The organism is Aquipseudomonas guryensis, from assembly GCF_014164785.1.
Taxonomy (GTDB): Bacteria; Pseudomonadota; Gammaproteobacteria; order Pseudomonadales; family Pseudomonadaceae; genus Aquipseudomonas; species Aquipseudomonas guryensis.
The window spans coordinates 225,060-340,402 of record NZ_JACJFN010000004.1 but is presented as its reverse complement, the minus strand read 5'-3'; the positions used below and the strand labels follow the sequence as shown (position 1 = coordinate 340,402).

General features: G+C 60.9%; 91 protein-coding genes, 3 tRNA genes and 1 pseudogene (2 of these 95 cut by a window edge). 34 read left to right on the top strand and 61 right to left on the bottom strand.

What is annotated here, in order from left to right; genetic code table 11:
* The 6 genes from clpX to H3H45_RS16695 form a co-directional block, all read right to left on the bottom strand.
* On the bottom strand, window positions 1-1,258 hold the 5' portion of the coding sequence (clpX, locus tag H3H45_RS16720) for an ATP-dependent Clp protease ATP-binding subunit ClpX (protein ID WP_182834827.1). It extends 23 nt beyond the left edge of the window; 1,258 of the gene's 1,281 nt are visible here — the first part of the coding sequence; its start codon is at window positions 1,256-1,258; its stop codon lies off the left edge, out of view.
* 113 nt (window positions 1,259-1,371) lie between these two features.
* Window positions 1,372-2,007, bottom strand: a complete 636-nt coding sequence (clpP, locus tag H3H45_RS16715) for an ATP-dependent Clp endopeptidase proteolytic subunit ClpP (RefSeq protein WP_182834826.1) — start codon at window positions 2,005-2,007, stop codon at window positions 1,372-1,374.
* A 91-nt stretch (window positions 2,008-2,098) separates the two neighbouring features.
* The gene (gene tig, locus H3H45_RS16710) at window positions 2,099-3,409 is read right to left on the bottom strand and encodes a trigger factor (RefSeq protein WP_173205546.1); all 1,311 of its coding nucleotides are present in this window, start codon (window positions 3,407-3,409) and stop codon (window positions 2,099-2,101) included.
* 135 nt (window positions 3,410-3,544) lie between these two features.
* A tRNA-Leu gene (locus H3H45_RS16705) sits at window positions 3,545-3,629 on the bottom strand.
* Window positions 3,630-3,686: 57 nt separating this feature from the next.
* Window positions 3,687-3,762, bottom strand: a tRNA-His gene (locus H3H45_RS16700).
* 31 nt (window positions 3,763-3,793) lie between these two features.
* Window positions 3,794-3,870 (bottom strand) — tRNA-Arg (locus H3H45_RS16695).
* Window positions 3,871-4,138: 268 nt separating this feature from the next.
* Here H3H45_RS16695 and folD point away from each other — a divergent pair.
* Entirely contained in the window at window positions 4,139-4,993 is an 855-nt protein-coding gene (gene folD / locus H3H45_RS16690) for a bifunctional methylenetetrahydrofolate dehydrogenase/methenyltetrahydrofolate cyclohydrolase FolD (RefSeq protein ID WP_182834825.1), read from the top strand.
* Window positions 4,994-5,077: 84 nt separating this feature from the next.
* On the opposite strand, the gene H3H45_RS16685 is transcribed toward folD, so the two are convergent.
* Window positions 5,078-6,982, bottom strand: a complete 1,905-nt coding sequence (locus H3H45_RS16685; protein WP_182834824.1) for a putative bifunctional diguanylate cyclase/phosphodiesterase — start codon at window positions 6,980-6,982, stop codon at window positions 5,078-5,080.
* Here H3H45_RS16685 and H3H45_RS16680 point away from each other — a divergent pair.
* Window positions 6,968-7,255 carry a hypothetical protein gene (locus H3H45_RS16680; RefSeq protein ID WP_182834823.1) on the top strand — a complete coding sequence of 96 codons (288 nt, stop codon included), beginning with the start codon at window positions 6,968-6,970 and terminating at the stop codon, window positions 7,253-7,255. The genes H3H45_RS16685 and H3H45_RS16680 overlap by 15 nt on opposite strands.
* On the opposite strand, the gene H3H45_RS16675 is transcribed toward H3H45_RS16680, so the two are convergent.
* Window positions 7,240-8,133, bottom strand: coding sequence for a DMT family transporter (locus H3H45_RS16675; RefSeq protein WP_182834822.1), 894 nt, complete (start codon window positions 8,131-8,133; stop codon window positions 7,240-7,242). The genes H3H45_RS16680 and H3H45_RS16675 overlap by 16 nt on opposite strands.
* Before the next feature lie 134 nt (window positions 8,134-8,267).
* On the opposite strand from H3H45_RS16675, the gene H3H45_RS16670 reads away from it, so the two are divergent.
* The 3 genes from H3H45_RS16670 (at window position 8,268) to H3H45_RS16660 (ending at window position 11,794) form a co-directional block, all read left to right on the top strand.
* A complete protein-coding gene (locus H3H45_RS16670; RefSeq protein ID WP_182834821.1) occupies window positions 8,268-8,705 on the top strand; it encodes an Lrp/AsnC family transcriptional regulator in 438 nt (145 codons plus the stop codon).
* Between the two features lie 10 nt (window positions 8,706-8,715).
* Window positions 8,716-9,846, top strand: a complete 1,131-nt coding sequence (ampC, locus tag H3H45_RS16665) for a class C beta-lactamase (RefSeq protein WP_182834820.1) — start codon at window positions 8,716-8,718, stop codon at window positions 9,844-9,846.
* Between the two features lie 79 nt (window positions 9,847-9,925).
* Window positions 9,926-11,794, top strand: coding sequence for a DEAD/DEAH box helicase (locus tag H3H45_RS16660; RefSeq protein ID WP_182834819.1), 1,869 nt, complete (start codon window positions 9,926-9,928; stop codon window positions 11,792-11,794).
* 57 nt (window positions 11,795-11,851) lie between these two features.
* Here the strand turns inward: H3H45_RS16660 and cysS are convergent, their stop codons facing one another.
* Window positions 11,852-13,237, bottom strand: coding sequence for a cysteine--tRNA ligase (gene cysS / locus H3H45_RS16655; protein ID WP_182834818.1), 1,386 nt, complete (start codon window positions 13,235-13,237; stop codon window positions 11,852-11,854).
* 3 nt (window positions 13,238-13,240) lie between these two features.
* Window positions 13,241-14,908 carry a glutamine--tRNA ligase/YqeY domain fusion protein gene (locus H3H45_RS16650; RefSeq protein ID WP_182834817.1) on the bottom strand — a complete coding sequence of 556 codons (1,668 nt, stop codon included), beginning with the start codon at window positions 14,906-14,908 and terminating at the stop codon, window positions 13,241-13,243.
* 224 nt (window positions 14,909-15,132) lie between these two features.
* Here H3H45_RS16650 and H3H45_RS16645 point away from each other — a divergent pair, with 224 nt between their 5' ends.
* The 3 genes from H3H45_RS16645 to H3H45_RS16635 all read left to right on the top strand — a co-directional run bounded on the left by H3H45_RS16645 (window position 15,133) and on the right by H3H45_RS16635 (window position 17,809).
* Window positions 15,133-15,627, top strand: coding sequence for a peptidylprolyl isomerase (locus H3H45_RS16645; protein WP_182834816.1), 495 nt, complete (start codon window positions 15,133-15,135; stop codon window positions 15,625-15,627).
* Window positions 15,628-15,631: 4 nt separating this feature from the next.
* On the top strand, window positions 15,632-16,354 hold the full coding sequence (gene lpxH, locus H3H45_RS16640; RefSeq protein ID WP_182834815.1) for a UDP-2,3-diacylglucosamine diphosphatase: 723 nt from the start codon (window positions 15,632-15,634) through the stop codon (window positions 16,352-16,354).
* Between the two features lie 102 nt (window positions 16,355-16,456).
* The gene (locus H3H45_RS16635; protein ID WP_182834814.1) at window positions 16,457-17,809 is read left to right on the top strand and encodes an SPFH domain-containing protein; all 1,353 of its coding nucleotides are present in this window, start codon (window positions 16,457-16,459) and stop codon (window positions 17,807-17,809) included.
* A 62-nt stretch (window positions 17,810-17,871) separates the two neighbouring features.
* Here the strand turns inward: H3H45_RS16635 and H3H45_RS16630 are convergent, their stop codons facing one another.
* Complete coding sequence (locus H3H45_RS16630) at window positions 17,872-18,609, bottom strand: type 1 glutamine amidotransferase (protein ID WP_182834813.1); 738 nt, start codon at window positions 18,607-18,609, stop codon at window positions 17,872-17,874.
* Between the two features lie 139 nt (window positions 18,610-18,748).
* Window positions 18,749-23,611 (bottom strand): NAD-glutamate dehydrogenase, encoded by a 4,863-nt coding sequence (locus tag H3H45_RS16625; protein WP_182834812.1) that lies wholly within the window; start codon window positions 23,609-23,611, stop codon window positions 18,749-18,751.
* Between the two features lie 340 nt (window positions 23,612-23,951).
* Here H3H45_RS16625 and H3H45_RS16620 point away from each other — a divergent pair, with 340 nt between their 5' ends.
* From H3H45_RS16620 to H3H45_RS16575, 10 genes are all read left to right on the top strand, one after another.
* Complete coding sequence (locus H3H45_RS16620; protein WP_182834811.1) at window positions 23,952-24,809, top strand: hypothetical protein; 858 nt, start codon at window positions 23,952-23,954, stop codon at window positions 24,807-24,809.
* A gap of 142 nt (window positions 24,810-24,951) precedes the next feature.
* Window positions 24,952-25,911: an AAA family ATPase gene (locus H3H45_RS16615; protein WP_173205513.1), complete on the top strand. Its 960-nt coding sequence runs from the start codon at window positions 24,952-24,954 to the stop codon at window positions 25,909-25,911.
* A 132-nt stretch (window positions 25,912-26,043) separates the two neighbouring features.
* A complete protein-coding gene (locus tag H3H45_RS16610; RefSeq protein WP_407926701.1) occupies window positions 26,044-27,012 on the top strand; it encodes a DUF58 domain-containing protein in 969 nt (322 codons plus the stop codon).
* A complete protein-coding gene (locus tag H3H45_RS16605) occupies window positions 27,009-27,503 on the top strand; it encodes a DUF4381 domain-containing protein (protein WP_182834810.1) in 495 nt (164 codons plus the stop codon). Before H3H45_RS16610 ends, H3H45_RS16605 begins: the two co-directional genes overlap by 4 nt.
* Window positions 27,496-28,515, top strand: coding sequence for a vWA domain-containing protein (locus H3H45_RS16600; RefSeq protein ID WP_182834809.1), 1,020 nt, complete (start codon window positions 27,496-27,498; stop codon window positions 28,513-28,515). The genes H3H45_RS16605 and H3H45_RS16600 overlap by 8 nt, the downstream gene beginning before the upstream one ends.
* Window positions 28,515-30,299 (top strand): VWA domain-containing protein, encoded by a 1,785-nt coding sequence (locus H3H45_RS16595; protein WP_182834808.1) that lies wholly within the window; start codon window positions 28,515-28,517, stop codon window positions 30,297-30,299. The genes H3H45_RS16600 and H3H45_RS16595 overlap by 1 nt, the downstream gene beginning before the upstream one ends.
* On the top strand, window positions 30,296-31,933 hold the full coding sequence (locus H3H45_RS16590; protein WP_182834807.1) for a BatD family protein: 1,638 nt from the start codon (window positions 30,296-30,298) through the stop codon (window positions 31,931-31,933). The genes H3H45_RS16595 and H3H45_RS16590 overlap by 4 nt, the downstream gene beginning before the upstream one ends.
* A gap of 96 nt (window positions 31,934-32,029) precedes the next feature.
* A complete protein-coding gene (locus tag H3H45_RS16585; protein WP_182834806.1) occupies window positions 32,030-32,647 on the top strand; it encodes a hypothetical protein in 618 nt (205 codons plus the stop codon).
* Between the two features lie 18 nt (window positions 32,648-32,665).
* Complete coding sequence (locus tag H3H45_RS16580) at window positions 32,666-33,031, top strand: VOC family protein (RefSeq protein WP_182834805.1); 366 nt, start codon at window positions 32,666-32,668, stop codon at window positions 33,029-33,031.
* Window positions 33,032-33,464: 433 nt separating this feature from the next.
* Window positions 33,465-34,205, top strand: coding sequence for a substrate-binding periplasmic protein (locus tag H3H45_RS16575; protein WP_182834804.1), 741 nt, complete (start codon window positions 33,465-33,467; stop codon window positions 34,203-34,205).
* A gap of 262 nt (window positions 34,206-34,467) precedes the next feature.
* On the opposite strand, the gene lspA is transcribed toward H3H45_RS16575, so the two are convergent.
* From lspA to rloA3, 5 genes are all read right to left on the bottom strand, one after another.
* Window positions 34,468-34,914: a signal peptidase II gene (gene lspA / locus H3H45_RS16570; protein ID WP_235983770.1), complete on the bottom strand. Its 447-nt coding sequence runs from the start codon at window positions 34,912-34,914 to the stop codon at window positions 34,468-34,470.
* A gap of 286 nt (window positions 34,915-35,200) precedes the next feature.
* Window positions 35,201-35,821, bottom strand: a complete 621-nt coding sequence (locus tag H3H45_RS16565; RefSeq protein ID WP_182834802.1) for a tyrosine-type recombinase/integrase — start codon at window positions 35,819-35,821, stop codon at window positions 35,201-35,203.
* Window positions 35,822-35,987: 166 nt separating this feature from the next.
* A complete protein-coding gene (locus H3H45_RS16560) occupies window positions 35,988-38,147 on the bottom strand; it encodes a two-component system response regulator (RefSeq protein WP_182834801.1) in 2,160 nt (719 codons plus the stop codon).
* Window positions 38,144-40,849, bottom strand: coding sequence for an ATP-binding protein (locus H3H45_RS16555; RefSeq protein ID WP_182834800.1), 2,706 nt, complete (start codon window positions 40,847-40,849; stop codon window positions 38,144-38,146). The genes H3H45_RS16560 and H3H45_RS16555 overlap by 4 nt, the downstream gene beginning before the upstream one ends.
* Before the next feature lie 301 nt (window positions 40,850-41,150).
* The gene (rloA3, locus tag H3H45_RS16550) at window positions 41,151-41,669 is read right to left on the bottom strand and encodes a retropepsin-like aspartic peptidase RloA3 (RefSeq protein WP_407926700.1); all 519 of its coding nucleotides are present in this window, start codon (window positions 41,667-41,669) and stop codon (window positions 41,151-41,153) included.
* Window positions 41,670-41,764: 95 nt separating this feature from the next.
* Between rloA3 and H3H45_RS16545 the strand changes: the two genes are divergently transcribed.
* Window positions 41,765-42,148 carry a YkvA family protein gene (locus H3H45_RS16545; RefSeq protein WP_220494325.1) on the top strand — a complete coding sequence of 128 codons (384 nt, stop codon included), beginning with the start codon at window positions 41,765-41,767 and terminating at the stop codon, window positions 42,146-42,148.
* Window positions 42,149-42,488: 340 nt separating this feature from the next.
* The gene (locus tag H3H45_RS16540; RefSeq protein ID WP_182834799.1) at window positions 42,489-43,430 is read left to right on the top strand and encodes an L-threonylcarbamoyladenylate synthase; all 942 of its coding nucleotides are present in this window, start codon (window positions 42,489-42,491) and stop codon (window positions 43,428-43,430) included.
* A gap of 4 nt (window positions 43,431-43,434) precedes the next feature.
* Here the strand turns inward: H3H45_RS16540 and H3H45_RS16535 are convergent, their stop codons facing one another.
* Window positions 43,435-44,358: a LysR family transcriptional regulator gene (locus H3H45_RS16535; RefSeq protein ID WP_182834798.1), complete on the bottom strand. Its 924-nt coding sequence runs from the start codon at window positions 44,356-44,358 to the stop codon at window positions 43,435-43,437.
* Between the two features lie 96 nt (window positions 44,359-44,454).
* Between H3H45_RS16535 and H3H45_RS16530 the strand changes: the two genes are divergently transcribed.
* Window positions 44,455-45,312 carry a DUF6671 family protein gene (locus H3H45_RS16530; protein WP_235983768.1) on the top strand — a complete coding sequence of 286 codons (858 nt, stop codon included), beginning with the start codon at window positions 44,455-44,457 and terminating at the stop codon, window positions 45,310-45,312.
* Window positions 45,309-46,244: a sulfate adenylyltransferase subunit CysD gene (cysD, locus tag H3H45_RS16525; protein WP_182834797.1), complete on the top strand. Its 936-nt coding sequence runs from the start codon at window positions 45,309-45,311 to the stop codon at window positions 46,242-46,244. Before H3H45_RS16530 ends, cysD begins: the two co-directional genes overlap by 4 nt.
* A 136-nt stretch (window positions 46,245-46,380) precedes the next feature.
* On the opposite strand, the gene H3H45_RS16520 is transcribed toward cysD, so the two are convergent.
* Window positions 46,381-48,822, bottom strand: coding sequence for a YbcC family protein (locus tag H3H45_RS16520; protein ID WP_182834796.1), 2,442 nt, complete (start codon window positions 48,820-48,822; stop codon window positions 46,381-46,383).
* A complete protein-coding gene (locus tag H3H45_RS16515) occupies window positions 48,819-50,345 on the bottom strand; it encodes an NADH-quinone oxidoreductase subunit L (protein WP_182834795.1) in 1,527 nt (508 codons plus the stop codon). The genes H3H45_RS16520 and H3H45_RS16515 overlap by 4 nt, the downstream gene beginning before the upstream one ends.
* Before the next feature lie 103 nt (window positions 50,346-50,448).
* On the opposite strand from H3H45_RS16515, the gene H3H45_RS16510 reads away from it, so the two are divergent.
* The 4 genes and pseudogenes from H3H45_RS16510 (at window position 50,449) to H3H45_RS16495 (ending at window position 54,450) form a co-directional block, all read left to right on the top strand.
* Window positions 50,449-51,321 carry a LysR family transcriptional regulator gene (locus H3H45_RS16510; RefSeq protein ID WP_182834794.1) on the top strand — a complete coding sequence of 291 codons (873 nt, stop codon included), beginning with the start codon at window positions 50,449-50,451 and terminating at the stop codon, window positions 51,319-51,321.
* 143 nt (window positions 51,322-51,464) lie between these two features.
* Window positions 51,465-51,659, top strand: a pseudogene (locus tag H3H45_RS16505) (integrase); the annotation flags it as partial.
* A gap of 122 nt (window positions 51,660-51,781) precedes the next feature.
* Window positions 51,782-53,734, top strand: coding sequence for an LTA synthase family protein (locus H3H45_RS16500; protein WP_182834793.1), 1,953 nt, complete (start codon window positions 51,782-51,784; stop codon window positions 53,732-53,734).
* On the top strand, window positions 53,731-54,450 hold the full coding sequence (locus tag H3H45_RS16495) for a phosphatase PAP2 family protein (protein WP_182834792.1): 720 nt from the start codon (window positions 53,731-53,733) through the stop codon (window positions 54,448-54,450). The genes H3H45_RS16500 and H3H45_RS16495 overlap by 4 nt, the downstream gene beginning before the upstream one ends.
* Window positions 54,451-54,633: 183 nt before the next feature.
* On the opposite strand, the gene H3H45_RS16490 is transcribed toward H3H45_RS16495, so the two are convergent.
* The 9 genes from H3H45_RS16490 to H3H45_RS16450 form a co-directional block, all read right to left on the bottom strand.
* Window positions 54,634-55,833: a hypothetical protein gene (locus tag H3H45_RS16490; protein ID WP_182834791.1), complete on the bottom strand. Its 1,200-nt coding sequence runs from the start codon at window positions 55,831-55,833 to the stop codon at window positions 54,634-54,636.
* Entirely contained in the window at window positions 55,833-56,975 is a 1,143-nt protein-coding gene (locus H3H45_RS16485; RefSeq protein ID WP_182834790.1) for a nucleoid-associated protein, read from the bottom strand. The genes H3H45_RS16490 and H3H45_RS16485 overlap by 1 nt, the downstream gene beginning before the upstream one ends.
* 996 nt (window positions 56,976-57,971) lie before the next feature.
* The gene (locus H3H45_RS20355) at window positions 57,972-66,800 is read right to left on the bottom strand and encodes a calcium-binding protein (RefSeq protein WP_182834789.1); all 8,829 of its coding nucleotides are present in this window, start codon (window positions 66,798-66,800) and stop codon (window positions 57,972-57,974) included.
* A 29-nt stretch (window positions 66,801-66,829) separates the two neighbouring features.
* A complete protein-coding gene (locus H3H45_RS16475) occupies window positions 66,830-67,762 on the bottom strand; it encodes a hypothetical protein (protein ID WP_182834788.1) in 933 nt (310 codons plus the stop codon).
* Window positions 67,763-67,774: 12 nt separating this feature from the next.
* Complete coding sequence (locus tag H3H45_RS16470) at window positions 67,775-69,007, bottom strand: glycosyltransferase family 4 protein (protein WP_182834787.1); 1,233 nt, start codon at window positions 69,005-69,007, stop codon at window positions 67,775-67,777.
* Between the two features lie 29 nt (window positions 69,008-69,036).
* Window positions 69,037-70,452, bottom strand: coding sequence for an HlyD family type I secretion periplasmic adaptor subunit (locus H3H45_RS16465; protein ID WP_182834786.1), 1,416 nt, complete (start codon window positions 70,450-70,452; stop codon window positions 69,037-69,039).
* Window positions 70,449-72,599, bottom strand: a complete 2,151-nt coding sequence (locus tag H3H45_RS16460) for a type I secretion system permease/ATPase (protein ID WP_182834785.1) — start codon at window positions 72,597-72,599, stop codon at window positions 70,449-70,451. The genes H3H45_RS16465 and H3H45_RS16460 overlap by 4 nt, the downstream gene beginning before the upstream one ends.
* 381 nt (window positions 72,600-72,980) lie before the next feature.
* On the bottom strand, window positions 72,981-73,304 hold the full coding sequence (locus tag H3H45_RS16455) for a hypothetical protein (protein WP_182834784.1): 324 nt from the start codon (window positions 73,302-73,304) through the stop codon (window positions 72,981-72,983).
* A gap of 118 nt (window positions 73,305-73,422) precedes the next feature.
* A complete protein-coding gene (locus tag H3H45_RS16450) occupies window positions 73,423-73,665 on the bottom strand; it encodes a hypothetical protein (protein ID WP_182834783.1) in 243 nt (80 codons plus the stop codon).
* A 182-nt stretch (window positions 73,666-73,847) separates the two neighbouring features.
* Between H3H45_RS16450 and gspM the strand changes: the two genes are divergently transcribed.
* Entirely contained in the window at window positions 73,848-74,219 is a 372-nt protein-coding gene (gene gspM, locus H3H45_RS16445) for a type II secretion system protein GspM (protein ID WP_328822397.1), read from the top strand.
* A gap of 179 nt (window positions 74,220-74,398) precedes the next feature.
* Here the strand turns inward: gspM and H3H45_RS16440 are convergent, their stop codons facing one another.
* The 3 genes from H3H45_RS16440 to H3H45_RS16430 all read right to left on the bottom strand — a co-directional run bounded on the left by H3H45_RS16440 (window position 74,399) and on the right by H3H45_RS16430 (window position 81,400).
* On the bottom strand, window positions 74,399-75,019 hold the full coding sequence (locus tag H3H45_RS16440) for a tyrosine-type recombinase/integrase (protein ID WP_182834781.1): 621 nt from the start codon (window positions 75,017-75,019) through the stop codon (window positions 74,399-74,401).
* A gap of 140 nt (window positions 75,020-75,159) precedes the next feature.
* A complete protein-coding gene (locus H3H45_RS16435; protein ID WP_220494324.1) occupies window positions 75,160-80,250 on the bottom strand; it encodes an ATP-binding protein in 5,091 nt (1,696 codons plus the stop codon).
* 247 nt (window positions 80,251-80,497) lie between these two features.
* Window positions 80,498-81,400, bottom strand: coding sequence for a LysR family transcriptional regulator (locus tag H3H45_RS16430; protein WP_182834780.1), 903 nt, complete (start codon window positions 81,398-81,400; stop codon window positions 80,498-80,500).
* Window positions 81,401-81,539: 139 nt separating this feature from the next.
* On the opposite strand from H3H45_RS16430, the gene H3H45_RS16425 reads away from it, so the two are divergent.
* Both H3H45_RS16425 and H3H45_RS16420 read left to right on the top strand, forming a co-directional pair.
* Window positions 81,540-81,950, top strand: coding sequence for a RidA family protein (locus tag H3H45_RS16425; RefSeq protein WP_182834779.1), 411 nt, complete (start codon window positions 81,540-81,542; stop codon window positions 81,948-81,950).
* 202 nt (window positions 81,951-82,152) lie between these two features.
* Window positions 82,153-83,178 carry a hypothetical protein gene (locus H3H45_RS16420; RefSeq protein ID WP_182834778.1) on the top strand — a complete coding sequence of 342 codons (1,026 nt, stop codon included), beginning with the start codon at window positions 82,153-82,155 and terminating at the stop codon, window positions 83,176-83,178.
* 63 nt (window positions 83,179-83,241) lie between these two features.
* Here H3H45_RS16420 and H3H45_RS16415 read toward each other — a convergent pair whose 3' ends face one another.
* From H3H45_RS16415 to H3H45_RS16395, 5 genes are all read right to left on the bottom strand, one after another.
* Window positions 83,242-83,808 carry a DUF1285 domain-containing protein gene (locus H3H45_RS16415; protein WP_182834777.1) on the bottom strand — a complete coding sequence of 189 codons (567 nt, stop codon included), beginning with the start codon at window positions 83,806-83,808 and terminating at the stop codon, window positions 83,242-83,244.
* Window positions 83,809-83,846: 38 nt separating this feature from the next.
* Window positions 83,847-84,452, bottom strand: coding sequence for a DUF4823 domain-containing protein (locus H3H45_RS16410; RefSeq protein ID WP_182834776.1), 606 nt, complete (start codon window positions 84,450-84,452; stop codon window positions 83,847-83,849).
* A gap of 82 nt (window positions 84,453-84,534) precedes the next feature.
* Window positions 84,535-85,428, bottom strand: a complete 894-nt coding sequence (locus H3H45_RS16405; RefSeq protein ID WP_182834775.1) for a radical SAM protein — start codon at window positions 85,426-85,428, stop codon at window positions 84,535-84,537.
* Window positions 85,429-85,568: 140 nt separating this feature from the next.
* Window positions 85,569-86,537: a GTP 3',8-cyclase MoaA gene (locus H3H45_RS16400; protein ID WP_173205463.1), complete on the bottom strand. Its 969-nt coding sequence runs from the start codon at window positions 86,535-86,537 to the stop codon at window positions 85,569-85,571.
* A gap of 81 nt (window positions 86,538-86,618) precedes the next feature.
* On the bottom strand, window positions 86,619-87,257 hold the full coding sequence (locus tag H3H45_RS16395) for a TetR/AcrR family transcriptional regulator (RefSeq protein ID WP_182834774.1): 639 nt from the start codon (window positions 87,255-87,257) through the stop codon (window positions 86,619-86,621).
* 74 nt (window positions 87,258-87,331) lie between these two features.
* Here H3H45_RS16395 and H3H45_RS16390 point away from each other — a divergent pair, with 74 nt between their 5' ends.
* Complete coding sequence (locus H3H45_RS16390) at window positions 87,332-88,465, top strand: aminotransferase class V-fold PLP-dependent enzyme (protein WP_182834773.1); 1,134 nt, start codon at window positions 87,332-87,334, stop codon at window positions 88,463-88,465.
* Window positions 88,466-88,878: 413 nt separating this feature from the next.
* Here H3H45_RS16390 and H3H45_RS16385 read toward each other — a convergent pair whose 3' ends face one another.
* The 13 genes from H3H45_RS16385 to H3H45_RS16325 form a co-directional block, all read right to left on the bottom strand.
* The gene (locus tag H3H45_RS16385) at window positions 88,879-89,661 is read right to left on the bottom strand and encodes a TatD family hydrolase (RefSeq protein ID WP_182834772.1); all 783 of its coding nucleotides are present in this window, start codon (window positions 89,659-89,661) and stop codon (window positions 88,879-88,881) included.
* Between the two features lie 61 nt (window positions 89,662-89,722).
* The gene (locus tag H3H45_RS16380) at window positions 89,723-90,079 is read right to left on the bottom strand and encodes a PilZ domain-containing protein (protein WP_110682561.1); all 357 of its coding nucleotides are present in this window, start codon (window positions 90,077-90,079) and stop codon (window positions 89,723-89,725) included.
* 34 nt (window positions 90,080-90,113) lie between these two features.
* On the bottom strand, window positions 90,114-91,100 hold the full coding sequence (locus tag H3H45_RS16375) for a DNA polymerase III subunit delta' (protein ID WP_182834771.1): 987 nt from the start codon (window positions 91,098-91,100) through the stop codon (window positions 90,114-90,116).
* Window positions 91,093-91,725, bottom strand: a complete 633-nt coding sequence (gene tmk, locus H3H45_RS16370; RefSeq protein WP_182834770.1) for a dTMP kinase — start codon at window positions 91,723-91,725, stop codon at window positions 91,093-91,095. The genes H3H45_RS16375 and tmk overlap by 8 nt, the downstream gene beginning before the upstream one ends.
* A gap of 9 nt (window positions 91,726-91,734) precedes the next feature.
* Window positions 91,735-92,772 (bottom strand): endolytic transglycosylase MltG, encoded by a 1,038-nt coding sequence (gene mltG / locus H3H45_RS16365; protein ID WP_182834769.1) that lies wholly within the window; start codon window positions 92,770-92,772, stop codon window positions 91,735-91,737.
* Between the two features lie 3 nt (window positions 92,773-92,775).
* On the bottom strand, window positions 92,776-93,591 hold the full coding sequence (gene pabC, locus H3H45_RS16360) for an aminodeoxychorismate lyase (protein ID WP_182834768.1): 816 nt from the start codon (window positions 93,589-93,591) through the stop codon (window positions 92,776-92,778).
* A complete protein-coding gene (gene fabF / locus H3H45_RS16355; protein WP_182834767.1) occupies window positions 93,591-94,835 on the bottom strand; it encodes a beta-ketoacyl-ACP synthase II in 1,245 nt (414 codons plus the stop codon). The genes pabC and fabF overlap by 1 nt, the downstream gene beginning before the upstream one ends.
* A gap of 112 nt (window positions 94,836-94,947) precedes the next feature.
* On the bottom strand, window positions 94,948-95,181 hold the full coding sequence (gene acpP / locus H3H45_RS16350; protein WP_160081363.1) for an acyl carrier protein: 234 nt from the start codon (window positions 95,179-95,181) through the stop codon (window positions 94,948-94,950).
* 189 nt (window positions 95,182-95,370) lie between these two features.
* Entirely contained in the window at window positions 95,371-96,114 is a 744-nt protein-coding gene (gene fabG / locus H3H45_RS16345; protein ID WP_182834766.1) for a 3-oxoacyl-ACP reductase FabG, read from the bottom strand.
* A gap of 20 nt (window positions 96,115-96,134) precedes the next feature.
* A complete protein-coding gene (gene fabD, locus H3H45_RS16340; RefSeq protein ID WP_182834765.1) occupies window positions 96,135-97,073 on the bottom strand; it encodes an ACP S-malonyltransferase in 939 nt (312 codons plus the stop codon).
* A 150-nt stretch (window positions 97,074-97,223) separates the two neighbouring features.
* A complete protein-coding gene (gene plsX / locus H3H45_RS16335; protein ID WP_182834764.1) occupies window positions 97,224-98,234 on the bottom strand; it encodes a phosphate acyltransferase PlsX in 1,011 nt (336 codons plus the stop codon).
* Between the two features lie 3 nt (window positions 98,235-98,237).
* A complete protein-coding gene (gene rpmF, locus H3H45_RS16330; RefSeq protein WP_003245185.1) occupies window positions 98,238-98,420 on the bottom strand; it encodes a 50S ribosomal protein L32 in 183 nt (60 codons plus the stop codon).
* Between the two features lie 13 nt (window positions 98,421-98,433).
* Window positions 98,434-98,961, bottom strand: coding sequence for a YceD family protein (locus tag H3H45_RS16325; RefSeq protein WP_182834763.1), 528 nt, complete (start codon window positions 98,959-98,961; stop codon window positions 98,434-98,436).
* A 104-nt stretch (window positions 98,962-99,065) separates the two neighbouring features.
* Here H3H45_RS16325 and H3H45_RS16320 point away from each other — a divergent pair, with 104 nt between their 5' ends.
* Entirely contained in the window at window positions 99,066-99,644 is a 579-nt protein-coding gene (locus H3H45_RS16320) for a Maf family protein (protein ID WP_182834762.1), read from the top strand.
* Between the two features lie 50 nt (window positions 99,645-99,694).
* Here the strand turns inward: H3H45_RS16320 and sppA are convergent, their stop codons facing one another.
* Genes sppA through rluC form a run of 3 tightly spaced genes read right to left on the bottom strand, consistent with a single transcriptional unit; the run spans window position 99,695 to window position 102,306 of the window.
* Window positions 99,695-100,675 (bottom strand): signal peptide peptidase SppA, encoded by a 981-nt coding sequence (sppA, locus tag H3H45_RS16315; protein ID WP_182834761.1) that lies wholly within the window; start codon window positions 100,673-100,675, stop codon window positions 99,695-99,697.
* Window positions 100,665-101,360, bottom strand: a complete 696-nt coding sequence (locus H3H45_RS16310; RefSeq protein WP_182834760.1) for an HAD-IA family hydrolase — start codon at window positions 101,358-101,360, stop codon at window positions 100,665-100,667. The genes sppA and H3H45_RS16310 overlap by 11 nt, the downstream gene beginning before the upstream one ends.
* The gene (gene rluC, locus H3H45_RS16305) at window positions 101,353-102,306 is read right to left on the bottom strand and encodes a 23S rRNA pseudouridine(955/2504/2580) synthase RluC (RefSeq protein WP_182834759.1); all 954 of its coding nucleotides are present in this window, start codon (window positions 102,304-102,306) and stop codon (window positions 101,353-101,355) included. Before rluC ends, H3H45_RS16310 begins: the two co-directional genes overlap by 8 nt.
* Before the next feature lie 566 nt (window positions 102,307-102,872).
* On the opposite strand from rluC, the gene rne reads away from it, so the two are divergent.
* A complete protein-coding gene (rne, locus tag H3H45_RS16300) occupies window positions 102,873-105,917 on the top strand; it encodes a ribonuclease E (protein WP_182834758.1) in 3,045 nt (1,014 codons plus the stop codon).
* Window positions 105,918-106,005: 88 nt separating this feature from the next.
* Here rne and miaE read toward each other — a convergent pair whose 3' ends face one another.
* Window positions 106,006-106,614 (bottom strand): tRNA-(ms[2]io[6]A)-hydroxylase, encoded by a 609-nt coding sequence (gene miaE, locus H3H45_RS16295; RefSeq protein WP_182834757.1) that lies wholly within the window; start codon window positions 106,612-106,614, stop codon window positions 106,006-106,008.
* A 253-nt stretch (window positions 106,615-106,867) separates the two neighbouring features.
* On the opposite strand from miaE, the gene H3H45_RS16290 reads away from it, so the two are divergent.
* Window positions 106,868-107,731 carry a universal stress protein gene (locus H3H45_RS16290; RefSeq protein WP_182834756.1) on the top strand — a complete coding sequence of 288 codons (864 nt, stop codon included), beginning with the start codon at window positions 106,868-106,870 and terminating at the stop codon, window positions 107,729-107,731.
* Window positions 107,732-107,799: 68 nt separating this feature from the next.
* Here the strand turns inward: H3H45_RS16290 and H3H45_RS16285 are convergent, their stop codons facing one another.
* Complete coding sequence (locus tag H3H45_RS16285) at window positions 107,800-108,276, bottom strand: DUF1289 domain-containing protein (protein WP_182834755.1); 477 nt, start codon at window positions 108,274-108,276, stop codon at window positions 107,800-107,802.
* 462 nt (window positions 108,277-108,738) lie between these two features.
* Here H3H45_RS16285 and acnB point away from each other — a divergent pair, with 462 nt between their 5' ends.
* Window positions 108,739-111,348: a bifunctional aconitate hydratase 2/2-methylisocitrate dehydratase gene (gene acnB, locus H3H45_RS16280; protein WP_182835009.1), complete on the top strand. Its 2,610-nt coding sequence runs from the start codon at window positions 108,739-108,741 to the stop codon at window positions 111,346-111,348.
* A gap of 132 nt (window positions 111,349-111,480) precedes the next feature.
* Here acnB and murB read toward each other — a convergent pair whose 3' ends face one another.
* The 6 genes in view from murB to H3H45_RS16250 are tightly spaced (at most 38 nt apart) and all read right to left on the bottom strand, a layout consistent with a single transcriptional unit that may run on beyond the window.
* Complete coding sequence (gene murB / locus H3H45_RS16275; protein ID WP_182834754.1) at window positions 111,481-112,500, bottom strand: UDP-N-acetylmuramate dehydrogenase; 1,020 nt, start codon at window positions 112,498-112,500, stop codon at window positions 111,481-111,483.
* Window positions 112,497-112,961 carry a low molecular weight protein-tyrosine-phosphatase gene (locus H3H45_RS16270; protein WP_182834753.1) on the bottom strand — a complete coding sequence of 155 codons (465 nt, stop codon included), beginning with the start codon at window positions 112,959-112,961 and terminating at the stop codon, window positions 112,497-112,499. The genes murB and H3H45_RS16270 overlap by 4 nt, the downstream gene beginning before the upstream one ends.
* Window positions 112,961-113,725, bottom strand: a complete 765-nt coding sequence (gene kdsB / locus H3H45_RS16265) for a 3-deoxy-manno-octulosonate cytidylyltransferase (protein ID WP_182834752.1) — start codon at window positions 113,723-113,725, stop codon at window positions 112,961-112,963. Before kdsB ends, H3H45_RS16270 begins: the two co-directional genes overlap by 1 nt.
* Entirely contained in the window at window positions 113,726-113,911 is a 186-nt protein-coding gene (locus H3H45_RS16260) for a Trm112 family protein (protein WP_160079593.1), read from the bottom strand. It abuts the gene before it with no gap.
* Window positions 113,912-113,949: 38 nt separating this feature from the next.
* Window positions 113,950-114,954, bottom strand: a complete 1,005-nt coding sequence (lpxK, locus tag H3H45_RS16255) for a tetraacyldisaccharide 4'-kinase (RefSeq protein ID WP_182834751.1) — start codon at window positions 114,952-114,954, stop codon at window positions 113,950-113,952.
* Window positions 114,954-115,343, bottom strand: partial view of an ExbD/TolR family protein gene (locus H3H45_RS16250; protein WP_160495072.1) — the 3' portion only. 42 nt of this gene lie beyond the right edge of the window; 390 of the gene's 432 nt are visible here — the last part of the coding sequence; its start codon lies beyond the right edge, outside the window; it ends in the stop codon at window positions 114,954-114,956. Before H3H45_RS16250 ends, lpxK begins: the two co-directional genes overlap by 1 nt.

Genomic DNA, 115,343 nt, shown 5'->3' with positions numbered 1-115,343 from the left:
CTGGCGGCTCGCTGTTTTCGTAGATGAGCAGCGGCTTGGAATTACCCTCGATCACGCTTTCGTCGATCACCACCTTGCTGACTTCACTCTGCGAGGGGATCTCGTACATGGTGTCGAGCAGCACACCTTCGAGGATGGAACGCAGGCCACGGGCACCTGTCTTGCGCTCCAGCGCACGATGGGCCACGGCCTTCAGGGCATCCGGACGGAACTCCAGATCCACGCCTTCCATTTCGAAGAGTTTGCCGTATTGCTTGGTCAGCGCGTTCTTCGGCTCGGTGAGGATCTGCATCAGCGCCGCCTCGTCGAGCTCGTCAAGGGTCGCGATGACCGGCAGACGACCCACGAACTCGGGAATCAGGCCAAACTTGACCAGATCGTCCGGTTCAACTTCGCGCAGCGCCTCGCCCACCTTCTTGCCCAGCTCCTGGCTACGCACTTCGGCATTGAAGCCGATGCCACCCTTGGTCGAACGACCATGGATGACCTTCTCCAGACCGGAGAACGCACCACCACAGATGAACAGGATATTGCGCGTGTCCACCTGCAGGAATTCCTGCTGCGGATGCTTGCGCCCGCCCTGAGGCGGAACCGAAGCCACGGTACCTTCGATCAGCTTCAACAGTGCCTGCTGCACGCCCTCGCCCGAAACATCGCGGGTGATCGACGGGTTGTCCGACTTGCGCGAAATCTTGTCGATTTCGTCGATGTAGACAATGCCCATCTGGGCCTTCTCGACATCGTAGTCGCACTTCTGCAACAGCTTCTGAATGATGTTCTCGACGTCCTCACCGACATAACCAGCTTCGGTCAGGGTGGTGGCATCGGCGATGGTGAACGGCACATTGAGCAGACGCGCCAGGGTTTCCGCCAGCAGGGTCTTACCCGAGCCAGTCGGACCGATCAGCAGGATGTTACTCTTGCCCAGCTCGACATCATCTTTCTTGTCGCGCTGATTCAAACGCTTGTAGTGGTTGTACACCGCGACGGAGAGCACCTTCTTGGCGCGCTCCTGACCGATGACGTACTGATCTAGGATGCCGCTGATTTCTTTCGGCGCGGGCAACTTGTGCGCACTGCTTTCGGCCTGTGCTTCCTGCACCTCCTCACGGATGATGTCGTTGCACAGGTCGACGCACTCGTCGCAGATAAAGACCGAGGGGCCGGCAATCAATTTGCGCACTTCATGCTGGCTTTTGCCGCAGAAGGAGCAATAAAGCAGCTTGCCGTTGTCCTCGCCATTGCGGGTGTCAGTCATTCGATCAATCCAAATCCGGTAGGCATGGAAAACAAGATGGAGGCAATTGCAGGCATTTTCAAGCCTGCATGACGGCCGGACACGCCAAACCGCCCTATTTTGAGCTGTCTATATTAGGCGGGGCGCTTTTCAATCACTGCGTCGATCAACCCATACTCACGAGCGGCTTCGGCGCTCATGAAATTATCACGATTGGTATCGCGCTCGATTTCTTCCAAAGTGCGTCCACTGTGCTTGGCCATCAGTATGTTGAGACGCTCACGGATGAAGAGAATTTCCTTGGCGTGAATCTCAATGTCCGACGCCTGACCTTGGAAACCGCCCAGCGGCTGGTGAATCATCACGCGCGAGTTCGGCAGGCAGTAACGCTTACCCTCAGCGCCAGCGGTCAGCAGGAAGGCGCCCATGCTGCAAGCCTGACCAATACAGGTGGTCGACACGTTTGGCTTGATGAACTGCATGGTGTCGTAGATCGACATGCCAGCGGTTACCGAACCACCCGGGGAGTTGATGTAGAGGTGGATGTCCTTGTCCGGGTTTTCCGCTTCGAGGAACAGCAGTTGGGCAACTACCAGGTTGGCCATGTAGTCCTCGACCGGGCCGACCAGGAAGATCACCCGCTCCTTCAACAGGCGCGAGTAGATATCGTAGGCACGCTCGCCGCGGGCGGACTGCTCCACCACCATCGGCACCAGGCCACCGGCAGCCTGGATATCAGGCATTTGCTGCATAAATTGATTACGCGACATATCCAGCGATCTCTCCATAAATGTTCATATCCCAAAGACGCATAAGCCAGCTCGAAGGCTGGCTTATGGTGTGCTCTAACGAGGCGAGGGATCAGGCTGCTTGCGGAGCTTCCGCCGGCTTGACCGCTTCTTCGTAGGAGACCGCTTTATCGGTCACTTTGGCCTTCTGCAGGACAGTATCTACAACTTGTTCTTCCAGTACAACCGAACGCACTTCGTTCAGCTGCTGGTCGTTCTTGTAGTACCAAGCCACAACCTGCTGCGGCTCCTGATAGGCCGAAGCCATTTCTTCGATCACTTCGCGCACGCGGGCGTCGTCCGGCTTCAGCTCGAACTGCTTGACCACTTCAGCAACCAGCAGGCCGAGGGAAACACGGCGCTTGGCCTGCTCTTCGAACAGTTCGGCCGGCAGTTGATCAGGCTTGATGTTGCCACCGAACTGCTGAACAGCCTGCACGCGCAGACGATTCACTTCGTTGCCGATCAGCGCCTTCGGCACTTCAACCGGGTTGGCAGCCAGCAGGCCTTCCATTACCTGGTTCTTGACCTTGGACTTGATGGCCTGGCGCAGTTCGCGCTCCATATTCTTGCGCACTTCGGCACGGAAACCTTCCAGACCGCCTTCCTTCACACCGAACAGGGTGAAGAACTCGTCATTCAGCTCCGGCAGTTGCGGTGCAGCCACGGCAGTCACGGTAACAGTGAACTCGGCAGCTTTGCCGGCCAGATCGAGGTTCTGGTAGTCAGCCGGGAACGTCGGGGTGATCACACGCTCTTCGCCAGCCTTGACGCCAACCAGGGCATCTTCGAAGCCTGGGATCATGCGGCCGGAACCCAGCACCAGCTGAGTGCCCTTGGCAGAACCACCGGCGAAGACTTCACCGTCAACCTTGCCAACGAAATCGATGGTCAGCTGATCGCCATTCTCGGCAGCGCGATCGCTGGCCTCGAAACGGGTGTTCTGCTTGCGCAGGATTTCCAGCATGTTGTCGACATCGGCGTCAGCGACTTCAGCCTGCAGACGCTCGATGGCGATGCTGTCGAGGCCGGCAACCTGGATTTCCGGGATGACTTCAAAAATCGCCACGTACTCCAGATCCTTGCCCTTCTCGAAGGACTTCGGCTCTACAGCCGGAGCGCCAGCCGGGTTCAGCTTCTGCTCAACGATGGCTTCGTAGAAGGTAGCCTGGATCAGGTCGCCCAGGGCTTCCTGGCGAGCGGAGTCTTCGTAACGCTGACGAATCACGCTCATCGGCACTTTGCCGGGGCGGAAGCCAGCGACCTTGGCACGACGGGCAGTCTGTTGCAGACGCTTGGTCACTTCGGTCTCGATGCGCTCGGCCGGGACACCGATGGTCATGCGGCGCTCAAGAGCGGAGGTGCTTTCAACAGAAACTTGCATGGGTATTCCTCGTTGCACAGACGTAAGCCGGCCGTTCCGGCCCAGAATCAAGGGCATGCATTCTAGTGGGTCGAATAGCAGAAGTCACCTGCGGAAAAGACGCAGGAACGGCGAGGTATATAAAGGAAGAAAAGATGGTGCGGACGGAGAGACTCGAACTCTCACACCTTGCGGCGCCAGAACCTAAATCTGGTGTGTCTACCAATTTCACCACGTCCGCGTGGTATAGCGCTGAAACAAAAACGCCAGGCCTAGTGGCCTGGCGTTTTCTCGAATATGGGGTGGACGAAGGGAATCGAACCCTCGACACCAGGAGCCACAATCCTGTGCTCTACCAACTGAGCTACGCCCACCATATTGCGATGCTTGTGCCTGACTGCCAGATGGCACGCCCGGCAGGACTCGAACCTGCGACCATCCGCTTAGAAGGCGGATGCTCTATCCAGCTGAGCTACGGGCGCTTGTTCATCTGCTAGCGCAGACTTGAAGCTTCGGCTTCGGCTAGGCCGTAAGGCTTTGCTTTTGCCGTCTTACCCAGCGACTGGCTGTGCTCGACAAGCGGGGCGAATCTTATAGAGGCGCCGTCATAGCGTCAACACTAAAAGTTAAAAAAATTCAGCGAGATAAAGGAGTTACAGGAAATTCGCCGGGTAGCGCCTTTGCCCAACCGCCCCGCCGTGCGAGAATGCACGCCCTTTTTCAATCCTTCCCGATGGTTAACCACGCGCCATGACCGCACAACTGATCGACGGCAAAGCCATAGCCGCCAGCCTGCGCCAGCAAATTGCCCAACGCGTTGTCGAACGCCGCCAGCAAGGCCTGCGCGCCCCAGGCCTGGCCGTGATCCTGGTCGGTAGCGACCCCGCCTCCCAGGTTTATGTCTCGCACAAGCGCAAGGACTGCGAGGAAGTCGGCTTCGTCTCCGTGGCCCACGACCTGCCGGCCAGCACCGGCCAGGGCGAACTGCTGGCCCTGATCGATCACCTGAACGACGACCAGGCCATCGACGGCATCCTCGTGCAACTGCCGCTGCCGGCTCACCTGGATGCCTCGCAGTTGCTCGAGCGGATCAGCCCGGACAAGGATGTGGACGGCTTTCACCCCTTCAACGTCGGCCGCCTGGCCCAGCGCATCCCTCTGCTGCGCCCCTGCACGCCGAAAGGCATCATGACCCTGCTGCAGAGCACTGGTGTCGACCCGCACGGGCTGAATGCAGTAATTGTCGGCGCCTCCAACATCGTCGGTCGGCCGATGGCCCTGGAACTGCTGCTGGCCGGCTGCACCGTGACCGTCACCCACCGTTTCACCAAAGACCTGCCGGGCCACCTGGCCAATGCCGACCTGGTGGTCGTGGCTGCCGGCAAGCCGGGGCTGGTCAAGGGTGAGTGGATCAAGCCTGGCGCCATCGTCATCGACGTGGGCATCAACCGCCAGGCCGATGGCAAACTGGTCGGTGACGTGGAGTTCGACGTCGCCGCCGAACGCGCCGGCTGGATCACCCCGGTGCCAGGCGGCGTAGGCCCGATGACGCGCGCCTGCCTGCTGGAAAACACCCTGTACGCGGCCGAACACCTGCACGTGTAAGGGTATTGCCTGCCTGGGCATGTGGTATCCAAAAAAACGGCACCTTCGGGTGCCGTTTTCTTTTCAGTTGTCGGGCAAGGCAGGCTACGCCGGCAACTGCGTCCTCTGGGCAAACGCCATGAACTCCAGAGCAGGCAGCGGCCTGGCAAACAGGTAGCCCTGCCCCTGATCACACCCCAGTTCGGCCAGCAACCGCCGAATAGCCACATCCTCGATACCCTCGGCCGTGGTCAACAGATTCAGGCTCTTGGCCATCTGGATGATCGCCGTGACGATGGCCTGGTCCTGCGCATTGCCCAGCAACTTGCGCACGAAGGACTGATCGATCTTCAGCTTGTCCACGCGAAACCGCTGCAGGTAGGCCAGGTTGGAATAGCCCGTCCCAAAATCATCGATCGACAACTTCACGCCCAGCGCCTTGAGGCGGTAGAGCATGTCGATGAAAGCCGCCGAATCCTGCAGCAGGATCGACTCGGTCAACTCCAATTCGAGACTGCTGGGACTCAAGCCGAACCGGCTCAGGGCTGAGCCGATCAAAGCCTCCAGATTGCCTCGGCGGAACTGCACCGCGGAGAGATTCACCGACACTACGAAGCGCGGCAGACCGGCGGCTTGCCAAAGCATCATCTGGCGACAGGCCTCGTTCAGCACCCACTCGCCGATCTCGACAATCAGACCGGACTGCTCGGCCACCGAGATAAAGGTATCCGGGGTGATCATGCCCCGCTCCGGGTGCTGCCAGCGGATCAGCGCCTCGGCCGCCAGCAGACGCCCGCTGTGCAGGTCGACGATCGGCTGGTAGTGCAGGACGAACTCGTCGCGCAGCAGCGCCTGGCGCAGGTCCAGCTCCAGACTCAGGCGCTCGCGGGTAACCGCGTTCATCTGCGCGTCGAAGAAGCAGAACCCGTTACGCCCCGCCGCCTTGGCCTGGTACATGGCCATGTCGGCGTGCTTGAGCAGGGTCTCGAAATCGTCGCCGTCCTCGGGAAACAGGGCGATACCGATAGAGATGGAAGTAACGATCTGCATGCCCTTGAGGGTGAAGGGTTGCGCCAGGCGAGCCTGCACCTGGGTGGCCACCGCAGAGACCGCCGCCAGATCGTCCACGTCGGACAAGGCCATGAGGAACTCGTCGCCACCCTGACGGCTGACCGTATCCATTTCACGCACAGCGTCCTGCAGGCGCAAGGCCACCTCCTTGAGTAGCTCGTCGCCGGCGGCATGGCCCAGGGAGTCGTTGATGGTCTTGAAGTTGTCCAGATCGAGAAACAGCAGCGCCACCCGCTTGTCGTAACGTCGCGCCTGGCCGATGGCCTGCTCCATGCGGTCGCTGATCAACAGGCGGTTGGGCAGGTTAGTCAATGCGTCGTGCTGCGCCAGGTGGGTAAAGCTGGCTTCGGAGTCCCTCACCCGCAGTATTTCCTGCTGCAGGCGCAGCAAGGTGCGGCGCAGGTCATTGGCCAGCAACCACACGGCCACCGCACACATAACCAGAATACAGCTGACATTGATCATCCGCCCGATACCAATCGGCCAGGGCTCGAACACCAGCAGACCGCTGAGCGAGGCGTAGGTCATGCCGACCACCGATGCCAGCATGCTCAGCAGCAGGCCGATGAACAGCCGCAACGGCGCCACCATGCCAGCCACGATCAGGATCGCCGGATAAGCCAGCAGCACACCGCTGTAGAGCCCCTGGCTGAACCACAGGGATACCGTGACCAACCCCGCCAGCGAGACCAGCATCAACACGATGGCGGTATCCGTTGCCCCACGCCGGTTCAACTGCTGGCCGACCAGCACCAGGGCCAGCGCCAGCAACACCAGAACGGTATTCAGCCAGCTCTGCGCCAGCACCGTCTGCAGGCCGATCAGCAGCAGCACGACGTACTGTACATTGGCGATCTGGCTCAAGCGCCGCGCCTGCAGGCGCCGGTCCAGCGGATCGCTCTGCTCGTAGTGGGATTGCGAGTCTTGCGCGCGCGTCATCTCTACTTCTCTTCCATGATGCGACTACTGCGAAGTGGTCGTGGCTCGGGCGAAAGGTTGCAAGCTAACGAAAACCCTGGGGCAGCAGCAAGTCTTTGCGCTGCGGCAAAAGGCTGCGGCAGCAAGCCAGACGCCTGGACGAACGCCAAACTGAGCGCCTACTGGCGCGAGATGAACATCCCGGCCAGCCTGGCCGAAGACATGAGCCGCATCGAACCGAGCAAGATGCGCGTGCTTTCGCCCGAGGAACTCGCGCGCTACCGGCTTGACTGAAGCCTGGCCCCGCGCAGGCTCCAACCCTGCTGCATGCCAGCCGCCGCCAGTAGGATGGCCGCCACGCCCAGCCATTGCAGCGGGCTGAGGCGATGACCGAAGGCCAGCCAGTCGACGAAGATCGCGGCTATCGGATAGACGAAGGACAGCGCCCCGGTCAGCGCCGTCGGCAGCTTCTGGATCGCGCTGTACAGCAGCATGTACATCACCCCGGTATGCACGATGCCCAGGGCCGCCAGGCTGGCCCAGGCCTGCGGCTGCTCGGGCAGCTGATAACTGGCCAGCGGCGCCAGCATCAGGATGCCGGTGAGCAGCTGGATCAGTGCGATCAGGTGCGGCGGCGTGCCACTCAGGCGTTTGACGATCAGCGCCGCCACTGCATAGAGCAGCGCCGCGCCCAGGGCCAGGGCGATGCCCAACAGGTAGTTCTCGCCCGAAGTGCCGGTATCGCCATGGGCGCTGACAATGGCCAGCATGCCGAGGAAGGCCACACCCAGCCAGGCCAGCTTGACCAGGGTGATGCGCTCGCCGAGGAACAGCGCGGCCAGCCCTACCAGCATGAACGGCTGGACGTTGTACACCGCCGTGCTGATGGCGATCGACGCCTTGGAGTAGGAAGCGAACAGCAGCAGCCAATTGCCGACTATGGCCACCCCGCTGACCAGCGCCAGCACCAATACGCGACGGCTCAGCAGCTCGGCGCGCAGCAGGCCGAGCGCGCCGCAGACCAGCAGCAACATGGCGCCACCGATCACGCAGCGCCAAAACACCACGTCGATCACGGCCTGGCCGGAGATCAGGACGAACCAGCCGATGGTGCCGGAAATCAGCATCGCCGCAATCATTTCCAGCGAGCCGCGCTTGAGGGTCTTGTCCATGGTCGGAGTCTCCGGTTGGGGTGCGCTTATTATTCGGCTGGCCAGCCTGGTCGCTCCATGGCTAATCTAAGGAAAAAGAGAGACCTTGCCTTTAATACAAAGGCACTTACCTGAAATTACCTTACGAGCCCGCCATGACCGACGAGATCGACCAGCTTCTGCTCAACGCCCTGATGGAAGACTCGCGCCGCTCGCTCAAGGCCCTGGCGCAGATCAGCGGGCTGTCCTCGCCCAGCGTGGCCGAGCGCCTGCGTCGCCTGGAGGAGCGCGGCGTGATCAAGGGCTACCGGGTGGACGTGGACCCGCGCCACTTCGGCTACCAGCTGCAGGCCATCGTCCGGGTGCGCCCACTGCCCGGCAAGCTGCAGGAGGTGGAGCGGCAGATCCAGTCGATTCCCGAGTTCACCGAGTGCGACAAGATCACCGGCGAGGACTGCTTCGTCGCCCGTCTGCATGTGCGCTCCATGGAACAGCTCGACGAGCTGCTGGACCGCATCAACGCCTACGCCGAGACCAACACCGCCATCGTCAAGAAAACCTCGGTGCCGCGCCGGCTGCCGCCGATGAACTGAAGGAAACCCCATGCGATTCAAAACCACCGCACTGGCTCTGCTGCTGGCCGGCCAATCTGCCTTGGCACAGAGCAACCTGCGCACCGTCGTCGATGCCGCCGTGCAGCCCGCCATCGAGCAGTACCGGATTCCCGGCCTGGCCGTGGCCATCGTGCACAAGGGCAAGCACCACTACTTCAACTACGGGGTAGCTGACCGCGAGAGCGTCCTGCCAGTGGACGAACACAGCCTGTTCGAGCTCGGCTCAGTGAGCAAGCTGTTCACCGCCACCCTCGGCGCCTATGCCCAGGCCGAGGGTAAGCTGCGCCTGAACGATCCGGCCAGCCAGCATCTGCCGGCCCTGCGCGGCAGCGCCTTCGACCGCATCAGTCTGCTCGACCTGGCTACCTACACACCCGGCGGCCTGCCGCTGCAGTTCCCGGACGCCGTAGGCAGCGAAAGGCAGATGCTCGACTACTACCGCGTCTGGCAGCCCGCCTACCCCGCCGGCAGCCAGCGCTTGTATTCCAACCCCAGCATTGGACTGTTCGGCCACCTGGCCGCCGCCAGCCTCGGCATGCCATTCGAGCAGGCGCTGGAGCAGCAGCTGTTCCCGCAGCTGGGCATGCGCGAGAGCCATGTGCGGGTCCCGCAGGCGCAGATGGCGCGTTACGCCTGGGGCTATCGCGACGACCAGCCGATCCGCGTGCAACCCGGCCCGCTGGACGCCGAGGCTTACGGGGTGAAGTCCACGGCCGCCGACATGCTGCGCTTCGTCGAGGCCAACCTCGACCCATCGCGGCTGCCGGCACCGCTGCGCCAGGCCATCGCCACCACGCACCAGGGCTACTACCGAGTCGGCGACATGACCCAGGGCCTGGGCTGGGAGCGCTACGCTTACCCCATCACGCTGCAGCGTCTGCAGGCCGGCAACTCCACGCCGATGGCGCTGCAGCCGCATGCCGTCGAACGCTTCGCCACGCCGCAAGCGGCCGAGGGCGACCTGTTGCTGAACAAGACCGGTTCGACCAATGGCTTCGGCGCCTACCTGGTGCTGCTGCCGGCCCGCGACACCGGCCTGGTGATTATGGCCAACCGCAACTACCCGAATGCCGAGCGGGTACGTATTGCCCTGGAGATACTCGCGGCGCTGGAGCCCTGATCCACTGGCCCATTGCCAGGCTCCAGCCTGAGACGGAAAGTCCGTATGATGGACGGCCGCATCTGCTTTCCGAGTTGCCATGCTGTCCGCCGTCAAACGCTACCAGGCGCTGCTCTCCAGCACCCTGGCGCGCTACTTCCCCCACACCACCGAATACCTGCGCGCCGAACGCGAGGCCGCGGCCCGGCTGCGTCAACCGCAACCGCGCGGCAAACGCCCCGCCAGCAGCGGCAAGACCAAGGCCGGCGGGCGCAAGAAGAAGGCCAGCGATGGCCCTGCGCCCACAGCAACAGGCATCTATTCCAGCGCCCGCCTGAAGGTCGACGAGAGCCAGATCGCCGCCATGCGCGCCCGCGTCGCCGAGGCGGTGGCGGCCGGACTGATCGGTGCACCGTCCGACGAGCAGTGGGCGATGATCCTCTGCCGCGCCCCGCTGGCCCGTATCTTCGCCGGCGCCGGCTCGGGCAAGTCCACCACCCTGCTGCTGCGCGTGGTGTTCATGTTCTGCCACCTGCAGATTCCCGCCACCAGCCTCACGGTGATATCCTTCACCAACGCTTCCTGCGCCGAGCTGCGCGGCCAGCTGCTGCGCCTTTTGGCCTTCTGGCAGTTCCCGTTCGACGAAACGCAGACGCGCCAGTGCGTACGTACCTTCCACTCGGCCATGGCGCAGCAGGCCAAGGCGCTGCTGGGCGCGCCGAGCTGGTTCGAGCAACTCGGCAGCAGCGCCAGCGAGGAGCCAGACGCCCCTGCGGGCGGCCGCCTGCCAACCGCGCAGCAGCGTCTGCTGCGCCAGGCCTATGACGAGCTCTACGCCAGCGACGCCGCCTTCCGTCAGCAGGTGCACGAGCTGCTCGGTGTGGCCATGCCCGAGACCGTCGGCAAGCCTCCGCAGGAGGGCTTGCGTCTGGCCGGCGAGTTGCGCGCCGCGCCGCTGTTCGAGGCCTTCTACCAGCAGGGCTGCTTCGCCGAGAGCCTCGGCCTGCGCCCGGACCGGCTCGATGCCGCCGCGCTGGACTGCGCGCCGCGCGAGCGCCTGTTCCTGCTGGCACTCGCCCGCTTCTGGGCAGGTTTCCAGGCGCTGCTGCAGACCCGAGGCGTCACCACCTTCGACACTGCCTTCCGCCAGCTCGGCGAGCGCCTGACCGGCGCGCAGGAGCTGCCGGCGGAGGCCATCGAGCCGCTGCGCCATCTGCTGATCGACGAGTTCCAGGACATCTCGCCACAGATCGTTCACTGGCTGCAGGCCGTGCACCGCGCCCTGGCCGGCCGGGGCAAGGCGGTCAGCCTGATGGCCATCGGCGACGACTGGCAGTCGATCTACGGCTGGCGCGGCAGCTCGCCGGAGCTGTTCCTCGACTTCGACCGCCACTTCCCCTGCCGCGGCAAGGCCAAGAGCCAGATGCTGATGCTGACCGCCAACTTCCGCAGCATCGCGCCGATCCTGCGCGACGCCGAGGCGCTGCTCGAGGGTGTCGCCTGCAAGCAGGCCAAGCGCAGCCAGGCAATCAAGGCCGCGCAGCCGGGCGACCACGGCGTGCGCCGCATCGAGGGCTTCGACCTCAAGCGCCAGTTGCCCGAGCTGCTGCAGGAAATCGCCGCGCAGTGTGCGCATGTCGCCCAGCGCGGCAGCCGCGAGCGCAACCCGGTCCTGCTGCTGGGCCGGCGCAACGACGCGCTGAAGCAGGTGCAGGCCCAGCTGGACCCTAGCCTGCCGGTTCGCGCCTACAGCATCCACCGCGCCAAGGGCCTGCAGGGCGAGGTGGCGATCATCCTCGAGGAGGGCGGCAGCGCTGAGTCGCATCCGCTGCGCAACGCGCTGTATGTCCGCTGCGGCCTGTTCCGCAACAGCTACGACCAGGCCATGCGCGACGAGAACCTGCGCCTGGCCTATGTGGCCGTTACCCGCGGCGTCAGCCGGGTGATCTGGTACCGCGGCAAACGCTAAAGGTGTGGGAATGAAAAAGGCCGCCCGAGGGCGGCCTTGTTCATGATGCAGAAGCGCTTACTCGGCCAGGCGCCAGGTAGTACCGCCCTTGCCGTCTTCCAGCACCACGCCCATGGCAGTGATCTGGTCGCGGATACGGTCGCTTTCCGCCCAGTTCTTCTCGGCACGGGCCTGCAGGCGCGCAGCGATCAGTGCCTCGACTTCGGCGGCGTCGACCTTGCCCGCGGCACCCGCCTGGAGGAAGGCGTCCGGTTCCAGCTGCAGCACGCCCAGCACGCCGGCCAGCTGCTTGAGCTGAGCCGCAAGACCGGCAGCGGCTTGAACATCCGATTCACGCAGGCGGTTGACCTCGCGGACCATCTCGAACAGCACCGAGCAGGCTTCCGGCGAGTTGAAGTCGTCGTCCATCGCAACGCCGAAGCGCTCGACGAAGGCTTCGCCACCGGCAGGCTGCGTTTCCGGTAGGCCCTTGAGACCGTTGTAGAAGCGCTCTAGGGCGCCCTTGGCTTCCTTGAGGCTGTCTTCGGAATAGTTGATCGGACTGCGGTAGTGACTGGACACCAGCAGGTAGCGCACCACCTCCGGGTGGTACTTCTCCAGCACCTCGCGGATGGTGAAGAAGTTGCCCAAGGACTTGGACATCTTCTCACCGTCCACGCGCACCGCGCCGGCATGCATCCAGGCGTTGGCGTAGAGCTTGCCGGTGGCCGCCTCACTCTGCGCAATCTCGTTCTCGTGGTGTGGGAACACCAGGTCCGGGCCGCCGCCGTGAATGTCGAAGGTCTCGCCCAGGCAGCAGGTGGACATCACCGAGCACTCGATGTGCCAGCCCGGCCGACCCTTGCCCCAGGGCGAATCCCAGCTCGGCTCGCCCGGCTTGGCGCCTTTCCACAGCACGAAGTCCAGCGGGTCTTCCTTGATCTCGTCGACCTCGATGCGCGCGCCGATCTTCAGCTCGTCGATCTTGCGACGGGACAACTTGCCGTAGCCCTCGAACTTGGTGACGCGGTAGTACACGTCGCCATTGCCGGGTGCATAGGCGAAGCCCTTGTCGATCAGGGTCTGGATCATCTGGTGCATGCCGGCGATATGGCCGGTGGCGCGCGGCTCAAGATCCGGGCGCAACACGGAGAGACGTGCCTCGTCCTCGTGCATGGCCGCGATCATGCGCTCGACCAGCGCCTCGAACGGCTCGCCATTATCCTGGGCGCGCTTGATGATCTTGTCGTCGATGTCGGTAATGTTGCGCACGTAAGTCACTTCATAGCCGCGCTGGCGCAGCCAGCGGGTGACCACATCGAACGCCACCATCACGCGAGCGTGGCCGATATGGCAGAAGTCGTACACGGTCATGCCGCATACGTACATGCGCACGCTGTTGCCTTCCAGCGGCTGGAAGATGTCCTTGGTCTTGCTCAAGGTGTTGTAGATGGACAACGCCATGGCTCAGGCTCCCCAGGAATCGCGCAGGGTGACGGTGCGGTTAAACACCGGGGCACCAGGTTTGGAGTCCCTGATGTCGGCGACGAAGTAGCCTTCGCGCTCGAACTGGAAGCGCTCTTCCGCCACGGCGTTGGCCAGCGACGGCTCGGCGCGGCAGCCTTGCAGCACCACCAGCGAATCCGGATTGATGTTATCGAGGAAGCTGCCGCCCTCCTCGTCCTTCTCCGGGTTGGCGGAGCGGAACAGGCGGTCGTACAGGCGCACTTCGCATTCCACGCTCTCGGCGGCCGGCACCCAGTGGATCACACCCTTGACCTTGCGGCCCTCAGGGTTCTTGCCCAGGGTGTTCTCGTCGTAGGAGCAGCGCAGCTCGACAATATTGCCGGCAGCGTCCTTGATGGCTTCGTCGGCGCGGATCACATAGCTGCCACGCAGGCGCACTTCGCCACCGGGGATCAGGCGCTTGAAGCCGTCCGGCGGGGTTTCCTCGAAGTCGCTGGCGTCGATGTAGATCTCGCGGCTGAACGGCAGCACGCGCACGCCCATGTCCTGCTTGGGGTGGCGCGGCAGTTCGAGGTTCTCGACCTGGCCTTCTGGATAGTTGGTGATGACCACTTTCAGCGGCTTGAGCACGCACATGGCGCGCGCAGCATTGGCATCGAGGTCGTCACGGATGGCGAATTCCAGCATGCCCACATCGACCACGCCGCCGGCGCGGTTGACGCCGATCATGTCGCAGAAGTTGCGGATCGACGCCGGCGTGTAGCCGCGGCGACGGAAGCCGGACAGGGTCGACATGCGCGGGTCGTCCCAACCGTTCACGTGATTTTCATCGACCAGCTGCTTGAGCTTGCGCTTGCTGGTGATGGTGTAGTTCAGGTTGAGGCGGGCGAATTCGTACTGGCGCGGTTGCGCCGGCACCGGCAGTTGCTCGAGGAACCACTCATACAGCGGGCGGTGGTCTTCGAACTCCAGGGTGCAGATCGAGTGGGTGATGCCTTCGATGGCGTCCGACTGGCCGTGGGTAAAGTCGTAGCTCGGGTAGATGCACCACTTGTCGCCGGTCTGGTGGTGATGGGCGTGGCGGATGCGGTAAAGGATCGGGTCGCGCAGGTTGATGTTCGGCGAGGCCATGTCGATCTTAGCGCGCAGCGAGCGGGCACCATCGGCGAACTCGCCGGCCTTCATGCGGGCAAACAGATCGAGGTTCTCTTCCACCGAGCGCTCGCGGAACGGACTGTTCTTGCCCGGTTCGGTGAGGCTGCCGCGATAGGCACGCATTTCCTCGGCATTCAGGTCGCAGACAAAAGCCTTGCCGGCCTTGATCAGCTCGATGGCCCAGGCATGCAACTGGTCGAAATAGTTGGAGGCGTAGCGTTCCTCGCCGGCCCATTTGAAGCCTAGCCACTCGACGTCGCTCTTGATCGCGTCGATGTATTCCTGGTCTTCCTTGGCCGGGTTGGTGTCGTCGAAGCGCAGGTTACACTCGCCACCGAATTCCTGGGCCAGGCCGAAGTTCAGGCAGATCGACTTGGCGTGGCCGATATGCAGGTAGCCGTTGGGCTCCGGCGGGAAGCGGGTGATGATCTTGGCGTGCTTGCCGCTGTCCAGGTCAGCCTGGACGATGGGCAACAGGAAGTTGGCAGCTTTTTCGACGGTGGGCTTGCTCATGATGTCCTTAGGTGCGAATGCGCGGCTCAGAAGCTGTCTCGCCGCAGGCGAGACGAACTCCCAGGGTAGGCCGGTCAAAACAAAGCCCGTATGATACCCAACCCGTCAACCCCCTGACAGCCGCAAAGCGACCGGGCGTGACCAGAATGGCGCGAAAACAGGCCCCGCCTGCCCCGCTGCCGCGCCACTCCAGCCGCTTTGCCCGTAACTCAAGAGTGAATCCCATGATCAAGCTGCACACCAACCACGGCGTCATCACCCTGGAACTCTTCGAAGACAAGGCCCCGGAAACCGTGGCCAACTTCAAGGAATATGTGAAGAGCGGTCATTACGACGGCACCGTTTTCCACCGCGTGATCAGTAACTTCATGATCCAGGGCGGCGGTTTCGAGCCGGGCATGAAGCAAAAAGCCACCCGCGCTACCATCAAGAACGAAGCCAACAACGGCGTAGCCAACAAGGTCGGCACCGTGGCCATGGCCCGCACCATGGAGCCGCACTCGGCGAGCGCACAGTTCTTCATTAACGTTGCCGACAACAGCTTCCTCAACCACAGCGCACCGACCGTTCAGGGCTGGGGCTACGCCGTGTTCGGCGAAGTGGTCGACGGCATGGACGTGGTCAACAAGATCAAGGGCGTGGCCACCACCATGAAATCCGGTCACCAGGATGTGCCGGTGGAAGACGTGATCATCGAGAAAGCCGAAATCGTCGAGTAAGTCGATGATCCTGCTGATCTCCGATCTGCACCTGGAAGAACAACGCCCGGACCTGAGCCGGGCGTTTGTGCATTTCCTTGAAGGCCGCGCCAGAGCGGCCGAAGCCCTGTACATCCTCGGTGACTTTTTCGAGGTATGGATCGGCGACGACGGCATGACGCCCTTCCAGCACCAGATCGCCCGCGCCCTGCGCCAGCTGAGCGACAGTGGCACGCAAATTTTCCTCATGCATGGCAACCGCGACTTCCTGATCGGCAAAGCCTTTTGCCGCGAAGCCGGCTGTACCCTGCTGCAAGACCCAAGCCTGGTGCATTTCAATGGCGAGCCGGTGCTGCTGATGCACGGCGACAGCCTGTGCACCCAGGACGTCGGCTACATGAAGCTGCGCCGCCTGCTACGCAACCCGCTGTCGCTGTTCATCCTGCGCAACCTGCCGCTCGCCACCCGGCACAAGCTGGCGCGCAAGCTGCGCAACGAAAGCCGCGCGCAGACCCGTATGAAAGCCAGCCAGATCATCGACGTGACCCCGAACGAAGTGCCGCGGATCATGACCGAGTACGACGTGCGTACCCTGATCCACGGCCACACCCATCGCCCGGCAGTGCATGAGCTGCAGGTAGCTGGCCACGCCGCCCGGCGCATCGTCCTTGGTGACTGGGACAAGCAGGGCTGGGCCTTGCAAGTCGACGAAAACGGTTACCAGCAAGCACCCTTCCCGCTCGCCTGAATAATCTGCGCGAGGCACGCCACATACTGGCCAGCCGCCACTTGACGGCCCTGCGCCGGCTCCGCAGCATTCGCGTTCTTTTCCCGCAGTCAAGGACAGATCATGGAAATCTCCAACGGAGCCTCAGCAAAACTCTCCATCGCCAAGTACGTCGGCGTGCCCGTACTGCTCACCGCCATCGGCTTCGTCACCTTCAACGGGGTGTTCTTCTATAACGAGGCCGGTTTCGCCACCCATGTGCGGACCATCTTCGGTGAAGAGAAAGTGGTCGATGACGTCGGCTACGCCACCAAGTGGTTCGGTCGCGCCACCGCCTGGAAAAAGGCCCTCAGCGTGCAATCGGTGCTCACCGAAGCCCTGGCCATCGACGACAGCAGCGACAACGATTCGCTCGGCGCCACCATCGAAGCCTTCCCCATCGTGTTTCTCGGCAACGTCGACGCCAAGGTCGAATCCTCGGCGCGCTTCCGCCTGCCGGCTGGCGAGCAGTTCCTGAAGATCGCCCAGGAATACCGCAACCCGGAAAACTTCATCAAGACCGCCCTGGTGCCGGCCATCAAGGAAACCCTGCAGGCCACCGCCTCGCTGATGAGCGCCGACGACTTCTACGCCGGTGCGCGTAGCGAATTCGCCGCCGAGTTCGAGAACCAGCTCAACGACGGCCTGTACCTGATCAAGCGCAAGGAAGTGCGCGGCCCGCGCGGCCACCAGCCGAGCCAGACCGCGATCCTCCAGGCCGGCACCGAACAGGGCAGCTTCGGCGACAACAATGCCAGCCAGTTCGTCACTGAGAAGGTCATGGACAACAAGGGCATCCCGGTACGCAAACAGCAGCAGTTCCGTAAATACGGGGTGGAAGTGGTCGAGGCGCGCATCACCAACGTCGACCCCAACCCGCAGTACAAGCAGCGCATGGTCAAGGTCCAGCAGGCCCTGGCCGAGCTGGCCGTGGCCCGGCAGAACCGCCTGAAGGAAGAGGAAGAGAAGCTGCTGGTCACCGCCCGCGGTGAGAAGGAAGTGGAAGCCCGCCGCCAGGAAACTCTGCGCGACCAGATCGAGCGTACCACCCAGGCCGAGACCGAGAAGCAGCTGGCACGGATCAACGCCGAACGCGAGAAAGGCCGCGCCGAGATCGAGAAGCAGACCGCCGAACTGCTGCGCGACAAGGCGGCGATCACCGCCGACGCGACCAAGATCACCGCTGACGCCGAAGCCTATGCGCGTAAAGCGGTAATCGAGGCGGACGGCGCACTGCAACCCAAGCTGGATGCACTGATCTCGATCAACAAGGTCTGGGCCGAAGCCGCCGCACAGGCGCCGGTACCCGGTGTGATGATGGGGGGTTCGGGCACGGGTACCAGCGCCAGCCGCCAGGACGAGATCGGCCAGCTGATGGGCATCCTCGCCACCAAGGCCGCCCGCGACCTGTCGCTGGACATGAAGGTCAAGGAATAAGCCTCACTCAGCAATGAAAACGCCCCGCACTGAGCGGGGCGTTTTTGTTTCAGCTCGAAACCTCAGGCCGCCGGACAAGCCAGCTGCAGGCGCTCGCCGAAGGCTAACTGCAGCCAGTGCCGATAGAAGCCTTCCGCCACCCGATTGAGCGCCGCCACCCGCGCTGGCAGGTCGACCAGCATCTGCCGCAGCCCCTGCTGGCTGGCCTGGGTTTCGTCGAGCAGGTGCGCCCAGTCGCGCAACCAGTCGGTTACCAGTTCCTCGGTCATTTCCGGGTGGCCCTGCAGGGCCAGCACCTTGTCGCCCCAGGCAAAAGCCTGGTTCGGGCACCAGGGGCTGGACAGCAGCCACTCGGCACCGGCGGGCAATTCGAAGGTGTCGCTGTGCCACTGATAGACCGGGAACTCGCCCGGCAGATGGGCCAGCCAGGGATTGGGCTTGGCCTGGTCGCGGCGAACCAGCGGCTGCCAGCCGACTTCGGTATAGGGCATGCGATGCACCGGCGCGCCGAGGGCTCGGGCAATCATCTGCCCACCCAGACAGTGGCCGATCAAGGGAATATCGCGTTGGATGATGTGCTGCAAAGCGGCAACTTCTGCCCCGATCCAGGGCAGATTGTCGTTGACGCTCATCGGCCCGCCCATCACCGCCACGGCACGCGGGCGATCAAGGTCGTAGCCGTCGAGTTCACCGAGGTCGCTGCGCAACACGGTGTAATCGAGCTGATGGGCCTCCAGCACTGCTGCCAGATGGCCCGGAGAACAATAATCGACGTGCGTTAGAATTAGAATGTCGGTCATGACTACTCTCCGATGTCCGCTGGAAAAGGCAAAGCCCGTGCCGAAACACGGGACCCTGCGGCAATTCTGCGAACTTTTTTACGGAGGCTAACCGAGTCGCCCGTGACCGGCCAGTGCCGGCACGGACAAACCTGCACCATCAGGCAATGCTGACAGCCTGCTGATCGCTACGCGCCAGATCCATCAGCTCGCGGTTGGCCACCGCATACATGGCGTAGTCGGTGCCGGTGGCCGCACGCAGCTCACCGAGCATCACCAGCCAGCGCTGCACCAGTGCCTTGTGCTGTTCCAGCCAGAACACCACGCGCTCTTCCACATCCACCGGGCCGTCGGCCATCTGCAGCACCGCAATAGTGATGGCACGCTGCTGCCAGTCCAGGTCATCGCGGAACGCCTCGCGGGCCAGGGCCTGCCAGTTGTTGTCCACCGGCAGGCTGGTGATCTGCTGCAAGTACCAGGACAGCTCCAGCGCCCCACCCACGGCGAAGTAGGCGGTGGCCACTTCCGAGGCCGGCTTGCCGGTGACATCCGCCGCTTCGATGATCGGCAGCAGGGTGTACAGGTGACTGGTGCCAGCCACCACGCGGGCCAGCTCCTCCGGCGTGCCGGCTTCGACGAAGCCCTGGTAGCGCGCCAGCCACTGCTCGCGGGCCGGGCCTTCCAGCAGTTCGTCCAGACGCCCGGCCAGTTCGGCCACGCGCGGGCCGAAGTGGCCGACATCGCGGGCGGCATCCAGCTCGTTGCGGCGACTGCGCAGGAACCAGCGGGTAGCCCGGCGGCCCAGGCGCATCAGCTCGTCCATCAACTGCAGCTGCAGCTCAGCCGGCACCTGGTAGTCCAGCGCCTCGATCTGCTTCCACCAGTGCGGCAGACGGAACACGTCGCGGACGATGACATAGGCGCCAGCGACGTTGGCCGCGCTCATGCCGGTGGACTCCTTAAGGCGCTGCACGAAGGTGATGCCCATGTGGTTGACCAGATCGTTGGCGATCTGCGTGCTGACGATCTCGCGCTTCAGGCGATGGCGGCGCATCGGCTCGGCGAACTTCTTGCTCAGCTGCGCCGGGAAAGCGGTCTCCATCTCGCGAGCCAAGTAGTCGTCGTCCGGCACCAGGGATTTCAGCAGGGCTTCCTTGAGATCGATCTTGCTGTAGGAGATCAGCACCGACAGCTCCGGCCGGGTCAGACCCTGGCCATTGGCAGCGCGCTCGTTGAGCTCGTCGTCGCTGGGCAGGAACTCCAGGGCACGGTCCAGCTTGCCAGCCGCTTCCAGCGCAGCCATCAGGCGCTTGTACTCGGGCAGGCGCTCGCGGGCACGGCGCTCGGCCAGGGACAGGGCCTGGGTCTGCTTGTAGTTGTTGCCCAACACCAGGCTGCCCACCGCATCGGTCATCTCGGCCAGCAGCTTGTTGCGCTGCTTGCCGGTCATGTCGCCGGCACCGACGATCTCGTTGAGCAGGATCTTGATGTTGACCTCGTGGTCGGAGCAGTCCACGCCGCCGGCGTTGTCGATGAAGTCGGTGTTGCTGGCGCCGCCACTCAGGCCGTACTCGACCCGGCCGAGCTGGGTCATGCCGAGGTTACCGCCCTCGCCCACCACCTTGGCGCGCAGCTCGTTACCGTTGACGCGCAGGCCGTCGTTGGCCTTGTCGCCGACGTCGGCATGGCTTTCCTTGCTCGACTTCACATAGGTGCCGATGCCGCCGTTCCACAGCAGGTCGACCGGCGCCTTGAGCAAGGCATTGAGCAGTTCGGTGGGCGCCAGCTTGTCGGCGCTGATGTCGAAGCGCGCCTGCATCTGCGGGCTGATGGCGATGCTCTTGGCACTGCGCAGGAAGATGCCGCCGCCTTCGGAGATCAGCTTGGTGTCGTAGTCGGCCCAGCTGGAGCGCGGCAGGTCGAACAGGCGCTGGCGCTCGACGAAGCTCTTGGCCGCATCCGGATTGGGGTCGATGAAGATGTGCATGTGGTTGAAGGCCGCCACCATCTGCAGCTTGTCCGACAGCAACAGGCCGTTGCCGAACACGTCGCCGGCCATGTCACCGATACCGATGACGGTGACGTTGTCCTTCTGCACATCGATGCCGCGCTCGCGGAAGTGGCGCTGCACCGAGACCCAGCCGCCCTTGGCGGTGATGCCCATGCCCTTGTGGTCGTAACCGGCCGAGCCGCCGGAGGCGAAGGCGTCGCCCAGCCAGAAGCCGTAGTCGAGGGCGATGCCGTTGGCGATGTCGGAGAAGGTCGCGGTGCCCTTGTCCGCTGCCACCACCAGGTAGGGGTCGTCGTTATCGTGGCGCACCACGTTCTGCGGCGGCACCACGGCGCCGTCCTTGAGGTTGTCGGTGATGTCGAGCAGGCCGCTGATGAAGATGCGGTAGCAGGCGATGCCCTCGGCCAAGACCTCGTCGCGGTTGGCGCCCACCGGCATCTTGCGCGGGATGAAACCACCCTTGGCGCCCATCGGCACGATCACCGCGTTCTTCACCTGCTGCGCCTTGACCAGGCCCAGCACTTCGGTACGGAAATCTTCCTCGCGATCGGACCAGCGCAGGCCGCCACGGGCCACGTCGCCGAAGCGCAGGTGCACGCCCTCGACACGCGGGCAGTAGACGAAGATCTCGAACTTCGGCACCGGCCGCGGGATGTCCGGGATCAGCCGCGGGCTGAGCTTGAAGCTGAAGTAATGCTTGGGCTGCCCATCGGCATCCGGCTGATAGAAGTTGGTGCGCAGGGTGGCCTTGATCAGGTCCAGGTAGCGCCGCAGGATGCGGTCCTCGTTGAGCACCGCGACATTGTCCAGGGCAGCGAGGATCGCCTGCTCCAGTTTCTGCTGCTTGTCTTCGAGGTCTTCGCCGACCAGTTTGCGCGCCAGGTAGAAGCGCGTCTTGAACAGGCGCACCAGCTCCTTGGCGATATCGGCGTGGTTGACCAGGGTGGCGGCGATATAGCTCAGGTCGAAGCCTAGGCGGATCTGTTTGAGGTAGCGCGCATAGGCGCGCAGCAGCGCCACATCGCGCCAGGGCATGGAGGCGGTCAGCACCAGACGGTTGAAGCCGTCGTTCTCGGCCGCGCCGCCGACGATCTGCACAAAGGCGTCCTGCAGGGTGTCATTGAGCTGCTGGATGTCGACCGCCGTGCCCTCGGCACTGGTGAAGGCGAAGTCGTGAATCCAGAACTCGCGGCCATCGGCACGGCGCAGCTTGTAGGGGAACTCGCCAAGCACGCGCAGGCCAAGGTTTTCCAGGATCGGCAAGACGTCGGACAGCGGCAGCGGCGTGTCGGCGTGGTACAGCTTGCAGTGCAGCTCCTGCTCACCCTGGGCCAGCGGCTGGTAGAAGCTCATCACCAGCGGGCGCTCTTCGGAGAGGCTGAGCAGGTGCTGCATGTCGACCACCGCCGAATGCGGGGCGAAGCGCTCGCAGTAACCCGCCGGGAAGCCTTTCGGGAAATCGGCCAGCACCTGGGTGCCCTGGGCCTCGCCGAAGCTTTCCACGACCAGGCTGGCGTAGTCGTCCTTCCACGAACGGCAGGCCTGGATGACTTCTTTCTCCAGGCGTACCGGGTCGATCTGCACACGGTTCTTCGGGTCGACCTTGAGGATGAACTGCACCCGCGCCAGCACCGACTCGGAGAAGTAGGTCCAGAACTCGCAGTCACTGGCGCCCAGGCGCTCCATGAGGATCTGCTGGATCTTCACCCGCGTCTCGGTGGAGTACACGTCGCGCGGCACATAGGCCAGGCAGTAGGCGAAACGACCGTAGGGGTCGCGGCGGATGAACAGGCGCAGCTTGTTGCGTTCCTGGATCTGCACGATGGCGATGGCGGTGTTGAACAGCTCATCAACCGGGGTCTGGAACAGGTCGTCGCGCGGCAGCACTTCCAGCACCTGCTCCAGCTCCTTGCCCAGGTGCGCCTTGCGGTCGAAGCCGGAACGCTCGGCGATTTCCGCCACTTTGCGGCGGATATAGGGGATGCGGCTGACGCTCTCGGCATACACCGAGGAGGTGTACAGGCCCATGAAGCGGCATTCCTTGATCACCTTGCCCTTGGCGTCCAGCTCGCGGATCGAAACGAAGTCCGGATAAGCCGGGCGATGCACGCGGCTCGGCGTAGCCGCCTTGGCGAAGGACAGCAGACGCGGCTCACGGAGGAAGTCCACGGCCTCCTTCTCGATATGCAGCTCGTCCTTTTTCAGGCCCTTGCGCAGGCCGCGGGACAGACCGAGCAGGGACTTCTCGTCATACACCAGATGGCCGCCATCCTTCTCTTCGGCCACGGTGAATTCCTCGTAGCCGAGGAAGGTGAAGTGGTTATCCAGCAGCCAGCCGAGGAATACCTTGATCTCGGCCAGCTCGGCACCGTCGACCTTGAGCTTGGCCTTGTCCAGCCAGGCCAGCAGTTCTTCGGCGCGGGCCTTCATCGGCTGGAAGTCGGCCACGGCCAGGCGCACTTCTTCCAGCACTTCCTGCAGGGCCTTTTCCAGAGTGCGCAGCTCGCCGACGTTGGCGCAGCGGTCGATCTCCAGGTACATCAGCGCTTCTTGCTGCACGCCCTTGCCGCTGCTGCCCTTGGCCAGGATTTCCTGCAGCCCGCCGTTCTTCTCACGACGCACGCTGAACACGCTGTTCTGCAGGGTATGAATGCTATAGCCGCGGCGGTTCAGCTCCATGCGCACCGAGTCGACCAGAAAGGGCAGATCGACGTGCAGCACTTCCACCGCAGTGTGGGTGGACTGCCAGCCGTGCTTCTCGTAGTCCGGGTTGTACACCCGCACCAGCGGCTTGGCGGCGTCGAAGCGCTCGAGCAGGCGCCAGGACGACAAGGTGCAGCCGGCCAGGTCGCCGAGGCGGCGTTGAGTCAGTTCGTCGAGGGCGACGATGCCGAAGAATTGCTCGGCGAACAGCGCCACTTGTGGCAACGCCTGATCGCTGACGTGCTGGGCCAGGGCCGCTTGCAGTTGGTGCTGGAAGTCGGCTTTGCTGGCCGCAGTGAAAAACGCCATGGTGATGCTCCGCTGGACTTGTTATTCGTGGAGGCGCCGCGCGTGCTTCCAGGCAGGAAAGCTGCACCGCCGGCTCCAGGCAAGTCTAGGCCATGATGGAAACTCGGCAGTACGCACGACGACCAATAGGTCACGGCAAGCTTAGCGAGTGCGTGTGAAAGCACGCTTGCAGCCCTGCGACATATTCGTTCATCGCCATGCAGGCCTGGCCGGCCTTTGCAGGAGCGAGCTCTGCTCGCGAAGCTTTTGACTAATCAGCTGAACCAGCACAGCGCACGCCTACACGCGTCACAACTGAGCTGCTAAGGTGCCGGCTTCCTCGCAGTCTGGTAGGGAAACCATGCAGTACCGTCCCCTCACGCGCTCCCTCGTACGCAACTTCGGCAACCTGCTGGTCAGCGCCATCGGCCTGTTGCTGCTGGCACTGGCCTGGTGGCTGGCGCCACAGCTGATACCCCTGCTGCTGGCCTGTGGCGTGCTGGTCTACCTGGGCGTCTTGCTGCCGCGCTGGATCGGTCGCAGCGAACGCCTGCGCCGCGCCGAAGCCGCGCGCCAGGCCGGGGTGGCCAAGTGGGGATTCCACTGCCGTGATCATGCCGGCCCCTGGCTCAACTACATCGACTATCCCCTGCTGCGCCATGAGCCATGGCTGGCCGGGCGCTTCTTCTACAGCGAATGGCTGGTGATCCACGACGGCCTGCTGATCGTCAATCCCGGCCCTTCGCGGGTCGACCTGGAGCACGGCGAAGTGCGCTACGACTTTAGCTGCACCAGCACCTACGCCTGGGATGGCTGCACGCCCAAGGTGCCGTTCTACTGGGTGGCCATCCTCGGCATTCCCGACTGGTGGGAAAAGCTCCACCGCGTCCAGCGCCTGCAGCAGGGCCAGGTGCAGGAAAGCCAGGTGTTCTGGCCGCTGGCTCACCCCGCCAGCCTGGTGCATGACGCGCTGTACCAGTACCTCAACGTCGCCCCGCTGGCCAAGCACGAGGCCGACCTGCTGTTCTGGCGAATGCTGCGCGAGGCCGGCATGGCTTGGCCGCTGGCGTTTGCCTATTACCTCAGCGTGCGCCTGTTCGGCGCGCCGGATATCCGTGGACCGGCGCGCGCCAACAGCACGCTGCGCTGCATCAGCGCCTTGCCGCACAGCACCCAGGCAACGCCAGAGAACTTAGTCGAGATGTCGCGGTCTGCTTGAGCCGCGCCCTTTCCACGCGAAAACGGAACTGGCCGGCACTGCACCACCGCGGCTATGCCAGATCGCCGCGCAATGCAGTAGAGTTACCACCCCGATCGGGTGTGTTCGGCTACCCGTCAGTCCCTTTCCAGGAAGATTTTCGATGGAACATCGAGAGGCGCTACTCGCGCTGCGACACTTTCTTGCAACCCAGATTCTCGGCCAGGAAAAACTCATCGAGCGCCTGCTGATCGCCCTGTTGGCGGACGGCCACCTGCTGGTCGAAGGCGCTCCCGGCCTGGCCAAGACCAAGGCGATCAAGGAACTGGCCGAAGGCATCGAAGCCGAGTTCCACCGCATCCAGTTCACCCCCGACCTGCTCCCCGCCGATATCACCGGCACCGAGATCTACCGCCCGGAAACCGGCAGTTTCGTGTTCCAGCAGGGGCCGATCTTCCACAACCTGGTGCTGGCCGACGAGATCAACCGCGCCCCGGCCAAGGTGCAGTCGGCGCTGCTCGAAGCCATGGCCGAGCGCCAGGTCAGCGTCGGGCGCTGCACCTATGATCTGTCGCCGCTGTTCCTGGTGATGGCCACGCAGAACCCGATCGAACAGGAAGGCACCTACCCGCTGCCCGAAGCCCAGCTCGACCGCTTCCTCATGCACGTCAAGATCGGTTTCCCGGATGCCAGCGTGGAACGCAAGATCCTCGCCCAGGCCCGTGGCGATGCGCTGAATGGCGAAGCCAAGCCGGAACACCGGGTGACCCAGCAGGCGATCTTCGCCGCGCGCAAGGAAATCCTCGGCCTGTACATGGCCGATGCGGTGGAGGAATACCTGGTGCAACTGGTAATGGCCACGCGCACCCCCGGCAAGTTCGACCCCGAGATGGCCGAGTGGATCGCCTACGGCGCCAGCCCGCGCGGCTCGATCGCCCTCGACCGCTGCGCGCGCGCGCATGCCTGGCTGGCCGGGCGCGACTTCGTCAGCCCGGAAGATATCCAGGCGGTGCTGTTCGACGTACTGCGCCACCGCATCATCCTGTCGTTCGAGGCGGAAGCCGCCGGCATCGACCAGGACCGGGTGATCCAGCGCATTCTCGATGTGGTGGCGGTGGCGTGATGCAGCGTGCCTCGATTCTTTTCTCCCCTCTCCCGCTTGCGGGAGAGGGGCCGGGGGAGAGGGCAATTGGCCACAACGCCCTCTCCCCAGCCCTCTCCCAACTCTTGATAAGAAGAGAACGGGAGAGGGAGCATGCCCTCTGAGACTCTGAGCGCCATGCACAGCCAACCCACGCAACCCGGTATCCGCGTCAGCCTCGCCGAGCTGATCGAGATGCGTCATCGCGTGCGCGAGGTGCAGCTGTTTTCCACCCCGGCCAAGCGCAGCCCGCTGATCGGCCTGCACCACTCCAAGCTGCGAGGGCGTGGCGTCGACTTCGACCAGGTGCGCGTCTACCAGCCCGGCGACGACGTGCGCACCATCGACTGGCGCGTCACCGCGCGCACCCAGGAGCCGCACACCAAGCTGTTCCACGAGGAGCGCGAGCGACCGATCTTCATCATGGTCGAGCAGAGCCGGCGACTGTTCTTCGGTTCCGCCCTGCAGTTCAAGTCGGTACTCGCCGCCCAGGCCGCCAGCCTGTTCGGCTGGGCCGCGCTGACCCACAACGACCGCATCGGCGGGCTGGTGTTTGGCGACCACGAGCACCACGAGATCAAGCCACGACGCAGCAAGCAGAGCCTGCTGCAACTGCTCAACCGCCTCGCACGCGCCAACCAGGCCCTGCACGGCGAAGCGCAGAACGGCCGTGACACCTTTGGCCTGGCCCTGCGCCGCGCTCGGGAAGTGCTGCGCCCAGGCAGCCTGGCGATCATTCTGTGCGACGAACGTACCCTCGGCGATGCCGCCGAGCAGCAGCTGACCCTGCTCGCCCGGCACACCGACCTGCTCCTGCTGCCGGTCTCCGACCCGCTCGACCATGCCCTGCCGGCCGCCGGCCTGCTGCGTTTCTTCGAGCACGGCGCGCAGCTCGAACTGGACACCCACAACCCTGACCTGCGCGCCGCCTACCACGCCCTCGGCGAACAGCGCCGCGCGCGCTGGCAGCGCCTGGCGCAGAAGCTCGGCGTGCCGCTGCTCCCGCTATCCACCGCCAGCGATCTGGTCGAGCAACTGCGCGACCATCTGAACAGCCAGCAACGCGGGGGAAAACGCCCGTGAACCCGCTCGACCAGCTGCAACCGACCATCGCCCCGCCGCCCGTGGCCTGGTGGCCACCAGCGCCTGGCTGGTGGCTGCTCGCCGTGTTGCTGCCGCTGTTGCTCTGGGGCCTGTGGTACCTGCGCCGCTACCTGCCCAAGAAGAAACAAGCGAAACAGACCGAAATACAGCTCGACCCGCTGCGCCTGGCCGCCCTGGCCGAGCTGGAGCGCCTGAGCAAACCCTACGACGGCGTGCCGGCCGGCCCCTGGCTGCAGCAATTGAATGCCCTGCTCAAGCGCCTGTGCCGCGCCCACTACCCGCAGGATCACAGCCATACCCTGAGCGGTCGCGCCTGGCTGGCCTTCCTCGACAGCCGCTGCCCGGCCGCCGGGCTGACCCGCTACATGGTGCTGGTGGAAGGCGGCTACCGCGCCGGCTGCACCCTGGATGACAAGGCCATCGCCGGCCTCAGCCAGGCCGTCGACACCTGGATTCGCAAGCATGTTTGAGTTCGCCTGGCCCTGGGCCTTTCTCCTCGCCCCGCTGCCCTGGCTGCTGCGCCTGCTGCTGCCGGTGGCGGACAGCGGCGAAGCGGCGTTGAAGATCAGCTTCCTCAGCGAGCTGGAAGGCCTTAGCGGCCGCCGCGCCCGTGCCAGCCTGCCGGCCTGGCGCCAGCAGGCGCCGTTCGCCCTGCTCTGGCTGTTGCTGCTGCTCGCCACGGCGCGTCCGGAATGGGTCGGCGAGCCGCTGCCCTTGCCGGCCAGCGGCCGCGACCTGCTGCTGGCGGTGGACGTTTCCGGCTCCATGGAACAACGCGACATGCAGTGGGACGGCGAGGAAGTCTCGCGCCTGGAGCTGGTCAAGCAGCTGTTCGGCGACTTCATCGAGGATCGCCAGGGCGATCGCGTCGGCCTGATCCTGTTCGGCAGCCGCGCCTATCTGCAATCGCCACTGACCTTCGACCGCCACACCGTGCGAGTCTGGCTGGATGAGGCGCTGATCAATATCGCCGGCCCGCAGACCGCTATCGGCGACGCCATCGGCCTGGCGGTCAAACGCCTGCGCCAGCGCCCGGCCGACAGTCGCGTACTGGTGCTGATCACCGACGGCGCCAACAACGGCGGCGAGATCGATCCGCGCACCGCCGCGCGCCTGGCCGCCGAGGAACAGGTGAAGATCTACACCATCGGCATCGGCGCCGATCCGCAGCAGAGCGGGATCATGGGCATGCTCGGCCTCAGCCCCGGCATCGACCTGGACGAAGCGACCCTGATCGATATCGCCGAACAGACCGGTGGCAGCTACTTCCGTGCGCGCACCAGTGAGGAATTGCAGGATATCGAAGCCGCCCTCGATCACCTGGAGCCGGCCGCTCAGCTGCCGACCCGCGCGCGCCCTGCCCTGGCGCTGTATGGCTGGCCACTCGGCGTGGCGCTGCTGCTCAGCCTGCTACTGGTTGCCCATGAACTGTGGCCGCACAGCCTGCAGACCCTCAGCCAGCGCCTGCGGAGAAACAGCTGATGGATTTCGCCGCCCTCTGGCCACACTGGCTGCGCCCCTGGAGCCTGCTTCTGCTGCCCCTGTGCGCCTGGTTGCTCTGGCACCTGTGGCACCGCGAGCGGCGCAGCGGGCGCTGGCAACTGCTGCTGCCGACGCTGTTCCAGAGCGCCCTGCTCACCGGCGGGCGCACCCAACAGAACCGTCTGCCGTGGATCGCACTCGGCCTGGGCTGGCTGCTGGCCATCCTGGCCCTGCTCGGCCCCAGCTGGCAGCGCATGGAGCAGGCCAGCCAGAAGCGCGCCGACCCGTTGGTGGTGATGCTCGAACTGACCCCGGCGATGCTCGCCGGCGATGCCGCGCCAGACCGCCTGAGCCAGGCCAAGCGCAAGCTGCTCGACCTGCTGCACGCGCGCCAGGATGCGCAGACCGCGATCCTGGTATACGCCGGCAGCGCGCATACCCTGGTGCCACTGTCCGATGACCTGGCCACCGCTAGCAACCTGCTGGATGCGCTCAAGCCGTCGATCATGCCGGAGCCAGGGCGGCGCGCCGACGTGGCCATGAGCAAGGCCATCAACCTGCTCGAACAGGGCGCCCAGGGCCGTGGCCGCCTGCTGCTGATCACCAGTGAACTGAGCCAGGACGAGCGCAGCGGTATCCAGCGCGTGCTGGGCAAGCGCGGCGAACAACTGCGCATCCTCGGCATCGGCACCACCCAGGGCGCGCCAATCCTTGGCGAGGACGGCAGCTTCCTCAAGGATGCCCAGGGCGCGATCCTGCTGCCGCGTCTGGATGCCGCCGGCCTCAAGCGCTTCGCCAGCGAACTGGGCGGCCAGTATCGCCAGGCCAGCCTGGATGACCGCGACCTGCGCGGCCTCGGCCTGTTCGACGGCCCGCAGAGCCTGCGCGAAGACGGCGAACCGACCCAGCTGACCACCTGGGCCGATCAGGGCCACTGGCTGTTGCTACCCCTATTGCTGCTGGCCGCCTGCGCCGGGCGCCGTGGCTGGCTGTTCTGCCTGCCGCTGCTGCTGGCCCTGCCACAGCCCAGCTACGCCTTCGAATTCCGCGACCTGTGGTTGCGCCCGGACCAGCAAGGCCAGCGCCTGCTGCAAGCGGACAAACCCAAGGAAGCCGCCGAGCGTTTTGCCGATCCGCAGTGGCAGGGCGAAGCCCTCTATCGCGCCGGTGACTACCCCGCCGCCGCCGAACGCTTCGCCCAGAGCGACAGCGCCAGCGCCCACTACAACCGTGGCAATGCCCTGGCCAAGAGCAACGAACTGGAAGCAGCCCTGGACGCCTATGAGCAGGCCCTGGAGCAACAGCCGGACCTGCATGCCGCGCAGCAGAACAAGACCTTGGTCGAGCAACTGCTGCTGCAGCAAAAACAGCAACAGCAACAACAGCAGCAATCCGGGCAAGAAGGTGAACCACAGGAGCCAGGCAGCGAACAGCCGCAGTCGGGCAGCCCTGGCCAGCAGCAACCCTCCTCCGGGGAGCCACAGTCGCAGCCCGACGGAGAAGACGCTGCCGAGCAGCCGGCTGCCGAAAACCCGGCCAAGCCCGGCGAGCAACAGAGTGACAGCCCGGCGCAAAAACCCGACGCAGGCAACAGCGAAAACCAGACCCAGGCCGCGCAGGACAGCGACACAGACGAAGCCCAGGCCGGCAGCGGGCAGGCCCTCGGCGACGAGCAGCGCGATGCCCTGGAACAATGGCTGCGGCAGATCCCGGACGAACCCGGCGAGCTGCTGCGGCGTAAATTTCTCTATGAACAGCAACAGCGTCAGGAACAGTCTCGATGAGCCGCCTGCTTTGCGTCCTCTTTCTCAGCCTCTTCGCCCTGCAGGCCAGCGCCGCCAGCCTGACCGCCACGGTCGACCGCGCCCGTCTGAGCGAGGGGGAAAGCCTCGACCTGATTCTCGAATCGGATGATGTCACGGTGTTCGGCAAACCCGATCTGGCGCCGCTGGAGCCACTGTTCGAGGTCATCAGCACGCGCCAGGAAAACCGCCTGGCCACCTTCGATGGCAAGACCCAGGCCACCACCCGCTGGATCGTCACCCTGCTGCCCAAGCAGAGCGGCTATGTGGTGATTCCACCATTGCAGATGGGCGATGCCAGCAGCCAGGCCATCACCCTGCAAATCCTCAAGGCCGACGGCAGCGACAGTGGCGGCAAGCTGGCGCCGATCTTCATCGACTCCAGCCTGGATCAGGAAAGCGTCTACGTGCAGGCCCAGGCGGTACTGACCCTGCGCATCTATCACTCGGTGTCGCTGTATGACGACAGTAGCCTGACCCAACTGCAGGTCGCCGACGCCCTGGTCGAGCAGCTCGGTGAGCCGCGCACCTACGAGAAGACCATCAATGGCCTGCGCCACGGCGTGATCGAAGTGCGCTATGCGATCTTCCCGCAGAAAAGCGGCGAGCTGCGCATCCCCGCGCAGCTGTTCAGCGCCACCCCGGTGGAGCGTTCCGCCGATGGCGACTTCAACCCCTTCGGCCCGCGCCCCGGCCGGCAGACCCGGGTGAAATCGCCGGAAATCCCGCTGACGGTCAAGGCCAAGCCCGCCAGCTATCCCAAGGATGCACCGTGGCTTCCCGCCCGCGCCCTCAGCCTGGCCGAAGCCTGGAGCCCGGAACCGGACAAGGTTAAGGCCGGCGACTCGCTGACGCGCAACATCATGCTACGCGCCGAGGGCCTGTCCAGCAGCCAGTTGCCGCCGCTGCCCGCCAGCCAGAGCGACGGCCTGCGCCGCTATCCGGACCAGCCCCTGCTGAACAACGAGAGCGGCGAGCGCGGCATGATCGGCAGCCGCGAAGAGCGCGAAGCCCTGGTCGCCAGCCGCAGCGGACGGATCAACCTGGCGCCCGTCGAGGTGGTGTGGTGGAACACCGGCGAGGACCGCCTGGAGCGCACCAGCCTGCCGGCACGCACCCTGGAAGTCGCCATCAACCCGGCCCTGGAAGTGGATACCCCGGTCGACAGCCCGGCGCCCCTCGGGGTTGGCGAGGTGCCTCTGCTGTGGCCCTGGCAACTGAGCAGCGCCCTGCTCGCCTGCACCACCCTGCTCGGCTTCGGCCTGTGGTGGCGCGCCCGCCGCCAGCCGGCGATCCTGCCGACGGCGCAGACCGGTCCCAGCCCGCGCACCCTACTCGACGACCTCAAGCGTGCCTGCCTGGCCAACGACAGCCAGGCCACCCGCCAGGCCCTCGACGCCTGGGCGCGCCAGCAGCCAGAAACCCTGGCCGATATGGCCGCCCGCTTCGTGCCGCTGTCCGAGGCGCTGGATGGCCTCAACGGCGCGCTGTACAGCGAGAGCGGCCAGCACTGGCAAGGCGAAAGCCTGTGGAAGGCCATCCGTAGCCTGCCGGCCCTGGAAGCCCCAAGCAGCCAGCAGGAACCGAGCCCACTGCCGCCGCTCTACCCCCGCTAACCCCGCTAACCCTGTAGGAGCCAGCTTGCTGGCGATCGCTCTTATCCAGGCCTGATCGCCAGCAAGCTGGCTCCTACAGACACAAGGAAGCACCCCATGACACTCAAGGAAGAACTGGCCGCCTTCTACCACCGCTGCGGCTTTGCCGACACCGCCGACCGCCAGGCCTGCACCGTACCGGTCTACACCGGCTGCCTGCTGGTGCCGCTGCCGAATATCGAAACCCGCCACCGCTACCTCAAGTACCACGACCTGCACCACGTCGCGACCGGCTACAGCACCGGGCGCATCGGCGAAGGCGAAGTCAGTGCCTGGGAGCTGGGCACCGGCTCGATGTTCCATTCGCCGCTGCTCGGCACGATGAACCTGATCGCCCTCTCCACCGGCCTGGTGCTCGAACCCAAACGCATGTGGCGCGCCTTTCGCCGTGGCTGCCGCAGCCGCAACCTCTACCCGCAAACCATGCGCACGAAGATCGACAGCGAGTACTGGCCCGACCTGCCCGCCCTGCGCCAGGAACTGCTGGAGAGCCGCCGCGATCCCCTGCCGTCAGCCCTGCGCAGCATCGAATTCGGCGCCTACGCGGCCACGGCCATGCTCATCCATGCACTGATCGCCATCCCCGCCGTCTGCACCCGCGTGGTGACCGACATCGGCCTGGGCTACAGCTTCTTCAAGGTGATCAAACCAGCCAAACGCAACGACCTGTACTGACCTCAAGGAAGACCGCCGATGAGCAACCTCAACAGCGTGGAACTCAAGACCCTGGTGCCCGCCAAGGACTTCGCACGCTCCCAGGACTTCTACCAGGCCCTGGGCTTCAGCATGCCCTGGAACGACGACAACCTGGCCTACCTGCGCCACGGCAACTGCAGCTTCCTGCTGCAGAACTTCTATGTACGCGAACAGGCGGAGAACTTCGTCATGCACCTGCTGGTGGAGGATGTCGACGCCTGGCACCGCCACCTGAGCGAGTCGGGCCTGGCCGAGCGCTTTGCCGTGCGCATGGGAGACCTTGTCGATCAACCTTGGGGGATGCGGGAGTTCGTACTGTTCGACCCGAGCGGCGTGCTCTGGCATATCGCGCAAAATATCTAGGGGCTGTCCGTTTCTCGATTTGTGCAGAGTTTGTCGAGAGGCTCAAAGAGCACAGTCGAGGGGCAGGAATCGGCCAAGAGCTGCCTGACGCCACCGGGGACTTACGGCCAAAAGCGGGCTCTCAGATATGACTATGAAACTAGGGGTGATTCAGTATATTCAGGGGTCAGCGTTGCACTTATGTGTTGGATTCAGGCGTTGAAACGGTTGCAGAAGCTGTCCTGCGGGCCGGTGCACCGGCCATTAGCTCTAGAGTAGAACTGCAGGGCAACGGCAACGGCAACGGCAACGGCAACGGCAACGGCAACGGCAACGGTATGAGCCTGGAGGCCGTGGGGAGGAACGCAATTAATTGTGCGTTTCTGCTCTTTTTCGCTGGACCAGGCAGACGCTGCGCTGGCAGCTTAAACGGACTGGAAGCAGGTTGATCTGAATGGCTATTAAGTTTCTGATTTGCTTTGGGCTGGCATTGCTCAGTGGCAGGGTATGGGCTACGGAGATTGGGGTCTACGCTCCGGAGGAAGCACCTTACCAGTACCTTGATAGCAGCTCGGGGCAAGCTGCTGGCTTTGTTGTCGAGGTCGTACAACTGGTGCTCAACGAGGCGGGCAGCAAGGCACCGATCAAGCTGCGACCCTGGCCAAGAATTGAATGCTGTTTGCTGGAGCAGCCCAATAACCTGATCTTTACTGTCTACCGCAATCAAGAAACTGAACTTGACTACCGTTGGGTCGGATCTTTGGTGCCCTTTAAGATAGTCGTCTATCGGCTCAAGTCGCGCCAAGATGTGCAGGTGAGCAGTGTCAGCGAGCTGAGCAAGTATCGAATTGGCGTTGCTGCGCAAGGCGGCCGGTTTCGTTATCTGAGTAAACAGGGTTTGGCCGCCAATCTGGATATTGCCAACAATGATGAATCCAATATTCGCAAATTTTTCCACGGCCGGTTTGACCTTCTGCCTGAAGATCCCACCATGTTGCTCTACTCAACCCAGCGTTTGGGCTTGGATTTCAGTCAAGTTGAGAGGCTTTTTGAGCTCACCGAGTTGGCTGGCGAAGGCTATCTGGCCTTTACTCTGGGGACTGAGGATGCATTGGTGAGTCAGTTCACGCGTGCGCTGAAAAGGGTCAAATCAGGGTCGGCTTACCGGGATTTGTTACTGAAGTATGGGTTGTAAGCGCTGGTGACGGCATGGCGGCGAAAAATCAAAGGGGGCGGAGTGAACAAGTTTTGATGAGCCAAGCTGGTATTTGAACTCCAGCGCGACCAGCGATTAAAAATAATTCACTTCCCCCTTATAGCCACGATAGAGCAGGATGTTTATCCAGACAGGTAGGTGCTACAGACAGGTGATTTTCATCAATATGGGATCTGACTGACTGCTTTTGGCCGAAAGCAGTCTGTCACCAACGTCCGTTTCCGGCCAAAAGCGGACGCTACTAACAGACAGCTATCGGCTTTGGACGCCCTCCCGCTCCTATCAGAACCATGAGGGCGCCAAGATTGATCGCAACATCGGCGATGTTGAAGTTGGGAAAACTATTCCCTTCCCAGCTCAGCAATACGAAATCAATAACATGCCCATACGCAACTCTGTCGATCAGGTTTCCTGCAGCCCCGCCAAGTATCACAGCTAAGCCTAGAGAAGTGATGACTCGCTCCTTATGCTGCCGAATTATCCAGAACACGATCGATGCAATTATCGCGACAGCTATGAGTGAAAAAAGTATGCGCTGCCAACCTCCAGCGTCACCAAGCATCCCAAAGGCAGCACCTGTGTTGTACGAGAGTTGGAAATTGAACGATGGAAACACCGCAACCACTTGGCCAAAACTCAATGACATTTCTGCAGCTTGTTTCGTCCACTGATCAATGATTATTATCAAAAGCGAAACTGCTAGAAGACCAGCTTTTACCCATCTCGTAGATACCAACTCAACATCTCCTTTTCTTAGAAACGGGATGCCTAAGGTGCATGGCTAGCTATCACTGCCAGCGCGAGCTCAGTGCCTCGTAGGTTCCCGAAAATATTTAGGCTGTCTAAGCCCTGCGCCCTCGATAGTCAGAAGTGACCTCTTGACGAGGATTGTATTCGATCATGAGCGAAGTGTGGCCAATCGGCAGCTATTGGCCGGTTAGCGACGGCCTGACACCGACCGTCGCTATACATGGTCAAATCTCGGTCTGCTCCGCCATTTCCAAGGCGTCATCGACCTCAATCCCAAGATATCGAACGGTGCTCTCCAGCTTCGTATGGCCGAGCAGCAGTTGAACCGCCCTCAGGTTCTTCGTTCTGCGATAGATCAGTGATGCCTTCGTACGTCTCATTGTGTGAGTGCCATACATGGCCGGGTCAAGGCCAATGGCTTTCACCCAGCCTTTGACGATACGAGCGTATTGACGAGTGGATAGATGGTCTGAGGCATGCAGGCGGCTCGGAAAAAGGCAGTCCTCGCTACGGAGCTGTGCTTGATGTATCCAGGCCGCGAGAGCAGACCGTGTTTGCTCAGTGATCTCGAACTGCACTGGTCTCTGCGTTTTCTGCTGCATCACCATGGCTCGTGATGACACGTGTTCGCCATGGGCAACGTCTCGCACACGCAGCTTGGTTAAGTCGCAGGCTCGAAGCTTGCTGTCGATGGCCAAATCGAAGAGGGCTAGATCACGGGTTCTTTCTGCAATCTCAAGCCTTACTCGGATCGCCCAGATATCTCTCAGTCGGAGCGGGGTTTTCTGCCCGACCAATTTCCCTTTGTTCCAGGGCTGACGGCTGCAGGTAGCGATGATGTTCATGGCAAGTCCTCCACGTGTGGGAGGACAAGGATGGCTAGCCAGAGCAATGGTCGCTAACCGGCCAAAAGCGGACTTATTGTCATAGGCATTTTTGCCCCGATATGAGACTCGGAGATGCATACAAAACCAGGAGCGATTCTCATCATTAATTCATCAGTCAGTGAAATTACTTGTTATCCAGCTCAAAGTAAGTGACTGGCTGCTCGACTTGCTCCCAGAAAAAGTTACTGGCAAACGGCAGCACATTGGCTACCGACAGCGGCTTGCTGAAGAAATAGCCTTGGACAATATCGCAGGCTGCACTGACCAGAAACTTCAGTTGTTCTTCGGTTTCGACGCCCTCGGCGACCACACGTAGACCCAGGCGATGCGCCAAGTGGGCGATCGAGTCGCACAATGATGCAACCTTGTCGTCCGACTCGATATTCATGACGAAGGATCGATCGATCTTCAGTGTCTCGATAGGGAACTGCTTCAGGTAGGCCAGGGACGAATAACCGGTGCCGAAGTCATCAATCGATATGCTGACGCCCAGCTCGGTCAGCGCCTGCATGATGGTGATGGCGCACGCTGGCGAGCTCATGGCGCAACTCTCGGTGATTTCCAGGTCGAGGTATTCAGGGCTCAATCCCGTCTCGCTCAGCGTGGTCGCCACGAGCGACAGCAATTCGCTGTCCTGGAACTGCTGCGCGCTGAGATTGACCGAGACCGTCACATCCGCCAGTCCTGCAGACTGCCACTCCTTGAGCTGGCGGCAGGCCTCGCGCAGGCTCCAGGTGTCCAGGGTGGTAATCAGCCCAGTCTGCTCGGCAATCGGGATAAAGGCGTTGGGCGGTATCAGGCCCTTTTCCGGATGCTGCCAGCGGATCAGCGCCTCCAGGCCCGTCACTCGGCCCTCGGCCAGGCTCACCTGTGGCTGGTAATACAGAATGAACTGGTTTTCCTTTATCGCTGTGCGCAAGTCCGCCTCGACTTGCACCCGGTTGAACAATTGCTGCTTCAGGCTTTCATCGAAGAACGCATAACGCTGCCCACCCTGGGACTTGGCCTGGTACATGGCCATATCGGCCTTGCTGATCAATTCAAGATGGTCTTCACCGTCATCTGGAAAAAGGCACACGCCAATGCTGGCACTGGTCATGATCTCGCCGCCATCAATCAGATAGGGCGCAGCAAGCACCTGCAGGATCTGTTGGGTAATGGCAGCTGCGTGCTCCTTAGTCGGCAGGCCATCAAGGAGAATGATGAATTCATCACCGCCTTGGCGGGCGGCCACCCCTTGCCCTGATAAGGTTGTCTCGATCCGCCGAGCAACCTCGGCAAGAAGTCGATCACCGACCTGATGGCCGCGGACTTCATTGATAAGCTTGAATGCGTCGAGATCCAGCACCAACACCGCAAGAAGGGCTCTGGATAACTGCGCGGAGGCCATGCGCTGCTGCAACTGCTGCTGCAGGCTGTACTGGTTGGCCAGCCCGGTCAGCATGTCATGGTGAGCCAGGTAATTAATTCTTGCTTCGGCCGCCCTGCGGGCACTGATATCAACAAAACTGGCACGCAGCAGCCGATGCTCCTTGCCCGGCAGCATAACCAAGCGCATTTCACAAACAACGCCATGGCCGTCGGCGTGCCGCAGCACCCGCTCGAACACCACCTCTTGCCCCGCCAGGGCGGCGCTGTGATTAACGCTAATGGTTTGACTGGCAGGCAGGCCGTCGGGCTGGGGCAGATCGCCATACAGCGACTCGATATCACCGGCCAGCAGCTCCTGCCGTGAGCGTCCGGTCAACTGCAAGGCTTTGCGGTTGACCTCAACAAAATGGTTGAGCTCAACATCGAACAGGAAAATCGCCTCAGGGGCCTGCTCGATCATGCTGCGAAAGCGCTCTTCACTTTCTCCAAGCGCCAGGGTGCGCTGTTCAACCAGAGACTCCAAACGGCTGCTCAGTTGGTAGAGCTTCAGGTGGGTCGCAACACGTGCGAGCAGTTCGTTGCGATCAAACGGCTTGCTTAGGAAATCCACCGCGCCAAGGTCAAAACCTTTGACCTTGTCGTCGCTCTCGGTCACCGCGCTGAGGAAGATCAGCGGAATATTACAGGTCAGTGGGTTGGCCTTTAAGCGCCGGCAGGTCTCGAAACCATCAATGCCAGGCATACGCACGTCGAGCAGCACCAGATCCGGAGGCGCTGCCTCGGCCGAGCGCAGGGCCAACTCGCCACTGGCCGCGGCGTGCACCCGATAACCTTCCTGCTTCAGCGTATCGGCCAGCAGCCTGAGCGAGGCCAGGGTGTCGTCAACAATGAGGATCGTGCCCTTGTCCGTCATGCTCCGTATCCTTGTTTGACGCAGGACAGCGCATCAAGCATCGAAGCATAGTCCAGCTGTTCCGCCAGGCGCTGCAGGTGTTGAGCCAGCAGCGCGTCGACCTCGCTCACCCGGACGATCACGGCCTCGATCCGTTCGCTTTCGAGGATTTCCAGGGCTTGAGCCAGGGCCTGACATAACTCGTTGGGAAGCCGTGCCAGACGCTCTTTCAGTCCGCCGAGCTCCACGGTAGTCGCGGGGCTATCCACTTGTGAGCATGTGTACTCCAGCCCGAGCAGCCTGGCCATGCAGTCGAATATCTCGTCCGGCCGATAGGGCTTGCGCACGTAGTCGTCCATGCCGGCAGCAATAAGGTCGGCCCGCTGCTCCCTGAAGGTCGACGCCGAGACCGCGGCAATTTTCACCTGCCTGCCGCCGGGTAACTTACGAATCTGGCGCATGGCTTCGATACCGTCCATCACCGGCATGCGCCAATCCATCCAGATGAAATCCGGCTGCCAGGATTGGAACCGCTCGATCGCCTGCGCACCATTCTCGGCCTGTTCGACCTGGAAGCCCGCCTGGCGCAGCAGCAGATCCAGAAGGTTGCGGTTCTCCAGCTGATCATCCACCACCAGAATGCGCCAGGCCCGCTGCCCAGCAGCCAGATGCACAGTGCCGCACTGGAGTTCCTCGGGGGTAACGGTTTCGCCGGCAACGGCCGGCTCGACATTGACCTCCACATGAAAGACCGAGCCCTGACCGACGGTGCTTTCAACGGTGATGGTGCCGCCCATCAGCTGGACGAACTCCCGCGTAATCGGCAGGCCCAGCCCGGTACCGCTGCGGCTGGCCTGCCGGCCGCCCTGCACAAAGGGTTCAAAGATCGCGGCGAGGTCGGCCTCAGCAATACCTGAACCGCTGTCTTGCACATCCAGCATCAGACGGATTACGCCATCCAGTGGCTGGGCCGATAGACGCACCGATACAGTGCCGGCCGTGGTGTTCTTGATCGCGTTGCCAATCAGGTTGACCAGTATCTGGCGCAGCTTCCTTTCATCGGCACTGATCCAGCGCGGCAGATCGGCCGCCAATTCGACCTGCAGTTGCAGGCCCTTCTCTTCGGCCCGGCCACGCAACATCCGGGCGACATCCTCGACCATGTTGGCCAGATCGAAGGCGCTCAATGCCAGTTGCATCTGCCCCGACTCGATTTTGGCCATATCCAGCACATCGTTGATCAAATTGAGCAGATGCGCCCCGCTCTTGTTGACGATGGCCAGGTAGTCACGCTGCACGCCCTGCAGCGTGGAGTCCCGCTGCATCAGGTCCGAATAGCCGAGAATCGCGTTCATCGGCGTGCGCAGCTCATGGCTCATGTTGGCGAGAAACATGCTCTTGGCCTGGTTGGCCGCCTCCGCTTGCCGGAGCGCCTGCTGCAAAGCACTGGTGCGCTGCTCAACCAGTTCCTCGAGATGGGCACGATGCTTTTGCAGTTCCTCTTCGGTATGCTTGCGTTCCGTCACGTCGAAATTGACACCCACCAAACGCAGCGCCTGTCCGGATTCCGATCTGATCGCGTTGCCGATACCGGCGATGACATGTACCGAGCCGTCTGCCCAGATGACACGAAACTCCGTGCTGTAGGAACGCTCGCCATTCAGTGCTGCCGCCACATCAGCCACTGTGCGCTCACGGTCTTCAGGCACCAGGAGTTGTGCCCAGCAATCGATGGTTCCCGTGAATTGCTCACGGGGGATGCCATAAAGCTGGAACATGGCGTCATCCCAGATCAGCTCGTTACTGGGCACATCCCAATCCCAAACCCCCAGGTGCGCGGCTTCAGTGGCTAGGTGCAAACGCTCCTGACTGATGCGCAACCTGGCCTCGGCTTGCTGACGTTCGCTCATTTCCTTCTGCAACTCCACCAGTTGAGCCTTGGCCATCTGGTGAATCTTGATGGTCTCGCCCCAGACACCGAAGATCGGGAAAAAGTAACCGAGCAGCTTCAACAGGTGGGCGGCATCCCAGTGTGCGTCATAAAAAACCTGCGCATCGAACACGAACAGATGTACCAGCACCTGGAAAGCCGCACACAGCACGATGCTCAACAACAGCGGGCTGCGTGACAGCCTGCGGAAGTAGAGGCGGCAGTACAGCAGGAAGATGCAGAAAAACGAGAAACCCAGGAACAGCTCAAGCAGCTGCTTACTGCTGGAACCGATACGCACAACGCTGGAAAGCCCTGCAGAGTTGAAGATGCTCAACGCAATGAGCACTGAGCAGGCAAAGCCGACAGCGTTGAAAATACAGGCGTAACGAACCCTTTTCTCGGCAGCCACTTCGCCCTTACCAAAAAAGTAGGCGATGGCAAAAAATATCAACAAGGTTGTCCTGCCGGTTAGCCAGGTCGTGGAGATGGCCCATCGGATTTGCGCGGGGGGATCGATCCAGAGCCGGTCAAAGGCAAACAGTGCATGGATTAACTCTTCGCCGCCAATCTGCACGAAGCCAATCGAAACGAACAGAAAGAACAAGCGCCCGGTGGTGAGAAAGTGCAGCAACACCATCACCCCAGCTGTTACGGCCACTAGCGATGAGGACAGTTCGAGCAAGGCATGGACATCACTGCTGCTCTGCCAGGTGGCATCCGCAATCACTGGGTAGAAGAGCAAGAGACTGAAGCTTAGGAGGATGAAGGCAGCATCTTTCCTTACGCTCATGTGAGCATACCCAACACCGGGCAGGTCTCTCGCGTTTTGCCCAGCTAAATCTGCTGACATGACGAATCTCCCAGCTTAGTGCGGCGCGTTGGCGCGTCTGGCACTTATAAAGAAGAATACCTCATAGAATGGAGCGAACCATGTTTGTGGCGGCATGCCAAAAATGAACTGACATGGGTTTAAGAAGCCGCTCGATAGAACATTCAATCGCCCCTACTTTTGCAGATTCAGAATGGCTGCTTTCGGCCGTCGCTATCCGGCCAGAAGCGGGCCGTTCCCATCGGAGAGTAGCGCCGCCAAGTCAGCTAGAACTAGCCTTGCATTTAGGCTCGATAGTGAAGGTTCGAGCTACGTCGACTGTCCCAAGATGCTCCAGCGTCCGTCGACCGATTAGCACGGGATAGAGCATTTTGCCCCGATTATTCAGGGAGAATTCTTCATCATAAATTTTGTTGCCGATACACATCTTCAGTCGCACTACAGGGCGACGGTCGGCGCCACCTGCACCTCGTACCTTGATGTTGCGTTCCACTTTCCGCTCGAATGGGATGCTCACAGACTCGCCGCTTTTGCTGTCCTTCGCCTCGACGTTGAATTTCACCCATTTCTTACCGTCTTTCTCGAAGCGCTTGATATCCGAGGCGTCCATTGACGATGTGAGCGCTCCTGTATCCAGTTTGATTTTGAGCGAGACGTTTTCGGGGAGTAGCAGGCCTTCTTCTATCCAGCCGAAGCTCTTGATTGCTGGCTGGTTGGCCGACATGGCCGGAGTGGCAATAAGTAATGAAAGAAGAGCGATAACCGACGTTGAGCTGCTCAAAGTAGGGCTCCTGACAAAAGGGGGTAGGGTCAGTAAGGTGTATCGCTGGCTGTAAATGTTCTGTGAAATCGACTGACTGTCCGTCGCCTGGAGGTTTGGTGTCCGCCCTCAATCGTCTTCGGCACTGGGCGCGTGCCCTAAAGCGCGACGCCCATGCTCTGTGGCTGGCGGCTCGGGATGCCCGAACGCCAAAGCTCGCCAAACTCTTGGCATTGCTCGTCGCGGCGTATGCCCTGTCGCCAATCGACTTGATCCCAGACTTCGTCCCTGTGCTTGGCTATCTGGACGATCTGATCATTGTCCCGCTGGGAATCTGGCTGGTAGTCAGATTGATTCCAGCAGGCCTCATGGCCGAGTACCGCGCACTTGCCTCGCTGGCTTCGGCGCGACCTGTCAGCAAGATGGCAGCTTCCTTTGTAGTTCTTGTCTGGCTGGCCTTGGGCGCGGCTCTTGGTTTCTGGCTAATGTCGAGGAGCTAGATATGGGCAGCCGCTTTCGGCCGACTCTATTGAAAAAGTCGGTTTGCGAGAGAACGGCTTCTCGGCAGCTCAAACAACGCTCGATTCCGGCGTTGCTAGGTAGAAAGCAAGACAGCTCCGTCTTCTGAGCGGACCAGATTTAAACGTCGCGAACACTCTTTGATGGGCAAAAAATGCAGCGGGAATTCTTCAACAATATCGGCCAATAGTTGCTGCTCAGAAGCAGCAAGCAGCCACAAATATTCTTTAGTGAAGCCGCTGCTCTCACCTTGCCCACAGGTAAGTCTCGATGCTCAATGCGTGAGAGAATATGATCATTTAGACCCTGCTCGTACCCGTTATGCCCCTTATCACCCCCAATATCGACGAATGCGCCGCCCGCCTGCGCGCCGGCCACCTGGTCGCCATGCCCACGGAAACCGTCTATGGCCTGGCGGCCGATGCGCGCCAGGATGTGGCCATCCAGAAGGTGTTCGCACTCAAGGGACGCCCGAGCAGCAACCCGCTGATCGTTCATCTACAGCGCGCCGAGCAGGTCGTCGAGTGGGCCGCAGAAGTGCCTACCGCCGCGCAGCGCCTGATGCATGCCTGCTGGCCGGGCCCGCTGACCCTGGTCTTACCGGCTCGTGACGAGGTTTCGCGCAGCGTCACCGCCGGCCAGGACAGTGTGGCGCTGCGGGTGCCGGCCCATCCGCAGGCGCAGGCCCTGTTGACGGCCTTCGGCGGGGGCCTGGTGGCGCCGTCAGCCAATCGCTACATGTCGATCAGCCCGACCAGCGCAGCGCACGTGGCCCAGCAGTTTGCCGACAGTGACCTGTGGATTCTCGATGGCGGCGCCTGCCAGGTGGGCCTGGAGTCGAGCATCGTCAGCCTGCTGCCCGGTGACAGCCCGCGCCTGCTACGCCGCGGCATGCTCAGCCAGGGCCAGCTGGAGGCTGTGCTCGGCGAGCCGCTGGAAGGCAAGGATGGTGGCGTGCGCGCACCCGGCCAGCACCATCGCCACTACGCCCCCAGCACCATGACCCTGGCCTTTGCCCAGGCACCTGCAGAAGCACTCGCCTCGCCACGTTGCGGCTGGCTCTGGTGCGGTCAAGCGCAACCCAGCCAGGGCCCGGCACTCAACTTGGGGAACGAGCCGCAGGCCTATGCGGCCGGTCTCTATGCCGCGCTCTATCAACTCGACGCCCTGGGGCTGGAGCGCCTCTATATACAACTGCCGCCACAACAGGACGCCTGGGCGGCAGTGCACGACCGTCTGGCCCGCGCCAGTCAACGAATTTAAGACTTCACTCCGGCAGCGTCGGGGTATCCAGCGGCACTTCGGCGAAGCGACTGAAGACCTGCGCCGCCGGTGACGGATTCTTGGTCCGCCAGCGCACCAGGTACCAACGGTTGGGGATCGGAAATCCCTCCACATCCAGCTCGACCAGGTTGCCCGGTGCAGTGTGGATCAGGGTATGCCGCGACAGGATGGCAATGCCCAGCCCCGCCGCGACGGACTCCTTGATCGCCTCGTTGCTCTCGATGGTCATCTGCGGCTTCAGCACCCAACCAAAGCGGGCAAAGTGTTCCTCGACGGCCAGACGCGTACCGGAGCCAGGTTCGCGACTAAGAAAAGGCTCGGTCGCCAGCTGCTCCCAACGGATGCGCTGACCGGTGAAACGATGGCCGGCCGGGGCGATCACCACCAGCGGGTTATCGGCCAGTGGCACGGTGTCCAGATCCAGATGGCGCGGCGGCTGGCTGAACACATAGAGATCGTCGCGGTTGTCTTCCAGGCGGCGGATCACCTCCGAGCGGTTGGCGATGTTCAGCTGCACCTCGACCTGCGGGTACTGCCGGCAGAACGGCCCCAGCAAACGCGGGACCAGGTACTTGGCTGTGGTCACCGCGCCCAGTCTGAGCTGGCCGGCAGTGAGGCCGTTGAGCTGAGCCAGGCGCATTTCCAGGTGGTCGAGAGCATTGAAGATTTCCCCCGCGCCAGCCTGTACCTCGCGCCCGGCATCGGTCAGGTGCAAGCGCTTGCCCAGTTGCTCGAACAGATTCATGCCCAAGGCCTGCTCCAGCTTGGCGACCTGAGTAGACACTGAGGGCTGGGCCAAGTGCAGGGCGCGTGCCGCCTCGGTCACGCTGAGGCGCTCGGCCACGGCAAGAAAGGTTTCCAGCTGGCGAAACGTAGTCTGGCGGGTATGGAAGCGCGGCCTTTTCATTGCTAAATACCGATGATTTTCAGGCTGATAATCTATTTTTGACTATATCAAGTACTGGTGAGAATGCCTGTATCGTCATTTCCAGGGATTATCGCCATGTCTGCCGCTCTCGCCCCGCATGAGCAACCCACTGCATTGACCCAAGTGCAACCCGTTGCCTTCCTCACCTGCCACGACAAGGGCCGGTTGGTCACCGATGCCCTGGCACCACTGGGCTTGTGCATCGAATCGATCAGCAGCTACGACACCGACCACTTTGGCACCTTCAGCCGCGAAGTCGCGCGTACGGGCAGCGCCCACGACACCGCGCTGAGCAAGGCCAAACTGGCCTGTGCACTGGGCGGGGTGCGCTACGGCCTGGGTAGTGAAGGCAGCTTCGGCCGTGATCCGCATCTGGGCTGGATGCCCTGGGACTACGAAATCCTCTGCCTGTGGGACGCTGAGCTGCAGTATCCGGTGTATGCCCTGGCCGGCTCGGGGGCGACCAACTATGCCCAGCTCGAGGTCGACAGCCTTGAAGGCGCCGAGACGTTTATGCAGCGCGCGCGGTTTCCCGAACATGCCCTGATTCTCGGGCGTCCCGGCGAAAACTGGTTCCGCAAGGGCATTCGCGAGCGCGACTGGCTGCTCGCTCAGCTGGAATGGCTGCTAACTCGCGCACCGAAGATCTGGCTGGAGACCGACATGCGCGCCCACCTCAACCCGATGCGCCAGACGGTGATCCGTGATGCCGCCGCGCAACTGGCGAAGCGCCTGAGCAGCCATTGCCCGAGCTGCCAGGCACGCGGTTTTGCCGTGGCGCGCAGCGAGCCTGGCCTGCTCTGCGTGGACTGTGGCCTGAGCACCCCATTAGCGGCCGCACACATCTGGGTATGCCCGGCCTGCCAGCATAAAGAACGACATCCTGTTACCCAACTGGCCAGTGCCGGCCACTGCGAGCAGTGCAACCCATGAATGCATTCGTCCCTGCAAATCAGCGCTTGAGTCACCTGCGCGCGCTCGAAGCCGAAGCCATGCACATCCTGCGCGAGGTAGTGGCCGTGATGCGCAACCCTTGCCTGTTCTATTCGATTGGCAAGGATTCCACCGTGCTGTTGCACCTGGCGCGCAAGGCCTTCTTTCCGGGGCCGCTGCCCTTTCCGCTGCTGCACGTGGACACCGGCTGGGAGTTTGCCGAAATGGGCCAGTTCCGCGACCGCCTGGCCGCGCGCCTGGGCCTGGACATGCGCGTACACATCAACTCGGACGGCGAGCGCCTGAACATCACTCCGTTCTCCGTGGGTTCGGCCAAGTACACCGACATCATGAAAACCGAGGCACTGAAGCAGGCGCTGGCGCAGTACGGTTTCGATGCCTGTTTTGGTGGGGCGCGCCGCGACGAAGAGAAGTCACGGGCCAAGGAGCGTGTCTGCTCCTTCCGCGACGCTAATCAGCGCTGGGACCCCAAGCAGCAGCGGCCGGAGCTCTGGCAGCTGTACAACACGCGGATCAACGCCGGCGAGAGCCTGCGGGTATTTCCCCTGTCGAACTGGACCGAGCTGGATATCTGGCAGTACATCCACCTCGAAGGGATCGAGATCGTCGACCTCTATCGCGCGGCGCCGCGTCCGGTGGTCGAGCTGCACGGCACGCTGATCTGCGTGGACGACGAGCGCCTGCTGGCGCACCTCACCCCGGAGCAGCGCGCGGGCATCCAGACCCGCTGGGTGCGTTTCCGGACCCTTGGTTGCTACCCGTTGACCGGCGCCGTCGAATCGCAGGCGCAATCGCTGCCAGAGATCATCCAGGAAATGCTGCTGACCCGGACCTCCGAACGCCAGGGCCGGATCATCGACCATGATCAGGATGGCTCGATGGAGAAGAAGAAAATCGAGGGGTACTTCTAGCCGATTCGCAGCACTGAATAAAAAGCCGCCTGAATCAACAGGCGGCTTTTCATTTGCGCCACGTGCATCACGCGGCGTGTGCTGACCGAGAGGCGACAAGGCCGCGCCGTGCAGGCGCGGCTCTGATCGCTCAAGCTTACGGCAGCGGTTGCCAGCCTGTTGCGATGCGCCGCTCCAGCTGGGCGGGTTGACCGTCCAGGCGCAGCAGGTACAGCCAGCCATGCAGAACCAGGTCGCGCACCACGGCGTGATTGTCGATGACCCGATCGATCATGGCCTGAGGCGCGTCGATCACCACATGCAGGCGCAGCGGGCGATGCATCCACTGCTGACCATCGTGCAGCGACTGGCGGGCCAGGCCGATGCGCAGATCGCCGCCGTTGCCCTCGAACACGCCGATATGCCCGCCGACCACGTTGTGCAGCAACTTGTTGCCGCTGCCAAACCGCGCATTGTCGGTGGTCGAGGTGAAGTACTGCAGGTTGATCCAGTGCGCCACCACCATGGGCGCGGTCATGATCAGTTCCAGCACGGCGCCCTCGGTATCCTGGCGCCAGTCGTAGTCGTGCAGGAAGGTGCGGCCCTGCAGGTCGACGCCGCGGGTGCGCGCGCGCGGCGCGGCAATAAACGCAGCGTTGTTGGCCAGGCCCCATTCGGGCCGGGTCTGCGACCAGTCACGGGCACGCCGGCGCAGCCGATCAAGCAGTTTGACCGGCTGCGCCTGCAGCGCCGTCAGGCCCAGCCCGGCGGCGCGCTCCTGGCGTACCTGGGCTGCGGCCTGATCCAGCGCTTGGCGCACGCGCAGCCAGTCCGCTTGCAGGGTGGCCGGAATGGCCTCGTGGGCAAACACCTGCACCTCGTCGGTGGTGGTGTTGTGCAGGCCCGCCAGCACATGGCAGTGCGCCGGCAGGTCATGCCCGCGCTGGCGCAGTTCGACGCGCACTTCGCGGTCGTTGAGCAGGTCGGCCAGCAGGCGCGCATTGACCTCGCCGCTCTGCCCGCAGCAAGCACCGCAGTCCAGCCCGGCCGCCTGGGGATTGTTGGCACTCTGGCTGCCGTGCCCGAGCAGCACCAGCAGCGCCGGGACCGGACCGTTGAGCCCCATGGCCTGGAGGATGCGCGCGGCAAGATCAGTCTTCTCGGTCAGCGACAGGGCTGGCAATTGCGGGTGCAACTGCTGCCACTCGGCAGGACGCCAGCCGCTGCGATGTGCTTCTTCAGTACCCGAGGACAGGCCACAGGTGCGCCCGAGCAGCGCTCCCGCATAGCCCAGGCCAACACTCTCGACCAGGGTAAAGGTCGACGCCGGCAGGCGTTCGAACAGACGCCAGCGTCCCTGACGGGCCATCCGCGCCTGGCGGCGCTGCGCCAGGTGGTTATCCAGCGCGGCATCACCGCTGCTATCGCTGACCTGCAGCTGCGGTGCCAGCAACCCCGGCAACTGCGGGCGGGTGGCGGCGGTGCCCAGCGGCGTATAGGCAATGGGCAGGCCGAAGAAGCCGGCGAAACCACCGGTCTCAAGGTCCGGGCAGACTTGCTCCAGGGCACGGCGCAGGGGTTCGGAGCGCACATCGATGCAGAAGAACAGCTTGGCCAGCGGCGCCTGCGACAGAGCTGCCGGTTCCGCCCGGCAGAGTTTCTGTTGCAGTTGCTCCTGCCAGGCCAGCTCGTCAGCCCGTTGCCAGAGCTGCAGGGCCTGCCAGGCGTCTGAGGGGGGCTGTTGCAAACCGGCCTGCCAGGCCGAGCGCCAGCGCTGCCAACGGCTCTGCGCATCACGCTGGCGATCATCCACCAGCCACTCCCAGGCGGCGCGGATGGCCAGCAGCTCCAGGGTGGTTTGGTCATCCTGCCCCTGCAGGTTGGCCTGCCAGCGTTTGTACGCACACCAGGAGGCCCAGCCCAGGCTGCGTAGCAACAGGCAGTCGAACCACGGCGCCCAGTCCTCGGCGCTCAGCCCCAGGCGCTGCACCGCAGCCTCAAGCGCCGCGTGGGGCTGCAACGGCAGCTCGGCAATGCGCCCGTGCAGGTCGCGGCAGTCACTGAGTACGCTCAACCCTCTGTCCGCCAGCATGCTACTGCGCCAGGTCTGGTACAGCCCGGCGCCGGCTTCCGGGCGCCAGTCGGCCTGTTCGTGGTCGAACCAGGCGGCGCAGCACTGGCCAATTTGCTGGGTGATCAGCACCGGCCAGCCCGGTAAAGGGATGCTGGGATCGGCCAGGTCTTCCAGCAGAGGCAGCCCAGTGTGTGCCGCAGGCGGCATCTCCAGGGCCTGCAGCAGCTGTGCGATGGTCCAGGGCTCGGCCTGTTCCGCCAGGGCTTGCTGCAGGTGGCGTGCACCGATGCGCCCCTCCTGCCAGGCGCTCCGGTAGTCTTCGGCGCTTAGCGTCAGCGGGCTGCCGGCACGTTGCCAGAGTTCTGCGGCGACGGTTGGCCAGGCGTGCTCACGCCGCTCCCACAGCGGGTTGACAGCGATCATGCGGTCCAGCGGCCAGGTCGGGGCGATGCGCGCACAGGCCTGACGCGCAGCCTCGTGCAGCGCATCCCGGTCGAGGCTGGCGAAGTGTTCGAGCGCAGTCATGGACGGTCTCCAGTAGGCGAAGTCAGGGGCTGGGGCGAACGCACCGGCCACAGGCGGAAGGTCAGACGGGTGAAGTGCTCATCCAGGTAGAAACCGGCAAAGGCCAGCGGATACAGGCGCTGCGTCAGTGCGCCCTGGGGGCGCGCCAGGATCAGCGCCTGCAGCAGATACAGGCCGACAAACAGCAGCAGGGCCAGCCCGGTCAGCAGCAGCGGTGCCTGCGTTAGCGGGGTATCCAGAATCCAGGCGGCGGCCTGGTGCCAGAGCAGGTAGGCCGCCAACAGCAGCACGAACATGCTCAGCCCCTGCAACACCTGCCAGCGGCGCAGGCACCAGGGGGCCAGACCGATGGCGAGAATGGCCAGGGCCACCAGAGGCAGCTCATGGCCCGGCTGTAGCCAGGTCCACGCACCCTGCAGAAGCGCCAGGGCCAGGCCGGCCAGCAACAGGGCCCACAGCAGATCACCCAGCCCCGGCCGCACAACAACGGGCTGCAGGGCATGTTGGCGCGCCTGGGCCACCGTCTCGCCTGCAGCGAGGAAGGCATGGGCCTTGTACAGCGAGTGTGCCAACAGGTGCACCAAGGCCAGTTCGTAGAGCCCCAGGCCGCACTCCAGCAGCATCAGGCCCATCTGCGCGCAGGTCGACCAAGCCAGGCGGACCTTGATGCTGATGCGCGTCATCATCACCAGCGCGGCGAGCACTGCGGTCAGGCCGCCGACCACGACCAGCACGCTTTGCGCCGGCACGGCGGCAGAAAACAGCGGAGCAAAGCGCAGCAGCAGGAAGCCCCCTAGGTTGACCAGCCCAGCGTGCAACAGCGCCGATACCGGCGTCGGTGCTTCCATTACCTGGATCAGCCAGCCGTGCACTGGCAGCTGCGCCGACTTCAAGATCACCGCCAGGGCCAGCAGCAGCGCCGCCAGTTGCAGGTCCCAGCCGAGCTGGCCGCTGGCCTGCAGGCGACTGTTCACGGTGTCGAGAATCACCGCGATGCTGCTGTCACCGCCAGCACGCACCAGCAACCCGGTGGCCAGCAACAAACAGACATCGGCCAGGCGACTGGCGAGGAATTTCTTGTGCGCCACCACCAGGGCCTGCGGACGGTCGCGGTAAAACGTGAGCAGCTGATGCAGGCACAAGCTGGAAACAATCCAGGCAGCAACCAGTAGCAGCAAATCGGTGCTGGTGACCACCGTGGCCACTGCCGCCAGCGTACCGATCAAGGCCAGCACATAACGCTGCTGCCCGAGCTCGCCCTCCAGGTAGCGCCGGGAATAGTCGATGATCACCAACGCCAGCACACTGACCAGCCCCGCCATCGCCAGGCCCAGTCGATCATCAGCCTGTTGGTTCAGAGCCGCTTGTAGCCAGGCCACCAGAACCAGGCTCAAACCGAGGTAACCGGCGCCTCGGGCTGGCCACCAGAAGTGCTCGCGAGTGTGCAAGAGGCTGGCCGGAATCAGCGCTAGGGCATACACCCAGGGCAACAGTTCGACCAGGGGCGCAAGAGTGATCGGCACGGACGTAGCTCCTAATCCATCGAGTGGCCTTAGTCTCCCGTAGCGGTTGATCTATTAAAAATAGATTGATATGAATGAATCGTTCTTTTTTTAGGAATTAAGCGTGCGCCGACTCAACTTTCACCACCTGCACTACTTCTGGGCCGTGGCCAAGGAAGGCAACCTGACGCGCGCCGCCCACTCGCTGCATGTGTCGCAATCGGCGCTGTCCACGCAAATCCGTACCCTGGAGGACGAGCTGGGCCACGTGCTGTTTATCCGCAGCGGTCGTAGCCTGACGCTGACCGAAGCGGGACGACTGGTGCTGGACTATGCCGAGAGTATCTTTGCCCTGGGTAGCGAATTGCAGATGACCCTGCAAGGCGCGCAGCAAGACGTCCAGCCCTTGCGCATCGGCGCAGTGGCGACCCTGTCGCGTAACTTTCAGGAAAACCTACTGCGACCCTTTCTCGGCCGTGCGCAGGTGCGCATCACCCTTGAGTCCGGCAGTTTGGAGGAGTTGCTGGAGCGTCTGGCATTGCACAAGCTGGATGTAGTGCTGACCAACCAAGCGGTCAGTGGCGATGGCCAGCGAGCCTGGCGCTGCCGCCTGCTGGACCGGCAGAGCGTGTGCCTGGTGGGGCCTCCACGGACGGGGCTGGCACCGTTCACCTTGCCCGCTGATCTGCAGCAGGTACGCCTGATCGTGCCGGGACGCAGCAGCGATATTCGCAGCCAGTTCGAGGTCTACTGCAACAGCCACGGTCTGAGCCCGCACATCTGTGCCGAGGTGGACGACATGGCCATGCTGCGTCTGCTGGCGCGCGACTCCGGCGACATCGCCTTGCTGCCCGCCGTGGTGGTTCAGGACGAACTGCTCAATGGTAGCCTGCAGCTTTACGCCGAGCTGCCGGACATCGCTGAGCAGTTCTTTGCAGTCACGCTACAACGCCACTTTGGCCTTGGCATTCTTGATGAGCTTCTGAGTCAGTCTTGATCGCAAGGGATGAAACATCAACACGGAGCCAAGAGTCATTGGACTCTGGTCGCGCTCACAAATACTCAACGGTCGCTTCTGGCCGGTTAGCGAGCACTGCTTTGGCTAGCCATCCTTGTCCTTCCACACGTAGAGGACTTTCCATGAACATCATCGCTACCTACAGCCGGCAGCCCTGGAACCAAACACAATTGGTCGGGCAGAAATACCCGCTCCGACTGAGAGATCTCTGGGCCATCCGAGTAAGGCTTCAAATTGCAGAATTAACCCGGGATTTGGTCCTCTACGATCTGGCAATCGACAGTAAGCTTCGAGCCTGCGACTTAACCAAGCTCCGTGGTTGAATCCACAGCCGAAAGCAAACAGATTTAGCAACTAACGTTCTTTTCACTTCTCTTTCACCAGCTTTCGACGTGACCCCGCACATGCTGCCGAGCGTATTTACTACTCGGACACCCGCATGCTGCTGCCCCGTACCGCGCCCCTGCGCTACCTGTTCCTGCTGCTTGCCTGTTGGCTGGCGATATTCCTTGCCACCCGTGTGCTCCTGCTCATCGGCCACTGGGGTGAGGCCGGCGGCCTCGCCCCAGACGTTTTTTCCGTCGGCCTGCTCTACGATCTCGGCTTCCTCGCCTACGCAGCGCTGCCGCTGGGCCTTTATCTGTTGCTCTGCCCGCCCGCCTTGTGGCCTCGACCGGGGCATCGCCTGTGGCTCGGTCTACTGCTGCTTATCAGCCTGTTCGCCATGTTGTTCGTTGCTACCGCCGAGTGGCTGTTCTGGGACGAGTTCGGTGTTCGCTTCAACTTCATCGCCGTGGATTATCTGGTGTACTCCGACGAGGTCCTCAACAACCTGCTTGAGTCCTACCCACTGGGTCTGCTGCTGAGCGGCCTCGGCCTGCTCGCCGCGTTGCTCGGCCTAGCCCTGCAGCGGCCGCTGCGCGCCGCCCTGCTGGCGCCGCTGCCGAGCTGGCCGGGCCGCGCTCTGGGCATAGCCGGAATGGTGCTGGTGGCAGGTCTGAGCGCCCTGCTGCTTGACCAGGACAGCCCGCGTGGCCTAGGCGGCAACGCCTATCGCCATGAGCTGGCGAGCAACGGGCCGTACCAGTTCTTCGCGGCCTTACGCAACAACGAGCTGGACTACCGGCAGTTCTACAGTCAACTGCCGGAAATCACACTGTCTCCCGTGCTGCGCCGGGAGCTCGATGAGCCGACGGCGACCTTCGTTGGCAGTGATCCTTTGGACGTCCGCCGACAGATCGACAACCCCGGCAGACCGCGCCGGCTGAATGTCGTGCTGGTGACCATCGAGAGCCTCTCGGCCAAGTACCTAGGCAGCTTCGGCGACCCGCGCGGGTTGACCCCAAACCTTGACCAGCTACGCAAGCAGAGCCTGTTCTTCAACAACTTCTATGCCACCGGCACCCGCACCGACCGAGGCCTGGAGGCCATCACACTGGCGGTGCCGCCGACTCCCGGGCGCTCCATCGTTAAGCGCATCGGCCGGGAGGCTGGCTATGCCAGCCTCGGCCAGCAGCTTGCCGCCCAAGGCTACGACAGCGTGTTCGTCTATGGCGGGCGAGGCTACTTCGACAACATGAATGCCTTCTTCTCCGGCAACGGCTATAGGGTGGTGGACCAGAGCAGCGTCAATGAGACCGACATTCACTTCAAGAATGCTTGGGGCATGGCTGATGAGGATCTATATGCCAATGCAATCAAGCTGGCCGACGCTGACCACGCTGCGGGAAAACCCTTCTTACTGCAGCTGATGACTACCTCCAACCATCGCCCCTACACCTACCCGGACGGGCGTATCGACATAGCCTCCGGGGACGGCCGCGAGGGCGCCGTGAAGTATACCGACTGGGCCATCGGGCACTTCCTCGAACAGGCAAAAGCCAAGCCCTGGTTCGACAATACGCTATTCGTCTTCGTCGCCGACCATTGTGCAGGTAGCGCGGGCAGGGAAGACCTGCCGGTTGTCAACTACCACATCCCGCTGTTCCTATATGCCCCCAAATGGCTGGCGCCCCGTGAAGATGGCCAACTGGCCAGCCAGATCGACCTGGCGCCGACCCTGCTCGGCCTGCTCAACCTGGACTACCAGTCCGCTTTCTTCGGTCGCGACCTGCTCAAGCCCAACGCCGCAACGCCACGGGTACTGATCGGAAACTACCAGCACCTAGGTCTGTTCGATGGCCACGATCTGGCTATCCTAAGTCCACGCGGGCAAATGCGCCGACATGACGACGCGCTAGGCGCCAGCCGCGAGTATCAAGTTGATAACAACGACCCGCTGCTGCAACGCGACATCGCTTACTACCAGGCGGCCAGCCATGACTTCCAGAACGACCTGCTGGGCTGGCACAAGCCGGAGCCAGAAGGAACATTGGAGGTTGGACAGCAGTGAACTCCTCTCCTTATTTTGACCGGCGTTGGTGGTATGGCGTACCCCTGGCACTGCTCGCCACGCTGCTGATATTCGAACCGAGCCGCCTGGACTTTGCCGTTGCCGACCTGTTCTACGTCCATGGCCTGGGCTTCATCGGTCGTCACAACGACTTCCTTGAGGAGGTTCTTCATGATCGCGCTAAGCAGCTGACTATCGCCATCGGCGTGCTAGCCCTTGCGGGTTTCCTGCTCAGCCTGCTGCCCACACGCCTGCGTCCATATCGCCTCACCTTGGGCTATCTGGTACTGGCGATGGGATTGGCCACCGGATTCGTCACACCGCTAAAGAAGCTCACCCAAGTGCATTGCCCCTGGAGCCTCGAGCAGTACGGTGGGGCCGAGCACTTCTCGCCGTTGCTTGGCCCTCGTGCCGCTCCAGTGGAGAAGCCCGGTAACTGCTGGCCCGGTGGCCATGCGGCAGCCGGCTTCGCCCTGTTCGCGCTGTACTTCGCCCTGCGTGACCGGTACCCGCGCAGCGCCAGAACGACACTGATCGCCGCAACGGTACTCGGTGTGCTGTTCTCCCTGGTGCGTATGGCCCAGGGCGCACATTTCCTCTCGCATAACCTGTGGACGGCATTGCTGTGCTGGTTGATTAGCTTGGCTCTATACGACCTGATGCTGTACCGCCCATTGCCGCATCTGGCTGCTGGCTTAGCCGCAGAAGCCGAGTAGGCTTGCACTAGCATCTTTGTCCGCTATTGGTCGAGAGGCGCTTGATGCGACAGGCTCAATGCGGCCAAAAGCCCCCCTCAGAACCAATACTGTGGTCTGTCCCCAATTGTTCGCCGATTGTTCAGACGGTTTTTAGCAGGCTGGAGGCCTTGCGATGTTCTGCACTCTATCAGGCGATAGCAGTCACCCAATGAAAAGGTGTATTGCCTTGGTTGCAAGGATTACCGCAACGCCCCATACGGGCAGCCACGACACCTTGCCTAATATTTCGAAAGTATTATTTAGCGATCTTACTTGCTTCTCAAGCTGGGTTGCGGTTTCTGCAAGTAACTCTTGAATTCTTCTAGGGTATGTATTCATCCTAGACTCAAAACCTTCAAAAGCCATGGTGAAACTGTGCTGAAGCCTCTTTACCTGAAGCTCCTGATTCTTAATCGTTGACAGCAGAATGAACGAAACAATCACCAGTCCAACTGATAGCACCCACACTTCCAAGGGGTCATTGCTTTTGTAAACCAATAAAATTCCGGCGAAAGACACAGGCAGCGCAAGTAGCTTACCTGCAATATCACCAAGAATTCCGCTTAAGTTCTTCGCATACTCCAGCTCAGCGCGAGCGACCTCCTGCCGAACTTTCTCGAATGAAAATCCATGAACATAAGACTGAAGGTTAATTCGGTATTGAGAAAGAATTTTACTCCATTCTTGAACTACAACCATGAATGGGTTACCACAGTCCCCGGCCGCATCTAAAACATCAGCTATGGACAACCTGAACATCATCACGCGCTCAAGTAAGTTAGGCTTGCTGGAGTTTTTAGGGTGGAGAATCTGCTCCAGCAGGTCCAAATGATTCAGCCGTACCTCTGCCATCTCAGGAGTAACCTTGGTAGCAATCAGGAACGTACGCGGAGGCTTCACTCCATCTTGAGGTAGGGCGAAAAACAGATTGAAAAAGGCCCGATTCGTCTCCCGATCAACCCCTATCGCCAGCTCCGAGAGCAGATGCACCAACCTACAGACTTTCTTGAGGTTTGCTATCGGCTCAGGTGCACTCTTCTCTGAAAACATCCAGTTCAGATCTACTATGTAGATATTTTCAGGAAACACGCCCTTATTAATAGAGGTGTTACCAGCCAAGAGTGCCTTAATATCTGGAAAGAACTTGCCGTGCTCATTAGACGGTAGCTTAAAAGTAAATGAGCACCCTTTTTCAGGTGAGTTCTCCACTTCCAAAAAACGGCCCAAGTGCTGAGGTAGCTCTTTCAGAGCCTCAAGCTTATCCGCAAGGCCTTTGTCGTACTCCCCTTCATAGGAAAAGGCGCCATCTATAACTGGCTTACGACCTGTTGATCTGTATAAATCAACGACCTTGGCGAACATTATTTATCCCTGCTTGCTATCTCTTCCTCAATCAGAGATATTAGCGAATCAGGTAGGTTGGTCAAGATTAACTTCTTAGATTCCTCATCATAAAACACATCTGCAACTTCCTCTTTGCCTAAGGCGCCACGCTCGAACTGAATTGACCAACTTGCAGCCTCAGATTTAATTCGGGTCTTCTCTTTAAGACCTTTTGCGTTAACAGAGAATTCTACCGGAACCTTATACTTCTCATCATTAAGGAAATCCTTAATGCCTTCAATATGCTCAGCGAGGTCCTCAGGCACATTCTTTACAGCCGCGAGGCAAACACCATCCAGTCGCGCTGGCTTTTTATCTTCCAGTTGCTTTTCGAGGTACTTAATTACCGCCTCTTTGGCTTTGTAGCTAAACCCCTTTAGCGCTGGTTTGGACTGAAAGAACGCGACGACAGCATCGATTGCTCCTTTCGTAGCTCTGCCAGACGCAACGCCTTTCGCACACCCAAGCGCGTAGATGAAATAGTCAGACGCTTGGCTGTCTCTCCCGCGGCTTACGAAGCACAGGTAGGTCGTATCAATACGCTCTTCCAGGGCTTCTTTAGCCTCTGCGTCATCCTCCATTTCAGCCTCTTCCTGAGCAAGCTGGTGCGTGATGTATGCAAAGTCATTGACATTGATACGTGCAGCCTGCTGGACCTTATTCAGATCAATTTCCTGAATCTCTTTGGGTACATAGTTCTCATCGAGCTGAATGCCTCCCCTCTGCTTCATGCTGGCGACCAGGAAGAACTGGGAGCCTTGGGACTCATATAGAGCGCACAGGATATGACCGCCGGTCGACAGCACGCGCTTTGCTGCCTGCTCGACCAGTTGATCCATCACGAGATGTGAGAGCGAAAGAAATGCTGTAGCGTCAAGCAGGTTGCCGGTGTACGCATCAAAGGCAGCAGGGAAAGGCCCTTGTCGCTCGTCATTCGAAAACTGGCCGTAAACAACGCTATTGCCAGTGGTGCCAATCAGACCATTAATGCCTTGCGCCAACGCGATTAGCGCCCGGTTCTCGGTATCTAGAACGATATCTTTTTTGACGACCTTACCAATCACATCGGTGTGAGCTTCTTTGGTGAAGCTGTGGATGATGGCGTGCTGGAGGACAAACATTTGGAGATCCTTCTCTGGATAGTCTTTCATGGTGTCATAGCGACATCACAGCAAGAACTGTATATCCATCCAGAAAAGAATATCAAGTAATCATCTCAGGTCTCCAGCGCCCAAGAACAGAAAGAGCGCCGAAGGCGCCCTGTCTATGCCATTTACGGCCCATGCCAAACCGAACTCAAGCTAACCAAGTCGGGGACTAACCATTCCTCGGCGTGCCTAGCATTTGATGCTTGCGCACCGCAATTCCCTCTCAATAAAAGGGCATCACGCCGCCTTAATCGCCGACCAATGCCCTTTTGGTCATACCGTGGAGCGACGAAAGCCGCTCCACCGCATCGACCTTGCTCTTGCATAATCGGGGGCAGACCACGATTAATTTCACTTCTACCTATGTTGTTCAAGCCAAACCGGGGTCTATCCCTATGGATAGTAATCTTGGCTGGTCGGTTTGAGGGCACGCCGGAAACACTGGCGATGCTCGTCATGCCTGGCGCCGCTGCCCACTTGGCCTTGCCTTGTTGCGGCAGTCCAGTTTTCTTCGTGCATGGTCTGTTGGGCGATGGGGATACTGGCTCTATCCAGGTCACCTAGCAGTTCTGTCTCTGTTGAGTCTCTGAAAGGGCGTTCGTCCGCTTCTGGCCGGTTCTGTTGAAAAAGTCGGTTTCTGCGAGAGTAGTGTTTCGGCAGCTCAAGAATCGCTCGATTTCGGCGTTGCTACGTAAAAACCAATACAGCTCTGTCTTCTGAGCGAAACAGATTTCAACGTCGCTCACGCTCTTTCAAGGGCAAAAATCGCGACGGGACTTTTTCAACAGAATCGGCCGGTTGCAGCCGGTGACGACAGGCAGCTACCGGCCAGAAGCCGACGTTTTCGAAGGCTCGATATTGAGGTTTGGAGGCATCTACGAAACCGGGAACGAATGAATGGTGATCAACCAGCACATCAAAAAAGCTCAAGGCCCATATGGTAGGGCCTTGAGCTCCTTCAGCAGACAGTTACTGCCAGTTGGCAGCAATCACCGACGCCAGTGACGCTTGGTAATTCTCCGGTAGAGATGTCTGCCCAGCAGCAGGTGGAGCAAATGCAGCCATCGCATTAACCAGGTTCTGAACCTGGCTATCCAACAAGGTCTTGCCATCAGCCGTCTTGAACTGCTCGACGTGATAAGCGTTACCGAGGTACCAGTCCTTAACTGTCAGCTTGTCGGAAGTACCAATGACGCTCACTTCAAGGTTATTCGACAGTTTGCGGAACCAGAGCTGGTCGGTTGAGATACCGCTTAGGAACTGGGCGATGTCGGTATTACCTGCTGTGGAATCGTTCTCCACCGCCGTGTCAGCCCCATACCCGCGGCCCAGCACATAGGTGTCGTTACCAGTTCCTCCCGTCAATGTGTCTGCCGCACCCTGACCGTCCAATCTGTCGTTGCCCGCAGCGCCAGTCAGACTGTTGGCCCCAGCATTACCGATCAGAGTATTGTTGAGTGTATTGCCTGTGCCATTCAGAGCTCCAGTGCCAGTCAGAGTGAGATTCTCGACATTACTCCCCAGCGTCAGGGTGACGCTTGACTCGACAGTGTCTATCCCTTCATTGGCATTCTCTGTCACCGTCTCAGTCGTACCATCGACTACATAGGTGTCGTTACCCGCACCGCCCTGGTATTTGTCAACACCACCTTTTCCATCAAGACGGTCATTGCCGGCGCCACCGACCAATGTATTGATCACACTATTGCCGATCAACACATTGTCGAGGCTGTTGCCAGTTCCGTTGATCGCATTGGCTCCAGTCAACGTCAGGTTTTCAAGATTATTTGCCAGGGTTAGGGTGACACTCGACTCAACAGTGTCGATGCCCTCGTTAGCACTCTCCGTCACCGTCTCCGTCGCACCGTCAACTACATAGGTGTCGTTACCCGTGCCACCTTGGTATTTGTCGACGCCACCTTTGCCATCCAGACGGTCATTGCCGGCGCCACCGATCAATGTGTTGATTGCACTGTTGCCGACCAGCAAGTTGTCCAAGGTATTACCGGTGCCATTAATGGCATTGGTTCCGGTCAACGTCAGGTTCTCGATGTTATTTGCCAGCGTCAGGGTGATGTTCGACTCGACGGTATCGAGACCTTCGTTGGCGTTCTCCGTCACTGTGTCGGAGGCGATATCAACCACGTAGGTATCATCTCCCGCACCTCCAAACATACTGTCGACCCCAGCCCCGCCATCCAAACGGTTGTTACCAGCATTTCCACGCAAGGTATTGGCCAGAGTATTGCCTGCAGCGTTGAGGTTGCTCGAGCCGATAAGGCTTAGATTCTCCACATTAGCCGTCAGGGTCAGCGTGACGCTCGACTCAACTGTGTCGAGCCCTTCATTGGCATTCTCAGTCACCACATCGGACGTCGAGTCCACCACATAGGTGTCATCGCCAACACCACCGACAAGACTGTCGTTGCCTGCTCCACCGTCGAGTCGGTCATTGCCGACGTTACCAGTCAGGGCATTGGCTGCACTGTTGCCGCGCATAAAGTTATCAAGCGAGTTACCTGTGCCATTGAGAGCCAGCGCCCCAGTTAAGATCAAGTTTTCGATATGACTACCTAAGGTAAGCGTTACGCCGGACTCAATCGTATCGCTCCCTTCATCCGCATTTTCAATGACGTTATCGAATGTTGAGTCCACCACATAGGTGTCATCCCCAACCCCACCGACAAGACTGTCGTTACCTGCACCACCGTCTAACCAGTCATTACCAGCATTACCAGTCAGGGTATTAACAGAACTATTGCCTGTCAGAACGTTGTCCAACTCATTGCCCGTACCATTGATGGCGGAGTTACCAGTTAGCAGCAGGTTCTCAAAGTTCCCCCCAAGCGACCAGTTGATGGCTGACTGGACTGTATCGATCCCACCTTCAGCGCCCTCGGTGTACTCAAAGGTACGGTTCCATACATGATTGATGATATAGGTGTCACTACCTGTTCCTCCGCCAAGTAGATCACTCTCAAATCCACCGTTTAGAACATCGTCCCCGGCACCGCCCCATAGATAATCGTTACCAACCCCACCAATTAGCAGATCATTACCAGCACCACCGTCTACATAGTCATCGCCCGCCCCGCCATCCAAGGTGTCATTCCCTAACCCCCCGGCAATCTCATCCTTACCGCCGAGAGCTTGAATGATGTCATTCGAGCTCAATCCATACAGATAATCATCCCCCTCCGTCGCGAGCGGTGGAGTCAATTCCGATTCGACAGAAGCAAAATCCAGCAGGTCGCCATTACTGAAATATATCTGCACCCGGTAAGTGCCCGTTGGCCCTAGACCATCTACCTCATCAAAATAACCTTCAACAATCAGTTGCTCTCCAGTTTCGATGATGGTCAACAACAAGTCACCATACTCGCGTCCTACTGCAAAATCGGCAGCGACAAGACTCCCCGTCAGACGGATCGTTTGGATGTCAGCAACCTCATCACGCCAGTAAACAGTATCGTTCCCAGAGCCCTTGCCAAATAAATAGGTATCGTGACCGGCTCCGCCTTCCAGAGTGTCATCTCCAGCGCCACCATCTAGCGTGTCATCACCAGCGCCACCATAAAGTTCATCGTTACCGGCTAAGCCCTGTATGAAATCAGCCTGGCTAGACCCATACAAAAGGTCATCATCTTCCGTACCAACAGGAGAAATTAGCAAAGTATCGACAGCGTCAAAATCTAGAACAGTGCCATCACCCAGGTGAATTTGTTCAACACCTTCATAATTAACACCCTCTGCCCCTTCATATGGGAAGTAGTTATGCACTCGTAACTGATCCCCCGTGTCACGGATGGTTATTAGCAAATCATGGTCTTCTCGGCTGACTTCAATATCAGAAAGTGCGATATCCGCAGCCAAACGGATAATGTCAAATTTGTTGTCCGACTCATCGAAACTGGAAATGGTGTCGCTACCAGCACCGCGACCGAACAAATAGGTGTCGTTACCGGCCCCGCCATCCAGATTGTCATTGCCAGCGCCGCCATCTAAGGTGTCGTTCCCACCCTCGCCGAAAAGGTAGTCGTCACCAGCCAACCCTTGGATTAGCTCATCAGTGCCCGAGCCTGACAAAAAGTCGTCGCCGGAAGTAGCCCCTACTTTGGAAAGAACCGTATCAAAGTCCCACTGAGTTCCATCGGCAAACTGGACGCCCACGGCTTCCGGGTGGAAGCCATTTTCATCAACCTGAAAATACCCAGAGATCTGCAGCTGCTCACCCGTATCACGGATGGTTAAGATGAGGTCATACCAAGAGCGCCGAACCTCAATATCCGCAGTGTTAATTTCTGGGGAAAAACGGACGCTATCTTCCCATCCATGCGCCCCATCAACATGCGAAGTGGCATTAATGTAGTCATTACCCGAACCACGGCCGAACAAAAAGACATCGTTCCCAGTCCCACCTTCCAAATAATCATCACCCGCCCCACCATCCAAGGTGTCATTACCACCCTGACCGCTGAGGGCATCGTTGCCTTCTAAACCAGTAAGAATATTATCGGCTTCAGAACCTAGAAGGTTATCGTCGCCACTGGTTGCCACAACCCGAGAGCGCACATCTTCGAAATTCCATATCGTACCATCGGCAAAGTGAATCTCATCGACGCTAGGTGTACGTGTGTAGTTTCCTTCATCATCCGACTCAAACGAGAAATAATAATTGACTCTTAGCTGCTCACCGCTATCAAGGATAGTCAAGTAAAGAACATGGTTTTGGCAGGTAACCAAGATGTCGCTCGGCGCGATATCAGATGACAATTTGATAATGTCATTTTTGCCGAAAGTTAAATCTCGATTGGATATGGAGTCGCTGCCCTGACCGCGCCCCCAGAAGTAGGTGTCGTTTCCTGCGCCACCATCTAGGTAGTCATACCCAGCCCCGCCACTCAGGGTGTCGTCGCCATCGCCGCCATAAAGTCCATCGACCCCATCGCCACCCGATAGAACGTCATTACCACCACCACCATTTAACTGATCATCGCCTGAACCACCATCCAACATTTCATCAGCAATACCTCCTGTCAAATTTTGAGTTCCTGCCCCCCCAAAAATCGCCGACAAACGTGGCAGCTCGCTAACGATGGTGTAGTCCCAAACAGTGCCATCATCGAAATTGATTGCTTCGATGCGACCACCTGCTCCTTCTAGAAAGTAGTTCTCAATGGTCAGACGATCATTGGTTCCGCGAACAAGGAGTATTAAATTGTTACCCTGTTGAGCGATCAGGATATCGCTTGGTGAAATGCTATCGTCGAGCTTAATGACATCATGCTTTCCAACGCCATAGTCCGAGCTCGAAATGATGTCTTGGCCTGAATTTCGGCCAAATAGATAAACGTCATTTCCTTCACCACCATCCAATCTGTCGTCACCAACACCACCGTCTAAGGTATCGTTGCCGCTGCCGCCATATAGTTGATCGCTACCTGCACCACCCAAGAGCTGATCATCACCGGCCTGTCCCCATAGGAAGTCATCACCGTGACCGCCATCGATCACATCGGCTGACACGTAGCCGGTTAGAGCATCGTTGCCCGCAGAGGCAAGCAAAGACATCGCTTTAACTTGAGCAAAGTTCCATGTTGTTCCATCGGCAAAGCGAACTTCCTCCAGCGCCCACACACCAGTGCCATCATCAAGGAAGTAATTGGTGACCGTGACTTTGTCCGTCGAGTCCTTGAGCGACAAAATTAAGTCATTATCCCAGCTCGAGACTAATATATCCCCCGCAGCAATGCCTGCTGCAAACTCTATCGCGTCAGTCTTACCAGTACTTGTGTCATAGTTAGAAACACGATCTTGCCCCCAGCCACGACTAAAACGGTACACATCAGAGCCGGCGTACCCCATTAGCAAGTCGCTTCCATCTCCACCATCAAGGGTGTCATTACCGTCATCACCGATTAATGTGTCGTTGCCAGCCTCTCCAGAAAGAAAGTCGTTACTATCCCCACCCTCCAGGCGATCATTACCCGCACCACCAAACAAGCGGTCATAGTCCTCCAAACCATAGATAACGTCGTTACCCAAGCCACCTTTGATTAAGTCGTCTAGATCGGTCCCATTGATGGTGTCTGCACCATCCGTGGACGTAAATAACGAAGCCCGAACATCTTCTTCTGTCCAAACAGCGCCATTAGCGAAGCGAATTTCTTCCACCGCATAGGAAACGAAGTAATTTTTAATAGTGATTATGTCGCTCGCGCCATTAAGCGTAAGAAGTAGATCCGCACCATTACTGGCACGAGCAATCCTGATATCACTCGAAGAAATGTCGGCCGAAAACTCGATTTTATCGAGCTTATTTGTACTGCTGTCATAATTATCTAGGGTGTCTTGACCCCAGCCACGACTAAAGCGGTAGGTATCTGAACCCGAACCACCGGAAAGCAGATCATTACCTATGCCTCCCTCCAACAGATCGTCACCAATCTGACCTTTGAGAGTGTCGTTTCCGGAGCCGCCACTAATATTGTCATTACCATCTAACCCAGATAACACATCGTTCCCGAGGCCACCTGCAAGAACATCATTGCTTGAGTAGCCCGTTAGAAAATCGTTATTATCGGTTCCTTGCAGCACTAACTCTTTTATGTCATCGACAGTCCACATTTCGCCGTCCGCGAAACGGATTTGGAGAGAATAGTTACTTGCCGCTTCGTTCATGAAGTAGTCACTGACAGTGACGATGTCTGTTGTACCTTTGAGCGTCAGCAATAAGCTATAGCCATAGCGAACGATCTCAATTTGGCTTGAGAGGATGCCCGTAAACTCAATTAAATCTATATCACCAGCACTGCTATTGTAGTTTTCAATCGTATCTTGCCCCCATCCACGACTGAATCGATAGACATCTGAACCGGCATCTCCGGTTAACATGTCATCACCTATACCACCTTCAAGGGTGTCGTTACCTCCGCCGCCCCAAAGTGTGTCCTGACCGGCGCCACCAAGTAATACATCGTTGCCGTGATCTACCTCAAGTAGATCGGATGAATCACCAACCAGCTGATCATCATCGGCGCCACCATCAAGAGTGTCACTGCCACCACCGCCCCAAAGAGTATCGTTACCTGCATCACCATATAGACGATCAGCACCATGGTAAGCGACGGATAAGTAGGCTACCGGAAGATCACCGCCCAATTCATCGGCATCACCACCACCATGAAGCTCATCATTGCCACCTGCACCATAGATAGTATCCCGGCCTAAACCGCCTATCAGTGTATCTTTGCCGTGAAATTGGCCCGCTAGATCCGCCTCGACATAATCTCCGAACAGCAGATCGTGGTCATCACCACCATCTACAAAATCATTACCACCGCCACCATAAAAGGTGTCATTACCGGCCCCACCATCAAGCCGGTCATCAGATTGCTCAGTCCCGATTAGGTAAGTGGCATCGCCATGTAAAATGTCGTTACCATTACCGCCTAATAACTCGTCTCTACCACCTTCACCCTGCAACCAATCATTACCTGCTCCACCGTCTAGGTAATCATTACCTTGCACAACAACTGTTGAACCAAAGTCGTATATTGATTTTCCATAATCACCTGTTAGGTAATCATCCTCGCCTCCACCAAATAGGTAATCGTCACCATCAGTGCCGCCGAGTGTATCTTGACCACTCTCCCCAAATATCCAGTCGTTACCAAAGTGTCCAGCAATCCAGTCATTGCCTGCGCCCCCAAAAATAAAATCATTCCCGCCAGGAGCATCCGAATCTAGTATCGTAATCGGTGACCAAATACGATCGAACATATTGCCGTATTGCCTTACATCCCAGAGCAATGCATTGGGCACAAAGTTATTGTCACCCTCCAGGACATCATCTCCCGCACCACCCCACAATGTGTCTTGCCCATCCCCGCCGAAGAGTACATCGTTGCCAATATACCCAACCAACAAATCATTCCCTAAACCACCGCTAAGCCAGTCTCCTCGGCTAGCAGTACCGCCTTCCTGTGATTTTATTTCTTCTATGCTGATGACAGCATTTGCATAGAGCTGATCATCGCCGCCCCCACCAATGAGCACGTCCTCCCCCCCATTGGGCCCCCAGTATCCTCCTTTACCGTTGCCGCCAATTAACGTATCAGCCCCCTCACCACCATCTAACCTATCTTCATCTATCCCGCCATCCAGCAAGTCCGCACCCGCACCACCAAATAGCGTGTCCATGCCTGAACCACCTTGCAGATGGTCCTCACCCGCCTCGCCATATAGGTGGTCATGCTCATTTAGACCTTTAATTAAATCGTTTCCACCTGTCCCATAGAGCGCATCTGGAACATCCTCAACGACCCCCTCCTGAACAAGAACATTACGAAGAGCGTCGTATTCTGCCTGAATTCCCAATGTAATAGGATCGAAGTCAATTGGCTTTAAATCACCGACTTTAGTGAATGTGGTATCAATCGAAGACACGACAGCATCGGCCGCTGTAAACACAAGGCCCAGTGCGCCACGCTGGTAATTTTTAACAGAAATCAAATCGCTGCCGTGCTTAATAAACAAGCTCACGGAGCCATCTGACTCGCTTACTGAATAGTACGTGAATTTTTCGTCCGCACTTTTCCAAATCCCCGCTCCCGAAAGTACTTCCTTACCGCCACCGAGTCGAACGCCATCCACCCAGATACTGCCTTGCCCATCACTATCGATAATTTTGTCGGAACCATCACCACTATGGAACTCGTAGCGATCGTTACCTTCACCACCACTGAGGGTATCTTGCCCCTCACTACCAATAAGAGTATCTACCCCTTGGCCACCATCAAGCTCATCATTATTAGCGCCGCCATCAAGAAAATCATTGCCAACATCACCATGCAGGATATCGTCGCCACCAGCACCGGCTAAAGTGTCACTATCGTCACCACCCGTCAGGCGATTGTTGCCCGAATTACCAGTGATCTCGTTAGCAAGAGAGTTGCCCGTACCATCGATTGCCTCGTTCCCGAAAAGGGTGAGGTTTTCCACATCTTCGCCCAAGGTGAAAGTTACACTGCTTTCTACCGTGTCTTTGCCCTGCCCAGCCAACTCATGGACGGTATCCGACTCGTTGTCGACAATGTAGGTATCATCATCTTCACCGCCATACATTTTATCTGTGCCGACACCGCCATCTAGAGTGTCGTTACCACCATTACCATATATATAATCATTACCCTCGCCAGCGCTGAGAGAATTTTGACGAGTGTCACCAATTAAGAGATCTATGGAGTCTCCGGCCGGGGACGAGTCCCAATCAATATTATCAAGATCAACAATCACGGAGCGATCAATTGCCGCACCCCCAGTGTATTCAAAACCTAACGACAAAATACTGCCGTCATAATCATAGGAAATATATGAATTCTGCTGAGCCCCCAGGCATAACTCTGTATAGATGATATTAGCAATTGGCACTGTCTCCCCTTTGTAGTCGGTGGAAGTAGGCAAATCAAGCCACCCAGTCAGTGCATGCACAAGCTCGTGCGCAATAGCGGTAACGAGAGTATCTTTTACAGCCGTTCCATTGTCGTCAATAAAACACGCATTGGCGATCTGCTCCAAATCCAGATAAAGCTCACCAAAGTCAGGCTCCGCTCTAAACTCGCCCTCCGAAAACATCACCTCAATATTGTCGCTATACCTGCCAAGCCAGTCATCAACAATACCTCTCGCCGTAGGAGAGTCTTCATAAATAGTACGTATTGCCGCCAATATTGCGGCACTCTCATCCGGAGAGAAACCGCTTATAACTACTTTACTCTCGACATTGGAAAAGCTCATCCCTGCACCTCCTATATTGATTATGACTGTTAACGCAATACATCTACCCTGTACTTATCTAGCGGAGCTATGCCTTTTAGCTCAACAATACTTTTATATCGCACATCACCTTGACCAAAAGAAGAGCAGCGCTCAACTAAACCAATTAAAAGGTCGGCATATCCTTCAGTTGAGCGCGACACTAAATTATCCATAGCTCTCATGGCGCTAGATGAAAAAGGGCCACGCGTGGACTGCCAGGAACTCCGAAATAACCATAATATTTCCGGGGGCATCAGTAAGCTAAGTGGGAGAGCATTGGGCTTACGATGGAATTCAGCGTCAACATATAACTTTGCATACCTTCTAAAATCATCACCACTTATTACATTGGCTTTCTCATTAGCCTTCGGCATAACTCCGGCCATCACGGCTTGATCAATAAGAAGTTGATGCTGATCCCAGCGAATAACACCACGAACCTTCGGCCGGGGCGAATTGTAAAACTCTAAGCTTACCCACGGACTATATAAGCGACACCCCTTAAAATTTGGACCATTAAAAATATTTGGCAAGGCCACAGCTGGGCGATTTTGAACGAGAGGAGTTCTTACAAAGATAAGAATGGAGCCACCATCATCTTTTGCGGCACAACCACCCCCCTCCTGTAGCAAGCGGTTAACACTTGATGACACAATGCTAACAAAGTGCCGAAAACCCGGATCAGAAACTTCCTCAATAGATGTTACCACCCCCCCTCTAATTTCATCTATGACTTGGATTGAAGGGATGTTTCCATCGCATATCGCAGCATTGGCAACGCCGCCAGCGCAACTCAAGACAAAACAACAAAACAGCAAAAAAACGCGAGCCGGATGAAATCTCCACATTTTTATAACCCTCTCAAAACTGTTCGACATTACACAATCAACAAACAGCGTGTGCCGCATAAAGACCACTTCCAATAAATCAGACAAAGCCATGGCTTTCGGAATCTACACTTCAAGCATATTCGCCCTGTTATTTTCCGAGATTCGGTTGAGCCTTCTTTTATAGCTCCGCACGCCCAAGTCATTTCCGTAGCCTTGAGCGCTGCGCACCGCATTTTCCTGCAACTCGACACCCTTATAGGAGTTATTTAGCACCTCTAAAACTCGAGCTATCAGCATCTGCCTATCGAAGAAGTCCACCAACAACCCGTTTTCGCCATGCGCTATTACTTCCCGCACCGGCGCAGTATCCGAACCAAGTACCAGACACCCGCTCGCCATCGCCTCTAACAGCGACCACGACAGCACAAAGGGATAAGTCAGATAGACATGCACCGCCGACACTTGCAGCACCTTGCGGTACGTGTCGTAAGGCACTTTTCCGAGAAAGTGCACCCGCTCTAGATCTACCGGGTTTTCCCGCAGCATCTTGATTCGCCAGTTCGGCGCATCATTCGGTTTGCTGCCATAGCTCACCCCGTCGCCACCGACAATCACCACCTGGCAAGTCGGGTGCTCTTTCAGCACTTGCGGTAGTGCGCGCATAAAGGTGTGAAAGCCCCTATACGGCTCCATGTTGCGCGCCACGTAGGTGATGATCGGCTCGCCTGCCTTCAGTACCCGGCCATTGGGCAATGTCAGCGTGGCATTCGGATCGGGCCCAAGCAGGTCGGTGTCGATGCCTTCGTGGATGACCTGGATCTTGTCCCGGTAAGCCTCGGGGTGCAGGCTGTGCTGCCAGTGGGTCGGGGTAATGCCTTGGTCGCAGTTTTCCAAGTTGAGCAGGTGCAGGGCGTTGCGGCTGCGTACACGTGCGTAGTCGTCCATGGTCGGCGGGAACTCCGGATCGAAACCCAGATCCGCGCCGTGGGCGTGGTAGTAGTACTCGCAGAAATGGATTAGCCGGGCGTTGGGGAATGCATCCTTGGCATAGAGCGTTTCACCCCAGCCGGGGTGGGCGACGATTACGTCCGGGCGGTAGCCTTTGGCCTTTAGATCCAGCAACAGGCGAAGTACCTGTTGCCCATGCAGTACTGCATCTTCAAAGGTACGCGCATAAGGGTGAGTGTGCTGACTCGCCGCTCGATGCGGCTTGTAGCGCAGTAGCTTGACACCAGGTAAGCCAGGCGCCGTATCTCGCCCGATGGCTAGCACCTGATAGTCAGGCTGCTTGGCCAGGTGCGCCGCTATATGGCGAAACTGGCCGGGGAAGTTCTGGTGGATGAACAGCACTTTCATCGGATGCGCTCTCCTTGGCATCTGTACCGCTAGCGTTCGCTCAAACTCTCATCCTGGTACTCCTTGAGCGGGCTCAGGAAGTAGTCGATCACCTTGCGCTTATTCGTTTTCACTTCCGCGCGCACCGCCATGCCTGGCGACAGTTCAATCCTGTTCTCGCCGACCTGGATGCTGTTTTCCTTGAGCTGGATGCGGGCGCTGTACACCAGGCCGAGCTTCTCGTCCTCGATGGCGTCGTTGGAGATGCTGACCACGGTGCCGTGCACCACGCCGTACTTGGTGAAGGTGAAGGTCTCGACCTTGATCTCCACTTCCTGGCCGGGGCGGACGAAGCCGATGTCCTTGTTCTCCAGCATGGCCTCCACTTCCACCGGCTGGTCCGTCGGCACGATGACCATCAGTGGCTGGGCCTCGGTGACCACACCGCCGTTGGTGTGGATGGCCAGTTGCTGCACGGTGCCGGCCACCGGGGCGGTGAGCTGCATCAGGCGGTTGCGCTGCTCGGCTTTTTTCAGCTCCTGGGCCAGAGCGGCGGCGCGCTGCTCGGACTCGTGTTGCAGATCGAGCATGGCCCGCCGGGTCTGGGCCAGCACGCTCTGCCGACGGCTCTCGGCCTCCAGCTTGGCGGCTTTCAGCTCCAGCACCTTGGCCTGCTGCATGGCCAGCTCGCGTTCCTGATCGAGGCGCAGTTGCTCCTTTTCCAAATAGGCGTGCTTGCCGACGATGGCCTTGTCCAGCAGGCGCTTGTAGTCGGCGACCAGTTGCCGGGTGATCGGCAGGGACTCTTGCAGCGTGCTGACCCAGGCCTGCGCCGCCTGGATTTCCGCCAGCCGTTGCGCGATCTCGGCATCGCTCTGTTCGAGGGTGCTGCGCAGTTCCAGGTACTGACCTTGCAGCCAGGTTTGTGCGGCCTGCTGTTGCTGCGGCGAGGCATGAGGGATCTGTTCGATCAGCGAGGCCGGGGCGCGGTTGTGCTGGATGGCGTCGAGCAAGGCGCGGGCGCGGGCACTGTCGACCTGGGCGGCGAGGAGGTCGTTCTTCAGGCGCTCGACATCGGCGCCGGTGATCTGCGCATCCAGCTCGACCAGCAGTTCGCCTGCCTTGACCTGCTGGCCGTCGTAGACGTGGATGGCCTTGACCACGGCCACTTCGCTGGGCTGGATGATCTTGGTCTTGCCGTTGGGCACGATCTTGCCGGAGGCCGTGGCCACCACGTCGATCTCGCCGACGCAGGCCCAGAGCAAAGCCAAGGCAGCAAAACCCATGATGGTCCACTGGATGTAGCGTGGCGCCGGGTGCACCGGTTGTTCCTGCAGGGCCAGGGCGGCGGGCAGGAACTGCACTTCATGGCTCAGCCGGGGTGGCGCACCCATGTTCTGGCGCTGCCGCCAGGAGTGGCGCCAGGCTTGGCGATAGCGGTTGAGCAGGTCGCGTTTGGCGCTCATGCGGCACCGCCTTGCTGCAGGCGATGCAGGCGCGAGTAATGCCCGGCCTGATGGGCCAGCAGTTCGCTGTGGCTGCCTTGTTCGACAATCTGCCCGCGGTCCATGACCAGGATGCGGTTGGCATCGCGCACTGCAGACAGGCGGTGGGCGATGATGATCACCGTGCGGCCTTGGCAGATGGCCTGCATGTTCTGCTGGATGACCCGTTCGGACTCATAGTCGAGTGCGCTGGTGGCCTCGTCGAAGATCAGGATGCGCGGGTTGCCGATCAGCGCGCGGGCGATGGCGATGCGCTGGCGTTGGCCGCCGGAGAGCGAGGCGCCGTGCTCGCCGACCACGGTGTCGTAGCCTTCCGGCAGCTCGAGGATGAACTCATGGGCGCCGGCCATCTTGGCCGCCTGCATCACCGACTCGAGCGGAGCGCCGGGATCGGTCAGGGCGATGTTCTCGCGGATGCTGCGGGCGAACAGCATGTTGTCCTGCAGCACCACGCCGATCTGCCGGCGAAGGGAGGAGACATCGGCCAGGGCCAGGTCCATGCCGTCGACCAGGACGCGACCGCGCTCCGGGGTGTACAGGCGCTGCAGCAGGCGCGTGAGGGTGCTCTTGCCGGAGCCGGAGCGACCGACCACGCCGATCACTTCGCCCGCCTTGATGCTCAGGCTGATGCCGCGCAGCACTTCCGAGCCGTCGGGGCGGTAGCGGAAATGCACCTGGTCGAACTCGACCTGGCCCTTGAGCGGCGGCAGGGCGCTACGGGTGGCCTGGGACAGCTCGGTACGGGTGTTGAGGATGTCGCCGAGGCGCTGCACCGATACACCGGTCTGCTGGAAACTGGTCCACAGCTGGGCCAGGCGCATGATCGGTTGCGACACGCGCCCGGCGAGCATGTTGAAGGCGATCAACTGGCCGACCGAGAGGTCGCCATTAATGACCAGTTGTGCGCCCAGCCACAGGGTGGCCACCGTGACCAGCTTACCGACCAGGCCGACGCCTTCGTTGGCGATGGTCGACAGGGTCTGGGTCTTGAAGCTGGCGGCCACATAGCCGGCCAGCTGGTTGTCCCATTTGCGGGTGATCTGCGGCTCCACCGCCATGGCCTTGAGGGTGTCGATGCCGTTGACCGTCTCGACCAGAAAGGCCTGATTCTCGGCGCCGCGGGAAAAGCTCTCGTTGAGGCGCGCCCTCAGCACCGGGGTGATCAGGAAGGAGATCAGGAAATACAGCGGCAGCGAGAGCAGCACCACCAGCGTCAGCCAGCCGCTGTAGACGAACATCACGGCGATGAACACCACCGAGAACAGCACGTCGAGAATCAGGGTGATAGCGTTGCCGGTAAGAAAGCTGCGGATGTTTTCCAGCTCACGCACCCGCGCCACCGAATCGCCGACCCGGCGGGCCTGAAAATAGGCCAGCGGCAGGGTCACCAGGTGACGGAACAACCGCGAGCCTAGCTCGACGTCGATGCGACTGGCGGTGTGGGCAAACACATAGCTGCGCAGCCCGCTCAGGGCCGTCTCGAACAGCATGATGCCGAGCAGGCCGATGGCGATCACGTCCAGGGTCGACAGGCCGCGGTGCACTAAGACCTTGTCCATCACCACCTGGAAGAACAGCGGCGTGAGCAGGGCGAAGATCTGCAGCACGAAGGACACCAGCAGCACTTCGCCGAGCAGCTTGCGGTACTTGACGATGGCCGGAATGAACCAGGTGAAGTCGAACTTGCTCAGCTCGCCGGCCAAGGAGGACTCGGAGCGAATCAGCAGCAGCTCGCCGGTCCAGCGCTGCTCCAGTTCCTCGAAACTCAGGACTTCCGGGCGCTGCGCCTGCGGGTCATGGATCAGCGCTTTGCCGTCATCCAGGCGGGCGATGATAAAGAAGCGGCCATCGTGGGCGGTGGCGATTGCCGGCAGCGGGACGTGAGCGAGGCGTTCAAGCTTGCTGCGTACGCTCTTGGCCTTTAGGCCCAGCTGTTTGGCGGCAAGCAGGAGTTCAGGACGGCCAAAGGGGCGGCCATCCTCGGCGAATTCGTGGGCGAGTTGTTCGGGCGAGGCGGCGACGTTATGGAAACGGGCCAACATGACCAAGCAGGCAAGGCCCGAGTCGACCTCGGGCTGGGCGCCCGATCCTTGGGGTTCGTCTGACATCTGCATTCCTTCGCACAGACATGGTCTACATAGGGCAGGCCATCCGATTCATTATGACAATTTACTGGTGGCGTAGTGCCACGAGAAGCCTCGCGTACGACAGAGCTCAACCCTGGATAGATTTTGAGAGGCTCGTCACAAAAAAATGCAACCGTAGCCCATCCAACAAACCCCAAGGCTGGTCACCAGCGTCCGGCTTTCTCATTTGCGCAATTGCACCCACATGCCCAGTCAATTGCCTTGCTAGTGACTACTGGTTGCCTCTCACTTGACCAATAGGAACAAATTCATGACCGCAAAGAACGGCCAATAGCGGACTGATTTGTAGTGGATCAGTCTCCAGCGTTTAGGTGCGCAGGAGTCTAGAAATTCGGGGCCTATTCAAACCAGCACCTCGCAGCCGTCGGCGGCGAAGGCGATCACGGCGACAGCCAGGCGTTCGCCGGAACCCACCACAGGCTCCATGTAGATGGCCTGCCAGCTGGCGACGTACTCAGGCAGCGGCGGGAACTGGTCAATGATGGACTGCGGTACCGGCTCAACCGCGTGCGGTCGACTTGGGCACGCATGGTGGCCCTCTTCCTGCGCCGGCGCCGGTTGGCGTGCATCAGGTGCTGCCAGCTTGTCGTAGATGAACCGTGCGGCCTCTTTGGCCGGCGAAACGCCGTCCCAGAACGCCAGTTCCCACAGCTCTTCGAACTTCACGGCGGTTCACCTGGTTTGAAATCTTGGGGGTGGGTTTGTGGGTCCGCTCCGGACGCGGAACTGGGGCCCAGGGTGAGATGTGCAGCTGCCTCAGCGGCCTGAAGCAGCTGCTGGCGCATTACTCGGCCGCAGTATGCGGGACACGCGTGATGATGAAGCCATCCGGCTCGTTGGAAGACAGGATTTCGAAGTCGGTGCCCAGCTGTGCCGCGACCTTGCGCAGGCCGGTAATGGCCAGATCGTCGTGCCAGCTCTTACCGTTGGCCCGGTAGGTTTTGCCGATCTTGTGGAGCTTGTCCTCGATCGCACCCAGCAGGTTGTCGATGTCTTCGGCGGGAACGGTTACTTGCTTGTGTGTCATGTACAGGCCTTTCGTCAGAGTGATGTTGCTGGTGCTGGTGCCGCACCCGGCAATGACTCGGCCCGCTCAGAGCGGGCTTGGTCGGATGCCAGGAAGCTAGGAGTTTAACCATTCCTCGAAGGTCTTGATTTCCCAGCCCAGGTATTTTGCCTGTTCCACGTAGATGGCATAGCGGTCTTGAGGTGTGCCCACGGCGGTGCCTCCTTCTTTGTCGGCGAAAGGGATTGTTTCAACGATCGGGCCGGTCAATGCGTTATCTGCAGGAGCACGCGCCGCAGGTGCGGGTACTGCAGGGCAAGCTGCAGATCAGTATCGATCCCGCCGCGCTGCAGGGTCTGATCACCGGCAGCGCTGCTGGCCAGGGCCTGAACATCGAGCGCCTGGACAACCAGGGCGATGGCGGCCTGCAGGTCAGCCTGCAGCCCACCGACTTCGCACGTCTGCTGCGCTGGCTGATCAGCCTGGAGGAGCAGGGCGTGCGGGTCGAGGAAGCGGGGTTGGAGCGGGCGGAAAAGGGGTTGGTGAGCACCCGCCTCCTACTGCGTAACAGCTGAGTTGTGAGCCACCTTCGTCTTGGGTGATCGGGCCCATTCACTGAATACCCCGACGCTTGAACTGAATCGCCCCTGTTTCTGTAGACGCGTTGAGCCTCCAGGAAGGGCTGCTAGCCGTGTATAACTGTCCGCTTGTGGCCGGTTAGCGACGGCCTGACACCGACCGTCGCTATACATGGTCAAACCTCGGTCTGCTCCGCCATTTCCAAGGCGTCATCGACCTCAATCCCAAGATATCGAACGGTGCTCTCCAGCTTCGTATGGCCGAGCAGCAGCTGAACCGCCCTCAGGTTCTTCGTTCTGCGATAGATCAGTGATGCCTTCGTGCGTCTCATTGTGTGAGTGCCATACATGGCCGGATCAAGGCCAATGGCTTTCACCCAGCCTTTGACGATACGAGCGTATTGACGAGTGGATAGATGGTCTGAGGTATGTAGGCGGCTCGGAAAAAGGCAGTCCTCGCTACGGAGCTGTGCTTGATGTATCCAGGCCGCGAGAGCAGACCGTGTTTGCTCAGTGATCTCGAACTGCACTGGCCGCTGCGTTTTCTGCTGCATCACCATGGCTCGTGATGACACGTGTTCGCCATGGGCAACGTCTCGCACACGCAGCTTGGTTAAGTCGCAGGCTCGAAGCTTGCTGTCGATGGCTAGATCGAAGAGGGCCAGATCACGGGTTCTTTCTGCGATTTGAAGCCTTACTCGGATGGCCCAGATATCTCTCAGTCGGAGCGGGGTTTTCTGCCCGACCAATTTTCCTTTGTTCCAGGGCTGGCCTCTGCAGGTTGCGATGATATTCATGGCAAATCCTCCACGTGTGGGAGGACAAGGATGGTTAGCCAGAGCAATGGTCGCTAACCGGCCAAAAGCAGTCATCGGTTATCTAGGAAATGCGCGGCTATTCACCTTTCAGGTATTTCCTTGGCAAAAGATAGAGAGCGTCAGGCAGCCGGTGTCACAAAGTCGTCCCTCATTCTGAACGCTGCGGAAGATCCGTTTTCGACAAGCGCGTCGAGCACATACAGAATCGCCTCGCGAAGGGTGAGATCGCGCTTGAGTTCCAGCGGACGTGAGTAGACATGCCGCTGGAGCAGGTTTTCGAGTATGAAAACGGTGTTGGACTCGCGCAGCATATCGGCGTTATTTCCCCGTCTGAGCGCATTTGCGATGTGTACAAAAGCTGCTGGCATGGAGCGCTCGCCGATGTGGTAGAGAAAACGGGCGTAGCTGTCCAGCACGATCGAGACCGGCGGCAAAGCATTGAACAGCAAGTCGACGTTATGGGCGTAGCCTTCCAGGCTACGCCAGTGCCGGACATCGTCCTTCCAAAACGCGGTCAGGAAGATCATCGAGAGTACCTCACTGCCGTATGGGTGCTCTCCATCCAGATGGGCAAGCCACTTGGCGTGCTTGATCCTCTCGGCAAACAGGTTCCACAAAAACCAGTACTGCTTGGTGTGGGAGCTGCGATCCTCGCTGCTGGTCAATCCTTGGATGACGCTATGGATCTCGCGTGGATGCCTGTCAGTGGCATCCAGGATAGGCTGCAGGACCTTTCTGGCATCGACATCTGCCACACGCATGACAAATTCTTGTATGCAGTCGGATATAGCCAGTTCACTTTCGAAGTTTCGGTCACGCCCACTGTGAGAGCGGTCGTACTCGCGGTTCCAGCAGTCGACCAAGTATTCACTAGCGCGCCTGTACGCAGCCACAGCAAGAGGTTCGTTGGGGGCCTGGCCGAGAATCACGAGGACTTTTGCGAATGCCTCGGCACCGAATGCCTCGGTGATGTCGAGCCGGATGTGCGAATCTTCGGTAATGACTCCGTCAGTCCAGAAACTCTCGCGAACCTCTGAGGCAGCGGCAGCGACGATTGCTTCCAACGGTTTCCGCTTGTGGTAACGCTTTTTCTCTTCGGCGGTCCAATCACAATCAGAAATAGCCGCCTCTGTAGCAACGGCATTGACAGCGCGGAGGGCAAGAGCTGGATTTGCTGTCCAGAACTGGTCGTCAATGCCCCTGGTGGCATACCAGCGGACTTCGTCAATCGGGTGGGTTAGTGCAGTGATAAAGGCCAGTTTCACCCGTGGTGTTTGGCTTTGGGACAGGGGCTTGGATAGAAGCAGCGGTACCACAGAAGCGCACGGACGATCTGCGAGCATCGAGAACCGTTGCATGCGGTTTATAGTTTCCCATGCGTCCGCGTGCCTAGAGATTTCCGAGCAGATGACATCAATGCACCAGTCCTGCTCTTGCGGTGACATCTCTTCCCAGTGATCGCGGACACAGACTGCGGCGATAAAGCCGGGGGCGTTTCGGCTGCTGTCCGGATGCTCAGCCGTACGGTCCATCTCCTGCGCACCTGACAGTTTTTCCCTCCATTGAGCAGGGTCAGCAGAATCTGGCTTGTACTTAAAGATCTGGAGCCCCCAGTTGTAGATGCCCAGCCTGGCATTCGTTTCTTCCGTCCCTTTTGCACTCTCCTCAATGAATTGCTGCACTTCCGGAGCCGCTGGCCTGGGCTCCAGGCTGATGTAGTTTTTCGTTGGCTCTTCGCCGTCCACTGTGGATGTCGTGCTCAATGCTGGTTGGGCTTCGGCTACGACATATTGACGCAAGTCCATCCGATGAAGGGCAAGTTGCCATATGAGGTCATCCTCATTGCGCTTGTCCGATGCGGGCAGTTCAGCCAGGTGCTTGTCGATGATCACGTGAACCCGTGGGGCAAGAGGGCCGAATTGCAGGTTTGCGATAGCTACTTCGAGGTCATGTTGACGATGCGGTAGTTCGTTCGACTGCTTCCTCTCCTCTTCGTAGATTTTGTGCTTGGCGTTCAGGGTGGGGAACATTCCCGCAATCATCGATGTCTGGTGCTCGCTGGCCATGCGGCTGCGGTCGATAAGGATGTAGTCCTTTACTGAAAGCAGCACCAGAAGGGCCTCTCCGGATTGGTGGGGATGAGCTGTCGCCACGCTTGCAACGACGGCTGCGAGCGAGGCCGAATCGCTGCGCTGCAGGATCTCGAGCAACACCGCATCCAGCCCTTCGGGATGGGGTTTTGCGTAGCCGAGCAGCCATTTCTCCAGGGCCATCAGTAGAGACTGAAGCACATAGGGGCTGACGCCCAAGCCACGATATATATCCCAGAGACGTGGGTTCACCCATTGTTTCCGCACCAGCCCATCTGTGAACGTCAGCGCAACTTCCCAAGCGGGCTCGAGCGGATCGTGGAGACGAGGATGCGCATACCAGCCTGTGCTGTGGTTGACGACTTGGATCAGGAAATCGAGGCCTTTATCTGGGTGGCGCGTGAGCAGGTTGATCCACGGTCCCCGAAAGGCACTGGCAGGGAAGTAATCATGGTGCAGATATTCCTTGATGCCAAAGTAAAGGCCGATGTCTAGGGATGAGTGGCTGAAGGGCTCTTCGCGCAGAGACTCCTCGGAAGCGAGGAAAGTAACCTGTGCGATGGAAGTCAACAGATCCGGCAGGTCTCGGGCTGCATGCGCGCCGTCGAGACCAGTAAGAATGATTTGGCGGAATTCTTCAGCGATGGGGTCACGGCGGTATCCTTCCTTGACCTGCCCGCGCAGAACGTTTTCGAATCGCTGGGAGGCGGCTTTCGGGATCTTGGCAATGACCTTGAGTACGCGTTTACGTGCATCGCCCCTTCTGAAGCTGTCAACGCGTGGGAGGAGCCAATGAGCAATCCCGGCGATGTCTTCGGCTCCCTCGATATCCGGTGCCCACCAACTCACGCCGCGTACGGCATCCTCGATCAATGCAAGAAGCAGTGGAGAGTCTTCCGGACCAAAACTGCCAATGTTGCGATGAACCAGCCCTGTAACGGTCGCCCAGACCGGGCCATCCGGCTCGCTCAGAGTTGAGCTGTGACCGCGCACGTCGGCAAGCCAGGCTGGCGATGTCATGCAGGCAACGCGCAGGAGGTGGATCACCCGTCTGAGAATGGCTCGATCATTGGCGAGCAAGTCAGCCTCGTGTCGGGCCAGGAATTCGGGTGCAGAAGGTGCCTTCAGCAGCGAAACCAGTGTGTCGTCGCGAAATTGAGCGGGCACATCGGCTTGCGAAATGGCCGCTCGGAAGATCCGGTCTGCAGTGAGTGCATCGCGGTCGACCAGTTCGGCAACCCACTTCCGGTAAGAGCGACGCAGTGCGGGATGCGGACCAATCGCGGAGGACAGCGCCTTGAATGCTGTTTCATCTGTGAGGTGCTGCTCCTCGATCCATTGGAGGATCGCCCAGTCTTCAAGCACGTCGTGTGCTATTGCAACCAGCAGAGGTTTGCCGTCTGGCGACACAACGAGGGAATCCTGTTTCAGCAGAGCGATGGCGACAGGGTCGAGTCCAGAAGCAGGCACATGATCTGAAAGGGCCCGTGCCCTGCGTACAGCCAGCTCTTGCAAGGCCTCTTCGCGTAGACGCGGCATGCCGTTGGCGGGGCTGTCATCCTTACACACGATCTGCCGCCAAAAGACAGACCGGAACTCTCGCTCGCTCTCGGGAAGTGGGCGTCCCGCATCCCAGTGTATGTGGAGTGCTTTGTCGATAAAGTACGGATTGCGCAGGATCTTGCGCAGAGCTGGATTGCCCAGTGGGATCGTCAGTGACGGAAACGTCGTCTGGATCTCTTCTAGCTCGGAGTCGTCTAGTGGTGGCACTTCGATGACAGCGTGATCAATTCCTGCAGGTAGAAGAAAGCTTGCCTGAACCTGCGCTACGGAGTAGCCGCGACAGGTCATGATGATGCCCAGGCCGTCGTCACCCTGAGCAAGCGTCATCAGATCGCTGAACGCATCGCGTGTGGGTTTTTCGAGCAGGCGTTCGACGCTCTCGATGACGAGTACCTTGCGGTCCTGCGCACCGATAATGGCTTGTAGCTCCGTGGCACGTGCAGGAATCTGACTGTTGTGCAGTGTTTCATCAATATGGGCTACGGCGAACTCCTCAACCCGGAAGCCAAAGGCGAAGAATTCGCGGGCAAGAAAAGACACCGCTTCCTTGCCAATGACCGACTTGCCACTACCCGCTGGCCCTGTGATCAGGACAACTTGCTTCGCTTCGATGGCTTCAAAAACTTTCTGGATAATCCCGGCACGCTGCAGGTGTAAAGTCGGCCCAATCGTTTTGCGGATCTTCCGCAGGACAAAATCCGTATGGTTTCGCAAGGCCGTTAGTACACGCTTCTCATGCGTCCCTACCTCGCTGTATGACTGGACAAGAGCGTCTGGAAGGTCGGTGCGTTTCAGTTTTCGAGCGCCTGGATTGGCGTCACTGGTCAAAGCCAGGAGTGTGTTCCAGTCTGCCGATGCGCTGGCGAGTGGATCTGGGGCGGTAGACTTGAGAGCAAGCAGCGTCTTGATATGTGCTTCGGTCTGCCGGGTGGAAGTGTGTAGGTCTAGACTCAGGACGTGTAACACGCAAAGAAAGGGCCAAATATCTCTGGCAGTGATGCCCCTCCCTTCCAGTTCGCCTACGATTTTGCAGAGTTCGCTGCACTGCGTGATGGATTTCTTGGAGATGAAGCCGTCAAGAGATAGTCGCCTCTCGAACTCTTCGCCATCGGATGCGCCTCTGGCGCAGTCGAGCAGCCCTGCGAAATTTTCGAGAAGGGTGTTCGTGCCACGCTGCGTGACAAGTACAAATCGGTCGTGCTGGGGATTGAAAGGGTCAGCTTTCTTGAAGTCTTTCCAGAAATCACCAACAGCTTTCTTGCACTCATCGTCGGCAGCACTGATTGTGAGGCTGCGCTTCACTTGCCCTACAAGTTTTGCTGGTGCTGCGCCTGCCTGCTCGCAGACGACGAGGAAGTCATCTGTATTGAAGCCGAGATGCTCTGTCTGGAAATGAACTTCTCCAACGCCCCTGTCAGTCAATATCGGCGGGATGCTGCGTACGAGCATTTGGGCCAGCCAATACGCCTCAACATGCTGCTCGAAGTAGACGCCTGCGCCCCCGGTGGCAGCTGGACTTGAAACTCGCTCCTGGTATTGCCCATCCACAGTAGCCATCTGACTTTTTCACCAGTTTCCTAATCGGGGCAGCAGCTGCGTTGAGGCTTGCCTCGATAACGATATTTTGCAAGCGCTAACACGGCCCGCCCTACGTTCAAACCGATGAAGAATAACAAGAATGTAGGAATCATTAGTTTCGTCGGGGTCCTATTGATAGTCCGCTTCTGGCCGAAAGCAGTCCCCCAAACCTCAAACCTGGCCAAGCAACGCCTTATCACCTATCCGCGCTGCACACAATTCATATTCAGCGCGGCACATGCTCCCCCATCAGTTCCACCACCCAATCGATAAACACCCGCAGCTTGGCGCTGACATGCCGGCTGGGTGGGTAGGCCAGGTAGAGCGGCATGGGGTCCAGTTGCCAGTCCTCGAACAACGGCACCAGCGCCCCGCTCACCCGGTGGGCCTTGGCCATGTATTGCGGTAGCCAGAGGATGCCCAGGCCCGCCAGACCGGCGGCGAGGTAGGCGTTGCCGTCGTCCACCGCCAGGGCCGGGCGGCCCAGCAGGCCGATGCGTTCCTCACCGCGCTGCATGATGCCGGCAAAGGCCTTGCGGCTGCGCGCGCCGAGGAAGCTGACGATCTGGTGCGTCGCCAGTTCGTTCGGGTGTGCGGGCACGCCAGCGCGTGCCAGGTAGCCGGGTGATGCGTACACGCCTAGCTGCAGATCGCCCAGGTGCCTGGCCACCAGCGACTGATCAGTGATTGTGCCGCCGCGCACCACGCAGTCCACGTTGTCGCCGATCAGGTCGACGTAGCGGTCGCTGACACCCAGGTCGAGCTGGATTTCGGGGTAGCGCTGGTGAAAGGCCGGCAGCGCCGGGATGAGGATCATGCTGGCCAGCGGGCTGGGCACGTCCACCCGCAGCCTGCCCCTGGGCACGGCCGAGGCGGCGGACAGGCTGGTTTCGGCGTCGTCCATATCGGCCAGCAGGCGGATCACCCGCTCGTAGTAGGCGGCGCCGTCGGCAGTGACGTTGACCTTGCGCGTGGTGCGGTTGAGCAGGCGCACACGCAGTCGCGCCTCCAGCTGCTGCACCAGTTGGGTGACGCTGGTTTTGCTCATGTGCAGGGTGTCGGCGGCCTTAGTGAAGCTGCCGGTTTCCACTACGCGGGCGAATGCCTGCATCGCATCGAAACGGTCCATCGCGACTCCAGACTGATCGGGATTGTTTGGATTCTACAAACAGTGCTGAGCAGTGTTGCTGGTTTATCGGTACCGGCCGTCTTCTTACAGTGACTCCATCATAAACAACCGGCCGCAATGGCCGCGATGGAGGCATGCAATGACCAGTAAACGTGATGTGGTATTCCCACCTGAGCGCCATGCGCTGTACGAGCTGCATCGCTACTCGCCGGCGATACGCTCCAACGGCTTTCTGTTCGTGTCCGGTCAAGTCGGCAGCCGCAAGGATGGCTCGCCCGAGCCGGACCTGGGCGCGCAGGTACGCCTTACCTTCGCCAACCTCAATGCGATCCTGGCCGAGGCAGGTTGTAGCTTCGCTGATGTGGTCGACACGACCATCTTCATGGTCGACCCGGACTCGAAATTCGAGACCATCTGGGAAGTAGCGGCCGAGTATTGGGGCGAAGCACCTTACCCAACGGTGACCGCTATCGGCGTGACCTGGCTGTCTGGCTTCGATTTCGAGATCAAGGTGATCGCCAGGCTGCCGCACATTGCGCAGAACATCTGACAGCCGCACAGACCACAGCAGCCCACACTGGAAATGCCTGGCACAGGAAATATCCGTGACCAACGACCAGGCATCTGCGTGAATTTGCGCTAATACTGCTGACGCCCCGTCAGATGTAGTTCAGCCGTACTGACCGCCCTGCTCCCCGCAGGCTGATTCCGCTCTTCGGACGGACTTTCCCTTCAGCACGGATGAATGACCCATGAACCAACCCGACCTGACCGTTACCTTCAAAGGCATGGAAGAGGCCAAACCTGGCCAGGCTTGCTATGACCCGGCACAACCCTGGTTCGCCTATGTCCTTATCAACAACTGCAAGTTCATCGATAAGGAGAAAGGCATTGCGGATGCGAAGAATCCGACAGGCCCCAGCGCCCCTTGCAAGGTGCGCCTTGACATCATGAAGGGCGACAAGCTCAGTAGCGGCACCGCCTACAGCGTCGCGGTCGACGTCGACGCCCTGAGCGGATATTCCGACAGCCCGGACACCAACCCGTACATCATCGGCCTGTCGATAAAACTGCCGGTACAGGTGAAGAAGGCCGACTTCGGCAGCAAATACGCCTTTCGTATCACCGTCGACAGTGGCAGCGAGGTCACTGAAAGCGAAGAAAACAACAATATCTTCACCTGGGAAAAAGGCACTGTGCCGCAAGCGGCCATCTTTTCCAGCGGCGAGATCTACAACCCGGCACCGCCAGCCGATCAGAACTGGAAGATCATCGACACGGCCGCCAAACCAGACTCGCTGCGCGATGTGCAGGTGCGGATCAAGAACATGGGGGATGCACCCTCCATGGAAGAGCTGGTCACCCTGACGGTGTATGAGGATCCGGTCGCCGGCCAACCCACCGCAGTGGGTTCGATTCAGGCGCTCGGCAAGGTGCCATCCCTGCCACCCGGCAACAGCACCTGGCTAACCCTGACCGCCGAGCAGGACTTTATTCGCCCACTGCCCGCGGCTACCGCGCAGCCAGCCAACGAGCCGCAGGCCTATATTCAGCGCAGCCGTGGCGCACAGCAGTTCCAGATTCGCCGCCGCTTCGACCAAGTCGCCAGGATTGACCAGAGCCAACTGCAGGTGCACCACTTCACCCAGGTCGAGCATTGCGAATTCGAGGTGCTACGACCGTTCAGCATCCGTATCGGCCATGATCGGGAGAGCGTAGGTTTCGGTAGAGCGCCGATCGAAACCGGCAAGCGGATCCGCATCCCCGGCAAGCGCTGAGTGCACTGGATGCCACAAACAAAAAACGCGGCCATGCCGCGTTTTCTGCTTGCGGGGCGGCCTTCAGGGCTGCGGGCCGATGGGGAAGAACTCGCCGCCGCTCCAGACACCCAGCCAGGTCTGCCCGTCGATCTGGCGTGGCACGGCCAGTTCGACCAGTTGGTAGAACACATTGCGATGCACCAGCGCTTCCAGATTGCTGCGCACATGCAGGTAAGGCGCCGGCTCATCGGTCAGCGGGTCCAGTTCGACCCGCAGCGGGTGCTCGGCACCGGCTTCGACTTCATCTTCAACGTTGGTGGTGAAGCGCAGCACTTGCTGCTCGCCCTCGCCTTCGACCTGCAGGGTCACGGCCACGAACGGTGCGTCGTCGACCTTGATGCCGACCTTCTCCACCGGGGTGATCAGGAAATAGTCGTCGCCGTCGCGGCGGATGATGGTGGAGAACAGCTTGACCATCGGTTTGCGGCCGATCGGTGTACCCAGGTAGAACCAGGTGCCGTCGCGGGCGATACGCATGTCGATATCGCCACAGAAATCCGGATTCCACAGGTGCACCGGCGGCAGGCTCTTGCCTTCGCCCTTGGGAATCTGCGCCAGCAGGTCGCCGGCCTTGCCCGGATCACTCATCACGTACTCCTCATCGCCCCGTCATGCAGCGGCGGCGTTTATTGCTCGCTCACGCCGAGCAGGCTACGAGCATAGCGCTCGAAAGGCTGCCGCAGCATGTCTTCGGGCTGGTTGTCATAGAACGTCAGGAAACCGCCACGATTGCGGATGCGTGCGGTGTCCACCAGGTAGCGGGTATTGGTCTCGATCAGCATCAGCTGGATCACACCACTGTCCACACCCAGGCGATCCAGGGCTTCCTGATCCTCCCATTCGACCACTGTGCCAATACGGTCGTCGGCGCCGGCAAAGCGGGTGTACAGCAGATAATGGGCGCCGCTGCTGCGAGCCTCGTTCATCGCCTCTTCCAGGCCCTGCGGCTGGGCGGCACGGCGCACCAGCGGGAAGTACTCGACGAAGGCCTTGAAGGCTTCCTCGGCCACCACATTGGGCCGCGGATAGGCCTTGCCCGGCGGCACGAAATGGCTCTGGGCAATGAACACGAACGAATCGGCCTGCAGACGCCAGGTGCTGGCACGGCGGGTGTCGCTGTGCTCCAGCACACCGGCATCACGCAGGTGGTACTCGGTACCGGCGGCCATATCGCTGACCTTCATGCAGCCGGTGAGGCTGAACAGGGCCAGCAGCAGAATCAAGCTACGCATCGCAAATCCTCCCGAGCCGGTGACGGAAAACCGGCGGATAGACGACCACTGCAGCTTCCGCGCCATCTCAGCAGCCAATCCCTCACAAGCCGCGCTGCCACTCCTGGCGCAGTCGGGCTTGTTGAGGCTGCTCGATGGCCTGGCGCACCTGGGCCAGCAGGCGGGTCTTGTCGGCGCCTAGGTTGCCCTTGAGCACCAGGTAATTGGAGGCGTGGTCGCTGCGGAACACCGTGTCGCGCAGCTCCAGACCCTGCAGCAGGCGCTCGACCTCGACGAACAACTCATGCTGGCCGAGCGCCTGGAAGTCGGCAAAGCCTTCGCGAAAACGCGCCTCGCCGGTGGGGAAGCTGACTACCAGGGTCGAGAGAAACTCGGGCTGGGCCGCGTTCATCAGGCGCGCCGAGTTGTCGGCGTGCTGGGCGCTGAGCACGGTGCCACCGAGGCCATTGAGGATCATCACCGAGCGGGTGATGCCCGCCTCGCCGAGCTTTTCCAGGGCACTAAGGCTGGAGTCATAGGTCTCGCCCTTGTTGACCCGCGCCAGCACCTCGTCGTCACCGGACTCGCAACCGACATAGGCCATCTTCAGCCCAGCGTCGGCCAGCTCCTTGAGCTCGCTCACCGACTTCTTGCGCAGGTTGCGCGGCAGGCAGTAGCTGGAAACGCGCGTCACCTCAGGCATGTGTTCGCGGATGGCCTCAAGGATGTTCAGCAGGCGCCGCGTCGGCAGCACCAGGGCATCGCCGTCGGCGAGAAACACACGCTGGACGATCAGCTGCTGGCCGCTACGGCGGATCTCTTCGAGCACCTCGGCTTCGTCGCGGGCGCGGAATTTCTTCTGCGGCTGGGTGTACATCTCGCAGAAGGTGCAATGGTTCCACGAGCAGCCGTTGGTCACCGGCAGGATCAGCGAGTGAGCTTCACTCGGCGGGCGGAATACCGGTTCGATATAGGCGATGGGGAATTCGGCAGACATTTTTGAGATACACAAATAATTGATGATCTCGCGAGCTAGAGCCAGGCTAGGCGAAAACAGGCGAGGAAGCGGAGTTTACTGCAGTAAATGAGCATTCCGAGCGTGTTTTCAACGACGCATGGCCGACGCGCAGCAGATCATCAGCCGCCGATAATTTTCATCACGGTGACACCACCTGCAAAGGCGATGTCCTGTTTGTCGCCCAGCGCCCGCACCAGCAGGCGCTGCAGTGCCGGCAGGGCCTGGTGGCGCGGCTTGTCGAGCAGGTCGCCGACATAGTGGCGGTTGCTCGACGACAGGCAACCATGCAGCCAGCCGGTAGACGACAGGCGCAGGCGCGAGCAGGTGCGGCAGAACGGTACGCTTTCGTTGGCGATGACGCCGAAGTAACCCTGCCCGGGAATCTGGTAGCGCAAGGCGGTGGCATCAAGCGGCGCGTCGGCCTGGACGAACTCATGCTGCTCGCCGATGCGCAGCAGCAACTCGTCCATGCCATAGAACTGCTGCAGGAACGCATTGCCATCACGGGCCAGATGGCCCATGCGCATCAGCTCGATGAAACGCAGCTCGAAGCCGCGTTCCAGGCAGTAATCGAGCATTGGCAAGACCTGCTCGTGGTTCTGCCCGCGCAACGGCACCATGTTGATCTTGATCTGCATGCCCGCCGCGCGCGCCTCTTCGAGGCCCTGCAGCACACTGGCCAGGTCGCCGCCACGGGCAATGCGCTTGAACGCATCAGGGTCGAGGGTATCCAGGGAGATATTCAGCCGGCGCATGCCGCTTTCCAGCAGCAGCGGCAGCTTGCGGCTGAGCAGCTGGCCATTGCTGGTCAGACTGATGTCGCTGAGGCCGAGTTGGCTGACTTCACGCAGGAACAGGTCGAGCTTGGGACTGACCAGCGGCTCGCCACCGGTGATGCGCAGACGCTCGATGCCGGCAGCTTCGATCAGGTAGGCAACACCGCGCACCATGGCCTCGGCGGACAACTCGTCCTGGGCCGCGACCAGACGCTTGCCGTCCGGCACGCAGTAGGTGCAGGCATAGTTGCAGGCGGCGGTCAGGCTGATGCGCAGATTGCGGAAGCGTCTGCCCTGGCGGTCAACGATCATGGGCAACTCCGACTGGGTATAAGCCGGAGTATATGCCCGCCGTCGACTGCAAAGAACGCATCATAGGCGGGCTGAATAGCATCAGGCGGCCGGCGCTTCGCCGTCGCGCTTGCGCTTGTTGCCCATGCGTACGCCGATGTCCATAAGGAACTGGAAGAAGCCGTCCTGGTCTTCCAGCACGTTGCTCCAGAACGGCGAGTGGTACAGCGCCACGGCGCCGTGTACCAGGGCCCAGGCCGCGCAGTAGTGGAAGTACGGCGGTACGTCTTCGAGCTTGCCTTCGGCGATGCGGCCCTTGATCAGCAGGGTCAGGCGCTCGAAGTTGGAAGCACGGATCTTATGCAGTTGCTCGACCATCTCCGGTACCTGATTGCCCTTGACCACCTTCTCTTCCAGGCGGTCGAACAGACGGTAGCGTTGCGGGTCACGCATGCGGAACTCGAAGTAGGCGCGCGACAGGGCTTCCTTGTCGCGGTCGACATCGGCCGAGTGCAGCAGCTCGTTGAGATCACGCTCATAGTCGAGCATCAGGCGCAGGTAGACCTCCGCCTTCGACTTGAAGTGCTTGTAGATGGTGCCTTTGCCGATGCCCACCGCGTCGGCGATCATCTCAACAGTTACGCTGTCTTCACCCTGCTCGAGGAAGAGCTTCAGCGCGGTATCGAGAATTTCCTGTTCGCGACGGCGGAATTCACGGACTTTGCGAGGTTCTTTGTTCATAAAGTGACTACAGGATGAAAAATCAAGGCGCGATATTATGCCTGTTCAGCGCCAAATTGCACGGATCATCGCCCATGTCAGTGTTTTCCGATGAGTTTCCCCAGGAACCCGGCCTGTTCTATCTCAATCATGCCGCCGTGGCCCCCTGGCCCAAGCGCGCCGCAGAGGCTGTGCGCCAGTTTGCCGAGCAGAACAGCCGGCTCGGCGCCCGCGACTATCCGCAGTGGCTGAAAGTCGAGCAGCGCCTGCGCGAACGCCTGCAGCGTCTGCTCAATGCGCCGAGCCGCGCCGATATCGCCTTGGTCAAGAATACTTCGGAGGCACTGTCGTTCGTCGCCTTCGGCCTCGATTGGCGTCCAGGCGATCAAGTGGTGATCAGTGACGAGGAGTTCCCGTCCAACCGTATCGTCTGGGAGGCACTCAAGCCACGCGGGGTCGAGGTGATCCAGGTCAGCCTGCAAGGCCCGGATCCGGAAGCCGATCTGTTGGCCGCCTGCGGGCCACGCACGCGCCTGCTGTCGATCAGTGCCGTGCAATATGCCAGCGGCCTGCGCCTGGATCTCGAACGCCTCGGAACCGGCTGCCTGGGCAAGGGCGTGCTGTTCTGCGTCGATGCCATCCAGCAGCTCGGCGCCCTGCCCTTCGATGTACAGGCCAGCGGCTGCGCCTTCGCCATGGCCGACGGGCACAAATGGCTGCTCGGCCCGGAAGGCCTGGGCGTGTTCTATTGCCGCAGCGACCTGCGTGAACAACTGACCCTGCATGAATACGGCTGGCACATGCTGGAACATGCCGGCGACTACGACCGCACGGACTGGCAACCGGCCCGCAGCGCCCGCCGCTTCGAGTGCGGCAGCCCGAACATGCTCGGCGCCATGGCCCTGGAAGCGAGCCTTTCGCTACTGGAAGAGGTCGGCATGGGCAAGGTCGGCGCACTGCTGGAGGAGCGCATGCAGTACCTGCAGGAGGGCCTGCAACGCCTACCCGGCGCCAACCTGCACAGCCCGCTGGAAACGGCGCGCCGGGCCGGCATCATCACCTTCAGCCTGGCTGGCTGGGATAACCAGCAGCTGTTTACCCAGCTCCGGGCAAAACAGGTGATTTGCGCGCAACGGGGCAAAGGTGTGCGCCTTTCGCCACATTTCTACACGGATTTTGCCGTGATCGAGCAGACGCTGGCGCTACTGGGCCAGATGGCACATGGCTGAGTGCTCAGCAGCCATCGCGGTATTCCAAATCTGTTTAAAAAACCGCGGCAACCTGCCTGGACGATGGGGAAACATGACCAATACTTGAGCTTACTGGTGTGCGGCATCTCCCCCCAAGTGCCCCGCCAGTCAAGGTACCGTGGACCGCGTACCTTGATTTACTCCTAATGGTCTTAACCCGGATTCATCCCCCAGAGTCCGGGTTTTTTTTGTCCGCGATTTGGCGAAATCACTCATCCGCCACCTGGCACACACCATTCAGACACCACCTCAGAACCTGTTTACGATCTTTTGGACTAGAGCCAGACAAGGCAAAAACAGCCGAGGAAGCGCAGTTTACGAGTTGTAAATGAGCATTCCGAGGCTGTTTTTAACGCCGTATGGTCGACGGCCAGGAGATCGTAAGCAGGTTCTCAGGCGACTCGCGCCAGCGGAAAAAGACGCTTGAAATTGGCTGTGGTCTGCGCGGCCAGATCCTCGAAACGCTCGCCACGCACCAGCGCCAGGAACTCGGCCACCTCACGCACGTACTGCGGCAGGTTGGCCTTGCCGCGATAGGGAATCGGCGCCAGGTAAGGCGAATCGGTTTCCACCAGCAGGCGATCGGCCGGCACCTTGCGCGCTACTTCGCGCAAGGCGTCGGCATTACGGAAAGTGACGATGCCGGACAGGGAAATATAGAAGCCCAGGTCCAGCGCGGCCTTGGCCATATCCCAGTCTTCGGTGAAGCAGTGCAGCACGCCGGCCTGCGGCAGCGCCGCTTCGCGCAGCAAGGCCAGGGTATCGGCACGCGCCTCGCGGGTATGCACGATCACCGGTTTGCCGGTGATTCGCGCGGCGTCCAGATGCAGGCGGAAGGACTGCTGCTGCAGTTCGGCGGCTTCCGGTTCGTAGTGGTAATCCAGGCCGGTTTCGCCGATGGCCACCACATGCGGATGGTTCAGCTCGGCCAGCAGCCAGTCCAGCACCGGCGCCGCGCCCGGCTCAAGATCCAGCGGATGGACACCGACCGAGCAATCGACATCGGCGTACTGCTCACTCAGGCCTTTGACTGCTGCGGCGTTGGCAGCACTGACGCCGATGCAGAGGAAATGCTCCACCCCACGAGCGCGCGCCGCGTCGAGGGCGGCATCCAGGGAACCGTTATGGATAGCCAGGTCGAGACGGTCGAGGTGGCAGTGGGAGTCGATCAGCATGGGTATACCACTTAAACGAAAACGCCACCTTCGCAGGTGGCGCAGACTGACGGAGGATCAATTACATGGTGTGGGTCGGGCGATCCGATTTCAGCGCACCAGCCAGGTAAGTCTCGATCTTGTTGCGCGCGGTGTTGTCGCCGTCGTTGAACTGCACGCCAACGCCGGCAGCGCGGTTACCCTGGGCGCCTTTCGGGGTGATCCAGACGACCTTGCCGGCGACCGGGATCTTCTCCGGCTCATCCATCAGGTTGAGCAACATGAACACTTCGTCACCGAGCTTGTAGCTCTTGGCAGTGGGAATGAACAAGCCGCCATTCTTGATGAAAGGCATATAGGCGGCGTAGAGCACGGACTTGTCCTTGATAGTCAGGGACAGGATTCCGTTACGCGGGCCAAGATTGGGTGGCAAGCTCATGCGACATTCCTAGCAAACTATCCAATTTTCGATTCTAGCCCGGTCCAGGCAAGCTTGCCCACTGCACCAGCAGTGCTTCGAGAAGCAAGACACTGTTCAGGTTGGCCTTACCGAGCACTTTCTGCCGCTGTTGCAGCAGCCAGTCCTGCATGGCCAGCAGCTTCGGTTGCGGGGTCTTGTCCGCCAGGTACTGTACCACCTTGTGCATATCGGCCAGGCCCAGCCCCGCTTCGTCGCGGGTCAGCTGGTAGCGCAGCATGGCCTGGCTCCAGTCGCAGAACCAGTCGAACAGCATGATCATCGGCATGGCCTTCCAGGCCTCGGCCAACTGACTGGCACTGGCCTGCTGCTTGAGCAGCTTCTTCACCCCATCGACCACCAGCGCGCGCTGTTCGCGCACGCCCTGCTGATGCAGGCGGCGAGCGGCCAGTGGCGAACCAGCAGCCAGGGTGAGCAGCTCGCGGCGCTCGTCCTCACCGCACTCCGGCAATGCCTCGGCTAGCCAGGCCAGGCTGCTGGCCTGGTCCGGCAAGGGGCAAGCCTGCTGCACGCAGCGGCTCTTCACGGTCGGCAACAAGCGGCTGGGCTGATGGCTGACCAGCAGCAGCACAGTGTTGCCGGCCGGCTCTTCCAAACTTTTCAGCAGGGCGTTGGCGGCATTGATGTTCATCGCCTCCACCGGCTCCAGCAGGACAACCTTGCGCCCACCGAGCTGGGCGGTCTGCACCACGAAGCTGACCAGATCGCGGACCTGGTCGACCTTGATCGCCTTATCCGCCTCTTCCGGCTCCAGCACATAGTTATCCGGGTGAGTCCCGGCGGCCAGCAGGTAGCAACCCTTACACTGGCCGCAGGCTTCCAGGCCCACCGGCTTGTGACACAGCAGCAGCGCCATCAGGCGCTCGGCCAAGGCACGCTTGCCAATGCCTGCCGGGCCATGCAGCAGGTAGGCATGGGCGTGCTGCTGGCGCCCGGCCAGTTGCTGCCACAGGCCCTGCTGCCAGGGGTAGGCTTCAGCCACGGCAATGCTCCAGGATTTCCGGCAGCAACTGATCAATGGACTGCTGCACGCCAGCCAGCGACTGTGCGGCGTCGAGTACGCGGTAGCGTGCCGGCGCGGCGGCAGCACGTTGCAGATAGGTCTGCCGCACCGCTTCGAAGAAGTTCTGGCCTTCCTGCTCGAAGCGATCCAGCCGGCCACGGGCAGCCGCGCGCGACAGGCCGACTTCCACCGGCAGGTCGAACACCAGGGTCAGGTCGGGACGCAGCTCACCCTGCACGAAACTTTCCAGCTGGGCGATACGCGCCGTGGACAGGCCGCGCCCGCCGCCCTGGTAGGCATAGGTGGCATCGGTGAAACGGTCACAGAGCACCACGGTGCCACGGGCCAGTGCCGGCACTATGACCTGTGCCAGATGCTGGGCGCGCGCAGCAAATACCAGCAGCAGCTCGGTATCGGCGGCCATCTGCTCATCGCTCGGCGCCAGCAGCAACTCACGGATACGTTCGGCAAGCGGCGTACCGCCCGGCTCGCGAGTCAGCAGCACCTCAATGCCCTGCTCGCGCAGGCGTTCGGCGAGGTACTCGCGGTTGGTGCTTTTGCCGGCCCCTTCCGGGCCTTCGAGGGTGATGAACAGACCGCTCACGGATAATCCTTATTGAGGCACTGGGCTGGAACGGTAGTCGGCACGACGTTTCAGCTGGTACTCGCGCACCGCACGGTTGTGCTGCTCCAGGGAGTCGGAGAATACATGGCTGCCATCGCCACGGGCGACGAAATACAGGCTCTTGCCCGCCACCGGGTGCAAGGCGGCATGGATCGCCTCACGGCCGACCAGGGCAATCGGCGTCGGTGGCATGCCATCGATGGTGTAGGTGTTATACGGCGTCGGCTCACGCAGATGGGCGCGCGTCAGATTGCCGTTATAACGCTCGCCGAGGCCGAAGATCACTGTCGGATCGGTCTGCAGGCGCATGCCCAGACGCAGACGGCGGACGAACACACCGGCGATCTGCCCGCGCTCGGCCGGCACCCCGGTCTCCTTCTCCACCATGGAAGCCATGATCAGCGCATCGTAAGGCTTGCGATAAGGCAGACCCTCGGCGCGCTGCTGCCACTCTTCTTCCAGCACCTCGGTCAGGCGGCTATGGGCCTGCTTGAGCAGATCGAAGTCGCTCATACCGCGCACATAGCGATAGGTATCCGGGAAGAAGCGCCCCTCGGGGTTGGCGCCAGGCTGACCGAGTTTAGCCATCAGGGCCGCATCGTCGAGTTCGGCCAGGGTCTGCTTCAGGGCAACCTGCTTGTGCAAGGCTGCGCGTACCTGGCGAAAGCTCCAGCCTTCGACGAGGGTCAGGCTGTATTGCACCACCTCGCCACGCTGCCAGATACCGAGCAGATCCTGGGCAGTCTGGGCTGGCAGCAGGCGATACTCGCCACTGTGCAGCGGCTGCCCGGACAGGTTGAAACGCCAGTACAGGCGCAACCAGAAGGCGCCATCCAGCACGCCTTCGCTCTCCAGCTGATTGAGCAGGCCACCAGGCGTGGCGCCCGGCTCGACAATCAGCAGGCGCTCCTCGCTGAGCTGCAGAGGTTGCTGCAACACCGAATGCATACGCCAGGCCGCCAACGCCAAAGACAGCACGAGCAGCAGCACAGCTGCAGTGAGCAGCAGCAAAAACTTGCGAATCACGAATCAGGAATCCAGAAGACTGCGGATAATGGCCTGCAGTTTACGGGTGAGCGGGCCTACCGGCCAGTCGTGGCCCTGCAATTCACGCACCGGCCAGATGCCGTAGAGGCTGTTGCAGAGAAACACTTCATCGGCCGCAAGCAGCTCAGCCCGACTGATATCGCGGATGTGCACGGCTATGCCGAGCGCTTCGGCCTGGGCCAGCACCTCAGCACGCATTACGCCCGTCACACCGCAGCGCGACAGATCGGCCGTCAGCAACTGACCATCCCTACACAGGAACAGGTTGCTGTAGACCCCTTCGATCACCCGCCCCGAGCTGTCGCACATCAAGCCTTCGGCATAGACCGGATCCTGCCATTCGGCACGGGCCAGGACCTGTTCGAGGCGGTTGAGGTGCTTGAGACCGGCCAGCAGCGGCTGCTCGGCCAAGCGGGTAGCACAGGGGAAAAGGCGCACCCCCTGCTCGGCATGCACAGCTGGATAGGCCGGTGCGGGATTGCCCAACAGAACACGGCAGGCCCTGCTCGGCTGCGGCGGCGCATAACCGCGCAAGCCTTCGCCACGGGTGACAATCAACTTGGCTACGCCTTCACCCAACTCGGCACAGAAGGCCAGCAACTCGGCCTGCACGGCTTGCAGATCAAGTGACAGGGACAGGCGTTGCGCGCCCTGCTGCAAGCGCGCCAGGTGCCGTGCCAGCAAGCGCGGCTGGCCACGCTGTACGGCGATGGTCTCGAACAGACCATCGCCATAGGCCAGGCCGCGATCCAGAATGGACAGCTGCGTGGCCGGCTGGCCGTCGACCCAGCTCAGCATCAGCCGGCGAACCGGCGGAACACCAGCGAGCCGTTGGTGCCGCCAAAACCGAAGGAGTTGGACAGTACCGCGTCGATCGGCAGGGCCTTGGCCTGATGGGCGACGAAGTCCAGGTCGCAACCTTCGTCCGGCTCATCCAGGTTGATGGTCGGCGGCGCCACCTGATCACGCAGGGCCAGCACGCTGAAGATCGCCTCGACCGCACCGGCAGCGCCGAGCAGATGGCCGGTCATCGACTTGGTCGAGCTGACCGACAGCTTGTAGGCGTTATCACCAAATACCGACTTGACCGCCGCCGCTTCGGCTTTGTCGCCCGCCGAGGTCGAGGTGCCATGGGCGTTGATGTACTGCACCTGATCGGCGTTCAAACCAGCATCGCGCAGCGCATTCTTCATGCAGCGCGCCGCGCCAGCGCCGTCTTCCGGCGGCGAAGTCATGTGGTAGGCATCGCCACTCATGCCGAAACCAACCAGTTCGGCATAGATAGTCGCGCCACGTGCCTTGGCGTGCTCCAGCTCCTCCAGAACCAGGGCGCCGGCACCGTCGGACAGGACGAAGCCATCGCGGCCCTTGTCCCATGGACGACTAGCCTTGGTCGGATCGTCGTTACGGGTCGACAGCGCACGGGCAGCACCAAAACCGCCCATGCCCAGGCCACTGGTGGCCATCTCGGCACCCCCGGCGACCATTACGTCGGCTTCGCCATAGGCGATATTGCGTGCGGCCATGCCAATGCAGTGGGTGCCCGTGGTGCACGCCGTGGCGATGGCATAGTTAGGCCCCTGCAGACCCAGGTGGATCGACAGAAAGCCGGAGATCATGTTGATGATCGAGCCAGGCACGAAGAACGGCGAAATGCGCCGCGGCCCCTGCTCGAACAGCGATTTGCAGTTGTTCTCGATGTTGGTCAGGCCGCCGATACCGGAGCCCATGGCCACACCGATGCGTTCGCGATTGGCGTCGGTGACTTCCAGACCGGAATCACGCATCGCCTGGAAGCTGGCTGCCAGGCCGTACTGGATGAACAGGTCAAGCTTGCGGGCCTCCTTGGCGCTCAGGTACTCCTCGACATTGAAGCCCCTGACCGAACCGCCGAAACGAGTGGAGTAAGCGGACAGGTCCATATGCTCGATCAGGCCGATGCCACTGCGGCCGGCCAGAATACCCTGCCAACTGCTGGCTACATCGACGCCCAAAGGCGACAGCATGCCCATACCGGTAACCACTACGCGTCTACGCGACACTGCGAAATCCTCTTGTTCTATTTGCCACTAAGCGGCCCATTAAAGAAAAACCGCACGCCTCGTGAGGGGCAGTGCGGCTTTTCCTGGTCCGAAAACCGTCGATTACGATCAATCAGCCGTGGGCGTTGATGTAGTCGATGGCTTCCTGAACGGTGGTGATCTTCTCAGCTTGCTCGTCCGGGATTTCGGTCTCGAATTCCTCTTCCAGAGCCATCACCAGCTCAACGGTGTCAAGGGAGTCGGCACCCAGGTCTTCGACGAAGGAAGCACTGTTGGTGACTTCGTCTTCTTTAACGCCCAGTTGCTCGGCGACGATTTTCTTGACGCGTTCTTCGATGGTGCTCATGTCTAGTTTTCACTCCTATGGAAAAAGATCCGTGCAGCTGAGCCGCAGTGTATAGAAAGGGTTTTCTAACTTTCAAGCCAAACGCCAAGCCCTTCCAGAACAGTTCACAGCGCTGTCTGCCGCTGATTGCACTTTTGTAACGGACTTTAGACAGCTTTTATGACAATTTCCTGAAGCGCCGAGTCACATTCAGCTCATGTACATGCCGCCATTCACCGGCACAGTCGCGCCAGTGACATAGGCTGCGCCGTCGGAGGCGAGGAAGCCGACCACCTTGGCGATTTCCTCAGCCTGGCCCAGACGGCCCAGGGGAATCTGAGTCAGCAACGCTTCGCGCTGGGCTTCCGGCAGCTCGCGGGTCATGTCGGTATCGATGAAGCCCGGCGCCACCGAGTTGACGGTGATGGCACGCGAACCCACCTCACGTGCCAGGGCACGACCGAAGCCTTCCAGGCCAGCCTTGGCGGCAGCGTAGTTGACCTGCCCGGCGTTGCCCATGGCACCCACCACCGAGCCGATGCTGATGATGCGCCCCCAACGGGCCTTGGTCATGCCGCGCAGCACGGCCTTGGACAGGCGGAACAGGCTATTGAGGTTGGTATTGATGACATCGAACCATTCGTCATCTTTCATCCGCAGCATCAGGTTGTCACGGGTGATGCCGGCATTGTTGACCAGAATGGCCACGGCACCGAAATCCTTCTGGATCTGCTCGAGAACGGCAGCAACCGACTCATCGCTGCCGACATCCAGCACCAGGCCGGCGCCCTGAATACCCTCGGCCTTGAGCGCTTCACCGATACGTTCGGCACCCGCGGCGGAGGTGGCGGTACCGATGACCACAGCGCCCTGGCGACCCAGTTCGAAAGCGATAGCCTGACCGATGCCACGGCTCGCGCCCGTTACCAATGCAACCTTGCCTTGCAGACTCATAGAGGTCTCTCCTTGCTAAATCAAACCAGCGCCGCGCGAACCGCTGCGAAGGCGTCCGGGGTTTCCAGGTTGTGAGTATTGATGCCTTTGACGCAGCGCTTGTTCAAGCCTGCAAGGACCTTGCCGGGGCCGCACTCGACCAGATCGGTGACGCCTTGCTCAGCCAGCAGCACGATAGTTTCCACCCAGCGAACCGGGCTGTAGAGCTGTGCCAGCAGATCACGCTTGAGGCTATCGAGATCAGCCGGCACCGCCGCCGTGACGTTCTGTACCAGGGCAATCTGCGGCGCCTGCCAGTTCAGAGCGGCGACCGCCTCGGCGAATTTCTCTGCCGCCGGGCGCATCAGCGCACAGTGCGACGGCACGCTGACCGGCAGCGGCATGGCACGCTTGGCGCCACGGGCCTTGCAGGCTTCGATGGCGCGCTCGACGGCAGCGGCACCACCGGCAATCACCACCTGGCCCGGTGCGTTGAAGTTCACCGCACTGACCACTTCGCCATTGGCCGCCTCGGCGCAGGCTGCCAGCACATCGGCATCTTCCAGACCGAGAATCGCCGCCATGCCGCCCTGCCCGGCCGGCACGGCCTGCTGCATCAGTTGACCACGCAGCTCGACCAGCTTGATCGCCTCGGCAAAGCCGATGCTGCCAGCCGCCACCAGCGCCGAGTACTCACCCAGGCTATGCCCGGCGACGAAAGCGGGTTGTGCACCGCCTTCGGCCTGCCACAGACGCCACAGGGCAATGGACGCCGCCAGGATGGCCGGTTGGGTCTTGTCAGTCTGGTTGAGCTGCTCTTCCGGCCCTTGCTGGGTCAGCGCCCACAGGTCATAACCGAGAGCATCGGCTGCTTCGCTGAACGTATCGCGGATCAGCGGCTGCTGTGCGCCGATCTCGGCCAGCATGCCGAGCGACTGCGAACCTTGGCCAGGAAAGACAAATGCGAGGGAGGTAGACATCGAAACTTTCCCTTATCTACTGATCGTTGGGGGATTGCATACCTGGCAGAGCCAGGCACAGGACTGCAGATTGGATGACGCGGAAAAACCTGCGGTCACAGACCAGACCGCAGGTTTTCTCAGATGTTCGAATGCGCGCCGTGGAATCGGCTAGAGCAGCAGATCTTCGAGGCGCCCATGCAGGCGCTGCGGCAGGTTCTCACGCACTTCGATCAAGGCGCGACGAATGGCACTCTGGAAACCCTCGACACCCGCGGCGCCATGGCTTTTCACCACAATACCCTGCAGACCGAGAAAGCTTGCACCGTTATGTCGCGCCGGCGTCAGATCACCCTGCAAGCGGCGCAGCAGCGGCAAAGCCATGCTGCCCACCAGTCGCGCAGCGATATTGGCGGTAAACAGGTTTTCGATACGCGCCGAGATCATGGCCGCCAAGCCTTCGCTGGACTTGAGCAGGATATTGCCGACGAAACCGTCGCACACCACCACATCCGCCTCGCCACGGTAGAGGCCGTCGCCCTCGATGAAACCGGTGTAATTCAAGCCACGGGCCTGCTGCAGCAGGCTTGCCGCCAGCTTGACCTGCTGATTGCCCTTCACCTCTTCGGTGCCGACGTTCAGCAACGCCACTCGCGGATTGGTCACACCCAGCGCTTCGGCCGCCACCGAGCCCATCACGGCAAACTGGTAGAGGTGTTCGGCACTGCAATCGACATTCGCCCCCAGATCGAGCAGCTGACAGCTGCCCGTAGCGGTCGGCACCGGGCTGACCATCGCCGGCCGATCGATGCCCGGCAGGGTTTTCAGCACGTAGCGCGACAGCGCCATCAAGGCCCCGGTATTGCCAGCACTGACACAGGCCTGCGCGCGCCCACTGCGCACCAACTCCAGCGCCACGCGCATGGAAGCATCCGGCTTGCCACGCAGCGCCTGGGAAGGCCGCTCGTCCATACCGATCACTTCACTGGCATGCTCAACGTGCAGGCGTGCGCGATCCACAGCAGGATGCCGGGCGATCAGCTCTTCAAGAATAGGGGCTTGGCCGACGAGGACCAGATGTAGCGAGGGGAACTCAACCAGACAGGCGATGCTGGCTGGAACAATGCAGTGGGGACCGAAGTCCCCACCCATTGCATCAATCGCGATCAACGGAGCGGACAAGGATTACTCGTCAGCGCCCTTGTCGATCACTTTGCGACCACGGTATACGCCTTCCGGAGATACGTGGTGGCGCAGGTGAACTTCACCGGTGCTCTTCTCGACGGACAGGGTGCTGGCCTCGAGCGCATCGTGGGAACGACGCATGTCGCGGGCAGAGCGGGATTTTTTGTTCTGCTGAACAGCCATAACTGATTAACTCCTAAACGTTTGGGTCACGCTTTAACTGCGCCAAAACACTGAACGGGTTGGACCGCGGTACCTCGTCCTCGCTCGACTCGGGCTCTTCGAGACCGGCCGGCTGCTGGCAATCTTCATGGGCGTGGGCCGGAATGATGGGCAGAGCGAGCAACAGCTCATCTTCGACCAACGCCAGCAGATCCAGAGGATCCTCACCCACTTCCAGCACGTCATAGCCCTGGGGCAGCGACTGGGTATCCGCACCTTCCTTCACCACCGCGTAATCACACTCGCTTTGGATCGGCAGGACGACCAGTTCCAGACAACGCTGGCAAATCATCTTGACCTCAACCTTGAGCTCACTGTGAATACTCACAGCACGTCGCTCACCACGCACGAAGGCCAGCTTCGCGTGCACCATACCGGCGTTATCGACCAGCGGGTCGCAGAGACGCTCGAAACTTGCCAGCGGCATCGACCCTTCGAGGGTAACGCCGCGATCAGCGAGTTTGCGCGGATCAACGTGGGGTGGAATCGGTCCATTCAACATAGGCGCGACATTCTAGGGATGCACCCCCACCCTGTCAAAGGAAATTCGGCCCTGTGCGCCAGGCAGCACACTGGCTAAAATCCGCCTCTTTTCGGGAGAAGCCCATGCTACCCCTGGTACTTGCCTCAAGCTCGGCGTACCGCCGCGAACTATTGGCCCGCCTGCGCCATCCTTTTATATGGAGCAGCCCGGACATCGACGAAACACCGGCACAGGGCGAATGCGCCGCAGCGCTGGTGCGCCGCCTCGCCGAAGCCAAAGCGCGCGCCCTGACAGGGCAATATCCGCACCACCTGATCATCGGCTCGGACCAGGTCGCCGTGCTCGGCGAGCAGATCATCGGCAAACCGCATGATTTTGTCCGCGCCAAGCATCAACTACTGGCAGCTAGCGGCAATAGCGTTACTTTCCTCACCAGCCTCGCCCTACTCAACAGCAGCACGGGACACTGCCAGGTCGACGTCGTGCCTTTCACCGTACATTTCCGCTCACTCGACGAAGCGCAGATCACCCGCTACCTGCAAGCCGAGCAACCCTACGACTGCGCCGGCAGCTTCAAGGCCGAAGGCCTCGGCGTCAGCCTGTTCCGCGCCACCGAAGGCGCGGACGCCACCAGCCTGATCGGCCTGCCACTGATCCGCCTGGTCAGCATGCTGCAGAACGAAGACCTGAGCATTCCCTGAACCTATAAATGAAGAAGCCCGGCAAGCCGGGCCTCTTCGACAACAACGGCTCAGCGCAGCGACGGCCCCTGGAAGCCCATCACGATGGCCAGGCGCTCAGCCACACTGGCGCCCAGCTTCTTGGTAAAGCGATCCAGCGGGGTTTCCTCACGGGTGTAATCGACGATGTCTTTCGCCTTGATCACTTCGCGCGCGACGAAACTACTGCTACCCAGCGCGTCGACCAGCCCCAACTCAAGAGCCTGCTCACCCGACCAGATCAGCCCGGAGAACAGCTCCGGATGCTCCGCCGCTTTCAGGCGCTCGCCACGCCCCTTCTTCACGCTGTCAATAAACTGCTTGTGCGTGGTTTCCAGCACACCCTGCCAGAACTGAGTTTCCTCGGCTTTCTGCGGCTGAAACGGATCGAGGAATGCCTTGTGCTCACCCGAGGTGTAGACGCGACGATCCACACCCACCTTTTCCATCACCCCGACAAAACCGAAAGTGGCCGCCGTAACACCAATGGACCCCACCAGACTGGCCTTGTCGGCATAGATCTGATCAGCAGCACTGGCAATGTAATAGGCGCCGGAAGCCCCCAGATCACTGATCACCGCATACACCTTGGTATCCGGATACTCGCCGCGCAGGCGCTTGATCTCGTCATATATATAGCCGGACTGCACCGGACTACCGCCCGGACTGTTGATGCGCAGCACGATGCCCTTGGTCTTCGGATCCTCGAAGGCAGCACGTAGGCTGCTGACCACATTGTCAGCGCTGGCCTCTTCATCCGCCATGATCATCCCGCGCACTTCGATCAGCGCGGTGTGCTCCTTGCCAACCCCGGCACTCTGCTGCAGATCCAGCTTGGGAATGAACAGTGCCAGCGCACCGAACAGGTAGATAAAGGTCAGTGCCTTGAAGAAAATCCCCCAGCGCCGCGCGCGACGCTGCTCCTGCACACCGGCCAGCAGGGTTTTCTCCAGCAACTTCCAGCTTTTATCGTCACCACCAGCGGCGGCCGATGCTTTCCATTCATCCGACATATTCACCCACCCCAAGCGTCTTTTCATGTGCGTGCGCACCCAACCAGGCGCGCAACTCGGAAAACTCATTGATTGCCAAGCACGGCCCGTGAGCCCGCAAACTGTCCAGCGACTGCGCACCGAAGCCTACCGCCACCGAGTCGATACCGGCATTAGTAGCCATCTGCAGATCGAATACCGAATCCCCCACCATCAGCGCCTGTTTGGGCGACACGCGACAATGGGTGAGTATTTCCTGCAGCATCAACGGATGTGGCTTGCTGGCCGTCTCGTCGGCGCAGCGCGTGACGTCGAAATAATCCAGCCAGCCACGCCCCTGCAGCACCCGCTGCAGACCATGGCGACTCTTGCCGGTCGCCACCGCCAGGCGATAGCCCTGCGCACGAAATGCCTCAAGCGACTCGGCCACACCAGGAAACAGCGCCGAAGGCTCACTTTCCAGTAGCAGATACTGATCACTGTAAGCAGCGCGAAAACGCTCGACCAACAGATGATCCTCAAGCTGCGGATACAGAGTGCGAATGGCCTCGGGCAAACCCAAACCGATAATGCCCTTGATCGCCGCATCATCAAGCTGTGGCAGGTCGCACTGCTCGGCCGCCAGACGCATGGCCGTCACGATACGACCAATGGAATCCACCAGCGTGCCGTCCCAATCGAAAATCAACAGCCGATAGTCACGCACCGAGCCGCTCCAGGGTACGCACCCACATTTCATCGACGGGCGCCTCAACCTCGAGCACCTGCCCTTCCGGCAAAGTAATCTTCAGTGCATAGGCATGCAGGAACAGGCGCTTGCCACCCAGGTCGCGCACTTCGTGGGAAAAGTCGTCGTCGCCGTACTTGGGGTCACCGGCAATCGAGTGCCCGGCATACTGGGCATGCACGCGGATCTGGTGGGTGCGCCCGGTAATCGGACTCGCCTCGACCAGCGTGGCGAACTCGCCGAAGCGGCGCAGCACGCGGAATACGGTCAAGGCTTCCTTACCCTCAGGATTGACCTCGACCATGCGCTCACCCGAACGCAGGTTGCTCTTCAGCAACGGCGCACTGACCTTCTTCTTTGCCGTCGGCCAACTGCCGCGCACCAGCGCCATGTAGCGCTTGTCGACACCATCGCCACGCAAGGCCTCATGCAGGTGACGCAGCATGCTGCGCTTCTTGGCGATCATCAGCAGGCCGGAGGTGTCGCGATCCAGACGATGGACCAGCTCGATATCCTTGGCATCCGGGCGCAACTGACGAAAAGCCTCGATGACCCCGTAATTCAGGCCACTACCACCATGCACGGCAATCCCGGTCGGCTTGTTCAGCACGATCAGCGCCTTGTCCTCATAGACGATGGCCGCCTCCAGACGCTCAAGCAGCCCCAGCGCCAACGGCACCGGCTCATCACGCTCCGGCAGACGCAGTGGCGGAACCCGCACGATATCACCAGCCTGCAACTTGTATTCGGGCTTGATGCGACCTTTATTAACCCGCACTTCGCCTTTGCGCAGAATGCGGTAGATAAGCGTCTTCGGCACACCTTTGAGGCGGGCGAGCAGGAAATTATCGATTCGTTGGCCGGCATGATCCGGCGCAACCTCGAGCAGCTGGACGCCGGAGGTTGGAGAGGCAGGAGTAGTCATGCCCGCGATCATAACAATTTTTTATTGAATTGAAGCACTTAATCATTACTGATATGCTCGGGAGCGCCGCCAAAAGCGGCCCGGTTAGCGGATGATCGCCACATTGCCATCCCTGCCGAGCGCAACCCATTCAGGACGTGAGGCCGTCCGACGGGACTTTCGCCGCACAAGAGCGCGAAGATCCCGGAAACAACGCCTTGAGCCATAGACGCGCAAGCCTTCCCTTTGGGAACTTGCGGAAAATGCTAACCCGCTGCGGATTCTGCGAGCGGCACCCGATTTTAGCGATACGTGTAGGGTGGAGATGCACAACCGTCGGACTGCGTAGCAACAAGCTTTATCAAGACGCTTCACTATCGTCCGCAGCGACTGGTTGATTCCTCCCCTGACTGAGTGCTTCTGTCACCACAGCAAGCAGGAGCGTCGTCGCAACCCAAACGCCACAGGCCAACGGTTGCTAGACACTGGAATGATTTACGCCCATTCCTGACGCGCCCTGACACCGACCGTGAGAGTCGTGTGTGCCAACCGCCGTTTCCGGCAGCTCCGGAAACCATTGGTACAACATGAAAAGAATGCTGATCAACGCAACTCAGCCCGAAGAGTTGCGTGTAGCCCTGGTAGACGGCCAGAAACTCTACGACCTGGATATCGAATCCGGCGCCCGTGAGCAGAAAAAGGCCAACATCTATAAAGGTCGCATCACCCGCGTCGAGCCCAGCCTCGAAGCGGCTTTTGTCGACTTCGGCGCCGAGCGCCACGGCTTCCTGCCGCTGAAAGAAATCTCCCGCGAGTACTTCAGCAAGTCCCCGGAAGGCGGTCGCGTCAACATCAAGGAAGTCCTCAAGGAAGGCCAGGAAGTCATCGTCCAGGTCGAGAAAGAGGAACGTGGTAACAAGGGCGCCGCCCTCACCACTTTCATCAGCCTCGCCGGTCGTTACCTGGTGCTGATGCCGAACAACCCGCGTGCCGGTGGCATCTCCCGCCGCATTGAAGGCGAAGAGCGCAACGAACTGCGTGAAGCGCTGAACGGCCTCAACGCCCCAGGCGACATGGGCCTGATCGTGCGCACCGCCGGCCTCGGCCGCTCCAGCGACGAACTGCAGCTCGACCTCGATTACCTGGTGCAACTGTGGACCGCGATCAAGGAAGCCTCGCAGGATCGCGCCGCGCCGTTCCTGATTTATCAGGAGTCCAACGTCATCATCCGCGCCATCCGCGACTACCTGCGTCAGGACATCGGCGAAGTACTGGTCGACAGCGTCGAAGCCCAGGAAGAAGCCCTCAGCTTCATCCAGCAGGTGATGCCGCAGTACGCCAGCAAGATCAAGCTGTATGAAGACAGCGTGCCGCTGTTCAACCGCTTCCAGATCGAAAGCCAGATCGAAACAGCCTTCCAGCGCGAAGTGAAACTACCTTCCGGTGGCTCCATCGTCATCGACCCGACCGAAGCCCTGGTGTCCATCGACATCAACTCGGCGCGTGCGACCAAAGGTGGCGACATCGAAGAAACCGCCCTGCAGACCAACCTGGAAGCGGCCGAAGAAATCGCCCGCCAGCTGCGCCTGCGCGACATCGGCGGCCTGATCGTGATCGACTTCATCGACATGACCCCGGCCAAGAACCAGCGCGCCGTGGAAGAGAAAGTCCGCGAAGCCCTGGAAGCCGACCGTGCCCGCGTGCAAGTCGGCCGCATCTCGCGCTTCGGCCTGCTGGAAATGTCCCGTCAACGCCTGCGCCCGTCCCTGGGCGAGAGCAGCGGTATCGTCTGCCCGCGCTGCAACGGCCAAGGCATCATCCGCGACGTCGAATCGCTGTCGCTGGCCATCCTGCGCCTGATCGAAGAAGAAGCCCTGAAGGACCGCACCGCCGAAGTCCGCGCCCAGGTGCCGATCCCGGTTGCCGCCTTCCTGCTCAACGAGAAGCGCAACAGCATCACCAAGATCGAGCTGCGCACCCGCGCCCGCATCATCATCCTGCCGAACGATCATCTGGAGACCCCGCACTTCGAAGTGCAGCGTCTGCGTGATGACAGCCCGGAAGTGTTGACCGGCCAGTCCAGCTACGAGATGACTCCGACCGAAGTCGAAGACGTCCAGCCGGCCGCCGCGACCCGCACCTTGGTGCGCCAGGAAGCTGCGCTGAAAACCACTCCGCAGCGCGCCGCCGCCCCGGCTCCAGCTGCCCCGCTCGCCCCGGCCGCACCGACCCCGGAGCCGAGCCTGTTCAAGGGCCTGGTCAAGTCGCTGGTCAGCCTGTTCGCCAGCAAGGAAGAGGCCACCGCCCCGGTAGTCGAAGAGAAGCCGGCCGAGCGTAAGCCACGCAGCGATGAGCAGCGTCGCGGTGGCCGTCCGCAGAACCGTCGTGACGGCAACCGTGGTAACCGCGGCAGCCGTGACGAAGAGCGCAAGCCGCGTGAAGAGCGTCAGCCGCGCGAAGCCCGTGAACCGCGCGAGCCACGCGAAGAGCGCCAACCGCGCGAAGCCCGTGAAGTCCGCGAGCCACGCGAGCCGCGTGAAGAGCGTCAGCCGCGGGAAGCCCGCGAGGGCCAGGAGCCGCGTCGCGAGCGTCAGCCCCGCGAAGCCCGCGAGCCGCGCGAAGAGCGTCGCCCACGCGAACTGCGCGAGCCGCTGGATGCCGCCGCCACTGAAGAAGTTCGTAGCGAGCAACCGCGCAACGAAGAACGCGCCGAGCGCAAACCACGTGAAGAGCGCCAACCGCGCCCGCCGCGTGAAGAGCGTCAGCCGCGTGCCGAACAGGCCGCTGCCGTGGCCGAAGAAGAAGTACTGGAAAACGGCGAGCAGCTCGATGATGGCCAGGAAGGTGGCGAAGGCGGCGATCGTCCGCGTCGTCGCTCCCGCGGTCAGCGTCGTCGCAGCAACCGTCGCGAGCGCCAGCGTGATGCCGATGGCAACCTGATCGAAGGTAGCGAAGAAAGTGCCGAAGAAGGCACTGAAGGCGCTGTCGTCGTGGCTGCTGCCGCTGCTGGCGCTGCACTGGTCAGCGCAGAAGCAGAAGCTGCACCGACCAGCGAACAACCGAGCGAAGTCGTGGAAAGCGCTCCGGTCAGCGACAGCCGTAACGAAGCCGCCGAAACTGCCGAAGCCGTGGTTGAAACTGCAGTAGCAGTTGAAGTACCGGCCGTGGCTGTTGAAGCCCCCGTCCAGAGCGAAGCCCCGGCAGAAGTTGCTGTGGTAGAAGTCGCTGTCGTGGAAGCTGCCCCGGTGGTTGCTGAAACTGCACCAGCCAGCGTCAGCAGTGAAGAAGTGGCCCCCGCCGCTGCCGAAGTAATTGTCGAAGCAGCCGCCCCGGTCGTCAGCGGTGGCCGCGCGCCGAACGATCCGCGCGAAGTGCGTCGTCGCCAGCGCGAAGCCGAGCGCCTGGCTGCCGAAGCCGCCGCTGCCGCGCAAGCACCGGTCGCGGTTGTAGCACCGGTAGCCGAAGTGGCTGAAGCTGCCCCCGCCGAAGCCGAGGCACCTGCCGAAGCTGTCGTGGTAGAAGCACCGGCCGTTGAGCAAAGCGAAACCGAGACAGCAGCGGAAGAAGTTCCGGCCCTGCTCGTCGAGGCCGCTCAGCAACAGGACGCGGAAGAAGCCAAGCCGCAAGCCTGAAACTGAGGCAATAAAAAGCCGGACCTAGTGTCCGGCTTTTTATTGCCTGCGATTCCGCCAACAGACAGAAAATCAAGTAAATCGGGCCCTAGCAGTCGAGCGGTACACCGCTGTGAAAACGGAACTCGCTATCAGGCGACTCGATCAGCTCGCGCTCAGCCGCCCTGACCCGCTCCACCGTACGCGTCACATCCGCCTCCTCGCCGTACTGATAGGCCAGTTTCAGGTAACCCTGAAAGTGCCGCGCCTCGGACTTCAGCAAACCGCCATAGAACTTGCCGAGCTCTTCGTCGAGATGCGGCACCAGTGCTGCGAAGCGTTCACAGGAGCGTGCCTCGATAAACGCCCCCACCACCAGGGTATCCACCAGCTTGTATGGCTCATGGGTGCGCACCAGAGCGCGCAGGCCCGAGGCATAACGTGCCGCCGAGACCGGCCGCAGGCCGATCTTGCGCCGCTTCATGATGCGCAGCACCTGCTCGTGATGCACCAGCTCCTCGCGCGCCAGACGCGACATAGCGTTGAGCAGGTCGACATGGGAGCTGTACTTGGCCATCAGACTGAGCGCGGTAGAAGCCGCCTTGAACTCGCAGTTCTTGTGATCGATCAGCAGGATTTCCTGATCGGCCAGCGCCGCACGCACCCAGGCATCCGGGGTGACACAGCCGAGAAAGTCATGAATCTCGGGAAAAATCATGGCGCAACGCCCTCCACCACCACGCCAGCGAAGGGCCAGGCAGAAATCAGGTACAACAGAATGGATTGGTTCTCGGTCATCACCGGCAGCTCCACTACGCACGCCTGCAACTCTGGCAGGCAGGCCAAGGGCGCGCCATTATACGAGTGGCAGCGCCCAGAGCCAGCGATGTCGTGACGCGGGTCAAGACCGCAGGCGCATCACGCGACTATAGTGAGGTCAGAGATAAGCATTCATGTTCAGGGAGACGGTCATGCAAGCTATTCGCAGCATTCTGGTAGTCATGGATCCACAACAGGCCGAGTGCCTGGCACTGAAACGCGCCAAACTGATTGCCGGAGTCACGCAATCCCACTTGCACCTGCTGATCTGCGACAAAAAGCAGGAGCATGCAGCCCATCTCGAAAACATCCAGGCCAGCCTGCTCAAGGAAGGCTACAGCGTCAGCAGCCAGCAGGCCTGGCACGAAAACCTCTACCAGACCATCATCACCGTGCAACAGGCCGAAGGCTGTGGCCTGGTGATCAAGCAGCACTTCCCGGACAACCCGCTGAAGAAAGCCATCCTCACTCCGGACGACTGGAAGCTGCTGCGCTACTGCCCCGGTCCGGTACTGATGGTCAAGACCGACACGCCGTGGACCGGTGGAGTCATCCTTGCCGCCGTCGACGTGGGTAACAGCGATGCCGAACACCGCACCTTGCATTCCGGCATTGTCAGCCACGGCTATGACATCGCCGCATTGGCCAAGGGCACGCTGCATGTAATCAGCGCGCATCCGTCGCCGATGTTGTCGGCCGCCGACCCGACCTTCCAGCTCAAGGAAACCATCGAGGCGCGCTACCGCGAGCAGTGCAAAGCCTTCCAGGCCGAGTACGACGTCAGCAATGACCGCCTGCATGTCGAGGAAGGCCCGGCCGACGTACTGATCCCCTACACTGCCGACAAACTCAAGGCAGTGGTCACCGTGATCGGCACCGTGGCGCGTACCGGCCTGTCAGGCGCCCTGATTGGCAACACGGCGGAAGTGGTGCTGGATACCCTGGAAAGCGATGTTTTGGTACTCAAGCCGGACGAGATCATCGCTCATTTGGAAGAGCTGGTCGCCCAGCGCTAAGAGCCCGCTCAAAGACTGCTACAACAAAAAAGCCGCCCTCGGGCGGCTTTTTCATGGAGCGAGATAAATCAGACGCGGATCTCCATGCCCTCAAGGAGAAACCTGGGGGCGATATAGCGCTCGTAATGAGCCTCGGAAAGCAGGAAGAACTCGCGATCGATGGCCTCGCGCAGCTCTGGCAGCGCCCAGTCGCGGAACTCCGGCATCAGCACCACGCCATAGGCATCCAGCCGGTTGATCACCCGCGAGCCCCGTGCAATCAGCTGATAAGCCCAGCAGTAGACCGACTGATCCGGAACGAAGCGCACCTGATGCTGCTCCAGCTGCGCGCGCAGGCGCTGGGGATCGAAAACCTCCAGCTTGCCCTGCATCACCTGCACCAGAAGGATCTCCAGGCGGCGCCAGACGGCGTGCTTCTCTTCCTCGCCGTATAGGTTCCAGTTCACCACCTCATGATGAAAGCGCTTGCAGCCGCGGCACACGAGGTCACCGTAAACCGTGGAACAGAGACCGACGCAGGGCGTCTTGATGCGCTGATTGGACATGACGAGTAGATTTGGACGCTGAAACAGGCAGGCCATATTAGCCGCTTAGCCGGGGTGGGTCACCCTGACCGGCCAGACGTTTGTCGACTTATGCAGCCAGACCTTGGTCGCAGGTCAGCAGGCCAGTCGCATCGGGCTTTGCGCTTAACTTTAGCGTCTTGTTCCAGTAGAATCGGACCGCCATTTTAGGCGTCGATGTCCGTCAGAAGCTGTTTTCAAAGCGTCACGAGCACAGTTAATCCGCCAGGAACGACGTTGGCGCCAGGTCTGCGAGCCCTCCTCAAGACCTGCGCCAGCCCTCATCGCCCTTGTTCCTGCGGCGTAAAACTTTGAAAACAGCTTCTTGTATGAGGCTATCGACACACCGGCCAAGGCGCTCAAAAAGCGCTGAAGCGCAGTGTGCGATGGTTTTCTGGATGAGCGTTGCGAGCCACCTCGCGACCACTGATGAGGGTAAAAACTGTGCTTGAAGCCTATCGCAAACACGTAGCAGAGCGTGCCGCTCAGGGTATCGTGCCCCAGCCGCTAAACGCCGAACAAACCGCAGGCCTGGTCGAGCTGCTGAAGAATCCTCCGGCCGGCGAAGAAGCCTTCCTGGTCGACCTGATCACCAACCGCGTACCTGCTGGCGTGGACGAAGCTGCCTACGTCAAGGCCGGTTTCCTCTCTGCCCTGGCCAAGGGCGAAGTCAGCTCCCCGCTGCTGAGCAAGACTCGCGCCGTCGAGCTGCTGGGCACCATGCAAGGTGGCTACAACATCACCACCATGGTTGAGCTGCTGGACAACGCCGAGCTGTCCGCCGTTGCCGCCGAGCAACTGAAGCACACCCTGCTGATGTTTGACGCCTTCCACGACGTCGCCGAGAAAGCCAAGGCCGGCAATGCCAACGCCAAAGCCGTACTGGCCTCCTGGGCCGAAGGCGAGTGGTTCCAGAACCGCCCTGCCGTTCCGGAAAAAGTCACCCTGACCGTATTCAAGGTCACCGGCGAAACCAACACCGACGACCTGTCGCCGGCTCCGGACGCCTGGTCCCGCCCGGACATCCCGCTGCACGCCCTGGCCATGCTGAAAATGGCTCGCGACGGCATCAACCCGGACGTTCCGGGTTCGGTTGGCCCGATCAAGCAGATGGAAGCCCTGAAAGCCAAAGGCTTCCCGGTTGCCTACGTCGGTGACGTGGTCGGTACCGGTTCTTCCCGTAAGTCCGCCACCAACTCGGTGCTGTGGTTCTTCGGCGACGACATCCCCAACGTGCCGAACAAGCGCGCTGGCGGCTTCTGCTTCGGCACCAAGATCGCTCCGATCTTCTACAACACCATGGAAGACGCCGGCGCCCTGCCGATCGAATTCGATTGCAGCAACCTGGCCATGGGCGACGTCATCGACGTGTACCCGATCAAAGGCGAAGTCCGCCGTCATGGCAGCGACGAGCTGGTCACCACCTTCCAGCTGAAAACCGACGTGCTGCTCGACGAAGTTCGCGCTGGCGGCCGTATCCCGCTGATCGTCGGCCGTGGCCTGACCGAGAAAGCCCGCGCCGAGCTGGGTCTGGCTCCGTCCACCCTGTTCAAGAAGCCGGACTCCCCGGTTGATAGCGGCAAGGGCTTCACCCTGGCGCAGAAGATGGTCGGCCGCGCCTGCGGTCTGGCGGAAGGCAAAGGCGTCCGTCCGGGCACCTACTGCGAACCGAAGATGACCACCGTCGGCTCCCAGGACACCACTGGCCCGATGACCCGTGACGAGCTGAAAGACCTGGCGTGCCTGGGCTTCTCCGCTGACCTGGTGATGCAGTCCTTCTGCCACACCGCGGCTTATCCGAAGCCGATCGACGTCACCACCCACCACACCCTGCCGGACTTCATCATGACCCGCGGCGGCGTGTCCCTGCGTCCGGGCGACGGCATCATCCACAGCTGGCTGAACCGCATGCTGCTGCCGGATACCGTCGGCACCGGTGGCGACTCGCACACCCGTTTCCCGATGGGCATCTCCTTCCCGGCCGGTTCCGGCCTGGTCGCCTTCGCCGCTGCCACCGGCGTGATGCCGCTGGACATGCCGGAGTCGGTACTGGTGCGCTTCAAGGGCAAGCTGCAACCGGGCATCACCCTGCGTGACCTGGTCCACGCCATCCCCTACTACGCCATCAAGCAGGGTCTGCTGACCGTCGAGAAGAAGGGCAAGATCAACGCCTTCTCCGGCCGCATCCTGGAGATCGAAGGTCTGGACGAGCTGACCGTTGAACAGGCTTTCGAGCTGTCCGACGCCTCGGCCGAGCGTTCCGCTGCCGGTTGCACCATCAAGCTGCCGGAAAAGGCCATTGCCGAGTACCTGCGCTCCAACATCACCATGCTGCGCTGGATGATCGGCGAAGGTTACGGCGATGCTCGTACCCTGGAGCGTCGCGCCAAAGCCATGGAAGCCTGGCTGGCCAACCCGCAACTGCTGGAAGCCGACAAGGACGCCGAATACGCCGAGATCATCGAGATCGACCTGGCCGACGTCAAAGAGCCGGTGCTCTGCGCGCCGAACGACCCGGACGACGCCCGTCTGCTGTCCACCGTTGCCGGTGAGAAGATCGACGAAGTGTTCATCGGTTCGTGCATGACCAACATCGGTCACTTCCGCGCTGCCGGTAAGCTGCTGGACAAGGTCAAGGGTGGCATTCCGACCCGTCTGTGGCTGGCTCCGCCGACCAAGATGGACGCCCACCAGCTGACCGAAGAAGGCTACTACGGCATCTACGGCAAGGCCGGCGCACGCATGGAAATGCCGGGCTGCTCGCTGTGCATGGGTAACCAGGCACGCGTACAGACCGGTTCGACCGTGGTCTCCACTTCGACCCGTAACTTCCCGAACCGCCTGGGCGACGCCACCAACGTGTACCTGGCCTCTGCCGAACTGGCAGCGGTCGCTTCGATCACCGGCAAACTGCCGACCGTCGAGGAGTACATGGAGTACGCGAAGAACATCGACAGCATGGCTGCCGACGTTTACCGCTACCTGAGCTTCGACCAGATCGCCGAGTTCCGCGAAGCAGCTGCTAACGCCAAGATCCCGGCCGTGCAGATCTAAGCGTTACCGGTAATGAAAAAGCCCCGCCTGGTGCGGGGCTTTTTTATATCCGGAATAAAGTGAGCGGCCTGTAGGAACGGATTTATCCGCGAGATTCGCCGCCGAAGCGGCCCCGACAGATGCAGGCTTGATTCAAAGGATGTTCGGTTCGATTTCCAGCTGCACGCCGAAGCGCGCCAGGATATCCGCCTGGATACGCTGCGCCAGGGCCAGCAACTGCGCGCCGCTGGCTGCGCCGTAGTTGACCAGCACCAGCGCCTGCAGGCGATGCACGCCGGCATCACCCTCGCGAAAGCCCTTCCAGCCTGCCCGCTCGATCAGCCAACCGGCCGCCAGCTTGACCTGGCCCTCAGCCGCCGGATAGCTGACCAGATCGGCCTGCTCGGCGCGAATACGCTCGGCCAGCTCAGCCGGCACCAGCGGGTTTTTGAAGAAGCTGCCGGCATTGCCCAGCTGGGCCGGGTCCGGCAGTTTTTCACTGCGAATGGCGCAGATCGCGCGGCTGACATCGCTGGCCGTCGGCTGCTCGATGCCTTCGGCCTGCAGGCGCTGGCGCACCGGGCCGTAATCCAGATGCAGCGCGGTCTTGCGGCTGAGGGCGAAACGCACCCGCAGGATCAGCCAGCGTCCCGGCTGCTGCTTGAACAGGCTGTCGCGGTAGGCGAAGGCGCATTCGTCCAGGGCAAATTCGTGCAGCTCGCCAGTCTGTCGATCGAGGGCGGTGAGGCCGGCGAACACATCCTTGATCTCCACGCCGTAGGCACCGATGTTCTGCATCGGCGCCGCACCGACCGTGCCGGGGATCAGGCTGAGGTTTTCCAGGCCGGCCAGGCCCTGGGCCAGGCTCCACTGCACGAAGGGATGCCAAGGCTCACCGGCCTCGGCCTCGACCACCACACGCTTGCCGTCATCACTGAGGATGCGCAAGCCGCGACTCGCCATGCGCAGCACCAGAGCCTCGACAGGGCCGGTCAGCAACAGGTTGCTGCCGCCGCCGATCACCAGCAGCGGCAGCTCGCGCTGCGCGGCCAGGGCCAGCGCCTCGCGCACCTGCTGGTCATTGCTCGCCTCGGCAAACAGGCGGGCCGGCACATCGACGCCAAAGGTGTTGAAGGGTTTGAGCGAGAGATTTTCGTGCAACGACAGGCTCACAGGCTCCCCCTGATTTCATGGAGCAGGGCATCGCTGGCCTGCTCGATCAGGTCGAGTACCTGTTCGAAGCCGTCGTCACCGCCGTAATAAGGGTCCGGCACCTCATCCAGGGCCAGCTGGTAGCGACGCAGGAACAGATCCAGCTCCGCCGCCGCGCCCCCTGGGCGCAATGCCTGCAGATGCTTGAGGTTGCTGTGATCCATCGCCAGGATCAGGTCGAAGCGCTGAAAGTCCTCGACGGCCACCTGGCGGGCGCGCAGCGGCGCCAAGTCATAACCACGGCGCTGCGCGGCCAGGCGGGTGCGCTGATCCGGCGCCTTGCCGACATGCCAGTCACCGGTGCCAGCGGAGTCCACCTGCACCCGCTCGGCCAGGCCGGCCGCCTGCAGGCGTTGGCGCAACACACCTTCGGCAGTCGGTGAACGGCAGATGTTGCCCAGGCAGACGAACAGAACCTTCATCAGGCCCCCAGCAGACGGCGTACCCGCTCCAGGTCTTCCGGGGTATCGACCCCGGCCGGCGGCGCTTCCAGGGCATCGGCGACATGGATGCGCACGCCGTGCCACAGGGCGCGCAGCTGCTCCAGGCACTCGGTGTCTTCCAGCCAGCACGGGCCCCAGGCCACGAAGTCATGCAGGAAGCCGGCTCGGTAGGCGTAGATGCCGATATGGCGGCGATAGGGCACGCCAGCCGGCAGCTGGTCACGGCTCTTGGCAAAGGCATCGCGAGCCCAGGCCAGCGGCGCGCGGCTAAAGGTCAGGGCCAGGCCCGTCTTGTCGCTGACCACCTTGACCACGTTGGGATTGAACAGCGCCTGCACATCCTCGATCGGCTCGGCCAGGGTGGCGATGCCAGCCTGCGGATTGGCGGCCAGGTTGGCGGCCACCTGATCAATGATGCTCGGCGGAATCAGCGGCTCGTCGCCCTGCACGTTGACCACGATGGCGTCGCTGGCCAGACCCAGCTGGGTCGCCACTTCTGCCAGGCGGTCGGTGCCCGAGTTGTGCGCGGCATCGGTCATCAGTACCTCAGCGCCGAAGCCCTGGCATACCTCGAAGATGCGCGCATCGTCGGTGGCCACCACAACCCGCGCCGCACTGCTCTTCTTCGCCTGTTCCCAGACATGCTGGACCATCGGCTTGCCGGCGATATCCTGCAGCGGCTTGCCCGGCAGGCGGCTGGAGGAGAAACGCGCGGGGATGACAACGATAAAGGCGGCAGTCATTTACTTGTCCAGGCGTTCGTCGACGTTGAGGGTGCGTGCCTCGCTTTCCAGCATCACCGGGATGCCGTCGCGAATCGGGTAGGCCAGGCCGGCGCCCTTGCTGATCAGTTCGGTCTTGTCTTCGCTCAGTTGCAGCGGGCCCTTGCAGACCGGGCAGGCCAGGATATCGAGCAGTTTGGGATCCATGGGGATGTCCTTGGAAAGAGTGAAAACAGCAGAAAGAGTCAGCGCTTGAGCGGCAACAGGCGGCTCAGCTCGCCATCCAGCCAGGCGACGAACGCCTGCGACGGTTCGGCATCCACCGCCAGGTACCACCAGTCATCGGCGGCAAAGGCCCGGCATTTCACCGCATCCTTCTCGGTCATCAACAGCGGCAGTGGCGGGCTGAAGCTGAGCAGCTGCGGGCTGTAACTGGCGTGATCGGCGAAGGCATGCGCGATTGGCCGCCAGTTTAACGCCTCGAGGGTATTGAAGAAACGCTGCGGATTGCCGATGCCGGCCACCGCATGCACGGCCTGGCCGAGCGGGAAATGATCGAGGGCGGCGCGCGCGCCACTGCGCAGGTTAATCAGGGCCGTCGGCTGCAGACGGAAGGCATAACCCTCCTCGCTGTCGGCGCTGGCGCCATTGAACAGCACGGCATCCACCTCAGCCAGACGTTCGACCGGCTCACGCAGCGGCCCGGCCGGCAGACAACGGCGATTGCCCAAACCACGAGCAGCATCGATCAGCACCAGCTCCAGGTCACGGGCCAGGCGATAGTGCTGCAGACCGTCGTCACAGAGGATCAGGTCCAGCGCTTCCTGCGCCAGCAACGCCTGTACGGCGCGCGAGCGCTGCGGATCGATCACCAGCGGCACGCCACTGCGTTGCACCAACAGCAGCGGCTCGTCGCCCGCCTCGGCGGCCGAATGCTCGGCACGCACCCGCCAGGGCAGCTGCGGCGGCTGCGCGCCATAGCCACGACTGACCACGCCGACGCGCAGACCGCGGCTGCGGCAATGCTCGATCAACCAGAGAATCAGGGGGGTCTTGCCGGTACCACCGACGGTGATGTTGCCGACGACTATGACCGGCACCGGTGCGCGATAGATCTCGCCACGCCCGGCGACGAACGCCTCGCGCTTGCCCTGCACCACCCGCCGGTACAGCCACTCCAGCGGGCGCAGCAGGGTCAGCAGTGGATGGCCACGGTACCAGGCCTCGAGCAGGCGGTCGGAGAGCGCCATCAGGGCTTGGCCGCTTCGGCCTCGACCGTGGTGATGCGCAGGTGGGCAAAGCCCAGTTTGCCGGCGGCATCCATGGCGGTGATCACTGCCTGGTGCGGCGTCTGCGCATCGGCGCTGATCACCAGCGGCAGGCTGTTGTCACCCGCGGATTCCTTGCCCAGAGCCGCCATCAGGCTTTCCAGGTCGCTTTTCAGCAGGGCCTGGCCATTCAGCGAGTAGCTGCCTTCGGCACTGATCAGGACTTCCATCTGCTTCAGCGCAGTTTCTTCCGGCGGCGTGCCGCTGGCCGCTTCCGGCAGATCGACCTTGAGTTGGGTCTCGCGGGTGAAGGTGGTGGTGACCACGAAGAACAGCAGCAGGATGAACACCACGTCGATCAACGAAGCCAG

Coding starts and splice junctions, on each gene's coding strand:
- clpP (WP_182834826.1), bottom strand. CDS start 2,007: ATGTCGCGTAATCAATTTATGCAGCAAATGCCTGATATCCAGGCTGCC.
- tig (WP_173205546.1), bottom strand. CDS start 3,409: ATGCAAGTTTCTGTTGAAAGCACCTCCGCTCTTGAGCGCCGCATGACC.
- folD (WP_182834825.1), top strand. CDS start 4,139: ATGACCGCACAACTGATCGACGGCAAAGCCATAGCCGCCAGCCTGCGC.
- H3H45_RS16685 (WP_182834824.1), bottom strand. CDS start 6,982: ATGACGCGCGCGCAAGACTCGCAATCCCACTACGAGCAGAGCGATCCG.
- H3H45_RS16675 (WP_182834822.1), bottom strand. CDS start 8,133: ATGGACAAGACCCTCAAGCGCGGCTCGCTGGAAATGATTGCGGCGATG.
- H3H45_RS16670 (WP_182834821.1), top strand. CDS start 8,268: ATGACCGACGAGATCGACCAGCTTCTGCTCAACGCCCTGATGGAAGAC.
- ampC (WP_182834820.1), top strand. CDS start 8,716: ATGCGATTCAAAACCACCGCACTGGCTCTGCTGCTGGCCGGCCAATCT.
- H3H45_RS16660 (WP_182834819.1), top strand. CDS start 9,926: ATGCTGTCCGCCGTCAAACGCTACCAGGCGCTGCTCTCCAGCACCCTG.
- cysS (WP_182834818.1), bottom strand. CDS start 13,237: ATGGCGTTGTCCATCTACAACACCTTGAGCAAGACCAAGGACATCTTC.
- H3H45_RS16650 (WP_182834817.1), bottom strand. CDS start 14,908: ATGAGCAAGCCCACCGTCGAAAAAGCTGCCAACTTCCTGTTGCCCATC.
- H3H45_RS16645 (WP_182834816.1), top strand. CDS start 15,133: ATGATCAAGCTGCACACCAACCACGGCGTCATCACCCTGGAACTCTTC.
- lpxH (WP_182834815.1), top strand. CDS start 15,632: ATGATCCTGCTGATCTCCGATCTGCACCTGGAAGAACAACGCCCGGAC.
- H3H45_RS16635 (WP_182834814.1), top strand. CDS start 16,457: ATGGAAATCTCCAACGGAGCCTCAGCAAAACTCTCCATCGCCAAGTAC.
- H3H45_RS16630 (WP_182834813.1), bottom strand. CDS start 18,609: ATGACCGACATTCTAATTCTAACGCACGTCGATTATTGTTCTCCGGGC.
- H3H45_RS16625 (WP_182834812.1), bottom strand. CDS start 23,611: ATGGCGTTTTTCACTGCGGCCAGCAAAGCCGACTTCCAGCACCAACTG.
- H3H45_RS16620 (WP_182834811.1), top strand. CDS start 23,952: ATGCAGTACCGTCCCCTCACGCGCTCCCTCGTACGCAACTTCGGCAAC.
- H3H45_RS16615 (WP_173205513.1), top strand. CDS start 24,952: ATGGAACATCGAGAGGCGCTACTCGCGCTGCGACACTTTCTTGCAACC.
- H3H45_RS16610 (WP_407926701.1), top strand. CDS start 26,044: ATGCCCTCTGAGACTCTGAGCGCCATGCACAGCCAACCCACGCAACCC.
- H3H45_RS16600 (WP_182834809.1), top strand. CDS start 27,496: ATGTTTGAGTTCGCCTGGCCCTGGGCCTTTCTCCTCGCCCCGCTGCCC.
- H3H45_RS16595 (WP_182834808.1), top strand. CDS start 28,515: ATGGATTTCGCCGCCCTCTGGCCACACTGGCTGCGCCCCTGGAGCCTG.
- H3H45_RS16590 (WP_182834807.1), top strand. CDS start 30,296: ATGAGCCGCCTGCTTTGCGTCCTCTTTCTCAGCCTCTTCGCCCTGCAG.
- H3H45_RS16585 (WP_182834806.1), top strand. CDS start 32,030: ATGACACTCAAGGAAGAACTGGCCGCCTTCTACCACCGCTGCGGCTTT.
- H3H45_RS16580 (WP_182834805.1), top strand. CDS start 32,666: ATGAGCAACCTCAACAGCGTGGAACTCAAGACCCTGGTGCCCGCCAAG.
- H3H45_RS16575 (WP_182834804.1), top strand. CDS start 33,465: ATGGCTATTAAGTTTCTGATTTGCTTTGGGCTGGCATTGCTCAGTGGC.
- H3H45_RS16565 (WP_182834802.1), bottom strand. CDS start 35,821: ATGAACATCATCGCTACCTGCAGCCGTCAGCCCTGGAACAAAGGGAAA.
- H3H45_RS16560 (WP_182834801.1), bottom strand. CDS start 38,147: ATGACGGACAAGGGCACGATCCTCATTGTTGACGACACCCTGGCCTCG.
- H3H45_RS16555 (WP_182834800.1), bottom strand. CDS start 40,849: ATGAGCGTAAGGAAAGATGCTGCCTTCATCCTCCTAAGCTTCAGTCTC.
- H3H45_RS16540 (WP_182834799.1), top strand. CDS start 42,489: ATGCCCCTTATCACCCCCAATATCGACGAATGCGCCGCCCGCCTGCGC.
- H3H45_RS16535 (WP_182834798.1), bottom strand. CDS start 44,358: ATGAAAAGGCCGCGCTTCCATACCCGCCAGACTACGTTTCGCCAGCTG.
- H3H45_RS16530 (WP_235983768.1), top strand. CDS start 44,455: ATGTCTGCCGCTCTCGCCCCGCATGAGCAACCCACTGCATTGACCCAA.
- cysD (WP_182834797.1), top strand. CDS start 45,309: ATGAATGCATTCGTCCCTGCAAATCAGCGCTTGAGTCACCTGCGCGCG.
- H3H45_RS16520 (WP_182834796.1), bottom strand. CDS start 48,822: ATGACTGCGCTCGAACACTTCGCCAGCCTCGACCGGGATGCGCTGCAC.
- H3H45_RS16500 (WP_182834793.1), top strand. CDS start 51,782: ATGCTGCTGCCCCGTACCGCGCCCCTGCGCTACCTGTTCCTGCTGCTT.
- H3H45_RS16490 (WP_182834791.1), bottom strand. CDS start 55,833: ATGTTCGCCAAGGTCGTTGATTTATACAGATCAACAGGTCGTAAGCCA.
- H3H45_RS16485 (WP_182834790.1), bottom strand. CDS start 56,975: ATGTTTGTCCTCCAGCACGCCATCATCCACAGCTTCACCAAAGAAGCT.
- H3H45_RS20355 (WP_182834789.1), bottom strand. CDS start 66,800: ATGAGCTTTTCCAATGTCGAGAGTAAAGTAGTTATAAGCGGTTTCTCT.
- H3H45_RS16475 (WP_182834788.1), bottom strand. CDS start 67,762: ATGGCTTTGTCTGATTTATTGGAAGTGGTCTTTATGCGGCACACGCTG.
- H3H45_RS16470 (WP_182834787.1), bottom strand. CDS start 69,007: ATGAAAGTGCTGTTCATCCACCAGAACTTCCCCGGCCAGTTTCGCCAT.
- H3H45_RS16465 (WP_182834786.1), bottom strand. CDS start 70,452: ATGAGCGCCAAACGCGACCTGCTCAACCGCTATCGCCAAGCCTGGCGC.
- H3H45_RS16460 (WP_182834785.1), bottom strand. CDS start 72,599: ATGTCAGACGAACCCCAAGGATCGGGCGCCCAGCCCGAGGTCGACTCG.
- H3H45_RS16450 (WP_182834783.1), bottom strand. CDS start 73,665: ATGACACACAAGCAAGTAACCGTTCCCGCCGAAGACATCGACAACCTG.
- H3H45_RS16440 (WP_182834781.1), bottom strand. CDS start 75,019: ATGAATATCATCGCAACCTGCAGAGGCCAGCCCTGGAACAAAGGAAAA.
- H3H45_RS16435 (WP_220494324.1), bottom strand. CDS start 80,250: ATGGCTACTGTGGATGGGCAATACCAGGAGCGAGTTTCAAGTCCAGCT.
- H3H45_RS16430 (WP_182834780.1), bottom strand. CDS start 81,400: ATGGACCGTTTCGATGCGATGCAGGCATTCGCCCGCGTAGTGGAAACC.
- H3H45_RS16425 (WP_182834779.1), top strand. CDS start 81,540: ATGACCAGTAAACGTGATGTGGTATTCCCACCTGAGCGCCATGCGCTG.
- H3H45_RS16420 (WP_182834778.1), top strand. CDS start 82,153: ATGAACCAACCCGACCTGACCGTTACCTTCAAAGGCATGGAAGAGGCC.
- H3H45_RS16415 (WP_182834777.1), bottom strand. CDS start 83,808: ATGAGTGATCCGGGCAAGGCCGGCGACCTGCTGGCGCAGATTCCCAAG.
- H3H45_RS16410 (WP_182834776.1), bottom strand. CDS start 84,452: ATGCGTAGCTTGATTCTGCTGCTGGCCCTGTTCAGCCTCACCGGCTGC.
- H3H45_RS16405 (WP_182834775.1), bottom strand. CDS start 85,428: ATGTCTGCCGAATTCCCCATCGCCTATATCGAACCGGTATTCCGCCCG.
- H3H45_RS16400 (WP_173205463.1), bottom strand. CDS start 86,537: ATGATCGTTGACCGCCAGGGCAGACGCTTCCGCAATCTGCGCATCAGC.
- H3H45_RS16395 (WP_182834774.1), bottom strand. CDS start 87,257: ATGAACAAAGAACCTCGCAAAGTCCGTGAATTCCGCCGTCGCGAACAG.
- H3H45_RS16390 (WP_182834773.1), top strand. CDS start 87,332: ATGTCAGTGTTTTCCGATGAGTTTCCCCAGGAACCCGGCCTGTTCTAT.
- H3H45_RS16385 (WP_182834772.1), bottom strand. CDS start 89,661: ATGCTGATCGACTCCCACTGCCACCTCGACCGTCTCGACCTGGCTATC.
- H3H45_RS16380 (WP_110682561.1), bottom strand. CDS start 90,079: ATGAGCTTGCCACCCAATCTTGGCCCGCGTAACGGAATCCTGTCCCTG.
- pabC (WP_182834768.1), bottom strand. CDS start 93,591: ATGCTGAGCTGGGTCGACGGCCAGCCGGCCACGCAGCTGTCCATTCTG.
- acpP (WP_160081363.1), bottom strand. CDS start 95,181: ATGAGCACCATCGAAGAACGCGTCAAGAAAATCGTCGCCGAGCAACTG.
- fabG (WP_182834766.1), bottom strand. CDS start 96,114: ATGAGTCTGCAAGGCAAGGTTGCATTGGTAACGGGCGCGAGCCGTGGC.
- fabD (WP_182834765.1), bottom strand. CDS start 97,073: ATGTCTACCTCCCTCGCATTTGTCTTTCCTGGCCAAGGTTCGCAGTCG.
- rpmF (WP_003245185.1), bottom strand. CDS start 98,420: ATGGCTGTTCAGCAGAACAAAAAATCCCGCTCTGCCCGCGACATGCGT.
- H3H45_RS16325 (WP_182834763.1), bottom strand. CDS start 98,961: ATGTTGAATGGACCGATTCCACCCCACGTTGATCCGCGCAAACTCGCT.
- H3H45_RS16320 (WP_182834762.1), top strand. CDS start 99,066: ATGCTACCCCTGGTACTTGCCTCAAGCTCGGCGTACCGCCGCGAACTA.
- sppA (WP_182834761.1), bottom strand. CDS start 100,675: ATGTCGGATGAATGGAAAGCATCGGCCGCCGCTGGTGGTGACGATAAA.
- rluC (WP_182834759.1), bottom strand. CDS start 102,306: ATGACTACTCCTGCCTCTCCAACCTCCGGCGTCCAGCTGCTCGAGGTT.
- rne (WP_182834758.1), top strand. CDS start 102,873: ATGAAAAGAATGCTGATCAACGCAACTCAGCCCGAAGAGTTGCGTGTA.
- miaE (WP_182834757.1), bottom strand. CDS start 106,614: ATGATTTTTCCCGAGATTCATGACTTTCTCGGCTGTGTCACCCCGGAT.
- H3H45_RS16290 (WP_182834756.1), top strand. CDS start 106,868: ATGCAAGCTATTCGCAGCATTCTGGTAGTCATGGATCCACAACAGGCC.
- H3H45_RS16285 (WP_182834755.1), bottom strand. CDS start 108,276: ATGTCCAATCAGCGCATCAAGACGCCCTGCGTCGGTCTCTGTTCCACG.
- H3H45_RS16270 (WP_182834753.1), bottom strand. CDS start 112,961: ATGAAGGTTCTGTTCGTCTGCCTGGGCAACATCTGCCGTTCACCGACT.
- kdsB (WP_182834752.1), bottom strand. CDS start 113,725: ATGACTGCCGCCTTTATCGTTGTCATCCCCGCGCGTTTCTCCTCCAGC.
- H3H45_RS16260 (WP_160079593.1), bottom strand. CDS start 113,911: ATGGATCCCAAACTGCTCGATATCCTGGCCTGCCCGGTCTGCAAGGGC.
- lpxK (WP_182834751.1), bottom strand. CDS start 114,954: ATGGCGCTCTCCGACCGCCTGCTCGAGGCCTGGTACCGTGGCCATCCA.